Raw genomic sequence first — 95,286 nt, forward strand, 5'->3', positions numbered from 1 at the left:
CTCAAGCAAGCCGTCAAAATGGTGAGACAGTCCGTGCACATCTACAATCACGAACGACCTCATGCGGCCCTGAAATACAAAACGCCCGATGCGGTGCATCGGGCGTTTTGAATGACTTTTTCTGTCAACCTATTTCAGGACTTGACAGACAAGCAACAGCGGCTTACTTCGCAGCCATCAGCGCGACGGTCGTGTCGAGCATGCGGTTCGAGAAGCCCCACTCGTTGTCGTACCACGAGCTCACCTTCACCAGGCGCCCCGAGACCTTCGTCAGGGTGCCGTCGAAGTTCGACGATGCCGGGTTGTGGTTGAAGTCGACGGACACCAGCGGTGCCGTGTTGTACGTGGCGATCGCCTTCAGCGAGCCTTCGGCAGCTTCCTTCAGGATCGCGTTGACTTCGTCCACCGTCGTGTCGCGCTTGGCGATGAACGACAGGTCGACGATCGACACGTTGATCGTCGGGACGCGGATCGCGTAGCCATCCAGCTTGCCATTGAGTTCCGGCAGCACCAGACCGACGGCCGAAGCAGCACCCGTCTTCGTCGGGATCATGCTCATCGTGGCCGAACGGGCACGGCGGAGGTCTTCGTGATAGACGTCCGTCAGCACCTGGTCGTTCGTGTAAGCGTGAACGGTCGTCATCAGGCCCGTTTCCAGACCGATCTTGTCGTGCAGCGGCTTGACCAGCGGTGCCAGGCAGTTCGTGGTGCACGAAGCGTTCGAGATGACCGTGTCGGTCGACTTGAGCACGCCTTCGTTCACGCCGAACACGACCGTTGCGTCCACATCCTTGCCGCCCGGGGCCGAGATGATGACCTTCTTCGCGCCGCCCTTCAGGTGAGCGCTGGCCTTTTCCTTCGTGGTGAAGAAGCCCGTGCACTCGAGCACGACGTCCACGCCCAGTTCGCCCCACGGCAGTTCTGCCGGGTTGCGGTTGGCCAGCACGCGAATCTTGTCGCCGTTGACGACCATGTAGTCGCCGTCGACCGTCACGGTGCCCGGGAACTTGCCGTGCGCCGTGTCGTATTGCGTCAGGTGGGCGTTCGTCTGTGCGTTGCCGAGATCGTTGATGGCGACGATTTCGATGTCGTGCTTCTTACCGCCTTCGTAGTGGGCACGCAGTACGTTGCGGCCGATACGGCCGTAGCCGTTAATAGCGACGCGAATGGTCATGGGGGTATCTCCGTAAGGTCTAACGAAATCAGCCAAGCACGGACTTGACCGTCGCGACCACGTGGTCGACGGTGAAGCCGAAGTGTTTGAACAGCACGCCGGCCGGGGCCGACTCGCCAAAGGTGTCGATGCCGACCACGCCGCCTTCCAGGCCGACGTACTTGTGCCAGAACGCCGTCACACCGGCTTCGACGGCCACACGCGGCACGCCGCGCGGCAGCACGCTCTCGCGGTAGGCCTTGTCCTGACGATCGAACACGTTGGTCGACGGCATGGACACGACACGCGCGGCAATACCCTCGGCGGCCAGTGCTTCGGCGCCCTTGAGCGCCAGATCCATTTCCGAACCGGTCGCGATCAGCACGATCTTCGGATTGGCCACGTCGCGCAGCACATAACCGCCACGGCGGATGTCAGCGATCTGCGCATCGCTGCGCGAGACGAACGGCAGGTTCTGACGGCTGAGCACCAGACTCGACGGACCGTCGTGACGCTCGACCGCAGCCACCCAGGCGGCAGCCGTCTCGGTCGTATCGCATGGACGCCACAGGTCCATTTGCGGAATCAGGCGCAGGCTCGAGACGTGCTCGATCGACTGGTGCGTCGGGCCATCTTCGCCCAGACCGATCGAATCGTGCGTGAACACGAAGATCGAACGCAGCTTCATGAGCGCCGCCATGCGCAGCGCGTTGCGGCTGTAGTCGGAGAACGTCAGGAACGTGCCGCCGAACGGGATGTAACCACCGTGCAGCGCAATGCCGTTCATGATGGCGCTCATGCCGAACTCGCGCACACCGTAGTTGATGTGATTGCCGAACTGCACGCCCTCTGCGTTGGCGCGCACGGCCTTGCTGGCCTTCCAGTTCGTGAGGTTCGAGCCGGTCAGGTCGGCCGAGCCGCCCAGGAATTCCGGCAGCACGGCGGCGAGCCCTTCGATGGCCAGTTGCGACGCTTTACGCGTAGCGACCGTCTCGGCCTTCTCGTTGGTCTTGGCGATGAGGGCGGCGGCGGCCGACTTGAAGTCGCCCGGCAATTCACCCTTCATACGGCGCTCGAACTCGGCAGCTTCGGCCGGGAACTGGCTGCGATACGCGGCAAAACGCTCGTTCCAGCCAGCTTCAGCCTGTTGACCGGCAGCCTTGGCGTCCCATGCAGCGTAGACATCGGCCGGCACTTCGAACGGCGGCAGATTCCAGCCCAGCGCAGCGCGCGTCGCAGCGATTTCGTCAGCGCCCAGCGGAGCACCGTGCACGTCATGACCGCCTTGCTTGTTCGGTGCGCCCTTGCCGATCAGCGTCTTGCAGCAGATCAGCGTCGGACGATCCGACGTCTTGGCTTGCGCGATGGCGGCGTCGATGGCGTCGACGTCATGACCATCGATACCGCGGATCACGTTCCAGCCATAGGCTTCGAAACGCTTCGGGGTATCGTCGGCGAACCAGTACTCGACGTCACCGTCGATCGAGATACCGTTGTCGTCGTACAGCGCGATCAGCTTGTTCAGACGCAGCGTGCCCGCCAGCGAACAGGCTTCGTGCGAAATACCTTCCATCAGACAACCGTCGCCGAGGAATGCATACGTATAGTGGTCGACGATGTCGTTGCCCGGGCGGTTGAATTCCTTGGCGAGCAACGCTTCGGCGAGTGCGAAACCGACGGCGTTGGTAATGCCCTGACCCAGCGGGCCCGTGGTCGTCTCGACGCCCGGGGTGATACCCACTTCGGGGTGACCCGGCGTCTTGCTGTGCAGTTGACGGAAGTGCTTGAGCTCTTCGATCGGCAGGTCGTAACCCGTCAGATGCAGCAACGAGTAGATGAGCATCGAGCCGTGACCGTTCGACAGCACGAAGCGGTCGCGATCGGCCCAGTGCGGGTTCACGGGATTGTGCTTGAGATGGCGGCCCCAGAGAGCGACCGCGATATCGGCCATGCCCATCGGCGCGCCAGGGTGACCGGAGTTGGCCTGTTGGACCGCGTCCATGGAGAGGACGCGGATGGCGGAAGCCATCAGCGCAGCCGTAGCAGGAGAGGAGTTCGTCATGGTGACCAGCCGGAAGAGCGGGCGTGCCCCGTTGCCGCGAGCCGCCGCGCGAAATTCAAATGCAGGAAAAGACCGAGATTTTACCAGAATCGACCATCGCCCGGGTCGGTAACGGCGAACTTCCTCAGTCGACGGGAACGTGGAATCATGCGAAGAAGTGATGTGATCGGCACAAATTAGAGGAAGTTGCCTCGCCAATGACCGCAAAAACCCCCAACCCCGCGCATGAATCCGGACAGGAAACACCGCCCCTGACACCCGCTGACGACACGCCAGCCTGGGCGCCGCTCGGCGCGTGGGCTCGCTATGCGTTCGCCGCGCGTACCGTCTACGCCACGACCTCGGCACATCAGCACATCGAGATCGTCGATCTGCCCGCGTTCGGCGACCTTGGCCGGGCGTATCGGCTGGATGGTCGTTTCATGGCGTCACTGGCCGACGCGCACATTTGCCATGAATGCATGGTGCACCCGTTGTTGCTCGCGCACGGCCACGCGCAACGCGTGCTGATCCTTGGCGGCGGAGATGGCGGCTCGGCGCGCGAAGCCCTGCGGCATGCCACCGTGAGGGAGGTCGTCGTCGCCGAGCTGGACCCGCAGGTCCCCGCCGTCGTCCTGCAATACATGCCGTCGCTGCCCGGCGGCGCGTTCGACGATGCGCGCACGACGCTCGTCATCGGCGACGCGCGGGATCTCGTCGAAGCGGCCCTCGCGAAAGGTGACCGGTTCGACGCGATCATCTTCGATCTGACGGAGGCGGACGGCGACGCGGCGTCGCTGCACGATGCGCCTTTTTTCGGCAAAATCCGCGCGCTGCTCGCACCCCGCGGCGGCATCGCCTTGCAACTTGGCGCCCCGTGGTTCGAGGCAGCGCAAGTGCGCCGCATGCTCGATGCGCTGCACTCGGTGTTCCGCCATGTCTCGCCGATGACGACCTACGTGCCGCTCTACGGTACGCAATGGGCGCTTGCGCTCGCAAGCGACACGCTCGATACCCATGACTTCGATGCGTTGACGTCCCTCGCGTTGCCGCCTACGCTGGACGGGTTGCGGCACTACTCACCATCGCGCCATGCCGCGTTATTCGACATATCCCCGGAACTGCGCGGCATCTTCGGCGATATCACGCCGTTGGCGCCCCGGTCCCGCTAACGTCATGACGCATTCGCGCGCCCGCGCCGGAATCGCGACGGAGGTGAACCGTCCACGTGTTCCTTGTATATTGAGAACTTGTCACGACGACTCGCCGCCCCCCCTTCGATCCTCACCACCGGCGAACTCAACGGAGCACCGTCATGTCCGACCCCCGCCCATCCCATGTGCCGTGGCTGACCCCCTATCTGACCGTGCGCGACGCCAGAGCATCGGCCACGTTCTATGAGCAGGCGTTCGGCTTCGCGGTACACGACATGGTGGACGACGATGGCGCCGTCATGCACGTCGAAATGTTCTATCAGGGCCAACTGATCCTGATGTTCGCCCCCGAAGGAGCCTTTGCGACGACCGCTCGCACGCCACGCACCTCGGGCGTCGAAGCGCCGCAGAGCTTCTATGTGTACACGGAAGACGTCGATGCCCTGTACGCCCGCGCAACGGCCGCCGGCGCCAAAGGCTTGATGCCGCCCAGCGACCAGTTCTGGGGGGATCGCTTCTGCCAACTGGAAGATCCCGACGGCTACCGTTGGGGATTCGCCAGACCGGTCGCGCCACGAAGCTGACCACGCCAGGCGTGTGTCCCGCGTGCGTTGGGGTATGCTTCTGTCCCCAGCGTCATCCCTCCGGTCATCTTTCGTCCGCCCTCTCCGAATGCCTCGCTTTTTTATCGATGCGCCACTGCATGCCGGCGCCCTTCTCGATCTTCCCGAGTCCGTCGTTCGTCACGTTCAGGTGTTGCGCCTGAAGACTGGCGATTCCCTCACGCTATTCGACGGTACGGGCGGAGAATATCCGGCAGTGCTGAGCACACTGGAAAAACGTCACGCGACCGCACAGCTCGGCGAGCACGACACTCGCGAAGCCGAGCCGCCCTACCGCATTACGCTGGCCCAAGGCATCGCGGGCGGCGACAAGATGGACTGGCTGATCGAGAAGGCTATCGAGCTGGGGGTGACGGAAATTCAGCCGCTGGCGACGGAGCGCTCGGTGATTCGCCTGGACGGGGAACGTGCAGCAAAGCGCGTTGCGCACTGGCAAGCGCTCGTGCAAGCGGCATGCGAGCAATGCGGACGAAACCGCGTGCCGCGCGTGCTGCCGATTCGCCCCATCGGGGCATGGCTGGGCGATGAGGACGTCACCAGGAGTGACGTATGGCGTGTGCTATTGTCACCTCGAGCAGACAGCGGATTCAATTCGCTTTCGCTGGAAGCGCCGTCTCAGCCCGGCGTGTTGCTCTTCGGCCCGGAAGGCGGGCTGGCACCGCAGGAGGAAGCGCTCGCACGACAGCGCGGATTCACGGCAATCCGTCTGGGCGAACGCATCCTTCGCACCGAAACGGCGGGCATTGCCGTGCTCGCTGCGTTGGCCGCTCGCTGGGGCGGTTGGTAAGCATCGATGATCGAGAAAATGGCCTCACAAGCCTAAAGGAGCAATCGTCATGGGTATCCTGGACAGCATTCTCGGTGGTGGGTCCGGCAATCAGGCCGGTGGTGGCGGTTTCAACACGAAGACCTTGCTCCTGATGGGCTTGCTGGCGATGATCGCCAGCCGTTCGGGTAACGCCCAGGGACAAGAGGGCGAAGGCGGCGGTCTGCTCGGCTCGCTCGGCGGCGCCCTCGGTGGCATGCTGGGCGGTGGCGGTGCCGCAGCGGGGGCCGGCGGCCTTGGCGGCCTGCTCGGCGGGTTGCTCGGCGGCGCACAAGCCCCGGCCGCAGGGGCTGGCGCGCCCGCGACGTCGCCCGGCGACCTGATCGGTTCGCTTGGCGGTCTGGGCGGACTGACGCAAATTCTCAATCAGGGGGGTCTCGGCGAGGCCGTGAATTCGTGGATCGGCACCGGCAACAATCAGGCCGTCAGCCCGGATCAGGTCACACAGGCGCTCGGCCCGGGCGGTCAGTTGCAACAGCTCGCCAGCACGGCCGGTGTCTCCGAGAGCGAAGCCGCGCAGGAGCTGTCGGCCCTCTTGCCGCAGGTGGTCAACCACCTCACGCCGAACGGCTCGGTACCGCAAGGGCAATTCGATCTGGCCTCGCTGGCGCAGCAGTTCCTCGGCGGCGGGCACAACGGTTAATCGCAGTCGGTCCTCAGTCGGCTGGCGAAAAACAAAAAAGGTCCGCAATGCGGACCTTTTTTCATGAACAGCTATCGGGCAATACGCAAATACAAGAACTCGCCAACAATCGGCGCCGCGATCACGCCTGCATCGTCAACCTCACGCTCGATGCAATTCAGATACCTGATTCAGACACAGATCAGGCAAACGAATAAAAAACGCGGAAGGTCACGCGCCGCTCGCCCCAGAACTCAGCGGCATCGCGGAACACGTCGAGCAGCGTCTCGCGCCCGTCCTTGTCAAACTTTGTCACGACCGGCAGTCCCTCAAGCACCACGACGAATCCGGGTTGCGGACCACAGTGAGACACGAGATCAGTCAGACAATCGCGCAAGGCGTCGAAGTTCTTCCCGAAGTGTTTCGGGAACAGGAACGACGATGCGATGGTGTCCAGCACTTCGGCCTTGCTTTGTGCATTCGCACAGTTGGCGTACAGGAAGTGTTGCCCGAGTCGCTCTGCCTCCGCCGCCAGGTCCGCCACGCGGAATGCGCGGATCGACTGCACGATATTCGGCCTCACGGCCTGGAAAAGACTCATATCTCCCTCTTCCGATAGGCTACGGCGATGGCCGGCCCGCGCAACAGCATGCAGGCCCAGCACCTGCTTGAACAAGTTGCCATCGCCCGCACCGAATGGATCTGCCATAAGATCTTTCCCGTGTTCTTGTGCGAAAACCGGCTCACTCATACTGCTGTCATTCCCTTATGCGTCTAAAGCTGTTGTAGTGGTCTTGGGTGTAGTAACACGGCTCGACCATGCGTTGGTTACCCCCACAGATGATGCGCCTGGCACCTCTATTGCGGGCACCGGGAGTCGGCACCGTATATTCATGGTAATAGCCACGCGGCATTTTGGGCAGACGCTTTTCGTAGTTTCCGAACGTGATGCCATCCTTGGCATAGGGAAACGGCCCGCCCTGGGCAATCAGCGACAGCGTACGCTGCGCTTCGCGAGGCAACTCGGCAACGGAGACCGTCGCCGTTTGATCCGTGACGTATGGCGCGGTTTCACGCGCCACAGCATTGGCCCCCAGAAAGACACTACCCGCCGCAGTCAGTGCCACGATGCTCCGGTGAAGCCAACGTGCCATTGTCATAGCTAGCTGTCGCCCGGCGCGGTCTTGCGCTGCAGGCCCGTTCTGGTGGGTGAAGCCGTAAGGTTATCGCTATTGGTCGCGAGAATCAATGCCAGCTTACATTTTGCAACCAAAGGTCTGCGAGAATTCACGATAGCACACGCTTTTTCACGACAGTAAGTGCCCACATGGAAATATACGATGCACAAAAAGCGTCACTGAAATAACAAAACGCCGCCCGTTTCAGGGCGGCGTTTTGTTTACTTCGTCGGCTAACGTGCGCGAAACGGCACCAAATCCGTCACCGCACCAACCCGATCACAGACCTTGTTGTTGCGCTGCCGCATCAGCCACGACGAGTGCCGCCATGTTGATGATGCGACGCACCGTTGCAGACTCCGTCAGGATATGTACCGGCTTGGCGGCTCCCAGCAGAATCGGCCCGATCGCCACGTTATTACCGGCGGCCGTCTTGAGCAGGTTATAGGCGATGTTGGCAGCGTCGATGTTCGGCATGACCAACAGATTGGCCGCACCCGTCAGCGTCGAATCCGGCATGATGCGTGCACGCAATTCCGGGTCCAGCGCGCAGTCGCCGTGCATTTCACCGTCAACTTCCAGATCCGGCGCACGTTCTTGCAGGATTGCCAACGTTTCGCGCATCTTGCGGGCGCAATTGGCATCGCTCGTACCGAAGTTCGAGTGTGACAGCAGCGCGACCTTCGGCTGAATGCCGAAACGGCGAATCTCTTCGGCAGCCATCAGCGTGATTTCCGCCAGTTGCTCTGCCGTCGGATCCTGGTTGATGTGCGTGTCGACCAGGAAGATCTGACGATTCGGCAGCACCAGCGCGTTCATTGCGCCGTAGACATTCCCGCCGTCTCGCTTGCCGATCACGCGATCGATGAAGTGCAGGTGACGGCCCGGTGTCGACACCGTGCCGCAAATCATGCCGTCCGCTTCCCCTTTGCTCACCAGCATGGCGGCGATCAGCGTCGTACGGCGACGCATTTCGACGCGTGCATACGACGCCGTCACGCCCTTGCGATTCGTCAGACGGTGATAGGTCTCCCAGTAATCGCGATAGCGCTCATCGTGCTCCGGGTTGACGACGGTGAAGTCCACCCCCGGCGTCAGACGCAGGCCGTATTGCTGGATACGATGCTCGATCACGGCAGGGCGACCCACCAGCACCGGCGTCGCGACGCGTTCGTCCACGAGGACCTGAACGGCGCGCAGCACGCGCTCCTCTTCCCCTTCGGCGAAGGCAATGCGCTTCCTGTCGGCAGGAACGCTACGCGCCACCGAGAACAGCGGCTTCATCAGACCGCCGCTGTGATACACGAATTGCTGGAGCGACTGCGAATAGGTGTCGATGTCCGCGAGCGGGCGCGTGGCGACGCCTGCCGCCATCGCCGCTTCGGCCACTGCCGTGGCCACCTTGACCAGCAGACGCGGATCGAAGGGCTTCGGAATCAGATATTCCGGGCCGAACGACAGATTCTTGATGCCGTACGCCGAAGCCACGATATCGCTCTGCTCCTGACGCGCCAGCTCCGCCAGCGCGTTCACGGCGGCGATCTCCATCGAACGCGTGATCGTGGTCGCACCCACATCGATGGCGCCACGGAAGATGAACGGGAAGCAGAGAACGTTGTTGACCTGGTTCGGATAGTCCGTTCGACCGGTCGCCATCACGCAATCCGGGCGCACTTCTTTCGCGAGTTCCGGCGTGATTTCCGGATTCGGGTTGGCCAGTGCGAAGATCAGCGGCTTGTCGGCCATCGTCTTGACCATTTCCGGCTTGAGCACGCCGGCAGCCGACAGTCCGAGGAACACATCGGCGCCACCGATTACTTCGGCCAGACCGCGCGCATCCGTCTTTTGCGAAAAGCGAATCTTCTCCGGGTCCATCAATTCGGTACGGCCCTCATACACCACACCCGCCAGGTCCGTCACCCAGATGTTCTCGATGGGCAGCCCCATGTCCACGAGCAGGTCCAGACACGCCAGTGCAGCCGCGCCGGCACCGGACGTCACCACCTTCACCGAAGCGAGATCCTTGTCGACCACCTTCAGGCCGTTGATGAGCGCTGCCGCCACCACGATGGCCGTGCCGTGCTGATCATCGTGGAAGACCGGAATCTTCATGCGCTCGCGCAGCTTGCGCTCCACGATGAAGCACTCGGGCGCCTTGATGTCTTCCAGATTGATGGCACCGAACGTCGGCTCAAGCGCCGCGATGATGTCGACGAGCTTCTCCGGGTCCTTCTCGGCGATTTCGATATCGAAAACGTCGATATTGGCGAACTTCTTGAACAGCACGCCCTTGCCTTCCATCACCGGCTTGGAAGCCAGCGGACCGATGTCACCCAGCCCAAGCACGGCGGTGCCGTTCGTGATCACACCGACCAGATTGCCCCGCGCCGTGTAACGCGACGCATTGAGCGGATCAATGACGATTTCCTCACACGCGGCAGCAACGCCCGGCGAGTACGCCAGCGCCAGATCGCGCTGGTTCAGCAACTGCTTGGTCGGCGCGATCGCGATTTTGCCGGGGGTGGGATGTTCGTGATACTCGAGCGCAGCTTCGCGCAGTTTCGGGTCGATCGGCGTGGGCATGAGGGGAAGCTCTTGGCGAACAGGAGAGATCAAAATTTCAGTGCGAATTGTAGCCCTATTTATTCACGTGATTTATGCAAAAAACGGATAAGGGTCACACCCGCACTGAAGCAATTCCATGCCGATAGTGGCGAAAAATCAGCGTGAATTCAACGCTGCATTGCACCATCGCCGCCATTTTCAGACAACAGATGCGTTACGGCTCAGGTGTTGTCCGAATACGGCATGAGACGCTGCCTGAAAACCGCGAACAAACCGCTATGCCTGCTTGGGAAAGCCGCAGCGGCCTCTTAGAATAGGGGTTTGCGTGGCACCACCGGCTGCTTCGCCCACCGCCTCTCGTTGCTCATGACCACGACCTCCCCGACCGCTTCGTCATCACTGTCCGAGTTCTCGCTGATCGATCGCTTCTTCGCCCGGGCGACGCGACAGGGCGAGCACGTCACGCTCGGCATCGGCGACGATTGCGCGCTGTTGCGTCCTCCTGCCGGAGAGCAGTTGGCGATTTCGACGGACATGCTGGTGGAAGGCCGACACTTTCTCGCCGATGTCGACCCGCAAACACTCGGCCACAAGACCCTTGCCGTCAATCTCTCGGATCTGGCGGCCATGGGTGCGCGGCCGCTCGGATTCACGCTGGCGCTCGCATTACCCGACAGCGATCCGGCCTGGCTCGGCCCTTTCGCGCAAGGTCTCGCCGAACTCGCCGACCGCTATGCTTGCCCGCTGATCGGGGGAGATACCACCCGTGGGCCACGCAATCTCTGCGTGACGGTCTTTGGCAGCGTGCCCGGCGCGCAGGCGTTGCGCCGTGACGCGGCGCGCCCCGGCGACGACATCTGGATCTCGGGAACGTTGGGAGATGCGCGGCTCGCGCTCGGTGCGTTACGCGATGAGTGGCCCCTATCCGAAAGCGATCTCGCGCTGGCACGCCGCGCGATGGATGTGCCCGAACCGCAAATCGCTCTGGGTCTCGCGCTGCGTGGCGTGGCGCGGGCTGCACTCGATATCTCCGACGGTCTGATCGGCGATCTCGGTCATATTCTCGAGCGCTCGACGATGAGCGCACGCATCGATGTCGACGCGTTGCCCCGATCCGCATTGCTCGCTGCACAACCGAGCGGAATTCAACGACTGTGCACGCTCGCGGGCGGAGACGATTACCAGCTTTGCTTCTGTGCCGATCCCTCGCAGCGCGCGCGGATCGAGGCGATCGGCAACGAACTCGGCATACGGGTCACGCGTATCGGTACAATAGCGCTTCCCGACGCGCGCCACACGATGCTGCATCTCCATGACAATACTGGCGCGAGCGTCGCTGCCGACTTCAAAAGTTTCGACCATTTCCAATGAGCACTGATCAAACGGCCGCCGTCAATCCGGGCAGCGGCCCGCGCCGGCCGAACTCGCGTTTCCTGCTGTCGCACCCCGCACATCTGTTTTCGCTCGGCTTCGGCACGGGTCTGTCGGCGTTTGCGCCGGGTACGGTGGGAACGTTATTCGGCTGGGCGTCGTATCTGGTGCTCAACCTGTATCTGACTGTCACAGGCTGGGCCGTGCTGATTGCAGCGTCCATCCTCGGCGGCATCTGGATTTGCAGCTTTACGGCACGCAAGCTCGGCGTTCAGGATCCGAGCGCAGTCGTGTGGGATGAAATCGTCGCGTTCTGGATCGTGCTGCTGCTCATTACGCCGTCGAGCTTCGTCGGCCAACTCGTCGCGTTCGTGCTGTTCCGTTTCTTCGACGCCGTCAAGCCGCCGCCGATCAGCTACTTCGACCGCACGGTCAAGGGTGGACTCGGCATCATGCTCGACGACCTCGTCGCTGCGTTCTGTACGTTACTCGTGATTGCGCTCTGGCGTTCGATCTGATCGCCGGACAGCGCGACACTCCCGATCTGATGGTGTCGACCTGATTCGTCGTCGCGTTGCGGCAAGCGCCCTGCACGGTAGTGCGCCGATGCTCGGCGCCCCGAAGTTCGCTGGCGTGCGTCGTACCTGGCTCGTATTCGTTGCATAGACTTCTTGAAGGCGTCGTCCCGTGGTCTCCGAACAAAATCTTCTGGCCCAACTGTCGGTGAAAGTCGGCAATCGTTTGCGCGATGAACGTCTGCTGCTGACGACGGCCGAATCGTGCACCGGCGGCCTTGTCGCCGCGGCAATCACCGATATTTCCGGCAGCAGCAACTGGTTCGAACGCGGCTTCGTGACGTACTCGAATCAGGCCAAGACCGAGATGATCGGCGTGCCGTCCGAGCTGATCGAAAAGCACGGCGCGGTGAGCGAGCCCGTCGCGCGTGCCATGGCAGAAGGCGCCCTGCTCAACAGTCGCGCGCAAATCTCTCTGTCGATCACGGGCGTGGCCGGCCCGGGTGGCGGCACCGCCGACAAACCCGTGGGCATGGTCTGCTTCGGATGGAGCAACCGTGTGACGACCATCGTCGAGACGAAGCACTTCAAGGGCGATCGCACCCAGGTCCGCAGTCAGGCAGCGCAATACGCCCTGCGTGGCGTCATTGAATTGCTCGATAAAGCGGAAGCGTAATTACGCTCGCTCGCCGGGTATCGCGTGTGTTGCCGCTACGACGTGGCGAAACTGGCCCCGGACGTCACATCACGCTGTCGCTCATCCGGCAACGCTAACGGACAGCGCGTGAACGACGGCACACGGCATCTTGCCCGCCCATAAAAAAACAGCACCTGCGAAGCCGCGAGGCGCTGTCTTTTTGTCACACGGTGACGCCGACGTCCGGCGCCGGAATCAGCGATAAGCGTTGATGCTGTCACGCGTTTTCTGGGCAGCTTCGGCTGCGGCCTGTGCGAAGTTCTCGTCACGGCCCGCGTAGATGATGGCGCGCGACGAGTTGATCATCATGCCAGTGCCATTGGCGGTACGACCCGCCTTGACCGTTGCCTCGACATCGCCACCCTGGGCACCGACACCCGGAATCAGCAACGGCATATCGCCCACGATGCTGCGCACGGTCGCGATTTCCGCCGGGAAAGTCGCGCCGACCACGAGCCCGATCTGACCGCTCGTGTTCCACGGTCCCGCCGCCAGTCGCGCGACCGTCTGATACAACGGCTTGCCGTCAACGTCGAGAAACTGGAGGTCGCTGCCGCCGGGATTCGACGTACGGCACAGCACGATCACGCCCTTATCCGCATGGGCCAGATACGGCTCCAGCGAGTCGAAGCCCATGTATGGGTTCACCGTCACGGCGTCGGCACGATAGCGCTCGAATGCCTCACGCGCATATTGCTCGGCGGTGCTGCCGATGTCGCCACGCTTGGCGTCCAGAATCACCGGCAGTCCCGGATGATCGGCGTGGATGTGCGCAATCAGTTGTTCGAGCTGGTCTTCGGCGCGATGCGCCGCGAAATAGGCGATCTGCGGCTTGAAGGCACTGGCGTAGGGCGCGGTGGCGTCCACGATCTGGCGGCAGAACTCGAAAATCGCGTCCGGCTTGCCTTGAAGATGCGCGGGAATGCGCGACGGCTCGGGGTCGAGGCCCACGCACAGCAGCGAGTTGTTGCGCGTCCAGGCGGCGTTGAGAACTTGGGTGAATGTCATGACGAGGTTCCGGCGGGATTCCGACGGAGGTAATCCGACGGAGGATGTTTCGGGCAAGGCCGCCATTTTACCTGCTTGGCGCCCCGGCCCTGCGCTGTCGTTATTGCGATGCATCACACCAACGGTTTCACGTCCGAAGCGACGCCGAAGACGACATCTTTCCGACACGCGGCGTACCGAACGATGTCACGCGCCCGCGACGGTCAATCGAGCCAGCCGCGATGACGGAAGTACAGGAACGGCGCAATCGCCGAGAGGATCATCAGCCCGATCGCAAACGGATAACCGGCTTCCCACGACAGTTCCGGCATCATCCGGAAGTTCATGCCGTAAATACTGGCGATGAGCGTCGGCGGCAGGAACGCCACGGCGGCCACCGAAAAAATCTTGATGATCTTGTTCTGATTGATGTTGATGAAACCGATGGTCGCATCCATCAGGAAGTTGATCTTGTCGAACAGATAGGCGGTGTGATTATCGAGCGACTCGATATCTCGCATGATCTGCTTGCCTTCCTGATACTGCTCGTCCTTGAGCATTCGCGCCCGCATGAGGAACGACACCGCGCGGCGCGTATCCATGACGTTACGCCGGATGCGCCCGTTCAAGTCTTCCTGCGCGGCAATGCTCTCGAGCGCCTTGGCGGCATCGGCATCGGTGAGGTTCTTGCCGAGCACGCTTTTGCTGACCTCTTCGAGCGCGGCATAAACGCTTTCGAGCGAATCCGCCGAGTATTCGGCGTCGGTGGAATAGAGATCGAGCAGTACGTCCATCGCGTCGCGCACGGAACCCGGACGAATCCGGGCGCGCATACGCACCAGACGGAAGACCGGCAGGTCTTCGTCGTGCACGGAAATCAACAGGTCCTTGACCACCACGAACGCGACCGGCACGTTGCGCGATTGCTCTTCGTCGTCGAGCAGGAAGTCCGTGCGAATGTGAAGCACGCCGTCGTCGTCTTCGTAATAACGCGCCGACGCCTCGATATCCGTCACTTCGTCACGTGAGGGCAGTTTGACCTTGTAGGCCTCTTCGACCCAGCGGCGTTCCTCTTCGGATTCGCTGTGAAGATCGACCCAGACCGGCGTAACGCTGGCCAGATCACTGGGATGGTCACAAGTCACCTGTTGCAGGCGGCCGTGATGGATGACGAAGGCATTGATCAAACGAGGTTCTCCCTGCTACAAGGCGACGCCAAGTGTAGCAGCCGCGCCACAGTCACGCCAATGGCGGCACATCTGCCACCATCGCGCGCTACGACATTTCCGCAGCCCCCGGTGCCGCCCGTGTCGGTCGGTACCGGAATCGTTCGTAGGAATATTCCTAAAACCGTTGAATCTGTCGGTTTCGCGCGGAAACGATGGCAAGCTGGGCGAACCAATCTACGCACTTTGCGTCAATTTTGATATCGACGTCCGGGTGAGTGCGCTTCATCGCGCTCCCCGAATCTGCGTTTTTCTGCTGATGCATTCATCGACGTGCGCGCCGGCACTTTCTTGTACCGGGACGTCACGCGACAGGGAGAATTGAACAATGGCGGAAGTCACTGCCCCGCTTACATCCTTCGACGCCGTCACTGGCTTCCTCGCCGCCAACGCGGTTCACTACGGCCTTTCGTTCGTGCAAGCCGTGCTGATTCTGCTGGTCGGCTTCTGGATTGCCAAACGGTTGTCACGCTTCGTCCACAAGACCCTCAGTCGTTCGCAGCACTTCGATGCCACGCTCAAGCCGCTCATCGAGTCGGTGGTGCTGTGGTCGGTGCGCATCATCACGATCATTGCCGTGCTCGCGCAGTTCGGTGTGCAGACGGCGAGCATCATTGCGGTACTCGGCGCGGCCGGTCTTGCCATCGGGCTCGCCTTGCAAGGCACACTGCAAAACATCGCGGCCGGCACAATGCTGCTGGTGCTGCGTCCGTTTCGCAATGGCGACTACGTGACGGCGGGGTCGGCTGTCGCGGGTACCGTGGAAGAGATCGGCCTGTTCACGACGACGCTGACGAACGCCGACGGCATCTACGTCTGCGTACCGAACAATCAGATCTGGGGTCAACCGATCACGAACTACAGTCGCAACGCCACGCGTCGCATGGAAATCACCGTCGGCATTGCGCTCGACGATGATCTCGACGCCGCAATGAGCGCCCTGCGCGAGCACGTGACCGACGACGACCGCGTGCTCAGCACGCCAGCGCCGGAAATCATGGTCAAGCAGGTGAGCGATAGCGCCGTCATCGTCAACGTTCGCGTGTGGTCGCTGCTCGGCAATTACTGGGGGCTGTACTGGGACCTGCAACGTAACGTGAAGGAGACAGTCGAGGGCGTCGGTTGCTCGTTGCCCTATCCGACACGCACCGTCATGCAGGTGCCGACGCAGACGATCCCGGACTCGGCCCAACCGCGACACTGATCACTGCGGCAACTCCGCCGCCCCCATGCGGCGCGCGATCACCCCGGCGCGCTGCGCGAGGTACGGCGAATTGCGGTGGGTATCGAAGTAGCGCGGACGCGGCAGCATCACCGCCAGCCGCGCCGCCTGCCACGGCGAGAGCTTCGATGCAGGAATGCCGTAGTAGTAGCGCGCGGCGGCTTCAGCGCCGAAGACGCCCTCGCCCCACTCCACCGAGTTGAGATAGATCTCGAAGATCCGCTGCTTGTCCATCCAGAATTCGAGCATCCAGGTGATGGTGAATTCTTCAGCCTTGCGCAGATAACTCTTCTCGCTCGAGAGGAACAGGTTCTTGGCGAGTTGCTGCGAGAGCGTGGAGCCGCCCGCCACGATACGTCCCTTCTTCTGATTCTTCTCCCACGCGCCGAGCATTGCGTCGATTTCGTAACCGTCGTGATTGACGAAATTCGCGTCTTCGCTGGCGATGATCGCGCGTTTCAGATTGCGCGAGATCTGGTCGTACGGCACCCATTGATGCTTGAGCGTGGCATTGGGATCGGTCTCGCGCAAACGCGTTTGCGCCGCCCGCATGAACGCCGTCGACTGCGGATTGAAGCGCACCCACCAGCCGATTTGCAGGAAATAGTAGAGCTGCGTCGCGAGCACGCCGACAATCAGCAACGTAATGACGTAACCCGTCCATTGCCACGGTCCCCAGGCACGCTTGCGGCCCGAGCCTTTCGTGCGCGGCGTGTGCGACGTGCGTCGTTGCGCGGCCATCGGCGCGAATCAGCCTTTTGCCGCGAGCCGGGCGCGCAACGCGGCGCGCACGACGTCGGTCGACGGACGCACACCGCGCCACACGGCAAACGCTTCCGCCGCCTGCTCGACGAGCATGCCCAGGCCATCCGCCGCGCGATCGGCACCTGCTGACAGCGCGTGCGTCATGAATACCGTCGGCTGTGCGCCATACATCATGTCGTACGCCAGCGCCCCGGCGGCATAAGTGCCGGCGGGCAACGGCGGGACGTCTCCCTGGAGACTGCCTGCCGTCGCGTTGATGACGACGTCGAAACTGCCCGGAACCGCATCCCAGCCACCGCCGGCGAGCGACACCGCCTGGCGTTTGGCCGCATCGGTGAAACGGCCGACGAGTTCGTCGGCACGCGAGGCCGTGCGGTTCGCGATGAACAGCGCCGCCGGCTTCGCTTCGATCAGCGGCAGCATCGCACCGCGCGATGCGCCCCCCGCACCGAGCAACAGCACACGACGCCCCGCCAGCGACACGCCAAGCGGGCCTTCGATGTCGCGCACCAGCCCGACACCGTCGGTGTTGTCGCCGGTAATCCCATCCGCATCGAACACCAGCGTGTTGACCGCGCCGGCCGCCTGGGCACGCTCGGTGAGCCGATCTGCCAGCGCGTGCGCTTCGAGTTTGAAGGGGACGGTCACGTTGGCGCCGCGCGCACCGTGTTCGATGAACGTACGCACCGTTGCAGCGAACGCGTCGAGAGGCGCGAGCAAGCGCTCATAAGTGAGGCGCTGCGCCGTCTCGCGCGCGAATTCCGCGTGGATGAACGGCGATTGGCTATGTTCGACTGGATGGCCGATCACGGCGTAGCGATCGGCGGGCAAGTCCCCGGCAGGCATTTGGTTTGTCATCGTTTTCAAAGACGCGGCGCCTGGCTTTCGCTCAGGCGCCGTGATGTCATGCAGCAAAGTCAGGCGTTGGGCCGTGATTCAGCGGGCGCCGGTCACCATAGTATCCACAGCAGGATACCCCCGAACAAAGCCCATTTCACCGCATAGTACACGTGCCGGTTCCACGCCTTGAGGCGTTTGCCGACGATGCGGATCGAGTAAATATACTTGAAAGCCTTGTTCAGCCCGCCGGTTCGGTCGCCCGCATCGTTCGGCGAGGCGGCGGCGCCGACCAGATGACGTCCGAACCAATGGTTGATCGCCTGTGACCAGCGATACTTCATCGGACGCTCCACGTCGCAAAACAGAATGATACGGTTCTGACCGCTCTGGTTCTCGGCGTAATGGATATACGTCTCGTCGAACACCACGCCCTCGCCGTCGCGCCAGCTGTATCGCTGGCCGTCCACGTCGATGTAGCAACGATCGTCGTTCGGCGTGACCAGCCCAAGGTGATAGCGCAACGACCCGGCATACGGATCGCGGTGACGCACCAGACGGCTGCCATGCGGCAACTCGGCGAACATGGCGGCCTTGATCGTGGGGATCTGGCTCACGAGGCGGGTCGTCACCGGGCAGAGGTCGTTGGCGGACGGATGCGCATCGTCATACCACTTGAGATAGAAGCGCTTCCAGCCGCTTTTGAAAAACGAATTGAAGCCAACGTCGTTGTACTTGTCGGATGCCTTGATGCGGCTCGCCTCAAGCAGCGTCACCGCTTCGGCACGAATGACTTCCCAGTTCTGACGCAACGGTTCGAGCTCGGGAAAATTGTCGGTCTTCAGATAGGGTGTCGTCGGTACGCGAGAGAACGCGTACATGAACACGTTCAGCGGTGACAAAAACGTGGAGTGGTCAGAGAGCTGACGGAAGAATTTGTGGCGGACCTTACCGCGGAAATGCACGTACACAGCGCAAGCAGCAATGATCGCCAGGATGATCCATTTCATGGCGGACTTTCCAGTTCAGGAAAACCCAGCAATTATAGAAATGTTTGGAAAGTTTTACTGGGCAGGTCCCAAGGTAACGCGATATCCGGCGTCGTGAAAAGGTAACGCGAGGGTGGTGTCACTCGCCGTTGACGCGACACCGTCTATCGGTGTCGGCGAAGGCTCACTGCGCTGCGCCGCTCGCCGGTGCGGCAAGCGTTTGCGCCTGGACGCCCTGACGCGTGAACGTCATGCGCGTGACGATTTCGAGAATGTCGTATCGCTGCTTCATTTCTGGCGAGAAATCGCCGAACGGCGCGCTCGCCTGCACGATGGCAACCGCGCGACGATCCAGATCACGATTGCCGGAACTGCGCGTGACCTCCACGCCGACAACGTTCCAGCCATCCTTGTGATACCCGAGTCCGCCACGTTGATTGACGTTAAGCGTGACGATCAGCTCACCGTACAGGCGATCGTTGCCGATCTGCGGAAAATGCTCGGTACCGTATCGTTCGATGCGATGACGCAAGGTGTCGAAGTAACGCGCGTAAGCCACTTCTCGCGTATTCGCGGTGACCTGCCCGCGTTTGGGGCGCGTCTGATAAGCCCGCAACTGTTTGTCGATTTCCGCCTGCAAGCGCGCGATCTGCTGGTCGACGGTCTGGTCGTCAAGACCCTGCCCGCGCTGCGGCGAATCGGTCCGGTTGCGTTGCGCCTCCGGCGTGGCCGCGTATTGGCTGCGAAGCTGCGAGAGCAGCTTCTCCTGCGTAGCCTCCAGATCGCTCACGTTGCGCTGCATTTGCGCGATGGGCGCCCCATCGCGATCGACCGAACGCGAGGTTAGCGGCGACGTCGCGCGCTCACCGTCATGCTCGCCACCGCCCACGAGGTTGGCCTGCGCGAGCGCGGTCGCCTTGTCCGGCGCATTGGCTGACTTCGCGTTGACGAGCACGACTTCGAGCGGCGTATCCGCGCTATGCAAACGGAAACTGGCGGGAGCCACGAAATGCACGGCCAGCGCGAGCAGATGCACCACCGCCGAGAAGATCAGGCCGGTGGCCAGCGGATGCTCGCGCATGAGCGACCAGCCGCGGCGACGCGCCGCGACCAGATTGCCCGAAGGAAGTGCGGGTTTCAGCACGCGGGGCTGGCCGACGCGTCGTGCGCACCCGCCGCCATCAATGCAGCCGCCATCGGCGAAGTGCTATCGGTAGCATTGGCGGACGACGAAGCCTGCGGCGCATCGTCGGCCGCCGCCGACTCCACGTCAGCCTGAGCGCTCACGTCGCCTTGCGTGCCGTCGGCGCCTTCAGTGCCATCGGGAGTCCCTTCAGCACCATTGGCGCCGTCGTTACCTTCACCGCCCTCACCACCTTCACCACCGTCGCCCGCACCGCCGTCGCCTTCGTCATCGTCGTCGGCAAGCGCGGACGGCACAGCGCCGAGCACTTGCGCGATACGCACCGAAATGCTGAGCGTGACTACGTCGAATGAGAGCACGTCGAGCATGATCTGCGTACCCCGTGCGTGCAGCCCCAGTCCCGGCACGATCAGCGTGAGCGGAATGTCGTTCAGACGAACCGTATCGCCCTTGAGCACGCTCGCCTGCACTTGCGACTTGTTCTCCTGAATCAGCCAGCGCATGCACCAGTAGCGCTCCATGCGGCTCTGATGCTCGCCGTATGCTGCGTACGCCGCTTCGAAGCTCGACACGGTGGCATACAGATCGGCGTCTTTCGGTTTGAAAGGCGCCGCGAGCTTTGCCGTCACGCCGTGACGTACACAGGCGATCAATTGCCACTGATTGACCAAGTCGACGTATCGACGCAGCGGCGACGTGCTCCACGCATACTGCTCGACACCGAGGCCTTCATGCGGCGCAGGCGACGTCTGCATGCGCGTACGATTCACGCCATACGCACGCTGTGCACGATAGATGCCCGGCACGCCGCATTCGGCTAGCAGGCGACCCCAGCGGCTGTTCGCGAGAATCGCCATTTCGGCAACGATCAGATCGAGCGGTGCGCCGCGCAGACGCTGCTTGATCGTCACATGTTCGCCGTCGACGTAGAAATTGAAGTCGGTCTTGTTCTGCGTTTCCGGACGCAGGCCATAGCCCACGCGCGCGGCCTGACGCTTGTCGTACAGCGACTGCGCGAACGGCCACAGCAGTCGCAGCTCATCCTTGTGCGGATATTCGCCGCTGCCGTCGGCCAGCGCCTCGGCGGTAATGATCGCGTCGAGTTCGTTGTGACGCAGGTTCGCCGAGATCGGCACACGTTCGGCACGCGTCTCGGTCGTCACGATTTCATACGTGTCGGCCTTGACCACGACGTACAGCGACAGCGCCGGACGCGCGCCCCCTTCGGCGAGCGTATAGGCTTCGACCACCGAGTCGGGCAGCATCGTGATCTTCTCGCCGGGCGAGTACACCGTCGACAGTCGCACGCGCGCGATCTCGTCGATGGGGTCGCCACGCGTGATCCCCAGCGCCGGGGCTGCAATGTGGATGCCCACGCGCAGCAGCCCGTCGGGGAGCAGTTGCACCGAGAGGGCGTCGTCGATTTCCGTCGTCGTCGAATCGTCGATGGAGAACGCCTGAACGTCGGCGATCGGCAGATCGTCGGCCGGCAAAGGCGTCGGCCCGAGATCGGGGAAACCGGTACCGCGCGGGAAGTGTTCGTAGAGGAACGCGGCCTCGTGATAGGCGCGCGGTGACGCGATACCGCCGCACGCGAGCATCACCTCGGCATGGGTCTTGCCCAGCGCGATGGCGGCGGCGTCGAGCGCCTTCCATTCGATGGCGTTCTTGTCGGGACGGAACAGCAACTGCAATTCCTTGCCCTTGAGGGCGTCCGGCAATTCACCCGCAATCATCTGATCGGCATAGGACGCCTGCAACTCGGCCTGCTGCTGCTTGCGCGCCAGCCCGGCGAGCGCGGCTTCCAGTTGCTCCTGCGCAGCACGCTGGTACTGACCACGGCCCTTGCGGCGGAAATAGATGGGCGACGCCTGCAACGCCAGCGCCAGACCGGCCTGCTGGGCAACGCTCGCGCCTTCACCGAAATATTCGGTGGCAAGCACGGGAAACGGAAATTCGTCGGCCGGCGCGCATTCCCACAGGAAACTCATGTCGATGTCCTGTGCTGCGGCCTGCGCCTGCGCGATCAGCTCGGCAGGCGTGGGCGACTCGAAACGCAACAGGACATCGCGTCCCTTGATCTTGCTGCGACGCCCGCCAGGCAGTTCCACCTGATACGACTCGCCCTGCTGCGACAACACCGTGCCAGCCTTGAAGCCGCCGGATTCCTCAAAAAAAATGTTCATGAAACAGCCATCGATCGCAATAGGCGATATTGTAGCCCGCCAATGTACGGCGGTTTAGAGCAGAACGGGCAAACGCGTTATTCGCCCGCGGACGGGCTTGCTGCGCCTGGGGAAGACGGTACGTCGATGCCGGCAAAGCGCAGCACGTCGTCCATATAGTTGGCGAAATCGGAAATCCCGTGGTCGCTGCCCTCAATCAGCGTGAGCTTCGCCCCGGGGTACTTCGCCAGCATGTCGCGATAGTCGAGCGTCTGGTCGCCGGTCGCAGCCACCAGGTAATAGCGCTCGGGACGCGTGATCTGCGCCACGTCGATCATGCGCAGTTCATCCAGATGACGGGGCTCGACGACGATGGAGCCGCCGCCGTGCCACATCGGCTGCTCGCCGAGCCACTTGCCGAGGTCGTCGTACGGGCGCGTTGCCGGATTGAGCAATACGGCCCGGCATCCAAGCTTCTCCGCCAGATACGTCGCGTAGTAACCGCCCAGCGAGCTTCCCACAATGGTCAGCGCATCGGGCGCCACCCCCGCGAGCAGGCGTTGGGCATCGACGACGGCCGCAAGCGGTGACGGCGGCAGTTGCGGGCACGCCCAGGCGTGGCCGAGGCCGAGCCGGTGCATGCGGGCGGCCATCAACTGCGCCTTGAATGATCGCGGCGACGAACGGAAGCCGTGCAGATAGAGAATCATGTGAGTCCCGGGAAAATCCATTCGGTGAATGCGACGGCCCGCTCAGACTCGCGCGGCAAGCGCGTCGAGCAATTTCTGATGAATGCCGCCGAAGCCGCCGTTGCTCATCACCACGATCTGGTCGCCCGGTTGTGCCGCCGCCGTGACCGCACGCACCAGTCCGTCGATATCGCTGAACGCCTGTGCTCGCGCGCCCAGCGGGGCGAGGGCTTCCGCCAGATTCCAGCCGAGGGCATCTTTGCCGGACGGCGCGCCGTAGCCGAACACCAGATCGGCATCGGCCAGACTCGCCGGCAACTGTGCCTTCATCACGCCCAGCTTCATCGTGTTCGAACGCGGCTCCAGCACGGCCAGAATGCGTGCGTTGCCCGCCCGGCGGCGCAGGCCGGCGAGCGTGGTCAGGATGGCGGTCGGGTGATGGGCGAAATCGTCGTAGACCGTCACCCCATTGGCTTCGCCCCGCACTTCCATGCGGCGCTTCACGTTCTGGAACTTGCCCAGCGACGCCGCGCCCTGCTCCGTCGGCACCCCCACATGACGGGCGGCAGCCAGTGCCGCCAGCGCGTTCATCCGGTTGTGCTCGCCCTGAAGCGACCACTTCACCTCACCGGCCGCCTTCGGACCCTGATGAACCCAGAAGGCTTCCTGCCCCGGCGCCAGCGTCTCGTTGGCTTGCGACACGTGCCAGCCGTCCGCCACGCCGAAACGCTCGACCTCGCTCCAGCAGCCACGGGCCAGCACACGGTCGAGCGCCGGCTCCCGACCGTTGACGATCAGACGGCCTTGCCCCGGCACCGTACGCACCAGATGGTGGAATTGCGTCTCGATGGCCGCCAGATCCGGGAAGATGTCGGCGTGATCGAATTCCAGGTTGTTCAGGATGGCCGTGCGCGGGTGGTAATGGACAAACTTGGAGCGCTTGTCGAAGAACGCCGTGTCGTACTCGTCGGCTTCAATGACGAAGAAATCGCTGTCGGTCAGCCGCGCCGAGATGCCGAAGTTCATCGGCACGCCGCCCACGAGGAATCCGGGGTTGTAACCCGCGTCTTCGAGAATCCAGGTCAGCATCGACGTCGTGGTCGTCTTGCCATGCGTGCCGGCCACCGCCAACACCCACTTCTTCGACAGCACATGCTCGCCGAGCCATTGCGGGCCCGACGTGTAGGGCAGATTCCGATTCAGGATCTCTTCCATCAGCGGGTTGCCGCGCGACACGACGTTACCGATGACGAACAGGTCGGGCTCCAGGGACACCTGATCGGCGTCGAAACCTTCGATCAGACGAATGCCCTGCGCCTCGAGCTGCGTGCTCATCGGCGGATAGACATTGGCATCGCAACCCGTGACGGTGTGACCGGCCTGACGGGCGAGGACCGCCAGACCGCCCATGAACGTGCCGCAGATGCCAAGAATATGAATATGCATGGATGGGGAGCGTGGTGAGAACGGGCCGAACCCGTGCGGGAAATGGGAGTGCCAAGGGAGTGCCAGCGAAGTGCCGAACGCCAAGGCCTCCATTGTACCTGCGGCGCGAACGGCAATGCCTTTCGGGTATCATCGTCCGCATGACACGCAAATCCTGGACCGACGCCCAACGCCTGCGCGAAGAAATCGCCCTGGCGGCTGCCCGCCTCATCGCCGAGGAGGGGGCCGACTACGCGAGTGCCAAACGCAAAGCGGCCAAGCAGGTCACGGGTGAGACGCGCATTGCCGGGGAATTGCTGCCGGATAACGACCAGATCGAAGCGGAAGTCCGGGAATACGTGCAGACGTTCCTCTCCGACACGCAGCCGGCCGAGCTGGCGCACCTGCGTCAGGTCGCCCTCACGGTCATGACGGAGCTGGCCCGCTATCGGCCGTACATTACCGGCGCGGTCTACAACGGCACCGCCACGGCGCTATCCGACATCTATTTGCAGGCTTTTTGCGATAACCCGAAGGATGTCGCGATCGATCTACTCAATAGAGGAATCGATTACGACGTGTCCGAAAGCCGCCACTTCAATGGCCGGGGGATGGTCGAGACGCTGAGCTTCCTGTGGCGCGAGCGTCGTCAGGCGGGCGAACCGGCCGGCGTGCATCTGTCGCTGTACTCCATGGATGACATGCGCGGCGCGCTCAAGGCGTCCGACGGCAACGGGCGTCCGGTACGGATCGACGCAGACGGCCTGCGTGCGCTGATCGCAGAGTCCGAGGCCGCCCAAAGTCACTGACCTTCGGGCCGATAACAGCGTGATCACCGCACATTAACGACCGAATCGCGGCAAAATCGCCACTAATTCTTCGCAATTACCCTTCGTCTTTCGTTTACTGTCTAGTCCGGAACCTCCGGCCCCTCGCTCATCATGGCAAAACGCATTGTTATTCTGGTGATTCTGGCGCTCGCGGGATTGGCAGCCGGTTTCTGGCTCGGCCATCGAAACCAGCCGACGCCCGATGCCTCTGACGCCGCCGTCGCTCAACTGCTCGCCACACGCCTGCCCGACCTGAGAGGTAACGACCAGGCCGTCTCGCAATGGAAGGGCAAGACGCTGGTCGTCAACTTCTGGGCGCCGTGGTGTGGCCCCTGCGTCGAGGAAATGCCCGATTTGCAGGCGTTATCGACCGAATTCAGCGGGAAAAACGTTCAATTCATCGGCATCGGCATCGATACGGCACAGAACATGATCGCCTTCGAGCAAAAGGTGAAAGTCGACTATCCGTTGCTCGTGGCAGGTTATGCAGGCACGGATCTCGCCCGTGCATTAGGCAACAAGGCGGGCGCCCTGCCGTTCACCGTGGTGATCGACCCGCAAGGCCGTATGCACTATGAAAAGCTGGGCCGCATCACGTCGGACGAGGTGCGCAGCGCCCTCAAACCGCTGATCTGACCCTACTGCGGGAATCGAGGGTTCCCGGGAAGCCCCGCCGGACGTGACTGGCGGGGTCCCATTTTCGCCCCACTGGACAAAATCCACCAACTGGCGTTTAATTGCGCCCAATTTCGTGAAATTTGATTCGCCGATGCCTCACCGCATTCTCGTGCTCCACGGCCCTAACCTGAACCTGCTCGGTACTCGCGAGCCGGAGGTGTACGGTCGCACGACGCTGGCCGACATCGATGCCGCGCTGACAGCGCAGGCGCAGACGGCGGGTGCCGAGGTGGCGACATTTCAAAGCAATCACGAAGGTGCATTGGTTGACCGGATTCAGGCGGCACGCGGTGAGTCGATCGACTTCATCGTCATCAACCCGGCGGCTTACACCCATACCAGCGTGGCCATTCGCGACGCGTTGGCCGGGGTAGGCATCCCGTTCGTCGAGGTTCACCTCTCGAACGTCCATGCGCGCGAAGCCTTCCGGCATCACTCGTACTTTTCCGATATCGCGCAAGGTGTGATCTGCGGCCTGGGCTGGCGCGGGTATACCTATGCACTCGATTTTGCCCTGCGGCGACTCGCCGGCGGGTAGTCCTCTTCCACACCCCATTTCCTCTCGCGGGACGTTGCGCCCGCGTCGATACAGAATCAAGGAGCTTCCTTCATGGATTTGCGCAAACTCAAGACGTTGATCGACCTCGTGGCCGAATCGGGTATTTCCGAACTCGAAGTCACCGAAGGCGAAGGCAAGGTCCGCATCGTCAAGGCGCCGCCGCAAGTGATCGCCGCCCCGATGCAGATGGCCATGCCGGCCATGCCGCAAGTCGCTGCGCAAGCTCCCGCCGCCACGGCCGCCGCTGCTGCACCGGCAGCGCCGGCAGTACCGCAAGGCCATATCGTGACGTCGCCGATGGTCGGTACGTTCTACCGTGCCCCGTCGCCGGGCGCCGATCCGTTCGCGCAAGTCGGCGACTCCGTCAAGGAAGGCCAGACGCTGTGCATCATCGAAGCGATGAAGCTGCTCAACGAGATCGAGTCGGATAAGGCCGGCGTGATCAAGGAAATCCTCGTCGAGAACGGTCAGGCCGTGGAATACGGTCAACCGCTGTTCGTGATCGGCTAATGCCGGTTGTCGGACGCCTCGCTCGCGCGGCCCTGGGCCGCTGCGGCACCGGGTGTCCGGCCCCGCTCCTCTCCCCTTACGGGCAGGACTGCACATAATGTTTGAAAAAATCCTCATCGCCAACCGCGGCGAAATCGCTCTGCGCATCCAGCGCGCGTGCCGCGAGATGGGCATCAAGACCGTCGTGGTCTATTCCGAAGCCGACAAGGAAGCGAAGTACGTCAAGCTCGCCGACGAAGCGGTATGTATCGGACCGGCCCCGTCGCCGCTCTCCTATCTGAACATGCCCGCGCTGATCAGCGCGGCGGAAGTCACCGACGCCCAGGCCATCCACCCGGGTTACGGTTTCCTCTCCGAGAATGCCGACTTCGCCGAGCGCGTCGAGCAATCGGGCTTCACGTTCATCGGCCCGCGCCCCGAAACCATTCGTCTGATGGGCGACAAGGTGTCGGCCAAGCAGACCATGATCAAGACCGGCGTGCCGTGCGTGCCGGGTTCGGAAGGCGCGTTGCCCGAAGATCCGAAGGAAATCGTGCGAATTGCACGTCAGGTCGGCTATCCGGTGATCATCAAGGCCGCAGGTGGCGGCGGTGGTCGCGGTATGCGCGTGGTGCATACGGAAGCGGCGCTCGTGAACGCGGTCAACATGACCCGTGAAGAAGCCGGCCGCGCCTTCGGCAACCCGGAAGTCTATATGGAGAAGTTCCTCGAGAACCCGCGCCATATCGAAATCCAGGTGCTCGCCGACAAGCACAAGCAAGCCATCTGGCTGGGTGAGCGCGACTGCTCGATGCAGCGTCGTCACCAGAAGGTGATCGAAGAAGCGACCGCACCGCTGATTCCGCGTCGTCTGATCGAGCGCATCGGCGATCGCTGCGCCGACGCCTGCAAGAAGATGGGCTACCTCGGCGCCGGCACGTTCGAATTCCTGTTCGAGAACGGCGAGTTCTACTTCATCGAAATGAACACGCGCGTGCAGGTCGAGCATCCGGTCACGGAAATGATCACGGGCGTCGATATTGTGCAGGAGCAGATCCGCATCGCGGCCGGCGAGAAGCTCGCCTACCGTCAGCGCGACATCCAGTTCCAGGGTCACGCCATCGAGTGCCGTATCAACGCCGAAGATCCGTTCAAGTTCACGCCGTCGCCGGGTCGCATCACCGCCTGGCATATGCCGGGTGGCCCTGGCATTCGCGTCGACACGCACGCTTACAACGGCTACTTCGTGCCGCCCAACTACGACTCGATGATCGGCAAGCTGATCGCTTACGGCGCAACGCGTGAACAGGCGATCCGCCGCATGCGTGTGGCGCTGTCGGAAATCGTGGTCGAAGGTATCCAGACGAACATTCCGCTTCACCGCGAATTGATGCTCGACGCCAAGTTTGTCGAAGGCGGCACGAGCATTCACTATCTGGAACACAAGCTGGCGCAGAAGTCTGCCGTCGGTGGCAATTAAGTCAGTCAATCAGCAGGAATCACTCGCTATGTATCGCGAACTCGTCGTAGAAGTTGCCCGCGCCCAGGCCGAGGCCCTGTCAGACGCCCTGCTCGATCTGGGCGTGCTGTCGGTCTCCGTCGAAGATGCGGACGCCGACACGCCCGACGAGCAACCGATGTTCGGCGAGCCGGGTCTCACCCCGCCGGACACCGCGTGGCAACGCTCGCGCGTGGTGGCGCTGGTCGGGGAAGATCAGGACGCCGCCGTGCTGCTCGCGGCGGCGGTCAACGAACTGGGACTCGCCGAGTCGCCCGCCTTCACGTTGCGTGACGTGGAGGAGCAGGACTGGGTGCGTCTCACGCAATCGCAGTTCGAGCCGATGCAGATCGGCCAGCGCATCTGGGTCGTGCCGTCGTGGCACGACGCGCCCGACGCCGACGCCCTCATCCTCGAACTCGATCCGGGTCTGGCGTTCGGTACCGGCAGCCATCCGACCACGCGTCTTTGCATGGAGTGGCTGGAGCAGCACGTGCAACCGGGCGGCTCACTGCTCGACTACGGCTGCGGATCGGGCATTCTGGCGATTCTTGCGCGCAAGTGCGGCGCCGACCCGGTCATCGGTATCGATATCGACCCGCAGGCCGTCGAATCCGCCCGTTACAACAGCGAACGCAATCACGCGCCGGTCGAGTACGGGTTGCCCGACGATCTGCGCGACGGTCAGTTTGATATCGTGGTCGCCAACATCCTGTCGAATCCGCTCAAGCTGCTCGCGTCGATGTTGACGTCGCGCGTTGCGCCGGGCGGACGGCTCGCGCTGTCTGGCGTGCTGGAACGACAGGCTGACGAGGTGATCGCGGCTTACGCGCCCTATATGAAGATGTCGGTCTGGCGCGCTCACGACGGCTGGGTCTGCCTGCACGGGCAGGCGACCGGTTAATTTGCGCCGATTGTCACCACTGCGTGTCGCATGAGGCGCCGAGTCCACAGAGTCTTCCAGGCCACATGACCCAGTCCTCACGCGTTCTCGCCACTCGCTGCCCTCACTGCCATACGGTCTTTCGCGTCGTCGCGGACCAGCTCAAGCTGCGCGACGGCCTCGTGCGCTGCGGCCACTGCCGGGAAGTGTTCGACGGACGCGCCTATCTGTGCGATCCCCCCGCGGAAGACAACGAAACGCCGACCGGTTCCGCGTCGAGCGTCGGGCAAGCTGACAGCGCAGCCGATGCGAGCATCGCATCCGCTACCGCCTCGGCAACCGCTTCTGCCACCGCCACCATCCCGCCCGGTCTGACTACGACGCCCGGTGTCGGCGCGACCTCCGGCATCGCTCCCGCAACGACAGGATTCTCCGCATCGCCAGCCGCCGTCCATGCGTCGTCCAGCGATAGCGCTGCCGCCCCCAGTGGCGACAGACCGGTCCCCGAGATGCTCGCCCCCAAGGCCATCGCCGCCCTGCTCGGCTCGCCGGACGAAAGCCGCGCGCGGATGCAGCATGGCCCGGGGCGCTATATGGACGACGACGATCCCACCGTGCTGAGCGCACCCACGGCGTCGCCATCGCGTGCGCAGGCGACGTCTGCATCCCCCCTCGCCGCGACGCCGAAGCGCCCCGGTGCGGCACGCGTCATCTGGCGCGTATTGATGACGTTGGCCGTCATCGCCGTACTCGGACAATGGGCGTGGATCGAGCGTGCGGCGCTCGTCGACCGCATGCCGGCATTGCGTGACGTGTTCGCCGCGGTCGGACGTCCGATGCACGTGACGATCGGTCTGCCGCGTCAGCCCGACCAGATTCAGATATCCAGCGTGACGCTCGTCACCGACGACACCGCCGCCAACGCATCGACATCCGCTGCGGACACCGCTGCCGATGCCCCCGCCAGCGGCGTCACGGCAGCGCCTGCCGACACCGTGCCCATGACGCTCACCGTCTTCATGCGCAATCAGGCCGCCCATGCGCTGGCCTGGCCGTCGCTCGAACTCACGCTCTCGGATCTCGATGGCAAACCGGTCGTACGTCGCGTTTTTTCAGCGAACGAATACGTCGTCGAGCCGGCCGTGCGCGAAGCGGGGCTGACGCCACGCAACGAACGCACGATTCGGTTACGATTGTCGGCGCAGGCAGCGCTAGCCAGTAATTACCGGGTGCTCGCGTTCTATCCCTGATAGCGCTGTTGCACTCAACCTAGGAGATATAGATGTCCCAAGTCACGCTCGGGGGCAACCCCATCGAAGTCGGCGGTCAGTTCCCGCAGAAGGGTCAGACCGCACCGGCACTGAAGCTGGTCAACGCCAAGCTCGCAGACGTCACGCTCGACGACTTCGCTGGCAAGCGCAAAGTCCTCAACATCGTGCCGAGCCTCGACACGCCGACCTGCGCCACGTCCACGCGCAAGTTCAACGAAGCCGCCGGCAAGCTCGACAACACCGTCGTGCTCGTCATCTCGGCCGACCTGCCGTTCGCCATGAGCCGCTTCTGCGCCACCGAAGGCCTGAACAACGTGGTGACGCTCTCGACCATGCGCGGTCGTGAGTTCCTCAACAACTACGGCGTGGAAATCAAGACCGGCCCGCTGGCAGGCGTGACGGCTCGCGCCGTCGTGGTGCTCGACGCCGACAACCGCGTCGTGCATGCCGAACTGGTACCGGAGATCAAGAACGAACCGAATTACGACGCTGCGCTCGCCGCACTCTCGTGATCTCGCGATGACGTAATTCGTCGCCGCGATTCGGGACCGCGCATACGTGCCACCCCGGATCGCAGCGATGGCTGTACCCCGTACGATGCGCGCACTTCCTGAGCGATTTGTGCGCTTTGTGTAACGCGTAATTCCCGCGCCGATGCAGACGATGCACCGGCCTGTTTTTTGTCCGGCGGCCTGCGGCATGACGACGGCACGTCCTCGTCAGCCGTCTTCCGTTGGCTCTCCCCCGCTTACTTTTCGCAAGGACATTCCCGTGACTACCGTGATCTGCGGCTCGCTGGCCTACGACAACATCATGACGTTCGAAGGCCGCTTCGGCGAGCACATCCTGCCTGATCAGGTGCACATCCTGAACGTCAGCTTTCTCGTGCCGACCATGCGCCGTAACTTTGGCGGCTGCGCGGGCAACATCGGCTACAGCCTGCATCTGCTGGGTGGCTCGCCGGTCGTCATGGCCACGGTGGGTGAAGATGGCGCGGCTTACCTCGAGCGCTTCCAGTCGCTCGGTATGACGACGGAATTCGTGCGCACGGTCACGGACAGCATGACGGCCAACGCGATGATCACCACCGATCTGGACAACAACCAGATCACCGCCTTCCACCCGGGCGCGATGATGTTCTCGTCGCGCAACCGCGTGGGCGACGCCAAGGGCGCCACGCTCGGCATCGTCGCGCCGGACGCCCCCGACGCGATGCTCACGCACGCCGAAGGATTCGCCGCCGCTGGCGTGCCGTTCGTGTTCGATCCGGGTCAGGGTCTGCCGCTGCTGACGCCCGAGGCACTGCGTCGCATGGTGGAACTTGCAACGTATCTTGCGGTCAACGACTACGAAGCCAAGCTCCTCTGCACGAAGACCGGATTGTCGATGGAAGACCTCCAGTCGCGTGTCGAGGCACTTGTCGTCACGCGCGGAGAGCACGGGGCCCAGATCTTCGCCGGCGGCAAGCAACACGACATTCCTGCCGTGACCGCCAAGCGTGTCGTCGACCCCACCGGTTGCGGCGACGCATTCCGTGGGGGTTTGCTGTACGGTATCGAAAGGGGCCTCGACTGGCCGACCACCGGCCGCCTGGCCAGTCTGATGGGTTCGCTCAAGATTGCCGAGCAGGGTCCGCAGACTTATGCACCGACGCGCCCGGAGATCGAAGCGCAATATGAAGAAGCGTTCGGCCAGCGCTTCGAATGATTTAAGGAAAGGCACAACGATGGCACGACTTACCACACCGCTCATTATTCTCACCGCTGCGGCGTCGCTCTCTCTGTCCGCCTGTACGGCGTTCGGTCCGAGCGACTCGGCAAGCGTCTACAGCAGCCGCCAGGCACAACGCGAGCAAGTTGTGCGCATGGGCACGGTCGAATCGGTGCGTCCGGTCACGATCGATAGCAGCAATGGCGACCCGGGCATTCTGGGTATCGCCGGCGGCGGCGCACTGGGTGCGATCGGCGGCAGCGCCATCGGTGGCGGTCGCGGTTCGATCGCGACGGGTATCGTCGGCGGTCTGCTCGGCGCCGTTGCCGGACAGGCGATCGAAAGCCGGGTGAGCAAGAAGGCTGGCCTGGAGATCACCGTTCGCCTCGACAACGGCGAGCTGCGCGCCATCACGCAGGATGCCGACGAGGCATTCCAGCCGGGACAGCGCGTGCGCCTGCTCTCGAGCGGCGGCGTGACGCGTGTGACGCACTGAGTTCACCACGCGTTTCGCCTCGGACACCGGGAACACATCGAAAACACATCGAAACGTTACGGTGTCCTGAAGCACCCCCGGCAGACATGCCGGAGAAGGGGTAGTCGCGACAGACCGACGACACCGCTTCAAACGCAAGCATCACCCCGGCGGGCGACTTCACGGTCGCCCGTTTTCTTTTGCACCATGAAAAAACCCGCCGTGACGATCGCTCATCACAGCGGGTTTCGGATCGAGTAGGCCTACTCGATCAAAAGACACCTAAGTGCCTTGGTTCCTGCATCGGCACTCGGATTACGGACGGCTGCCGGTCGGGAACGGCCATGCCGCTGCCGGGTTCAACGCCGTCTTCGGTGCTGCGGGTGCTGCGGCCGGTGCGGCTGCGGGAGCAGCAGCAGGCTTGGCAGCAACCTTCTTCACTGCCGGCTTCTTGGCAGCAGGCTTCTTCGCAGCGGCAGGCTTCGCAGCAGCCTTCTTGGCAGCGGGCTTCTTCGCAGCAGCAGCCTTCTTCGCAGCAGGCTTCTTGGCAGCGGCCTTCTTCGCAGCAGGCTTCTTGGCAGCAGCCTTCTTCGCGGCCGGCTTCTTGGCAGCAACCTTCTTAACTGCTGCCTTCTTCGCGGCCGGCTTCTTGGCGGCAACCTTCTTCACTGCGGCTTTCTTGGCGACCGGCTTCTTGGCGGCAACCTTCTTCACCGCTGCCTTCTTGGCGACCGGCTTCTTGGCAGCAACCTTCTTCACTGCAACTTTCTTGGCTGCCGGCTTCTTGGCGGCGACCTTCTTCGCTGCCGGCTTCTTCGCGGCAACAGCCTTCTTCGCTACCGGCTTCTTGGCGGCAACAGCCTTCTTCGCTACCGGCTTCTTGGCAGCAGCGGCCTTCTTGGCAACCGGCTTCTTAGCAACGGCCTTCTTGGCCGCCGGCTTCTTGGCAACAGCTTTCTTGATCGTAGCCATGACAAACTCCTTAACGTGAGAGATCACTCAAACGAAACTACCTGAGAAGGAAACCCGACCACCGTGCGAGAACCGCCGGCGAGCGGGCTATTCATCGGCGTACGCATCGGACTTCGACGGCTTACGCTAATGAATTCGGCGCTGCGCGCATGACGCTGACCGTGTGTGGTCACGCGCGCAAAAAAATTGCCGGCGACATTGCCGCCAGCAATTCGATTGTCTTGAGAAAGGGAGTTCGCCAGATTCTTCGGGGGGTAGCTTGCCTGTCCCGTCATCGGGATGGAGGAGATTGCGATAGCGGATAAGCGATACTGCTTGCTATGCACCAAGGTTTTTACGCTCCGTAACTACCAGCTCTCTGTCGCGGGAGGAAAGCAGTGAGTGCTTTCGTGTGTTCATCGAGACTGCAATTTATTTGAGCGAATAATAATTCTTTTGTGATGCGATGTTAATACTTTGTGCGTAAAAAAGCGCACATCAATCGTAACGAAGAAGTCAATCTGTTGTATTTGATGCACATCACACTCGCATGTCGATGCGTGCGATGCGTTTGCGAAGCGAGAACTTCATCGTGCGAGTGAGGATGATGCGTGTGATCTGCGCCGCTTCTTCGACTTCTCTTCGCGTCAGTCACGCGTGCAACGCACGCTCACATCACCCTCTCGAAACCCGCATGGATGCTCGCTTTGCGCGGAGCATCCATTTTTCACTCAACGCTTAGTCCCAGCTCAGTGCACCACCGGTCTGGTACTCGATCACTCGCGTTTCGAAGAAGTTGCGTTCCTTCTTCAGGTCGATCATCTCGCTCATCCACGGGAACGGATTCTCTTCGTTCGGGTAGAGCGCTTCGAGACCGATTTGTGCGCAGCGACGATTCGCGATGAAGCGCAGATAGCTCTTGAACATGCCCGCGTTCAGACCGAGCACGCCGCGCGGCATCGTATCTTCAGCGTAGCGATACTCAAGCTCGACCGCCTTCTGGAACAGTTCGCGAATCTCTTCGCGGAACTCCGGCGTCCACAGGTTAGGGTTTTCCAGCTTCACCTGGTTGATCAGGTCGATGCCGAAGTTGCAGTGCATCGACTCGTCACGCAGGATGTATTGATACTGCTCCGCAGCACCGGTCATCTTGTTCTGACGACCCAGCGCCAGGATCTGCGTGAAGCCGACGTAGAAGAACAGACCTTCCATGATGCAGGCGAACACGATCAGCGAACGCAGCAGCTTCTGGTCAGCTTCCTGCGTTCCCGTCTTGAACGACGGATCGGCGACCACTTCGATGAACGGCAGCAGGAATTCGTCCTTGTCGCGGATCGACGCCACTTCGTGATACGCGTTGAAGATCTCGGCTTCGTCCAGCCCCAGGCTCTCGACGATGTACTGATAAGCGTGCGTGTGGATCGCTTCTTCAAACGCCTGACGCAACAGGAACTGACGGCACTCCGGCGCGGTGATGTGGCGGTAGGTGCCCAGCACGATGTTGTTCGCGGCGAGCGAGTCGGCCGTCACGAAGAAGCCGAGGTTGCGCTTGATGATACGGCGCTCGTCTTCGGTCAGACCGTTCGGGTCCTTCCACAGGGCGATGTCGCGCGACATGTTGATTTCCTGCGGCATCCAGTGGTTCGCGCAACCGGCCAGATATTTTTCCCACGCCCACTTGTACTTGAACGGCACCAGCTGGTTCACGTCCGTCGTGCCGTTGATCACGCGCTTGTCCGAGGCGCTCACGCGGCGCGTCGACTGCGAGGCGATGGTGTGCGGCGTGTCGTCCTGCGTGCCCAGAATGTTCGAAGCCGGTGCGGCCGGCGCAACAGGCGCGGCAGACTTGGCGGTAGAGGTGTCTTCTTCCCAGTTAAGCATAGGGTCTCGGTCCGTTCAGGTTGATGCGATTCACGCCCTGGGGCGCACATCGCCGAAGTGACAGATCAGCCGTTCGCGTACGAAGGCCGACGAAAAAATTGCCGATAGTGCAGCCGTCAATCTAACGATGACGACGAAAAATCCGCTGAGGGTAACGCTTGATTTTGGGGGTAACGCAGAGTCGCTTTCGCGCTGATTTGAACGACGACGCCGATTCGGAAGCTGCAATCTTTGTCTTGCAACATCATGACCTCCCGACGTCGATCGAATGACTCCAATTTAGCACAATACTGTCACTCGTTCCAGCCCATCGACACCATATATTGTGTCGAGATTTACAGCCACCACAATACCTAGTGTTTCCGAGCATACGAGGCGCAGCGTACGTCCAGCCTTGCGGGACCGGCATCTTGCCACGAAACGAGGCCGCACGACAGCGTTTGCAGTGCATCAAAATGACGCGCACCCACAATGGCGTATCCTGTGCGGCAAGCGTCACGGCGCCAGAGCGGAGCGACAGACTCCGGCGAACGCCATCCACCGACGCCAATGAAGGAGATATCGACGATGACACCCTCAGACGCCGATGGCGCACAGGCACCGGCCGGCCGACCGGGACCGACACCCTCAGCCCCATCAGCCTCATCAGGCCCCGCCACCCCATCCGTACTGACACCCGGCAAACCGATCCGCCTCGCGCGAGGCGCCCTCATCGCCGAGGTACAGCCCGGCTGCGGCGCACGCCTGTCCCGACTCGCACGTCGCGACACGCGCGGCGATCTGTTCGACTACCTCGTGCCACTCGGCAACGAGCCATTCTCCTCCGACGAATGGCCGAAGGCAGGCGCGTTCCCAATGCTGCCGTATACCAATATGTTGCGCGACGACACGCTGCACTGGCGCGAGCGCACCCTCACCGTTCGCGACGCGCCCGTCGCATCGAGTTCCCTGCACGGATGGGGGCTGCGTCGCGAATGGGAAGTGGTCGACGAAAGCTCGCATTGCTGCGTGCTCCAACTCGACTGCCCGTCCCAGCCGGAGTGGCCCTGGCACTATCAGGCCTACCTGTCGGTAACGCTCGACGAGCACGGCCTCGACATGCAGCTCTCGCTCACCAACCTCTCGACGCAGGAGATGCCGGCGGGACTGGGCCTGCATCCGTACTTCCGCTGGCCGGCGGGCGCGCGGCTGACGTTCGAATCCGAGGCGCTCTGGCGCTCGCCCTCGGAAGACATACGCTGGCCGAGCGAACAACGTGTTCACGTCGGGCCGATGGAAGTGGTGTCGGTCGGCGGCGGCCTCGACACCGGCGGACGTTCGACCTGGTTCGCCGAAGTCCCCTCCGAGTCGGGACGCTTCGACGCCCGCATCGATTACGCGGGCGGACTGCGCTCTGCCACAGTACGCAGCGACGATGCGACCTGGCTCGTGCTGCACTCCCCCGCCGGACGCCCCTACCTCTGTCTTGAGCCGTCGACACACCGAGTCGGCGAGTTCGACAGCGATCACGTTGTGCTCGCGCACGGTCAAACGCTCGACCTGTCGATGCGCATCGATCTGGGCTGAGCGCGCCGCCGTCCACATCGTCAACATCGTCCGCCGCTTCCGGCTCTTCTGATTCTCTCAAGCCAAAGAAAAACCCCGTCGTCCTCTCGGACCGACGGGGTTTTCCCTATGGAGCGGCGCCGCGTGACACCTGCGGCATCGCCTCACGACCTGCTTACTGGCAAGCCTCGCACTCTTCGAAGCCCGGGTCGCCCGGACGCATCGTGCAGACCGCGCCCTCGGCTTCCGGCATCGGCTGGGCCAGCGGCGAGGTCGGCTCGGCCGAGAAGCCACCCGACACACCGCCCGAGCTCGGCACCGCGTTCAGCGCGCCGTGGCTCACCGTCGACTTCTCGACGTGCGTTGCGGCCATCGTACGGAGGTAGTACGTGGTCTTCAGTGCGCGCGTCCAGGCCAGCTTGTACGTCTCGTCGAGCTTCTTGCCCGATGCGCCAGCCATATAGATGTTGAGCGACTGCGCCTGATCGATCCACTTCTGACGACGCGATGCTGCCTCGACCAGCCACTTCGGCTCGACTTCGAACGCCGTGGCGTAGATCTCGCGCAGATCGGCCGGTACGCGATCGATACGAGCGAGCGAGCCGTCGAAGTACTTCAGGTCGGCGACCATCACTTCGTCCCACAGACCGCGCGCCTTCAGGTCACGCACCAGATACTCGTTGACCACCGTGAACTCGCCCGACAGATTCGACTTCACGTACAGGTTCTGGAACGTCGGCTCGATACAGGCCGAGACACCGATGATGTTCGAGATGGTCGCGGTCGGGGCGATCGCCACGCAGTTCGAGTTGCGCATGCCGTGCGAAGCGATGTGCTTGCGCAGGCTGTCCCAGTCGAGCGTGCTCGACAGGTCGACGTCGACGTAACCACCGCGCTCTTCGGCCAGCAGCTTGAGCGAGTCCTGCGGCAGGATGCCGCGATCCCACAGCGAGCCCTTGTACGACGAGTACTGACCGCGTTCCTTGGCCAGCTCGGTCGATGCCCAGTAAGCGTAGTAGCAAACCGCTTCCATCGAACGGTCGGCGAACTCGACGGCGGCGTTCGACGCATACGGCGTACGCAGCAGGTGCAGGCAGTCCTGGAAGCCCATGATGCCCATGCCCACCGGACGGTGATGCAGGTTGGAGTTACGTGCCTTCGCCACCGCGTAGTAGTTGATGTCGATGACGTTGTCGAGCATGCGCATCGCCACACGAACGGTGCGTTGCAGCTTCTCGTGATCCAGCTCGTAGCCGTTCGCCGTCTGCTTCAGGTGAGCCACGAGGTTCACCGAGCCGAGGTTACACACGGCGATTTCCGTCTCGCTCGTGTTGAGCGTGATTTCCGTGCACAGGTTCGACGAGTGCACCACGCCCACGTGTTGCTGCGGCGAGCGGATGTTGCACGGGTCCTTGAACGTAATCCACGGATGGCCGGTTTCGAACAGCATGCCCAGCATCTTGCGCCACAGCGCTTGGGCCGGCACCTTCTTGAACAGCTTGATCTCGCCGCGCGCGGCCTTCTCTTCGTAAGCCGTGTAAGCCTGTTCGAAAGCCTTGCCGAACTTGTCGTGCAGATCCGGGCAGGTCGACGGTGAGAACAGCGTCCACTCGCCGCCTTCCATCACGCGCTTCATGAACAGATCGGGAATCCAGTTCGCCGTGTTCATGTCGTGCGTACGGCGACGATCGTCACCCGTGTTCTTGCGCAGTTCCAGGAATTCTTCGATATCCAGGTGCCACGTTTCCAGGTAGGCGCAGACCGCGCCCTTGCGCTTGCCGCCCTGGTTCACGGCCACGGCCGTGTCGTTGACCACCTTGAGGAACGGCACCACGCCCTGGCTCTTGCCGTTCGTACCCTTGATATGGGAGCCGAGTGCGCGAACCTGCGTCCAGTCGTTGCCCAGACCGCCGGCGAACTTCGAGAGCAGTGCGTTTTCCTTGAGCGCTTCGTAAATGCCTTCCAGATCGTCCGAGACGGTCGTCAGATAGCACGACGAGAGCTGCGAGCGACGCGTGCCCGAGTTGAACAGCGTCGGCGTGGAGCTCATGAAGTCGAAGCTCGACAGGATCTGGTAGAACTCGATCGCACGCGCTTCGCGCTCGACTTCGTTCAGCGCCAGGCCCATGGCCACGCGCATGTAGAACGCCTGCGGCATTTCGATGCGATGGCTATCGATATGCAGGAAGTAGCGGTCGTACAGCGTTTGCAGGCCGAGGTAGTTGAATTGCAGGTCGCGGTTGGCGTCGAGCGCCGCCGCCAGCTTGCCCAGGTCGTACGAGAGCAGTTGTTCGTCGAGCAGTTCGGCGTCCACACCCTGCTTGATGAAGCGCGGGAAGTACTCGATGTAACGCGCGGCCATGTCGCCCTGCGGCACTTCTTCGCCGAGGATTTCACGACGGATCGTGTGCATCAGGATACGGGCGGTGACCTGGCTGTAAGCCGGTTCCTTCTCGATGAGCGTACGCGAGGCGAGAATCGCCGAATCGTAGACCTGCGACAGCGGCACGCCGTCGTACAGGTTCTTGATGGTCTCGGCGAGAATCGGCTCGGCGGAGACTTCGCTACCGAGGTTTTCGCACGCCGCCTTCACCACGCCGCGCAGGGCAGCCATGTCGATCGGACGGGTCACACCGTTGTCGGTGACATGCAGCACCGGGGTGTCAGGCGTTGCAGCTTCTTGCGTGGTCTCGACGGCGCTGGCGCGCTCTTGCGAACGCTTTTCGCGATACAGCACATAAGCGCGGGCGACGTTGTGCTCGCCTTCACGCATGAGCGCGAGTTCGACCTGATCCTGAATGTCTTCGATGTGGAACGTACCGCCGTTCGGGCGGCTGCGCACCAGTGCGCGCACGACGTTCTCCGTCAACTGTTCCACGAGCTCGCGTACGCGTGCCGAAGCCGCACCTTGTCCGCCGTTCACGGCAAGGAACGCCTTGGTGACGGCGATCGCGATCTTCGACGGCTCGAAACCCACCACCGTGCCGTTGCGTCGAATCACTTTGAAGTCGGCGTTGGTCGCCGGTTCGAATGCGCCCGTCGTCTGGGGCGCCGACGCACCCGTGCCATTGCCGGCATTCGCGGCGGGCGTCGGGTTCGGGCGGGTGAGGTTTTCGTTAGTCTGCATGTAAAAACTCCCGTTCCAATGAAATGGTGCTGTTAGCGCACTTCCACCAGCCAATCACTAAGAATTCAGTCGGTAAAAAGTACGCCCTGGGGGCGCCGATGGAGCGAAGTGCTGAACACCGCACGACCGACGGACGGCCAAGGGTTCGAGGTGTCCGCTGCACGGCTTTGCTGCTGTACCGCCTCCCGAAAATACCGAAAGGAGGTACGGTTAGATGGTTGCTCACAACCACTACATGTAGTGGTTGGTGGCCGAATTGGCACTAAGTATAGTGGAGATGACGCACTCCGCAAACTCAAAAATTTCATTCCCCGGGAGGCCCGCGCCATGCCCGTGTCAAGCAAAACCTGTCACGGGGTGAGGGTTAATCGTCCCCCTCAGCGTCCCCCTTCCGTGCCCCGCTCAACCCTGCGAGTCACCGCCCGCGTCACCGGCAGCGGACATCTGAAACGGCAACGCTTCGGATGCCAGTCCGGCCATCCGGCGCAGTCGCTGCCACTCGAAATGGGGCCCCGGGTCCGTCTTCCGGCCAGGTGCTATATCGGCATGTCCGGCCACCGCTTGAATCGGATAATGCTCACGCAAGACACGCGTGAGCGCCGCCAGCGTCACATACTGCGCCGCGGTGAACGGCAGGTCGTCAGTGCCTTCCAGTTCAACGCCGATTGAGAAATCGTTGCAGCGCGTACGGCCTTCGAACGACGATGCGCCCGCGTGCCATGCTCTCGCATCGCACGATACGAACTGTTGCAATGCACCATCGCGTCGCACCAGAAAATGCGAGGAGACGTGCACACCGCGAATCTCGTCGAAGAACGGATGCGCATCGTGATCGAGCCGATTCTGAAAGAACGCAGGGATCTCGTCGCCGCCAAACTGACCCGGTGGCAACGAGATGTTGTGCACCACGAGCAATCCGATCGGCATGTCGTGCGGACGCACGTCGAAGTTCGGCGACGGCAGACGCTCCGCTTCCCGAATCCAGCCTTCGGCGTCGAGCGTGAGGGCCGGCAGTTTGTCCGGCGCGTTCATGCGTCACCCCGCACCGGCGCGACGCACACGTCGAACGCATCGATGCACACGACCTGTCCCGACAAGACCGACAGAACGGGCAGCGCAGGCGACCGGAGCGCAACGTTAGGGGACGCAGATGACTGGAGCATGACGGGCACAGCGAACTCCCGTAGAGCGAGGGGTGGCATTGTAGCCCACTTGGCGTGACGTCGCCGGTCGTCGGCCCGGCTTGCGATGCACACGCCAACGTGGCGAGCAATCAGTGTCACGTGGGGCATCGTCCGAAACAAGTCGAAAAATAAAAGGTAAATTCCCAAAGAAGAAGCCTCTCGCACGACTGGGCCGAGAGGCTTCCGTGGGCGTGTCCACGCCCGGGGATGGCGCCGCTCTCGCGTCCTGCGTTGCCCGCAGAACACGCACACCATCCCGCGCCGCTCACAGGTGCGGCGCCAATGGCCGTTGCCGGCCGGTAAAACCCTGCACACGCGTCTCCCGCGCTAACCCCATTGTCCCCACGGCCTCCATTGTCGCTACCGGTCACGTCCCTCCGATCGCATGGCACCCGATCAGGGGAATGCCGGAATCGCAGCTTCGACCCCTTCCATATGCGCCTCGGGATGATGCTCCTTGAGCATCTCGCGAATCTCGTCGACGCGGCTCTCGCGCACATCCACCATCAGCAGAATCATGCCCCGCTCCAGCGGTTCACGAAACGCTTTGAGACGCGAGTTCGGCACCGACACGCCGATCATGCTCGACACCCAGGCGCCGAACAGCGCACCGAGCGGCGCCGTCACGATCATCAGTTCCCACTGGGGACGCGTGCCCACGATGGGGAAAAACGCGGCGACTGCACCGACTGCCAGACCACAGAAGCCACCGATCACGAGCCCGGCTTCGGCGCCGTGCACGATATCGGAAGTCTGTAGCAGGTTAGCCTCGTGCAGTCCCTCCAGGTCCATTTCGTCACGCGCCATGAAGTGGATGTGACGCTCCTCGATCCGCGCGAGCAACAAGTCGCTCATCGTGCGCTGCGCACTCGCCAGATCGGGAAGAAGGAAATACATCCGTCTGCGCATTAGCATATTGCGCCCTCCTGTCGTCGTCCCCGATTTGCCGCCTGTTTGTTGTTGATCTTCTAGATGGGGTAGGTAACTGTGTTTTAGTGCATGCGACAGTCATGCGCAAGCCGACGCGGCCGATTGGGCATCGGCCGGCACACGACAAGAAGGAACGGAAGACGACCGCGATGCGCGCGGTGGCGCACCTGAGCGGTATCGCTGCGCGGTGCGCCCGCGCAGCCGGGATCAGGCGCGGTGTTCGCGCGCGAGATGGGCGTCGCGATGCGCGGCACTGCAAAAGTGCTTGTCGCCGGGGCCGGCGAGCGATTCGCTCTCGGGAAGATAGGTATCGCACTCGCTGCAACGCACCATGCGCTCGGCTGGCGGCAACGACTGACGGGCCGTGGTTCGGCCCGCGCCACCGGGCGACGTGCGCATGCGCTCGTCACGTTCGTTGCGCTCATTCCGTTCGGGGCGCTCCATGCGCTTGCGCTCGTTGTGGCGCATCCACCACGTCCCGGCAATCAAGAGCAACAGTAACAGCAGGATATTGCGCATCGCGCTTCAAGTCTCCGTCATGCGATGCAGCACCACCTCAAGCACGAAGCGAGAACCGACATACGCCAGCAACAGCGCCACGAACGACGCCAGAACCCAACGCAGCGCGACCTTACCGCGCCACCCATAAAAATGCCGTCCGAGCAGCACCGCGCCGAACATCAGCCACGACACCACCGCGAACACGGTCTTGTGATCGATGCGCACCGCGCGCCCGAAGAGCGCCTCGGAGAACATCACGCCCGAGATGAGCGTCAGTGTGAGCAGCACGAACCCTGCGCCGATCAACCGGAATAGCAGCTTCTCCATCGTGAGCAGCGGCGGCAGCGTTTCGAGCCAGCGCGACAGCCAGCCGTTCGCATCATGGCTGCGCGACGGATGCAGCTGACGCTCGGCATAGAGCATCAGCAACGCGTGCAGCGCCGCCAGCGCGAACAGCCCGTAGGCCATGTTCGCAATGATGAAGTGCGCCTTGAAAGTCGGATCCGCCGCAAAGCCGAGAATGCGCACGTCCGGGAAAATCGCCGGTAACAGGCAGGCAACCGCGGCCACGGGTGTGACCATCAGTCGCAGGCTGTCGAGCGGGAAGAAGAAGCTTTCGATCCAGTAGATGCCGACCGAGAGCCACAGCATGGCCGAGAGCATGTACGCAAAACCGAAGTGCATGCTGTCCGCGCGGAAGATGGTCTGATGCAGCAACACCCCGTGCAGCAGCAGCGCGGCGAACAGCGAAAGCTGCATCGGCCAGCGCGAGGGCGTGCCCGTGACCGGTGCAGGCGCGACCGCGCCGCCCGCGAGAGCGAGCGCGGCGTCGCGCCGGTAACCTTGCCACGAACAAACCGCCAACCCGGCGTAGAGGATGGCGGTCAGCGCATACAGTAAAATAGTCATGTTTGAAGTTTACACCAGCCCATGAGGGGCGCGCTGCCGTGCTTGCCATCCGCTGTCCCCGGCCGATGGGCGGGCAACCAAGGCCGCTTCAGGTCTTACAGGATACGTTTCATGCTCGACAATCTCACTACGCGCCTGGCCAAAGTCGTCAAGACGCTGCGCGGCGAAGCCCGGCTGACCGAGGCCAACACGCAGGAAATGCTGCGCGAAGTCCGTCTCGCCCTGCTTGAGGCCGACGTCGCCCTGCCCGTGGTACGCGATTTCATCGCCAAGGTGAAGGAAAAGGCCCTCGGTGAGGAAGTCATTTCCAGCCTTTCGCCCGGTCAGGCCCTCGTCGGCGTGGTGCAGCGCGAACTGACGGCCCTCATGGGCGGCGACTACGAAGGTCGCGCCGCCGAACTCAACCTGGCCACCACCCCGCCCGCCATCATCCTGATGGCCGGTCTGCAAGGCGCCGGCAAGACGACCACCGTTGGTAAGCTTGCCAAGCTGCTGCGCGCCCAGAAGAAGAAAGTCCTCACGGTCTCCACCGACGTCTACCGCCCGGCCGCTATCGCCCAGCTGGAGACGGTGACCAAGCAGGTCGACGCCGACTTCTTCCCGTCGCAACCCGATCAGAAGCCGGTCGACATCGCCCGCGCCGCCGTGGACTGGGCGCGTCGCCATCACCACGAAGTGCTGCTCGTCGACACGGCCGGCCGTCTGGGTATCGACGAAGCGATGATGCAGGAAATCAGCGCCCTGCACGCCGAGCTGAAACCGATCGAAACGTTGTTCGTCGTCGACGCCATGCTGGGTCAGGACGCCGTCAACACCGCCCGCGCCTTCAACGACGCCCTGCCGCTCACCGGCGTGGTACTCACCAAGCTCGACGGCGATTCGCGTGGCGGTGCCGCGCTGTCGGTGCGTCACATCACCGGCAAGCCGATCAAGTTCGTGGGTGTCGGCGAAAAGCTCGACGGCCTCGAAGTCTTCCACCCGGATCGCATGGCGAACCGGATTCTCGGCATGGGTGACATTCTCGCGCTCGTCGAGGAAGCACAGCGCGGTGTCGACGTTCAGGCCGCACAGAAGCTCGCCGACAAGGTCAAGAAAGGCGGCGACTTCGATCTGAACGACTTCAAGGCGCAGATCGGCCAGATGAAGAAGATGGGCGGCCTGTCCTCGCTCATGGACAAGCTGCCGGCACAGTTCCAGGCTGCCGCCAGCCAGACGAACATGGATCAGGCCGAGAAGCAGGTGCGCCGCATGGAAGGCATCATCAACTCGATGACGCCCGCCGAGCGCGCCAAGCCCGAGCTGATCAAGGCGAGCCGCAAACGCCGCATTGCCGCCGGTGCGGGCGTTCAGGTGCAGGAAGTCAACCGCATGCTCAATCAGTACGACCAGATGCGCACCATGATGAAGAAACTCAAAGGCGGTGGCATGATGAAGATGATGCGCAGCATGAAGGGCATGATGCCCGGCATGCGCTGATATACTCCGGGCCGCATTTAGCGAATCCCCCGCACCACCGTTCCACAGGGTCGCCCCATATGAACCGCGAAGAAGCCCTCGAAGTATTCCGTAATTCCGAAGAAATCGTCTCCGCCGACGAGGTCAACCGCTCCGTCGACACGATGGCCAAGGCCATCAAGGAAGCCATTGGCGACGAGTTTCCGATGGTGCTGTCGGTCATGGGCGGCGCAGCCGTCTTTACCGGCATGCTCCTGCCGCGACTCGATTTCCCGCTCGAATTCGACTACATCCACCTCTCCCGCTACAACAACACCACCACCGGTGGTGCCATGCAGTGGCGCGTCGCGCCGCGCGATTCGGTGCGTGACCGCGTGGTGCTCGTGCTCGACGACATTCTGGACGAAGGCGCCACCATGGCTGCGATTCGCGACCGGATTCTGGAGATGGGCGCGTCGAAGTTCTACAGCGCCGTGCTGTGCGAGAAGATCCTGACGAAGGAAAAGCCGTCGCATCCGGATTTCTGTGGCTTCACCGTGCCGGATCGCTACGTCTTCGGCTGCGGCATGGACGCCAAGGGTTACTGGCGCAATCTGCCTGCGATCCGCGCGCTGACGACGGCTCGCTGATCGGGGCGCGGCATCCCGGCAAGCGTTTCGGGATGTCTGCATTGGCGCCGGGGGCCATCTCCCGCGCCCAATGAAAAAGGGACCTCATCGAGGTCCTTTTTCTTTGATTACCCGGCGGCCGTCACACGCACGGTGTCTCCGTTCCGTGCACCGCCGGCCGGATCGACCGGCAGCGCACGTCCCACTCAGATCGCCTTGGCGGCGCGCACCTTACCGGTGACAACTTCTGCCACGGTCGCGGCGTCGAGCAACTGCGCTTCCGTGTCGCGACGACCCTGATACTCGATCTTGCCTTCCTTCAGGCCACGGTCGCCGATCACCACGCGGTGCGGCACGCCGATCAGTTCCCAGTCGGCGAACATCACGCCCGGACGCTCGCCACGATCGTCCAGAATCACGTCGATACCGGCGGCCACCAGATCTTCGTACAGCTTGTCGGCGGCGGCACGCACCGCGTCGCTGCGGTCGTAGCCCATCGGGCACAGCACCACTTCGAACGGGGCAATCGCTTCCGGCCAGATGATGCCGCGATCGTCGAAGTTCTGCTCGATGGCCGCGCCGAGAATGCGCGTGATGCCAATGCCGTAGCAGCCCATTTCCATCGGCGCCGGTTTGCCCGTTTCGTCGAGGAACGTGGCGTTCATGGCGTCGGAGTACTTCGTGCCCAGCTGGAACACGTGGCCGACTTCGATACCGCGGCACAGCGCGATCTCGCCCTTGCCGTCCGGCGACGCGTCGCCCGGCACGATGTCGCGCAGGTCGAAGACGATTTCCGGTTCCGGCAGATCGCGGCCCCAGTTCACGCCGGTGATGTGGAAGTCCGTCTCGTTCGCGCCCACGACGAAGTCGCTCATCTTCGCAACGGTGCGGTCGACCACGAGCTTCACCGGCTTCTTCGTGCCGATCGGGCCGAGGTAGCCCGGCGGCGTGCCGAACCATTCGACGATCTCGGCTTCGCTGGCAAAACGCATCTCGGCCAGACCCGGCACCTTGCTCGCCTTGATCTCGTTCAGATCGTGATCGCCGCGCAGCAACAGCAGCCAGACGGTCGTGCCGGCCTTCTCGTCGTCCGTCGCGAGGACGATCGACTTGACGGTGCGCGTGAGCGGAATCGAGAGCAGTTCCGCGACGGCTTCGCACTTGGCCTTGCCCGGCGTGGCGGTCTTGGTCATGGCCTCGGCAGGCGCGGCACGCTCGCCTTGCGGGGCGAGCGCTTCGGCCATTTCGACGTTGGCGGCATAGTCCGACGTCGGGCAGTAAGCGATGGCGTCTTCACCGGTCTCGGCGATCACGTGGAACTCGTGCGAGCCCGAGCCGCCGATGGAACCGTTATCGGCTACGACTGCGCGGAACTCCAGACCCAGGCGCGTGAAGATGCGCACATAGGCGTCGAACATCTTCTGATAGGACACTTCCAGACCCGCGCGATCCTTGTCGAACGAGTAGGCGTCCTTCATGATGAATTCGCGGCCACGCATCACGCCGAAACGCGGGCGGATCTCGTCGCGGAACTTCGTCTGCACCTGATAGAAGTTCACCGGCAGTTGACGATAGCTCTTGATCTCGCGGCGTGCGATGTCCGTCACCACTTCCTCGTGGGTCGGCCCGACGACGAATTCGCGGTCGTGACGATCCTTCAGACGCAGCAGCTCCGGGCCGTACTTCACCCAGCGACCCGACTCCTGCCACAGTTCCGCCGGCTGCACGGCTGGCATGAGCAACTCCAGCGCACCCGCGCGGTTCATTTCTTCACGGACGATGGCTTCGACCTTGCGGATCGAGCGCAGGCCGATCGGCAGGTAATCGTAGATACCGCCGGCGACGCGGCGAATCATGCCGGCACGCATCATCAGCTTGTGGCTGACGATTTCGGCGTCGGCGGGGGCTTCCTTGAGGGTGCCGATGAAGAAACGAGAGGCTTTCATGCAGATTTCCGGGAAAAATTAGGGTCAACGGCGCACGCGGCGGTTCGGTCGGCTGCGCCAAAGCAGGGCCGGGGCGCGTAACGAGATGGTACCGAGACGGTAGCGTGACGTCTTCGCAGCCCCTGAGACTCCCGCCGGCCGTACGCGCCGCCCCGGTTACCCGAGCCGCCGCCGGCCGCCGCGCCGGTGATTATCTGTTTATAATCGAAGCAATTTTAAAGGATTCAAGGGTGGTTGTATGCTGGACCGTGAAGGCTTTCGCCCGAACGTCGGCATCATCCTCTTAAACGCACGCAATGAAGTGTTCTGGGGCAAGCGGCTGGGCGAGCACTCCTGGCAGTTCCCGCAAGGCGGCATCAAGTACGGCGAAACGCCCGAACAGGCCATGTTCCGAGAATTGCACGAGGAAACCGGGCTAAAGCCAGAACACGTCAAAATCATCGGTCGCACACGCGACTGGCTGCGTTATGAGGTGCCGGACAAGTTCATCAAACGCGAAGTGCGCGGACATTACCGGGGCCAGAAGCAGATCTGGTTCCTGCTGCGCATGGTCGGGCGCGACTGCGATATCTGCTTGCGTGCAACCGATCATCCGGAGTTCGACGCCTGGCGCTGGAACGAATACTGGGTGCCGCTCGACGCGGTGATCGAGTTCAAGCGCGAGGTGTATCAGCTCGCGCTGAACGAACTCTCGCGTTATCTGCGACGCACCGCCGCACGCGCTCAGCAGGACCGGCGCCGGTTTCCGCGAGCCGGGGCACGTGTGGGCGAAATGCCGCCGGGCGCCACGGATGCGTTGCATGAGCAGGAAGGCGGCTTCGGCAGCGGTGACTGCGGCGACGCGTCTGCGATATCCGATGGTGCGGACGGCGCAGGCACGACGGATACCGCAGATACGGCGGATACGGCGAACCATCCCGACCGTCACCACCGCCGGGAGCACTGAACCGGACGGCCGCCGGCCTGTCACAACACCGGACGCGGGCATGATGCCCGCGCCCGCTTTTTTTTGATTCCTCGACCCCATTCCCATGCGTCCTTCCTTTGCCCGCCGCGCCCCGCGCCTGGTCACGCTCGTTTCCCTGGCCGCCCTCGCGCTGATCGCCGCTTGCAGCAGCACGTCGCAGCCCGTTCAGGACTTTGACGAATACATGGCGCAACAAGAGGCCGCCAAGGGCAAGTGGAAGGAAGCGGAATACAAGCTCCCGACCGAAGCGCCGAAGGATGCCGACCTGATCAGCTTCCCCACGCTGCCCAACGCCACCCTCGATTACGCCATCGACGCGAAGTCCGTCGAGGTCACCCGCGACGACGGCGTGGTCCGCTACGTCGCCGTCATCCGCAGCAAGGAAGGGGCACGCAACGTGTCGTACGAAGGCATCCACTGCTCGTCGTTCGAATCACGTCTGTACGCCACCGGCCGTCCTGACGGCACCTGGGCCCCGGCGCGCAACAGCGAATGGCGCCCGATCCGCCCGTATGGCGCGACCGCCTATCAGGGCATCCTGTTCCGCGACTTCCTCTGCCAGGACAAGACACCGTACGGCACAGCCAAGGACATCGTGCAGAACCTGCGCTATCCGACGACGCCTGCCGCCTATCGTTGATGCCTTGCAGAGCAGGCCGCGCCAGCGTGAAAACGCTGATGCCGCTGCGACCTTCGCGATGAAAAAAACGCCGGTCACGAATCACGTGCCGGCGTTTTTTGTCTCTGGCTGTCCCGCCTCTGCCAGGAGGCTGTATCGGTCTCAGCGCAGAATCAGGTTGTCGCGATGGATCAGCTCCGGCTCGTTCGCAAACCCCAGCACCTGCTCGATATCGCTGCTTGGGTGGCGGCGAATGAGTCGCGTCTCGGACGCGCTGTAATTCGACAGGCCGCGCGCGACCTCATGACCCGCCTCGTCGACACAGGCGATGACCTCGCCACGCGCGAAGGTGCCCTCCACGTCGATGACGCCGATCGGCAGCAGGCTCTTGCCCTCTTCCATCAACTTCTTGCACGCGCCCGCGTCGATCACGACACGACCGCGCACTTGCAGATGGTCGGCCATCCACTGCTTGCGCGCCGTCAGCACGGCCGTGCGCGCCACCAGTTGCGTGCCGATGGCTTCGCCGCCGGCCAGACGCACGAGCACGTCGGCTTCCCGCCCCGACGCGATTACGGTATGCGCACCACTCGTCGCTGCGCGCTTGGCCGCGAGAATCTTGGTGAGCATGCCGCCCCGGCCGATGTTGGTGCCGGCGCCGCCAGCCATGGCTTCGAGACGCTCGTCTCCCGCCTCGGCCTCGTGAACGAACTCGGCGTCGGGATGCTTGCGCGGATCGGCGGTGTAGAGCCCCGACTGATCGGTGAGGATGACCAGCGCATCGCCGTCGATCAGGTTCGTGACGAGCGCGCCGAGCGTGTCGTTGTCGCCGAACTTGATTTCGTCGGTCACGACCGTGTCGTTCTCGTTGATGATCGGCACCACGCCCAGACGCAGCAGCGTAAGCAACGTCGTGCGGGCATTCAGATAGCGTTCGCGATCGGCCAGATCGGCATGTGTGAGCAGAATCTGCGCCGTACGTACGCCGTGCTCGGCGAAACGGGTTTCGTACACCTGTGCGAGTCCCATCTGCCCCACGGCGGCAGCGGCCTGCAGTTCGTCGATGGCCTTCGGACGGCGCGCCCAACCCAGACGCTGCATTCCCTCGGCAATCGCGCCCGAACTCACGAGCACTACCTGCTTTGGTGGTCGTCCGTCGCCCCCGTGCCGCAGCGCAGCGATCTGCTGCGCCCAACGCGCAATGGCGACATCATCCAGCCCGCGACCGTCGTTGGTCACGAGACTGGAGCCCACTTTCACCACGAGCCGCTTGGCATCGGCGATGACCGAACGCATGGACCTGAACTCTCCGGAGGTATTGGGAAGACGGGGCTGCTGCGGGCGAGGAAGACATGGATGGCGCGGGGCGCCGGTCGTCGCTCAGTTGGCCGCTGCGGCCGGATCGCTGGCGCCTGCGCGATGGACGTTGTCCATGGCGCGACGGTGCCAGCGTTTGAGTGATACGGAGTTTACGCCTTTGGCGCGTCGTCCGTTGGGGTTTGTGGTGCTTCGGCAGCAGCAGGGGCAGCACTACCCGCGCGGAAACGCGGGTCGGCAGCCGCGTCTTCAATCGCTTCTTCGACGGCGCCACGTTGCTGATACAAATACTCCTGCACTTCCAGGCACAGCTTCTCGCAGCCTTCGCCGGTCAATGCGGAGATTTCGAACGTCGGACCCTCCCAGCCATAGCGCTTCTTGAAGTCCGCCACACGCTCGGCACGTTCTTCTTCCGGCAGCATGTCGACTTTGTTGAGCACCAGCCAGCGCGGCTTCTGGAACAACGTTTCGTCGTATTTCTGTAGCTCGAGAACGATGGCCTTGGCATCCGCCACCGGATCAACGCCCTCGTCGAACGGTGCGATATCCACGATGTGCAGCAACAGGCCGGTACGCTGCAAGTGACGCAGGAACTGGTGACCGAGGCCCGCCCCTTCGGCAGCGCCTTCGATCAGGCCGGGAATGTCAGCGATCACGAAGCTACGGCCCGGCGCAGTACGCACGACCCCCAGATTGGGGTGTAGCGTCGTGAACGGATAATCCGCAATCTTCGGACGCGCGTTCGACACCGAAGAGATGAACGTCGATTTGCCCGCATTGGGCATGCCGAGCAGGCCGACGTCCGCGAGCACTTTCAGCTCGAGCTGGAGCATACGGCGCTCACCGGGCTTGCCCGGCGTCGTCTGACGGGGTGCGCGGTTCGTGCTCGACTTGAAATGGATGTTACCCAGACCGCCCGCCCCCCCTTGCGCGAGGACAACTTCCTGGCCGTGTTCGGTCAGATCGGCGATGGTCTCGCCAGTGTCCATATCGGAGATGATGGTGCCGACCGGCATACGCAGGGTGATATCGTCACCGCCCTTGCCGTAGCAATCCGAACCGCGACCGCGCTCACCGTCCTTCGCCAGATGCTTTTTCGAATATCGGTAGTCGATCAGGGTGTTGATGTTGCGATCCGCCACGGCGAGCACGCTGCCGCCGCGACCGCCGTCGCCGCCGTCCGGTCCGCCGAACGGCACGAATTTCTCACGGCGCATCGATGCCGAGCCGTTGCCGCCGTCCCCGGCGATCACCTCGATTCGTGCTGCGTCAATGAATTTCATGTGGGTCCGCCCCGCTTAACGACCGTCCGCAGACGATCCAGAATACTGTTCACTGCCCCACGCCGGGCGCGACGGATGCGCTGCACACTGGCGGGACAAACAAAAAAGGCTCCGCATGAGAGCGGAGCCTTTTGGTGGCAAAAGGCTTAGCTTACGCTGCCGGCACCACGCTAACCACTTGCTTCTTCGCTGCGCCCTTGATGGCGAATTGCACGTGGCCGTCGGCCAGTGCAAACAGCGTGTGGTCCTTACCGATGCCGACGTTTTCGCCAGCATGCATACGAGTACCGCGTTGGCGAACGATGATGCCGCCAGCCAGGATTGCCTGACCGCCGTACACCTTCACGCCGAGGCGCTTCGACTCGGAATCGCGGCCGTTACGGGACGATCCGCCTGCTTTTTTGTGTGCCATGACTTAACTCCTTACCTAGCTCGATCGATTAGCCGTTGATGCTGTCGATGCGCAGCTCGGTGTAGTTTTGGCGATGGCCTTGACGCTTTTGGTAGTGCTTGCGACGGCGCATCTTGAAAATCTTCACCTTGGGGTGACGACCCTGGGCGATAACGGTAGCCTTGACGGAAGCCCCACTGACCAACGGCGCACCGAACTTAATCGATTCGCCCTCGCCAACGGCGAGAACCTGGTCGATGGTGATTTCAGCGCCAATGTCAGCCGGTATCTGTTCTACTTTGAGCTTTTCGCCAGCAGCAACCTTATATTGCTTACCGCCGGTTTTTATGACCGCGTACATTGTTGAACCTCACTCATAAACAAGAGAATTTCCGTGCAGACCGAGGGTCCCGAAAGGACACGACTTACCGGCCGATCGCACCGCTGCGGGCCGTCATACCGAAGTATTTTCGGACCCAGCGCAACGAATGCGCGCACGAAAACGGGGAATTATACAGACTTTCTCCTTTTGCGTCAAAGACTTCCGTGACGCCAGTCATTCCGCGGCTCTGGTGCCCGAAAGTGGCCGCACCCACTATATAATTTGGGGCGAATTTTTCCTCACCCGAGCCTTGTCTTGACTGCTTCGACTTCTTCCCAGAATGTACTGGCCGCCATCGCCGACGACATGCGTGCCGTCGACCAGCTTATCCGCCACCGGCTGGCCTCCGAGGTGGTCCTGATCAATCAGATCTCGGAGTACATCATCAATTCGGGCGGCAAACGGCTACGCCCGGCATTGCTGTTGCTGGTGTCCGGCGCGCTGGGCGTGAGCTCGCCAGCGCGCTTCGAGCTGGCCGCAGTCATCGAATTCATCCACACCTCAACGCTGCTGCACGACGATGTGGTCGACGAATCCGATCTGCGTCGCGGCAAGCAGACGGCCAATGCGCTGTTCGGTAACGCGGCGTCGGTCCTGGTCGGCGACTTTCTGTATTCGCGCTCCTTCGAAATGATGGTGAGCGTGGACAACATGCGCGTGATGCAGATTCTGGCGCGCGCCACCAACGTGATCGCCGAAGGCGAGGTGCTGCAACTGCTGAACATGCACGATCCCGATGTGGACGAGGCACGTTACCTGCAAGTGATCAAATACAAGACGGCCACGCTGTTCGAAGCGGCGACGCAACTCGCCGCCGTGCTCGCGAATGCGGATGCACAGACCGAAGCTGCCGTTCGTGAATATGGTGGGCGTCTGGGCACAGCCTTCCAGTTGATGGACGACTGGCTGGACTATGCCGGCGACACCGATGCCATGGGCAAGAACGCCGGTGATGATCTGCGCGAAGGCAAGCCGACGCTGCCGCTGATTCACGTGCTTCAGCACGGCACCGAAGCCGAACGTGCCCTCGTGCGCGAAGCGATCGAGAATGGCGGCACCGACAAGTTCGAACCGATCCTCGCAGCAATCACGCGCACAGGCGCACTCGACTACACGCTGGCACGCGCGAAAGAAGAAGCAGATGCAGCCGCTCAAATAATTTCTGCACTCCCCTCTTCCCATTACAAAAATAGCCTGCTAGAATTATGTTCTTACTCGATAGCGCGACGCACTTAGCGAAGTGGCAGTATCGAAGCGGGGTGTAGCTTAGCCTGGTAGAGCGCTACGTTCGGGACGTAGAGGCCGGAGGTTCGAATCCTCTCACCCCGACCAGGATTTACTTTGCTCATATGCAAAGCAAAAAAACCGACGGACATGTCCGTCGGTTTTTTTATTTCTGCCGCTATTTCTGCCGCCAAATTCCCTCGCCTCGCACTCAACGCTTGGGACTCCGGCCCATTACGGTCATCCTGCACCATCCGCCACGATGCCCTTACGTCGATCACGCATCGAGTCAGGCATCGAAACGGGCCCCCACATCCCCTCTGCTATAGTGGCGACTCATTGCCACCGCCGCGCTTCGCGCACCGAAAAGCTTGGACGCCTTGCCCTTATGGGCGCAGATTTGCGCCGTCGCCTTCCTGATCATCTGCTCGGGATTCTTTTCCATCTCGGAGACGAGCATGATGGCGCTCAACCGCCATCGCCTGAAGCATCTGGTGCGCATGAACGTCTCCGGCGCCCGATCGACGCAAGGCCTGCTCTCTCGCACAGAAGATCTGCTCTCGACGATTCTCGTCGGCAATAACGTCATCAATACCGTCGTGCCGGTACTCACCACGTCGATCGCGGTGCGCTACTTCGGCAACGACGCCGTCACGCTCTCCGTCGCCACCGCGATGATTGCGCTGCTCATCATCATCTTCGCGGAGATCGGCCCGAAGATTGTCGGCGCAACGTATCCGGAACGCATCGCCCTGTCGGTCAGCACGCCGCTCAAACCCATCGTCGTCGCGGCGACGCCGCTCGTGTGGGTACTCAATACATTCGTGCGCGGGATGCTGCGCGTGCTGCGCATCGATACGCGTCGCGCGGCGAGCGAGGCCCGGCTGACGACCGAAGAGTTGCGCACCATCGTGCTCGAAGCCGGCAACTACATGCCGACCAAGCCGCGTAGCGTGCTGCTCAACCTGCTCGATCTCGAGAACATCGCCGTCGACGACGTGATGGTGCCGCGCGCGCGCATCGAAGCGCTCGACATCTCGGCCCCGCTCGACACCATCCTCACGCAACTTGAGACCTGCTATCACAACAAGTTGCCGGTGTATGACGGCGACATCGATCGCATCATCGGCATCTTGCCGGTGCGTCGTACGTTGTCCGCGCTGCGTCATCCGGACGATCTTTCCGTCGATACGTTGCGTGCGCTGCTCGTCGATCCGTACTTCATTCCGAGCGACACGCCTGCGCTGCGTCAGTTGCAGTACTTCCAGGAGAATCAGCGCCGCGTGGGGCTGGTCGTCAACGAGTACGGCGAAGTCGAAGGGCTGGTAACGACCGAGGACATCATCGAGGAACTCATTGGCGAGTTCACGACGAGCGTGCCAGGCACCGGTGGCAGCCGCTCGGGCTGGACGTCCGACGGCGAGTGTCTGGTTGGCGGCGGCGTCGGTCTGCGAGACCTGAACCGCCGGCTCGGATTGCATCTGCCGACCGATGGGCCGAAGACACTTAATGGCCTCATTCTCGAAGTGCTGCGCGAGATTCCGGAAGCGGCCGTCAGCCTTGAAATCGAAGGCCTGCGTATGGAGATCGTTCAGATCGACAACCAGGCGATCAAAACGGTTCGGTTGTTCAAACCGGGGCCGCGCGCCGCCCATCACGACTGACGATTTGCGATCGCAGTGAATCGACGACGTCGTTCTCGATCACTGCCGGTCACACCCCTCCATTTTTCGGGTTATTCCGATTGAGCGATACCGGGGTTATGACGAGACTGAAGCTTCACGCAGCTCTCGCAGAACCCCGTCATGTCGCAATCCACCGCCCCACTCCCTGCCCCATCCGTTGATGGCACGTCGTCGGCAACGACGTCTCCCTTCGTCTCGACAACGTCATCTTCCGGCGCGCCTCGTGCGTCTCCCAGGGGCGAGACGCCACTGCAATGCCTTGAGCAAATCCTGAACGACGCGATTCGCGCAGGTGCTTCCGACGTTCATTTCGAACCGATGGCGCAACGCTTTCGCGTTCGGCTACGCATCCACGGTTACCTGCAAGAACACTGCGAGGTGCCGCTCGCGTGGCGCGACATGCTGGTGTCGCGACTGAAAGTCCTGGCGAATCTGGACATCGCACAAAAGCGATTGCCGCAAGATGGGCGCATGGTGTGGTGCGAAGCGGGAGAGCCGGTGGAGTGTCGCGTGAGTGCGCTGCCCACGCTCCACGGAGAAAAGCTCGTGGTGCGACTGCTTGACGGCGCCAAGGTGCCGCTGGCGCTGGAAGGCCTCGGCTACACGCCGAAGCAGTATCTCGCACTGACGCAGGCAATCTCGCGGCCGCACGGCATGATTCTGCTGACGGGGCCGACCGGCAGCGGCAAGACCGTCTCGCTGTACAGTTGCCTGCGACGGCTCAACGACGCATCACGCAATATCGTGACCATCGAAGACCCGGTGGAAATCCGTCTGCCGGGCATCACACAGGTCAATCTGAACGAACGCGCCGGACTCGACTTCGCGACCGCGCTGCGCGCCTTTCTCCGTCAGGATCCGGACGTCCTCGTCGTCGGTGAGATTCGCGACGCGCTAACGGCCCAGATTGCCGTACAGGCCGCACAGACCGGGCATCTGGTTTTCGCAACCGTGCATGCGAACGACGCACCGAGCACACTCGCGCGGCTCTTCGACCTTGGCGTTGCGCCGTTCAACCTCTCGTCGACGCTCCTGCTCATCAGCGCACAGCGCCTGCTCCGGCGAAGATGCCCTGCCGGCTGTGAACCTCGCGCAGCGGCAAGCGACATCGAGCGCAACAACCGATCGTGCATGCGCTGTCACGGCAGCGGCTTCGCCGGGCGCATCGGTGCCTTCCAGGTGATGCCGGTCAGTGCCACACAAGCCATCAACATCGCTCAGGCAAGTAGTCCTCACGAACTGGCGGCACAGGCGCAAAGCGAGGGGATCATGACGCTGCGCGAAGCCGGGCTGTGGCATGCGCAAACAGGAACCGTCAGCGAGGAGGATGTCGATGCGACGACTCCCGCCTGATGCTGCGGCACCGAATGTTTCTGCCGATGCGTTCCGGTTCGTGCATGAACAACTCACGCGAATGCACCCCGATGACGATCTCCGGCGACAGGTCTCGCTCCCTGCGTCACCGGATTGCGCTCATCCAAAGCGGTCTATGCATCGCCTTTCCCGGCGTCGAACGATCTCCCGAAACCATCGAATCGAGCGTGCCGAATGTCTCAATTGATGCCGCCACGTCGCTGGCACTGGCAGGGACGAGACGCCGACGGGCGCGCACAACGCGGCGATGTCGTCGCACACGGCGAAGCGGCTGCCCGACTCGCGATTAGGCAGCAGTACCCGCAGGTGACGATCACGCACCTGGGACCGGGACGCCGTCACGCGCCGGCGGCACGCACCCGGTCGTCCGATGCTACGGACTTCGTGCGTCGGCTGGCGACGCTGCTGGGTGCGGGCGTCCCGCTGACGGCTGCGCTCGACGTGTTGGCACGCGGCGCACACACGCGAGGCCTCAAGCGGCTGGCGTCCGGCATCGCACAGGACGTCGCGCTGGGTCATCCGTTGGCGCAAGCGATGGCGCGCGCCAGCCGACGCTTCGGCGGTGTCGATTCTCAGTTGATCGCCGCCGGCGAACTGAGCGGGCAGCTTGGCCAAACGTTGATGCGTCTGAGTGCCCATTACGATCACGCGCAAAGCGTGCGAAACAAACTACAACGCGCCCTTGCCTATCCGCTCACGGTACTGGTCGTGGCGGTGGCCGTCGTGATCGCGTTGCTGCAATGGGTGATTCCGGAATTCGAGCGCCTGTTCGCCAGTGCCGCCGGCGGGGGCTTGCCGTTGCCACCGCTGACTCGCGCGCTGATCGATCTTTCACGCGCGTCGCTGACGAGCGGCCCGTGGATACTGGCCTGCACTGGCGCAGCGGGTCTAGCCATCGCCGCCACGCTTCGGAGAAGCCTGCGTATGCGACGCCAGCGAGACCGTCTGATACTGCGGTTGCCGGGGGTGGGCAACATCGTGCGGATGATGAGCGCCGCCCGATGGGCGAGAACACTGGGCACGCTGCTTGACGCCGGTGTCGCGTTGCCGGATGCCATGGACGCCGCGGCAAGCGCCTGCGGCAACCTCGTCATGCAGGAAGCCGCACATGCGGTGCACCGGCAGGTCACTCGGGGAGCGCGTCTGGCAACGTCGCTCGAAGCCGATGGGCACTGGCCGCTGGCCGTGGCACAACTGGCCGTCATCGGGGAGGAATCGGGTACACTCGGGCGCATGCTCAACCAGGCCGCCGGCCTGCTCGACGAGGAAGCTTCGCAGGCGCTGGTCAGTACCTGCGCGACGCTCGAACCCATGATGATTACGTTTCTCGGCCTGCTGATCGGCGGTATGGTCCTCGCGATGTATCTGCCGATGTTCCAACTCGGATACGGTGTCGCATGAACGCGCTCGATGGCTACGCTGAATTCCTTCTCGTCGACTGGCTCGCGCAACTGGCCCCTCACTGGCGTCTCGCGCTATTCGCCATCACCGGCATGCTTGCCGGGTTAATGCTCGACGTCGTCGTGCGACGCGTGCCGGCGGCGATCGAACGCGCCTGGCTCGAAGAGCTTCAGGCCGCCGAGGCGTCGGAGTCCCTATCACCGGCAGCACCGGCGACACAAGCACCTCACGCCACGCTCCAGACGACGCCGATAGCGCTCTCGCCTGCCGCCACCCTGTCGGGCATCAGTGCGACCGACCTGCCCATATTGGCGACGGACGCGCCGCCGCCACGTCGCTGGCAACTCGCGTTGCTCACCGGCACACTCAGCATCGCCATCTCATGGCGGTTCGGTCCGACATGGCAAAGCGTGGGCGCGCTCGGTCTTGTCTGGACGCTCATCGCGCTCGCGTACATCGATCACGACACGCAACTGTTGCCCGACATCTTGACGCTGCCGCTGCTGTGGGCCGGCCTGCTCTGCAACCTCGGCCACTGGTTCGCTGCGCTGCCTGCCGCCGTCATCGGTGCGGCAGCCGGGTACATGAGCCTGTGGGCGATGTATTGGGTCTATTGGTGGATACGTCGTCGCGAGGGCATGGGTTTCGGCGACTTCAAGCTTTATGCGGCGTTGGGTGCCTGGTTCGGCTGGACGGCGCTGCCTCAGATTCTGCTCGTCGCATGCGTCCTTGCCATCGTGGTTGCCGGCAGTGCGTGGCTGACGGGGCGCCTGCGCAGCGATCAAATGTTTCCTTTCGGCGCGTTTCTCGCCGCCGCAGGTATCGTCACGCTCTTCGGCGGCGACGGCCTGATGCTCTGGATCGGAGGAACTCCATGACTTACGCCATCGGCCTGACCGGCGGCATCGGTAGCGGCAAGACGACCGTCGCCAATCTGTTTGCCACGCACGGCATCGCCATCATCGACACCGATGCCATTGCGCACAGCATTACTGCACCGGGGGGCGCGGCCATGCCCGCTATACGGCGCGAGTTCGGCGACGCCTTCGTGGCGCCGGACGGCTCGCTCGACCGGGCACGGATGCGCGAAGCCGTCTTCACGGACGACGCCGCGAAAGCGCGTTTGGAGGCAATTACCCATCCGTTGATCCGCACGGAATGCGAGCGCGCTGCGGCCGAAGCCCAGGGGCCCTATCTGATTTTCGTCGTACCGCTGCTGGTTGAATCCGGCACCTGGCGCGAGCGTGTGCAGCGGATATTGGTCGTCGACTGCACGCAGGAGACGCAGATCGCGCGTGTCATGGCCCGAAACCGGTTCACGCGTGAGCAGGTGCAGGCGATCATGGCGCGTCAGGCCTCGCGCGCCCAGCGGCTTGCCGTGGCGGACGACGTGATCGACAACGATGTGCAGCACGCCCCGCTCGCGCCACAAGTCGACCGTTTGCACGCCACCTATCTCCAGTTGGCGACGCGCACGGGAGGCGAATGAGCGCCCGCTCGCGTTGCCACCCGACAGATTCCCGCATTAGAATGTCGCCATTACGCTGAAAAGCGCCAACTTTTGGGCCAACGCGCTTGATCCTGTACGAATATCCGCTCAACGAACGCATTCGCACGCTGCTTCGGCTAGAAGAGCTGTTCGGGCGCTTTGCCTTTTTCGTGGGACAGGATCAGCCGCTCGATCATCATGCGGCCCTGATCACGATGTTCGAGATTGCCGACATCGCGGGTCGCACCGATCTGAAGAACGAGCTGGTCAAGGAACTCGACCGCCAACGTCAGACGCTCCAGACCTATCGCGGCAATCCCGATATCGCCTCCGACGCGCTCGAACAATTCATCGGCGAAGTCGAGCTGGCCATCGCGAACCTCAATCAGATTCCCGGCAAACCCGGTCAGCACCTGAACGACAATGAATGGCTCGCAAGCATTCGCAGCCGCTCGGTGATTCCCGGGGGTACCTGCCGTTTCGATCTGCCGTCGTATTACGCCTGGCGTCATAACGACGCCGAGCAGCGTCGTCACGATATCGATAAGTGGATCGGTCCGCTGTTCCCGATTCGCGACGCCATCGCGATCGTGCTCGGGCTGGCACGCGAGTCCGGCCATGCCAGCAAGGCGATGGCACAACAGGGCAGCTACCAGCAGATGCTCACCGGGCGCGTGTATCAACTGATGCAGGTGCGTGTCGCGGCGGACCTCCGCGTGATTCCGGAAGCGAGCGCCAACAAGTACATGCTGTGGGTACGCTTCACGACGCAGGACGGGGATCTGAAGCCGCGTCCGGTCGACAGCGATGTCCCGTTCCTGCTCACCCTCTGCAATCTGTAAGACCATGACGAGCGTCGTCAACTGTCCGACCTGCGGCAAGAAAGTTGCCTGGGAGCCGAAGTCCAAATTCCGTCCGTTCTGCTCGGAGCGCTGCAAGCAAATCGACATGGGCGCTTGGGCCGCAGAGAAGTACACGATCCCGGCCGAATCGCCGGAAGATCCGTCTCAGGAATCGCCGCTCGATCCCACGCAACGCTGATCGACGCATCGAAGTCCCAAAGTCCCGAAGTACCGATCGAACGCTTTACGCGATGCCGGGCCGACAGACGGCGACGGCGCCGAACAATCCATCGTCAGTGACATCAGGCTCGGATCCCGTCGAGCCGGAAAAACAAAAATGCCGCTTCGGTATGCATCGAAGCGGCATTTTTCATGCGCTCGCCAAATATCAGCGCTCGCAGCGTGCTCTCGTCAGGGGCGCGCGGCCAACTCCTCGGCAAGCCACGTCAACGGGGGCAGCGCCGCCGGCAGCAACGGCTCGACGCTCACCGGCGGGTGCTCCCACGCCAGCGCCTGACCTTCCTTGCCATGCGGCTCGCCCTGCCATGCCGTCACCTTGCAGAAATGCAGACGGACGTAGGCGTGCGGATAATCGTGCTCCAGCACACGCCACGGTGCGCAGCGCTCGACCGTCACGCCCAGTTCCTCGTGCAGCTCGCGCGCCAGCGCCGCCGCCACCGACTCACCGGCCTCCAGCTTCCCGCCCGGAAACTCCCAGTAGCCGGCGTACGGCTTACCCGCAGGACGCTGGCCGAGCAGCACCGCGCCGTCCGGGCGCACCATCACACCCACGGCCACTTCCGTGACGGGACGCCCATCCGGCGCCATTCGATTCGAGTCTGTCATATCACTACACACCTACGGAATTTCCCACTCGGACGGATGGCACCCGGGCCGCGCCATCGCGCCCCGAACGCCACACCATCCCTATCGTTACGACGTCTGCGACGACGCCCCACGCTGCTTGCCGGCCCAGTCGCGAGCAAACTGGAACGCGACCCGGCCCGAGCGCGACCCCCGCTCCAACGCCCAGATCAGCGCTTCCTGACGCGCGCTCTCCGTCTGGTCCGCCGGCACGCCGAAGTGCTGCAACCAGTGGCTGACGATCGTCAGGTAATCGTCCTGCTTGAACGGATAGAAGCTCACCCACAGCCCGAAGCGCTCGGACAGGGAGATCTTCTCTTCGATCACTTCGCCCGGATGAATCTCACCGTCTTCGGTGTGGCGATAGCTCTCGTTGTCCTTCATGTACTCGGGCAACAGGTGACGACGGTTGGACGTCGCATAGATCAGCACGTTGTCCGACTGCGCGGCCACCGAACCGTCGAGCGCAACCTTGAGCGCCTTGTAACCCGACTCGCCGTCCTCGAACGACAGGTCGTCGCAGAACACGACGAAGCGCTCCGGGCGCTGCGAGATCAGATCGACGATGTCGCCCAGATCGGTCAGATCGTCCTTGTCGACTTCAATGAGACGCAGTCCTTCCGACGCGTACTGATTCAGGCATGCCTTGATCAGCGACGACTTGCCGGTACCGCGCGCGCCGGTGAGCAGCACATTGTTGGCCGGCTCGCCACGCACGAACTGACGCGTGTTCTGCTCGATCAGCGCCTTCTGGCGCTCGATGTTCTGAAGGTCGCCCAGCGTAATGTTGGAGACGTGCGCGACCGGTTGCAGGAAACCGCGTCCCTGCTTCTTGCGCCAGCGGAACGCCGTCGCGACGCTCCAGTCGATTTCGGGGGCAGCCGGGGGCAGCATCGCCTCCAGCCGGGCCAGCACGCCTTCAGCGCGCGTCAGGAACTGTTCCAGTTTGTCCATTGCTTCGAAATCCCCGCGCCGCTATCGGGCGCTCGTGTCGATGCTTCGAGGTGTTGTCGTTTCCCTTCGCTGTGCGCCCCGGTGCTTTTGCCACCGGCTGGCGATGCGCCCGATATCGATATGCCTGTGCCATCGGGCACCCACGTCTACCGGCGCAGGGTGGATGCCGGTCAGACATCCGTCGCTGCGCCGACGGCCCTTCGCATCCGGTGGGATGCTCACTCGATCCGGGCCGCCGCGTCGGGTCTCAGGAACGGTAATCCGCGTTGATGCTCACGTAGTCGTGCGAGAGATCGCACGTCCACAGCGTTGCTGCCGCGTCGCCGCGACCGAGCACCACGCGTACCGTAATTTCGCTTTGCTTCATTACGCGCTGACCGTCTTCCTCACGATAGTCGGCATTGCGGCCGCCAGCGCGGGCGACCAGCACGTCGTCCAGATAGAGGTCGATCTTGCTGACGTCGAGATCGTTCACGCCCGCATAGCCGATGGCGGCCAGAATGCGGCCCAGATTCGGATCGGACGCGAAAAACGCCGTCTTCACCAGCGGCGAATGGCCGATGGCGTACGCGATCTGGCGGCACTCGGCCACGTCACGGCCACCTTCGACCGTCACGGTGATGAACTTGGTCGCGCCCTCGCCATCGCGCACGATAAGCTGCGCCAACTCCTGCGAGATCGACAGCAACGCATCGCGGAAAGCGGCAAACGCCGGGGTGTCGGTGCTCGCAATTTCCGGCAGTTCGGTCTGGCCCGTGGCTGCCACGATGAACGAGTCGTTGGTCGACGTATCGCCATCGATGGTGATGGCATTGAACGAGCGGTCCGCAACGTACTTCACCAGTGCGTCGAGCACCGGTTGCGCCACGCGGGCATTGGTGCCGACGAAGCCGAGCATGGTCGCCATATTCGGCTTGATCATGCCCGCACCCTTGCTAATGCCGGTGAGCACGATCGTCTGACCATCGATCACGAGCTGACGCGAGGCCGCCTTCGGCAGCGTGTCGGTCGTCATGATCGACTGCGCGGCTTCGAACCAATGGGCGGGCGCCAGATTGCCAATGGCCTGCGGCAGACCGGCGACCAGGCGATCGACCGGCAGCGGTTCGAGAATCACGCCCGTCGAGAACGGCAGGATCTGGTTGGACGAGACGGACAGCAGCTTGGCCAGCGCATCGCACGTCGCGCGCGTGGCGAGCATGCCCGGTTCACCGGTGCCGGCGTTGGCGTTACCCGTGTTGACGACGAGTGCGCGAATGCCGGCCTTGGCCGCCAGATGCTCCTTGCACACCGTGACCGGCGCGGCGCAGAAGCGGTTCGTCGTGAACACGCCCGATACCGTGCTACCGGCGGCCAGTCGCATGACCAGCACGTCCTTGCGGTTCGGTTTGCGGATATTGGCTTCCGCCCAGCCCAGTTCCACGCCCGGGACGGCATGCAGTTGGGAGGCTTCGATCGAGGGGAAATTGACGGCCATGAGGGTTCGCCCGCGAGAGGTAAGGGTTGCAGCTCCCGCCCTGGCGATGTCGGCACGACAGCCCGCCGGGGCGGCGGTTGATCGGTGCGGCCGGTTCGACTGGATTGCAAAATGTCGTGAAACGCTGCAAAACGCTTCGAAAACCGGCGCTATAAACGACGCGGCGCCGATCATAAGTCGGCGCCGCATCGATCACTTCACATCTTAAGACAGTTTGCCGTGGCAGTGCTTGAATTTCTTGCCACTGCCGCACGGGCACGGGTCGTTACGTCCGACCTTCGGCAGGAAGTCGCCGCCTGCGGCACCGGCAGCTGCCGCAGCCTGCCCGAGCGCCGCGACCACCGGGCGACCGGCGTCCTCGTCGACCTCGCCTTCGCCGCCCACAGTTTCCAGCTCATCGTGCTTGAACTCGATGTTGACCAGACCGCCGGCGTTGTCGTCGAGCGATTCCGTCGCCTGCTCAAGCTCCTCCTGCGACTGGATGCGCACGTTCATGATGACGCGCGTGACTTCCAGCTTGATGGTCTCAAGCAACTGCGCGAACAGTTCGAACGCTTCGCGCTTGTATTCCTGCTTCGGATTCTTCTGTGCGTAGCCGCGCAGATGGATACCCTGACGCAGGTGATCCAGCGCCGCCAGATGCTCGCGCCAGTTCGAATCCACGCTTTGCAGCATGACCGAGCGCTCGAAACCGGAGAACGACTCGCGTCCGACCAGCTCGACCTTCGCGTTGTACGACGCTTCGGCCGCGTCCATCACTTCCTTGAGGATGTCCTCGTCGTCGATCTCTTCCGTGCCTTCGATGCGCGATTGCAGCGGCAGGTCGAGCTGCCATTCTTCGCGCAGCGTCGTCTCCAGCCCCTTCAGATCCCACTGCTCTTCCACCGTACCGGCCGGCACGTAGTTGCGCACGATATCTTCGAACACGCTTTGACGCATGCCCGCGATCGTTTCCGAGACGTCCTGCGCTTCGAGCAGTTCGTTACGTTGCTGATAGATCACCTTGCGCTGATCGTTGGCAACGTCGTCGTACTCCAGCAGTTGCTTACGCACGTCGAAGTTACGGGCTTCGACCTTGCGCTGCGCCGACTCGATCGAGCGCGTGACGATACCGGCTTCGATGGCTTCGCCTTCCGGCATCTTCAGGCGATCCATGATCGCGCGAACGCGGTCGCCCGCGAAAATGCGCAGCAGCGGATCTTCCAGCGACAGATAGAAGCGCGACGAACCCGGATCGCCCTGACGGCCCGAACGGCCGCGCAACTGGTTGTCGATACGACGCGACTCGTGACGCTCGGTGCCGATGATGTGCAGACCGCCAGCGGTCTTCACCTGCTCGTGCAGCCCTTGCCACTCGTCCTGCAATTGCTTGATGCGCGCTTCCTTGTCGGCCTCGGCCAGCGACTCGTCGGCTTCGATGAAGCTCGATTGCTTCTCGACGTTGCCGCCCAGCACGATGTCGGTACCGCGACCGGCCATGTTGGTCGCGATGGTGATCACGCCCGGACGACCGGCCTGCGCCACGATCTCGGCTTCGCGCTGGTGCTGCTTGGCGTTGAGCACCTGGTGCGGCAGCTTTTCGCGCGTGAGCAGTTGCGAAAGATATTCGGACGTTTCGATCGAGGTCGTGCCCACCAGCACCGGCTGGCCACGCTCCACGCATTCGCGGATGTCCTTGATGACGGCGTCGTACTTTTCCTTGGCCGTCTTGTAGATCTGATCCTGACGGTCGATGCGCTTGGGCACACGGTTCGTCGGGATCACCACCGTCTCGAGACGGTAGATTTCGTTGAATTCGAACGCTTCGGTATCTGCCGTACCCGTCATGCCCGAGAGCTTGGCGTACATACGGAAGTAGTTCTGGAACGTGATCGAGGCGAGCGTCTGGTTCTCGTGCTGGATCTTGACGTGTTCCTTCGCTTCCACGGCCTGATGCAGGCCTTCGGACCAGCGACGGCCGGCCATCAGACGACCGGTGAATTCGTCGACGATCACGATCTCGTCGTTCTGCACCACGTAGTGCTGGTCCTTGTGGAACAGCGTGTGCGCGCGCAGTGCGGCGTACACGTGGTGCATCAGCGTGATGTTCTGCGGAGCGTAGAGGCTGTCGCCCTCGGCGATCATGCCCCACTCGGCGAGCAGTTGCTCGGCCTTCTCGTGGCCGCGCTCGGTCAGGAAGACCTGACGGCCCTTCTCGTCGAGCGTGTAGTCGCCCGGCACTTCGACACCCGTCCCGTCGGCCTTCTCTTCACCGATCTGACGCTCCAGCATCGCCGGCAGGCGATCCATCTTCACGTACAGCTCTGTGTGATCTTCGGCCTGACCCGAGATGATCAGCGGCGTACGCGCTTCGTCGATCAGGATCGAGTCCACTTCGTCGACGATGGCGTAGTTGAGCGTGCGTTGTACCCGCTGATCGGTCTCGTAGACCATGTTGTCACGCAGGTAGTCGAAGCCGAACTCGTTGTTCGTACCGTACGTGATGTCCGCGGCGTAGGCAGACTGCTTCTGGTCATGCGGCATCTGCGACAGGTTGATACCCACCGACAGGCCGAGGAAGTTGTACAGCCGCGCCATCCACTCGGCGTCGCGTTGCGCCAGGTAATCGTTGACGGTCACGACGTGCACGCCCTTGCCCGAGAGCGCGTTCAGATAGGCGGGCAGCGTGGCGACGAGCGTCTTGCCCTCGCCCGTGCGCATTTCGGCGATCTTGCCGTAGTGCAGCACCATACCGCCGATGAGCTGAACGTCGAAGTGGCGCATCTTGAGCACGCGCTTGCCCGCCTCACGGCAGACGGCAAAGGCTTCGACGAGCAACGAATCCACGCTCGCCCCCTGGGCGATACGTTGCTTGAATTCCTCGGTCTTGCCGCGCAGTTGCTCATCGCTCAGCTGGGCGATCTGCGGCTCGAGGGCGTTGATCGCCGCGACGGTTTTCTGGTACTGCTTGATGAGCCGCTGGTTGCGGCTGCCAAATACTTTTTTAAGAAGACCGGGAATCATCGGATCACTGGTTAGGGCGGCAAATGTCGTTCGCAATCGCGCGGTCGGTCGACGGACGAATCCCTCACCCCGGAGCCGTGCCCCATGAGTGACGATCCGCCCGCGGCGTCTGCGCGCTGCGGGTCACCGTGTTTGGCACTCTGGCCGCACGCCGGTTCGATACCTGTACTGAAAAAAGGATTCTAGCATGCTGTCGTGGCACGCCCCGGCGGTGCCCGACCTCGACAAACCGGTGTTTTCGGAAGCCAGTGGGAGGCGACGCCCGATCGCGGGGTAAAATATGCGGCGACCTCTGTCTCATCATATGAAACGACCCAAAGCGCCCCGCGTTGCCCGCCCTCTGACCGACCTGCTGTCCGCATCCGACGGCGCCGGTTCGCTGCTGGTCGCCGCCGAACAACTCGGACGGCTGGAGCGCGACGTCCATGCACTGTTGCCCGCCGCACTTTCCAGCAGTGTCAGGCTTGCGCCGCCGCGCGAAGGGGCACTGGTCTTTCTCGTGTCAAACAATGCGCTCGCCGCCCGCCTGCGTCAGCAGACCCCATCGCTGATCGAGGGGCTCGCCACGCGCGGATGGCTCATCCGGACTATCAGGATTCGCGTGAGCATTGCCGCGCCTGAGCCACAGAAGCCGCCCAAGGAGGCGCATCTGTCCCGACAGGGGCTCGTGAGCCTGCGTGATCTGCGCGATTCGCTGGAGCCATCCCCACTTCGCGACGCCCTCGCCCGCCTCGTCGCGCGCCACTCTTACGGCGGTACGCGCAAGCCCTGATCCCCGGATCGCGCCATCCATTGCTGACGCCGGTCTCATCCGGCGGATCATCGAAGACGATGACCGGCACTGTCCGCGAACGCCGATTTAACGTCGATATCGCCGAACCGCTTTTCCGGACGCCGATATCTCTCGTGCGTCAAATAAAAAAGCGCCGGATGACCGGCGCTTTCTTTTTGTTACATCCGCGTCGCCTTCGATCAGGCGTTCCGCAGCATTTGCGTAACTTACGCGAACTGCGTCTGCGGTTCGAACTGGAAGCCGCGCGGTGCGTCTTCCGCACGCTCGAACGTCACGATTTCGTAGGCTTCCTGTGCGAGCAGCTCGCGCAGCAACTGGTTGTTCAGACCGTGCCCCGACTTGTAAGCCGTGTAGGATGCCAGCAACGAGTGCCCGATGACGTACAGATCGCCGATGGCGTCGAGCATCTTGTGTTTCACGAACTCGTCGTCGTAGCGCAGGCCGTCGTTATTCAGAATGCGGTACTCGTCGAGCACGATCGCATTGTCCATGCTGCCGCCGCGCGCCAGCCCCAGCTCACGCAGCATTTCGACTTCGTGAGCGAAACCGAACGTACGCGCCCGCGCAATTTCCTTCGCGTAGGACGTATCGGCGAAATCGATCTCGAGCGCCTGGCCCGTGCGATCGACCGCCGGATGACGGAAGTCGATGGTGAACTTGAGCTTGAAGCCGTCGTACGGCTCGAGACGCGCCAGCTTGTCGCCGTCGCGAATCTCGACAGGCTTCGTCACACGGATGAATTTCTTGGCCGCAGGCTGCTCTTCGATGCCTGCCGACTGGATCAGGAAGACGAACGTCGCTGCGCTGCCGTCCATGATCGGAATCTCTTCGGCCGTCACGTCGACATACAGATTGTCGATACCCAGCCCTGCGCATGCCGACATCAGGTGTTCCACCGTGGACACCCGCGCACCATCCTTTTGCAACACCGACGCGAGACGCGTGTCGCCGATCGCCATCGCCGACGCCGGAATCTCCACAGGAGGATTCAGATCGGTACGGCAGAAGACGATGCCCGTGTCGGGCGGCGCCGGACGCAGCGACAACTCGACCTTGCGACCGGAGTGCAAGCCGATGCCGACTGTCTTGGCGATGGATTTGAGTGTGCGCTGCTTAAGCATGCTATTTATTAAAACTATCAGACGCTAGGGATCATAGATCGAATTATATCAGATCGGCGCCTTCATCGCTGTGCCACAAACACAACGCTTCGTTACTAAACATTCCGGATGTTGCCCCATCGGTCTGTCTCCGCCTATACCGCGATACGAAATAACCTATTCGCGAAAAAAGCATTTTCCATCTTAGACGTCAGGCCAGAGACCTGCGCGTCGAATCTTGTTCGGGGCACCCCGGCCGCCGCGACGGAGGCAAGCCGCAGCAGTCGGGGGGACAGATCCGCGAGACCGGGTCCGGGATCACGAACGCTTACCCGTAGCGCCCGTCATCTGTGATGCATCAATACCTCTTGCGACTCTGGTTGTCGCAGCCACAAGGCATCTACGCACATCACAACCTTGCCGTATCGTCGTTCCGGACTCGTACCGAGGCGCGCCTTCCCCACGCCACAAGGCATGGTAGGGGGAGCGACGGCGAATCCTCACGACGACCTGCGTAGGTCTCGCGATTCCCAAGGTGCAGCGGCGCCGAGCACTGGCACTCGGCCCGCGCAACCCTGTCAGTCGGCTTGCTTGCGCAGGAAGGCCGGAATGTCGTACGTGTCGACACCCTTTTCCTGCAACGCGGCAACGTGCGAAGCTGCGGTCTCGCGCGTGCTGCGCCACACGGCCGGCGTATCGAGCGCGCCGTAGTCCGTACCGGCGGCCTGACCGACGTTCGGCACGTGACCGGTCGCGATCGGCATGTTGTCGGTACCGGTCTTGAGCAGCGTCATCGGTGCAGCAGCCTTCTTGGCCACAGCACGGCCGAGGCCCGTTGCCACGACGGTCACGCGCAGTGCATCGCCCATATTGTCGTCGTAGACGGCACCGAAAATCACGGTCGCGTCTTCGGCGGCGTAGCTCTTGATGGTGTTCATCACTTCACGCGTTTCCGACAGACGCAGCGAACGCGATGACGTGATGTTGACCAGCACGCCACGTGCGCCCGACAGGTCCACGCCTTCGAGCAGCGGGCTTGCCACGGCTTGCTCTGCGGCCAGGCGCGCACGATCGACACCCGCCACCGTGGCCGTACCCATCATCGCCTTGCCCTGCTCGCCCATCACCGTCTTCACGTCTTCAAAGTCGACGTTCACGAGACCGTCGACGTTGATGATTTCGGCGATGCCGGCCACAGCGTTATGCAGCACGTCGTCGGCGCACTGGAAGCACTTGTCCATTTCCGCATCGTCGCCCATGACTTCGAACAGCTTGTCATTGAGCACGACGATCAGCGAATCGACGTTGTCTTCCAGTTCCTGCGCGCCCGTTTCGGCCACACGCATACGCTTGCCGCCTTCGAACTCGAACGGCTTCGACACCACGCCGACGGTCAGAATGCCCATTTCCTTGGCGATCTGCGCCACGATCGGTGCTGCGCCCGTGCCCGTACCGCCCCCCATGCCGGCGGTAATGAACACCATGTGCGCGCCACGCAGGGCGTCGGTCACGCGCTCACGCGCTTCATCAGCGGCAGCACGGCCCATTTCCGGCTTCGCACCAGCACCCAGACCGGTCTTGCCGAGCTGGATGTTCACGCTGGCCTGCGAGCGGGCCAGGGCCTGAGCGTCGGTGTTCATGGCGATGAATTCCACGCCTTGCACACCACGGTTGATCATGTGCTGGACAGCATTGCCGCCAGCGCCACCAACACCCACCACCTTGATGATGGTGCCGTTGGTTTCCGTTTCCAACATTTCAAAGTTCATAGCGCCTCCAGTGAATTAAAAGCAGATCCGGTACTGCGGGTCACATGCGGCTCGGGTAAGCCGCGCATGTTTTCAACACCAGATCCACACCCCTCAAAAACTCATCAAAACGACTTTTCAAAACCACGTCAGAAATTGCTGAAGAACCAGTCGCGCATACGCGTCCAGACCTGATTCGCCTGTCCCGACTGCACGGCGACCTTACGGCCGCGCATGCGCTGGGAACGTCCTTCGAGCAGCAGCCCCATCGCCGTGGCGTAGCGCGGGCTGCGCACCACGTCGGCAAGACCGCCTGCGTACTCCGGCACACCGATGCGCACCGGCTTGAGGAAGATGTCCTCCCCCAGCTCGACCATGCCCGGCATCATTGCCGCGCCGCCGGTGAGCACGATGCCCGAGGACAGCAACTCTTCGTATCCCGACTCGCGCACCACCTGCTGCACGAGCGAGAACAATTCTTCGACGCGCGGCTCGATCACCGCCGCCAGCGCCTGACGCGACAACGTGCGCGGACCGCGCTCGCCGAGTCCCGGCACTTCGATCATTTCGTCCGGATCGGCCAGTGACTGCTTGGCGATACCGTGCTGAATCTTGATGTCCTCGGCGTCCGGCGTCGGCGTGCGAACCGCCATGGCGATGTCGCTCGTGATCTGGTCGCCCGCGATCGGAATCACGGCCGTATGACGGATCGCCCCTTCGCTGAAGATCGCGATATCGGTCGTGCCGCCGCCGATGTCGATCAGCACCACGCCCAGTTCCTTCTCGTCTTCCGTGAGTACCGCGATGCTCGACGCGAGCGGTTGCAGGATCAGATCGTTCACTTCGAGGCCACAACGGCGCACGCACTTCACGATGTTCTGCGCAGCCGACACGGCGCCGGTCACGATATGCACCTTCACTTCGAGACGGATGCCGCTCATGCCGATCGGCTCGCGCACATCTTCCTGACCGTCGATGATGAATTCCTGCGTGAGGATATGCAGCACCTGCTGGTCGGTCGGGATGTTGATCGCCTTGGCCGTCTCGATGACGCGCGCCACATCGGCCTGCGTCACTTCCTTGTCCTTGATCGCCACCATGCCGCTCGAATTGAAGCTGCGGATATGGCTGCCGGCGATCCCGGTGAAGACGTTGGTGATCTTGCAGTCGGCCATCAGCTCGGCTTCTTCGAGTGCACGCTGAATGGACTGCACCGTGGCCTCGATGTTCACCACGACGCCCTTTTTCAGGCCGCGCGATTCACTCTGGCCGAGGCCGATCACTTCATAGCGGCCTTCAGGGCGCAGCTCGGCCACCACCGCCACGACTTTCGACGTGCCGATATCGAGGGCGACCAACAGATCCTTGTAATCTTTGCTCATAGCGTGTGTAAGTCCTGAAGTCTCACTGGCTTCGCTTTACCGGCGCGGCAGGTTTCGCTGCCGGCTTCTGCGAATCCCGCTTTTGCACGGGTGTCGCGGCAAGCTTCTTGGCCTGTTCTTCGCTCAAGAAACGCATGCCCGCGGCACGCACTGCAAAACCGTTCGGGTACCGCAGATCGGCATACTCGATCTGATTCCCCCAGCGTGCCGCTACCTGCGGATACGCCTGTACGAAGCGCCGGCTGCGCGTGGCGAGGGTCTCGGGGTTTCGTTCCCGTCCCAGCGCCAGTTGCACGCCCCCTGCGAGTCGCACGCCCCAGGCGTAACGATTCGACAGCGTGACCGCCTCGGGTTTCATATTCAGCGGCGCGAACCACTTCACGAAGTCGTAGTACCGCGCCGTTACATCCTTCTCGCTGCCCGGCGGCCCCGCGAACTCCGGCAGCTTGCCCTCGTCCTCGGCTTCCGCCAGGTTGGCGGCGAACAGCTCGCCGTCCACACTCACCAGACGGCCGTCGTTCCACGTGGCCAGCGGCTTGTATTCCTCGATCGTCACGGCGAGCTGGTTCGGCCAGACCCGGCGCACGCTCGCATGACGCACCCAGGGCACCGCCTCGAACGCCGCTCGCGTGGCATCCAGATCGATCGTGAAGAAGTTGCCCTTCAGTCGCGAGACCGCATTCGCGCGCAAGGTCGGACCGTTGATGTGCGACACATCCCCATCGATCTGAATGGCCTTGAGCGTGAAGATCGGACGCTGAATCAGCCAATGACCGCCCGCCGCGAGCGCCGCCAGCACGACGAGTGCGACGAGCGCACTCGCGATGGCGTTGAGCAGGCGTACGTTGTGCCACATGGCGATTTGCTTTCCGTATCAGGGCGTTCTTCAACGCGTTCAATGTTGTGCTCGGTTTATTTACTCGGGCTTCCACTGCGCGTTCGGATGCAGATCGAGCGTCGCAGTTGCCAGAATTTCAACCACCAGGTCTTCGTACGACAGGCCCGCCGCACGCGCCGAAATCGGCACCAGCGAGTGACCGGTCATGCCCGGCGAGGTATTGATCTCCAACAGGTACGGCTTGTTGTCGCGCTTGCGCAGCATCACGTCGGCGCGGGCCCAGCCGCGGCAGCCCAGCACGAGATAGGCGCGCAGCACGAGGCGCTGCACTTCCTCCTGAAGGGACACCGACAACGGCGGCGGGCATTCGTAGCGCGTGTCGTCCTTGAAATACTTGTTCTGGTAGTCGTAGTTCGCGTCCGGCGCGACGATACGGATCACCGGCAACGAACGGGCGGCATTCGCGCCCTTGGTGCCCATACCGAGCACCGGCACGGTCAGTTCGTCGCCATCGATGAACTCTTCGGCGAGCACGTCCGGATCGAGCGCTACCGCCTTCTCGAACGCCGCCTTCAGTTGCGACGCTTCCGTGACCTTCGTCAGACCGATGGTCGAGCCTTCGCGCGACGGCTTGACGATGAGCGGCAGACCGAGATCGCGCGCGACGGCGTCGAAATCAGTGTCGGCGTGCAGCATCGTGAAGCGCGGCGTCGGCAGCCCTTCGTTGATCCAGATGCGCTTGGTCATCTCCTTGTCCATCGCCAGCGCGGAAGCCAACACGCCACTGCCGGTGTAAGGAATGCCCAGATGCTCCAGCGCGCCTTGCATCGTGCCGTCTTCGCCATAACGGCCATGCAGCGCGATGAACACGCGATCGAACTTCTGTGCGGCAAGCGCCGCGAGGTCGTGCATGCCGGTATCGAACGCGTGTGCGTCCACGCCGCGCGAGCGCAGCGCGTCGAGCACGCCGTTGCCCGAAATCAGCGAGATCTGACGCTCGGCCGAGCGCCCGCCCATCAGGACGCCAACCTTGCCGAAACGTTTCGGATCGAAAGCACTCACGTCAAACTCCTTGCTGAACTTGCAACTTGCCGGGCACCGCGCCGATGGAACCGGCACCCATGGTGATCACAACGTCACCCGCACGGGCGACTTGCAGAATGGCGTCGGGCAATTGCGCGACGTCTTCCACGAAAACCGGTTCGACCTTGCCGGCCACGCGCAGTGCGCGCGACAGTGCACGACCGTCGGCCGCCACGATGGGCGCCTCGCCCGCCGAATAGACTTCGCCGAGCACCACGGCGTCCGCATCCGAGAGCACTTTCACGAAGTCCTCGAAGCAGTCGCGCGTGCGCGTGTAGCGATGCGGCTGGAAGGCCAGCACGATGCGACGTCCCGGGAACGCACCACGCGCCGCTGCAAGCGTTGCCGCCATCTCGACCGGGTGATGACCGTAGTCGTCGATCAGCGTGAACGTGCCCGCACCGCTTGCCTTCGGCAGGGCGATCTCGCCATACCGCTGAAAACGTCGGCCTACGCCGTTAAATTCCGCCAGCGCCTGCGCGATCGCGGCGTCCGGCACTTCGAGTTCCGTCGCAATCGCAATCGCGGCCAGCGCGTTGCGCACGTTGTGCTCGCCCGGCAGATTGAGCGTGATGTCGAGCGGCGCGGCGCCCGCGCCAAACTGGCGCAGCACCGTGAAGCGCATCTGACCGGCATCGGCGCGCACGTCGATGGCTCGCACCTGTGCGTCTTCCGACAGGCCGTAACGCACGATCGGCTTCGAGACGAACGGCAGAATCTCGCGCACGTTCGGATCGTCCACGCACAACACGGCGATCCCGTAGAACGGCAGACGCTGCGTGAACGCCACGAACGACTGCTTCAGGCGGGCGAAGTCATGCCCGTACGTATCCATGTGATCCGCATCGATGTTCGTAATGACTTCGATGACCGGATTCAGGTTCAGGAACGAGGCATCCGATTCGTCCGCCTCGACCACGATGAAGTCACCCGTGCCCAGTTTGGCGTTCGCACCGGCACTGTTCAGACGGCCACCGATCACGAACGTCGGATCCAGCCCGCCCTGTGCCAGCACGCTGGCGACGAGGCTCGTCGTGGTCGTCTTGCCGTGCGTTCCCGCAATGGCCACGCCCTGCTTCAGACGCATGAGCTCCGCAAGCATCAGCGCACGGGGCACGATCGGAATCTGACGGGCACGGCCCGCGAGCACTTCCGGGTTATCTGCCGTGATGGCGGTAGACACGACGATGGCGTCCGCGCCTTCGATGTTTTCTGCGGCATGGCCGCGTGCGATGCGCGCGCCCAGGCTGGCGAGGCGCTGCGTCACCGCGTTGTCGCCGAGATCGGAGCCGCTCACCTGATATCCCAGGTTGAGCAACACCTCGGCAATGCCGCTCATGCCCGAGCCGCCAATGCCGACGAAGTGAATATGTTTGACGATGTGTTTCATTTCAATCCTTGGCCAGAGCCGCGCACACGCGCGCCACTTGTTCGGTGGCGTCCGGCTTGGCGAGCGCCCTGGCTTTCTCTCCCATCGCGAGCAGCGATTCGCGCGTCTGACGGCGCAGCCACTCGGCCAGGGTCTCGACCGACAGCTCGCGCTGATCGATCAGCGTTGCCGCGCCCTTGTCGGCGAGGAAACGCGCATTCGTGGTCTGATGGTCGTCGACCGCATGCGGGAACGGCACGAACAGCGCCGCCACACCCGCCGCAGCCACTTCGGCCACCGTCATCGCACCCGCCCGGCAGATCACCAGATCCGCCCCGGCATAAGCCGCGACCATGTTGTCGATGAACGGCACCGCCTCGACCGTCACCCCCGCTGCGGCGTAATTCGCCTGCAACGTCTGAATATGTTTGACGCCCGCCTGATGCGTGACCTGCGGACGCTCCTCGCGCGGCAGCTTCGCCAGCGCCTTCGGCACGATCTCGTTGAGTACCGTGGCGCCCAGGCTCCCGCCGACGACCAGAATGCGCAGTGGACCGGTGCGCGCGTTGTAGCGCTCGGCAGGCGACGCCATCTCGTCGAAGTCCGCGCGGATCGGATTGCCGACCCACTCGCCCCCCGCAATGGTGTCGGGGAACGCCAGCAGTACCTTGTCCGCCACGCGGGCGAGCACCTTGTTCGCCATGCCCGCGACCGAATTCTGCTCATGCAGCACCAGCGGACGCCCCAGCAGCGACGCCATCATCCCCGCCGGGAACGTGATGTAGCCGCCCATGCCGAGCACCACGTTCGGCTTGGCACGACGCACGGCGCCGAGGCTCTGCCAGAACGCGCGCAGCAGATTGAGCGGCAGCAGCAGCTTCGTGAGCAGCCCCTTGCCACGCAGCCCGCCGAACTTCACGAACTCCATCGGAATGTCGTACTTCGGCACGAGCGTCGCTTCCATGCCGGTCGGATTGCCGAGCCAGACCACCCGCCAACCCTGCACACGCAGGAAGTTGGCGACCGCGAGCCCCGGGAAGACGTGACCGCCCGTGCCGCCGGCCATGACCAGCAGCGTGCGTGTCTTCGTTTCCGGTGCCGGCATCGCGGTAGCGCGCTCGGTCATACTTTTCCTCCCCGCATCAGCACGCGGTTTTCGTAATCCACCCGCAGCAGGATCGCCACGGCCACACAGTTGAGCAAGATGCCCGAGCCGCCGTAGCTCACCAGCGGCAACGTCAGCCCCTTGGTCGGCAGCAGGCCCAGATTCACGCCCATGTTGATGAAGGTCTGCGCGCCGAGCCACACGCCAACGCCTTTGGCCAGCAGCCCGGCAAACGTGCGTTCGAGCGCCAGTGCCTGACGTCCGATTTCGAACGCGCGACGCACCAGCCAGTAGAACAGCAGGATGACGACCAGCACGCCGACGAAGCCGAACTCTTCACCGATCACCGCGAGGATGAAGTCGGTATGCGCTTCAGGCAGGTAATGCAGTTTTTCGATGCTGCCGCCGAGTCCGACACCGGTCCACTCGCCGCGTCCGAACGCAATGAGCGAGTGCGTCAACTGATAGGCCTTGCCCAGCGCGTAGTCTTCGCGCCATGGATCGAGGTACGCGAAAATCCGCTCGCGTCGCCATGGTGACAGCCAGATCAGCATCGCGAACGTGCCGACCGCCGTGAGCGCCAGCCCGCCGAAGAGTCGACCGTTCACGCCCCCGAGGAACAGAATGCCCATCGCGATGGCCGCCACGACCATGAACGCGCCCATGTCCGGTTCGAGCAGCAGCAACATGCCGACGAACACCACGGCGATCCCCATCGGCAGGAAGCCCTTGCCGAAGCTCTGCATGAATTCCTGCTTGCGCACCGTGTAGTTCGCGGCGTACAGCGTGACCGCGAGCTTCATGATTTCCGACGGCTGAAGGTTGAGCACGCCGAACGGAATCCAGCGCTTCGAGCCGTTCACGCCCTTGCCCACGTGCGGAATCAGCACGATCACCAGCAGCAGCAACGCCAGCAGGAAGAGCTTGGGCGCGAGCCGGTCCATCGTCTTGACCGGAATCCGGAACGTGATGATGGCCGCGACCAGACCGATCGTCAGCGACACGATGTGACGGCCGAGGAAGTGGTACGTCGAATAGCCGCTGTACTTAGGCGAGTCCGGCAGCGCGACCGACGCCGAATACACCATGATCAGTCCGAGCGACAGCAACGAGATCACCACCCACACGAGGGCGTGATCGTATTCGAGCATGCGCGAGCGCGTCGGCTTGATGCTGCCGAGCGTGCGGCTCGCGGCCGTCGTCGCGGCGCCCGGCGTGGTGGCCGTGCCGGCGCCGGCGAAACCGGCCTGACGCTTCTTGCTGAAGAACGACTTGATACGGTTCATAGCATCACCCCCGCGTCGGCGGCCAGATCAACCACGGTGTCGCGAAACACTTGTGCGCGATGTTCGTAGTTGCGGAACATGTCGAAGCTCGCGCAGGCCGGCGAGAGCAGCACGGCGTCGCCGGGCTGCGCCAGACGTGCGGCTTCGCGCGTGGCGTCTTCGAGCGTCGGGGCATCGATCAGATCGACGCCCGAATCCGTCAGCGCTTCACGCAGCAACGGCGCGTCGCGGCCGATCAGCAGCACGGCGCGCGCATGATGGGCGACGGGATTGGCCAACGGCGAGAAATCCTGCCCCTTGCCGTCGCCACCGACGATCAGGACGAGCTTCTTCTCCAGCCCGGTGATCGCCGCGACCGTGGCCCCGACGTTCGTGCCCTTGCTGTCGTCGTAGAACTCGACTTCGTTGATCGTGGCGATGAGTTGCACGCGGTGCGGCTCGCCCGGGTATTCGCGCAGACCGTGCAGCAGCTTGGCGAGCGGCAGATCGATCGCACGGGCGAGTGCGAGCGCCGCCAGAGCGTTCACTGCATTGTGCTGGCCGCGAATGCGCAGCGCGTCGGCCGGCATCAGGCGCTTGCCCAGCACCTCGACCGTCGCCTCCGGCGTACCTGCCTTGCGACGCTTCGGGGCGGGCGGCGCGTCGTCGCGCGTGTAGCCCTCGACCAGCCACGACATGCCCCCTTCCATCTCGAGGCCGAAGTCGCCGACGGCGTCGGGCTTGCCCGTGCCGAAGGTCACGACATTGGCCTCGGGCGATGCGAAGGCGATCACGCGCGCATCGTCGCGATTGAGCACACGCACCGTGTTCTCACCGAAAATGCGCGCCTTGGCGTTGGCATAGGCGTCCATGTCGCCATGCCAGTCCAGATGGTCTTGCGTGATATTGAGAATCGCTGCGGCGTCGGGCGCGAGAGAATGCGTCGTCTCCAACTGGAAGCTGGAGAGTTCGAGCACCCAGACGTCGGGCAGTGTGGCATCGGTAATGCACTCGCTCAGACGGTCGAGCGCCGACGGGCTGATATTGCCCGCCACGGCCGTGCGTTTGCCGGCACGCCGGCACAGCAGGCCCGTCAGGCTGGTGGTCGTGGTCTTGCCGTTGGTGCCGGTAATCGCGAGCACCTTCGGCGCGTAGCCGCTCGTCGTCTGCATGTGACACAGCGCCTGCGCGAAGAACTCGATCTCGCCCCACACCGGAATGCCGCGCTCGGCGGCAACGGCGAGCAGCGCCGCCACATCGGGCGCGAGCGGCGACAACCCAGGGCTGATGCCGATGAGCTCGATATCGGCGAGCAACGTGTCGATCTGGTCGGCGAGCGGGCCACCCACGAACTCGGCCTGCGGCGCGTCGATGCGCAACGCAACAAGGTTCGGCGGTGTATCTGACGACGCAAAACGCGTGTCGGCCGCCCGGACTCGGCAGCCGTAACGCGCGCACCAACGCGCCATCGCCAGGCCGGACTCTCCCAGACCCAGGATCAGGACACGCGGTTGCCAGGATTCACCAAACTTCTCGCCGAACACGTCGCTCTTTCCTTTTTATCGATTCAAACAACCTACGAATGCATCGCTTCAATGACACCGATCTACTGCTATCGGCGCGAGCGGCCCTACCTTTAGTCCAACTTTGCGCGAAAGCGACTTCGCGGTTGCGCGATGTCGCTCTCTGTCCATCTCTATCGACTTGCCGTTTGCCAGAACCTCGGCACCCGGCACATCGGCACATCGGCATATCAACGCAGTTTCAGCGTCGACAGTCCGATCAGCACCAGCATCAGCGTGATGATCCAGAAACGGACCACCACCTGCGTTTCCTTCCATCCCGACAATTCGAAGTGGTGATGCAGCGGCGCCATCTTGAAAATGCGCCGGCCTTCACCAAACCGCTTCTTCGTGTACTTGAACCACGTGACTTGCAGCATCACCGAAATGGTCTCTGCGACGAACACGCCGCCCATCACGAACAGCACGACTTCCTGACGCACGATGACGGCCACGGTGCCGAGCGCGCCGCCAAGCGCCAGCGCGCCCACGTCGCCCATGAAGACCTGTGCCGGATGCGTGTTGAACCACAGGAACGCCAATCCCGCGCCGGACATCGCCGAACAGAACACGAGCAACTCGCCCGCGCCCGGTATATGGGGAAACAGCAGGTACTTCGAGTACACGACGTTGCCCATCACGTAGGCGAACACGCCGAGCGCTGCGCCCACGAGCACGACCGGCATGATCACCAGGCCGTCGAGGCCGTCGGTGAGGTTAACGGCGTTGGACGAGCCTACGATGACAAAGTAGGTCAGCGCGATGAAGCCGAACACGCCCAGCGGGTAGCTCATCGTCTTGAAGAACGGCACGATGAAGTCCGCTTTCGGCGGCAGATCTAGCGGAAAGCCGTTGCGCACCCAACTGATGAACAGCTCGAAAACCTTCAGGTTGCTCGTCTCGGACACCGAGAACGCCAGATAAATCGCGGCGAACAATCCGATGATCGACTGCCAGAAATACTTTTCGCGCGACGACATGCCGCGCGGGTCCTTGTAGACGACCTTCCGGTAATCGTCGATCCAGCCGATGATGCCGAAGCCCAGCGTCACAAGCAGCACGATCCAGATGAAACGGTTGCTCAGATCCGCCCAGAGCAGCGTCGCGACGGTAATGCCGATGAGAATCAGCACGCCGCCCATCGTGGGCGTACCCGACTTCACGAGGTGAGTCTGCGGGCCGTCGGTACGCACGGCCTGGCCCACCTTCATTTCGGCGAGCTTGCGAATGACCATCGGCCCGAACGAAAGCCCGATCACCAGCGCCGTGAGGCTTGCCATCACGGCCCGAAACGTCAGGTAGTTGAACACGCGCAAATAGCTCGCATCCGCTTGCAGCCATTGCGCCAACGTCAGCAACATTCCATCAATCCTTTATCACTTGGCCGGGGCGTCGCCGCCCCCGCTTTCCGTCGTCGCGCGCAACTGTTCCAGCACGCGCTCCATCCGCATGAAGCGGCTTCCCTTCACCAACACCGTGGCCGGTGCACTCAACGTGGCGTTCAACCTGCCCACGAGCGGCGCGACATCGGTCACATCCGAAAAATGTTCGCCGCCGTCGCCGAACGCAGCGACGCTGGCCGGCGTCTGTTCACCCAACGCCAGCAGACGATCGATACCGCGCTGTGCGGCGTATTCGCCTACCTCGCGATGGAATGCCGGGCCGTTGTCGCCGACTTCGCCCATATCGCCAAGCACCAGAACGCGCGGCGCAGGGGTTTGAGCGAGTACGTCGATCGCGGCCCGTACAGAATCGGGGTTCGCATTATAGGTGTCGTCGATCAGCGTGACACCTGCGAGCGGTCCCTTCGAGAGCGTCGACACCTGGAGACGGCCTTTGACGGCCGAAAACGCCTCAAGTGCCCGCACGATCGAACCGATGTCGACATGCGCGCCCAATGCGCACGCAATCGCGGCCAGCGCGTTACGTGCGTTGTGTTCGCCGAGCAGCGGCAACGTGAGCGAAAACTCGCCCGCCGGCGACGTCACGCGCAGCACGCGCGTTGCCACGTCGTAGCGTCCCGAGACCGCAGCGCGCGCGTCGAGCGCAAAGTCCAGCACGCGACGCTTGCCCGCCACCTCACGCCACATCGGCGCGAATTCGCTCTCTGCGGGAAAGACCGCCACGCCGTCGGCACTCAGCGCCGCCAGCACGGCCGAATGCTCCTCGGCCACCGCCGCCACGCTCACCATGAATTCCTGATGTTCGCGCTGTGCATTATTGATGACGGCCACCGTCGGCTGGGCGATCTTCGCGAGATACGCGGTTTCGCCCGGGTGGTTCATGCCGAGTTCGAGCACGGCCAGCTTGTCGCCATCCTTCAGACGGAACAGCGTGAGCGGCAGGCCGATATCGTTGTTGAAGTTGCCAGCGGTTGCCAGACGCGCATCCGCGCCCACCGCCTCGGCGAAAATCGCCGAGATCATTTCCTTGACGGTCGTCTTGCCGTTGCTGCCGGTCACGGCCACCACGGGAATCGCGAAGCGACGGCGCCATGCGCCCGCCAGTTGACCCAGCGCGATGCGGGTATCCGGCACGATCAGCGCCGGCGTCTCGAAGCCTTCCGGCACACGGGTGGCCACCACGGCGGCAGCGCCCGCGCGCGCCACGTCGGCCAGGAAGTCGTGCGCGTCGAAGCGCTCGCCCTTGAGCGCCACGAACAGATCGCCCGGCTGCACCGAGCGGCTATCGGTCACGATGCGCGTGAACGCCGTCGACGGCGCCCCGACCACTTGTGAGTCGGCCACCGCGGCATTGGCGTCGCCGAGGTGCCACATCGGCGTCATCATCGGCGTCGGCGTCTGCGTCATTCGCCACCTCCGCGTACCGTAGTCGCGCGCGCTGCGAGTGCCAGACGTGCGTGTTCCTGATCGGAGAACGGCCGCTTCTTACCCATGATTTCCTGTGTACTTTCGTGACCCTTGCCCGCGATGAGCACGACGTCGGCCGGTTGCGCGCCGCGCACCGCCTGAAGAATCGCACTGGCGCGGTCTTCGATGCGACGCGCCGCATCGGGCTGCGTCAGCCCGGCGGCGATCTGCGCCATGATCTCGGCCGGCACCTCGGTGCGCGGGTTGTCGCTCGTGAGCACGATCGCGTCTGCCAGACGCTCGGCCACCGCGCCCATCTGCGGACGCTTGCCCGCATCCCGATCGCCACCGCAACCGAACACGCAGACGAGCTTGCCGCCACGCGCCTCGGTCACCGGCCGCAGCGCGGCAAGCGTCTTGTCGAGTGCATCGGGCGTATGCGCGTAGTCGATCACGACCAGCGGCTGCCCCGGCTGTCCGATCTGTTCCATCCGACCGGAGACGGGCGCGAGCGTTGCGAGTCCGGCGATGGCGGCGTCCTGCGCCACACCGGCGGCCAGCGCCGCACCCAGCACCGCCAGCGCGTTGCTGATGTTGAACTCGCCGATCAACGGCACCGTGACTTGCTGACTCTGGTCGTCGATGTGCAACGTGAAGCGCGTACCGGCTGTGGTCGCCCGAATCTCTTCGGCGCGCAACACGCGGTTGCCATGCTTCGACGTGGCGGCGCCGTGAATGCCGTACTCGAAGACCGGCGTCTTCCCGGCCAGACGTGCGAGCAGGCGTTGTCCCATCGCGTCGTCACGATTAATGACCGCTGCCTTCAGCCCCGGCCAATCGAACAGACGCGTTTTCGCGGCCTCGTACTCGGCCATCGTGCCGTGGTAGTCGAGGTGGTCCTGCGTCAGATTGGTGAACACGGCGACGTCGAACGCCACTCCGTTGACGCGGCCCTGATACAAACCGTGCGACGACACTTCCATCGCGACCGCCGCAGCGCCTTGCGCGCGCAGATCGTCGAGGCTGCGTTGCAACTGAACGGCATCCGGCGTCGTGAAGCCCGTCACCGTGAGATGGCCCGGGAAGCCGCTGCCCAGCGTGCCGATCACGGCGCTGCGGACATTCGTCTTCGTTAGCAATTGCGCCAGCCACTGGCTGCACGACGTCTTGCCGTTGGTGCCCGTCACGCCCAGCATCGTCATGCCGACGCTCGGCTCGCCGTACCACAGCGCCGCCAGCGGACCGGCAAGCCAGTCGAGACGCGGCACGCCGAATTGCGGCACGTTGGCGAGGCTGGTCAGTTGCGCCGGCCACGTAAAGTCGTCGCTCTGCCAGAGCACGGCCGCTGCGCCACGTTCGACGGCATCGGCAATGAAACCGCGGCTGTCGGCACCTTTGACGGCGTACGCCACGAACACGTCGCCCGGCGTCACGCGACGGCTATCCGCGTGCAGCGTGGCTCCCGCCGGCACCGTGCGGCGCAGCCAGTCCCACGCCTGCGCGAGCGTGGCGCGGTCGGTGGCATCGGCGATCATGGAGATCGTCACGGGATTGCCCGGCGTCGGGGTCACGGTGCCCATGGCTCGCTCTCCTCCACCTTGTCGCTCACGACGAGCTTGGTCACCGGCGAATCCGGCACCACGTTCAATGCACGCAGCGTGCCGCCCACGATCGAAGCGAACGCCGGACCGGCGGCTACGCCACCGTAGTGCGAGCCACGGCCCGGTTCGTCGAGTGTCACGGCGACGATGATGCGCGGCTCGGACATCGGCGCCATGCCGACAAACGATGCGCGGTACTTGCTCTTGTCGTATCCCTTGCCCGACTGCTTGTACGCCGTGCCGGTCTTGCCACCGACGCGATAGCCGATGACCTGTGCGCGCGTGGCAGTGCCGCCCGGCGACGTCACCATTTCCAGCATCTTGCGCACTTCACGCGCAGTGGCCGGCGAGATCACCGGCGTGCCCTTCACGACGCTGCCATCCGTCTTGTAGATGGAAATGGGCAGCAACTCGCCGTCATGAGCAAAGACCGTGTAAGCGCGCGCCAGCTGGATCAGCGACGCCGACAGACCGTAGCCGTACCCCATCGTCGCCTGCTCGATCGGGCGCCAGCTCTTGGCCGGGCGCAGACGTCCCGCCACCGCGCCCGGGAACCCGAGCTTCGGGGCCTGACCGAGGCCGACGCTGGTGAACATGTCCCACATTTCCTGCGACTTCATCTGCAACGCGATCTTCGCGGTACCGATGTTGCTCGACTTCTGAATGACGCCGGCTACGGTCAGCAGACCGTAGTCGTGGGTGTCCGTGATGTTCGCGCCGAAGAAGTTGGCGCGGCCCGTGGTCATCACCGTCGACGTCGGCTTCACGTAGCCGTTTTCGATCGCCGCAGCGATGGTGATCGGCTTCATGATCGAGCCGGGCTCGAAGGTATCGGTGATGACACGGTTGCGCAGTTGCGCGCCCGTCAGATTGGTACGGTTGTTGGGGTTGTACGTCGGCAGATTGACGAGCGCGAGCACTTCACCCGTGCGCACGTCGAGCACCACGGCGCTACCGGCTTTGGCACCGGTACGCTCGATGGCGTCCTTGAGTTCGCTGTAGGCGAGGAACTGGATCTTGCTGTCGATCGAGAGCGTGATGTCGTGGCCGTCGCGCGGCTGGGCCAGAATGTCGAGATCCTCGACCACGCGGCCGAGGCGATCCTTGATCACCCGGCGGCTGCCCGGCGTTGCGGCCAGATCCTTCTGCATCGACAACTCGACGCCTTCCTGACCGATGTCCTCGACGTTCGTGAAACCGACCACGTGCGCCGCGATCTCGCCTTCCGGATAGAAGCGCTTGTACTCCTTGCGCTGATACACGCCCGGAATGTCGAGGTCGGCCACCTGCTTCGCCACGTCCGGCAGGACCTGACGCTTCACGTAGACGAAGCTCTTTTCCTGATTGAACTTGCGACGCAGATCCGGCTCGCTCATCTCGAGCAGACGCGAGAGCTTGCGCACCTGCTCGGCCGACACGTCGTCGGGCACGTCTTCCGGAATCGCCCAGATCGCCTTGACGGGCAGACTGGTGGCAAGCACCTGTCCGTTACGGTCGAACACTTTGCCGCGCGTGGCGGACATCTCCAGTGTGCGTTCGTAACGGCTCTCGCCCTGACGTTGATAGAAGGCGTTGCCCGGCCCCTGAATCCAGAAGGCACGCGCGACCAGCGACGCGAACGCGCCGAAGATCACGAAGACGAGCATCTTCGAGCGCCACATCGGCAGACGCACGGACAGGACCGGGCTGGCAGAGAACTGCACATCCTTGGTCTTGGCCTTGGCGTCCTTGCGGCGACTCATCGGCGGCCTCCACTCGCGGGGGCGGATGCGGCGCTCGCGGTCGGCACCGGCACATCCACCATCGCACCCGAGCTACCGGCCGGCGCGGACAGATACTGCGTGCGGCCCGGCGAGACGGCCTGCATCTTCAGGTCGCTGCGGGCCACACTCTCGATCCGGGCGCTCTTGCTCTGTGCGCTTTGCTCGTACTGGAGACGATCCCAGTCCTGAAGCAACTGATGCTCGAGCGCCTGCTCGCGGTTCAGTTCGACGAACGTGCCGCGGGCGCGGTACTGCGCATTGATCAGGGAGAGCGCGCAGCCGATGAGCAGCGCGAGCAGAAGAATGTTGAGCCGGCTCATGACGACACCCGCTCCATGACCCGCATGATCGCCGAGCGCGAACGCGGGTTTGCCTCCACCTCGGCGGCGGAGGGCTTGATCTTGCGACCGGCCTTGAACGGCGGCACCGGAATCTCGTGGGCGCGCAAAGGCACGCGACGATCCACCGCCGGCGCGCTCGAGCGCGCTTGCATGAAGCGCTTCACGATACGGTCTTCCAGCGAATGAAAGCTGATCGCCACGAGTCTGCCTCCCGTTTCGAGGACATCGGCCGCCACATCCAGTGCTATCTGCAGGTCCGCAAGCTCTTGATTGACGTGAATCCGTAGAGCCTGAAAGGTACGTGTTGCCGGGTCCTTGCCCTTCTCACGGGTCTTGACGGCGCCAGCCACGATCGCGGCAAGCTCGCGTGTACTGACGAGAGGCCCGAGGCGGTCGGCGTCTGCCCGGCGAGCAACAAGCGCCTTTGCAATCTGAAAAGCAAACCGTTCTTCCCCATAGTCCTTGATGACCTCCGTCATTTCATCCAGCGTTGCCCGGGCCAGCCAGTCGGCAGCCGACTCGCCGCGCGTGGGATCCATGCGCATGTCGAGCGGGCCGTCGAAACGAAAACTGAATCCGCGTGCGGGGTCGTCGAACTGCGGCGACGAGACACCCAGGTCCAGCAAAACCCCCGACACCTTCTCGATACCGCGCCGGACCATCGCCTCGCGCAACGTCGCGAAGCTGTCGTGCTCAATCGAAAATCGCGGATCGGCAATTTTTGCCGCCTCCGCGATCGCTTGAGGGTCCTTGTCGAACGCGATCAGCCTGCCCTTGTCGCCCAGCCGCTCGAGCAGCCTGCGACTGTGCCCGCCGCGGCCGAATGTGCCGTCGACGTATACGCCATCGTCGCGCCACAGCAAGGCATCCACGGCCTCCTCTAGCAGGACCGTGCGGTGCTGCATTACCGTTTCCACCGCGTGCGCCATGCTCGTCGGACCACCTGATCTGTCAAAAAGTGAAGTTCTTCAGTGCCTCGGGCATGCCTTGCGCCATCGCCGCCTGTTCCTTGGCGGCATAGGTTGCGGCATCCCAGAGTTCAAAATGACTGCCCATGCCCAGCAGCATGACTTCCTTGTCCATGCCCGCAGCCGCGCGCAATTCGGGCGCCACCAGGACACGGCCCGCCGAATCCATCTCGACGTCGGCTGCGTTGCCCAGAAAGATGCGTCGCCACCAGTGCGCGTCCATCGGCAGTGCGGCGATCTTGCCGCGAAAGATCTCCCATTCGGGACGCGGAAACAGCAGCAGACATCCGTCGGGGTGCTTGGTGATCGTCACCTTGCCCTCAGCGTCGCCCTGAAGCACGTCACGATGCCGGGCCGGAATCGACATCCGTCCCTTTGCATCCAGTGAAAGTGCCGAGGCTCCCTGAAACACGTGCGCTCCCGTGAGGTTTCGTCCGCCTGCCCGTCATGCCGAAAGAGAAAGATTTTGTGCCGTACGCCACACAAAAATACACTTTCTCACACTATTTCCCACTTTAGAGGAGAGTGTATGGCCGGTCAAGCGTTTCACCCGTTTTTAGGGGGCAATTTGGTAGACAGAACAATGACTTAGCTCACTTTCCTAAAGCAGGAAAACGGAATTTTGTCAGGAAAATTAATGACATAAGTGCGATAGTGAAAGTGGAACCTCATATTTTGGGCATCGCCTCGCAGGAGGCCCGCCATCACTATCGATACCGGGTAGTGCGCGCTCACGCCGTGCCAAACCCGTACACACAGGGCTGGCGCGAGCTACGCGAAGGGAAGTCGATTCGGAGGTAGGGGTCGTTCGGGGGGCCTGACTAACGCTCTATATATAGTAGGCGGTCGTGGTCATGAGCTTGGCCGCAGCGCGCATGACGCGCTGCACCGGCGCGGGAAGTTCGATGCCTCCGGCGTCGCGGGCGGCCTGACCATGTTCGATCTCGTCGAGACGCATCTGATCGACGATGGCGCGCGAGCGCAGATCGTGTGGGGGCAGTTCGTCGAGATGGCTATCTAGGTGATGCTCCACCTGGCGCTCAGTCTCCGACATGAAGCCGAGACTGACCTTATCGCCGCATTTGCCTGCCACGAAACCGATGGCGAACGCGCCGGCATACCAGAGCGGGTTGAGCAGGCTCGGGCGCGAACCCAGCTCCGACAGACGGTGCGACGTCCACGCGAGGTGGTCCTCCTCCTCCTTGCCCGCATGTTCGAACGCCGTGCGTAGCTCCTGGCGCTTCGTCGCCAGCTTCTGCGCCTGATACAACGCCTGCGCACACACCTCACCGACGTGGTTGACCCGCATCAGCCCGGCAACGTGACGACGCTCTTCCGGCGTCAACGCATCGTCGCCAACGGAAGCTTCACTATTTATAGAGGGCGCCGCTACGGGCGTCGGACGGGAGGCTTGGGTGACACCTGCGATGGCACGCAGGCCACGGTCAAGTTCGGAAATCAGACTGTCGGAGAACATCGTACTTTCAACTCGCTTGAATCTTTCACTATGTGGAACGCTGGACGATTCTTTCGCGTCCGCCGCCGATGATACGCCCCTTTATCCGGCGTGCCTTGCGCGGGCGCAAACGCGCGAAATCCCCGCCAGACGCCGGTTTCCGGGATGTTGCGTAAACGAAACAAAACCCGTCGCAAACCCGCGTAAAACCGGCCTTTTCCTTTGCCGCCTAAAGTGAATTTGTTACATTACGTCCAACTTCTCGCGAAGTTGATTAGCAAGGACGTTATCACTAGTGACCTTGTTAAACAAATCTCACAATCCTTTGGAGATCACTCAATGAAAAAGTCGCTTCTCGCTCTGGGTGTGCTCGGCGCATTCGCTGGCGCTGCTCACGCTCAAAGCAGCGTGACCCTGTACGGTATCATCGACGCTGGCCTGACCTACAACAGCAAGGAAGGCACGCTCGGCGGCAACACCGCTTCGAAGAACTTCAAGTTCAGCAATGGCAACCTGCAAGGTTCGCGTTGGGGCCTGAAGGGTGCTGAAGACCTCGGTGGCGGCCTGAAGGCAATCTTCGTCTTGGAAAACGGCTTCAACCTGGGTTCGGGCACGCTGGGCCAAAACGGCCGCATGTTTGGTCGTCAAGCCTACGTTGGCCTCAGCAGCGCAACGGCTGGTACGGTCACGATCGGTCGTCAGTATGACTCCGTGGTTGACTTCGTTGGTCCGTTCGCTTCGGGTAGCCAGTGGGGCGCCAACATGGGCGCTCACCCGTTCGATAACGACAACCTGAACAACTCGTTCCGTATCAACAATTCGGTGAAGTACACGAGCGTGAACTACAACGGCCTCAGCGCCGGCGCTCTGTATGGTTTCTCGAACCAATCCAACACGGGTAACGGCACGGGTTTCGCTAACAACCGCGCATGGTCGGTCGGCCTGGGTTACGCCAACGGCCCTCTGAGCCTCGGCGCTGGTTACTTGTACCTGTCGTCGCCGGGTAGCAGCAACGGCTCGGGTGTTCTGACGACGGCTGACGCGAACGCAGTGATGGCGTTCAACGGCAACGCTACCGATAAGGCTTGGATTGCTTCGGCTGGCGGTTCGTACGCCTTCGGCCCGGCAACGATTGGCCTCGTGTACAGCCACAGCGCGTACAACTACATCTCGGGTGGTAGCTGGAAGTTCGACAACGTCGAAGCCAACGCCAAGTACATGCTGACGCCGGCACTGCAACTGGGCTTGTCGTACACGTACACTTGGTCGACGCTGAACCAAGCAGCTGGCAGCCTGTCGCCGAAGTACCACCAAGTCAACGCTGGCGTCGACTACTTCCTGTCGAAGCGCACGGACACGTACTTCGTGGTCAACTGGCAACATGCTAACAACGACGCTCCGGGCGGTGCAGCACTGGCCAACCAACCGTTCTCGACCGGCACGAATCAAGTGGCAGTCACGGCCGGTATCCGTCACAAGTTCTAAGCTGACAGTTTCCGTCACTTAGGCTTTGGCAAAAGGGCACCTTCGGGTGCCCTTTTTTATTGTTCGGGCTCCCTCTATGCGGTCTTATGACTGGTTCCCGACAAGTCGAAACCGTCAACGTCGGTGCAACAGCACCCCGATTGGGAAGCGTGGCTCACGGACTACCGATGTCGCCATCGGCGTAGAAATTGGTCGGAGGTGTCGACCTGAAGATGCGACTCCCATCGGCATGGCGAACGGATGAACATGAATGTTCGCGTGCACTTCTGCACCTATGCTTTTCTCCGCCACCATTACCAGTAACTCTTCCAGCTTGACCGCGCGTTTATTTCAAACCTAAAATTTCCACACTGTAAATTTCCCCCCTGCCGACCATGAGCCTCGCAGACTCCGATTCTCTCGATCTCGAAACGCGAGCCCACGACCGTGAGCACGATGCGCTGCGTCTCTGGCTGCGGCTACTCACCTGCGCCAACATGATCGAGACAGATATCCGCTCTCGCCTGCGTCAGGAGTTTGATTGCACGTTGCCGCGCTTCGATCTGCTCGCACAATTGGATCGCCACCCGGAAGGGCTGAAGATGGGGGAATTGAGCAAGCGGATGATGGTGACCGGCGGCAATGTGACAGGTATTACGGATCAGCTGGAAAAGGAAGGCTGGGTGACCCGCGAGACGGTCGTCAATGATCGACGCGCCTTTCTGATCAAATTGACGCCACGAGGCAAGAAAGCCTTCTCCAACATGGCACGTGCGCATGAAGGATGGATCGAGGAGCGCCTGGGACAACTGCCTGAGGCGCAACGCCAACAGCTCTACGCACTGCTCGGGGATCTGAAGTCGGTGATTGCCTGACGAGATCCGGGATCTGTGCATCGGCGCCGCCCCGTCCGCTAGCGCCCCGCTCGCATCGGCGCATCCAGTATCTGCCGCGCCATCTCGGCCGCCGGGGTTGCATCGAGTGCAACGAGAGCGGCGCGTCGTTCCGCTTCAGGACGCTTCGACATCGCCTTTACCGCCGCATAAAACTTCGGCAGGTCATCCTGCTCCTGCACGAGCAGCGCCATGAACGCCGGCACCCACTGGTTATACGTTGCGAATGATCCGATCTTGGCATTGTTCAGATCTGTGGCGAACCAACGGTCGAAGCCCCGATATCCGCCCCAAGACACTTTCAGCGCGTCGTAATCAGTGCGCATGCGGGCAAATAACGCCTCTTTGCGCTCCGCTTTCCCGGCATCCGGCAGTGTGCTGGCGTACACCTCCTCAAGGCGTTTTCGATAGCTATCCACCAGCTTGCGGAACTCCCGGCGATGCGCATCGTATCGCTCATACTCCATCGCAGCATCGGGATGCGTTGCGAGCCAACGACGCACACCAACCGACTCCACCGTCACCGCAAACGACTCGTTGAATGCGGTATCGCCACGAACGAACAGGATCTGGTGCGCCAGCTCGTGGAAAATCATGCGCGCAACTTCGGCCCGGGGAAGATAGATAAATGTGTTCAGCAGCGGATCGTCGAAATAGCCGAGCGTCGAGTAGGCGGGAATGCCCGCGACGAACGTCTCCCAACCATCGCGATGCAGCTCCGCTGCATACGCCTCGGCGGATTCGCGCGAATAGTAGCCGCGATACTCGACACATCCGACGACCAGCAAGCATGACTCGTGAAGCTTCAACGACAATGCGGGCGCCGCGAACACGTTGTACACCACGAATGGCCGCTTGAGGTCGGCGTAGCTCCGGTAGCTCCCGTTGTCGGGCTCTCCCAACGCCGATACCGCGTAGCTGCGAATCTGCTCCGCCTCGATCAGTCGCGAACGCAGACGCGAATCGATGGCCGGATCGGCAAGCAATTCGGATACCGGCTGCGCGTCATGCAGCACAGTGAAGTGTCCATTGATCGACTGCGCGTAATAGCCAACCTGCCCGCACCCCGAAAGCGCGATCACTACGCTGGTGACAACGCTGCGACCAGCGACTCGCTGCGCGAACGTGAGGAGCATCGCAAGCGAGAACGGCATAGTAGGCTCCTCAGCGATGGGGGATTCCAGCCAAACCTCAGGCCGGCACAACCTCGACCAGACAGTCGTAAAACGTAGGCGCGCGCCCAAGGTCGGTCAGTTGCTGACTCGTGACCTCGTTGGCATTTTTTCCATCCGGAGCCAGCTTCTTCCACCAGATCGACAGACCGACCACGACACCTTCGCGCGCCTTCTCCGTCACGCGCGCTTTTGCGTTCAATGTGCCCCGATCGTTGAAAATACGCACACCGACACCGTCTTCGATGCCTCGTATCGCGGCATCCGCAGGGTGGATGTCCAGCGTCGGCTCCCCAACCGATGAACGCAGGCTATCGACATTCACGAAGCTTGAATTCAGGAAATTGCGCGCAGGCGGCGAGATCATGGCGAGCGGATAGCGTGATGCCAGCTCGGGATTACTGGCAACCGACTCGTACGGCGGCACCCAATCCGGCAGAGGATCCAGGCCCTCCTGCAACATGCGCTCGGAGTAAAACTCGCACTTACCGGACGGCGTATAGAACTCACCGTTGGCAAACGGTGCTTCCGGCAAGTCGTAGCGTACCCAGCCATCACGCTTGAGTGTCTCCCAGTCACTACCGGCCATGCGGGCATCGCTCCAACGAATCGATTGCGCGGCGAGTTGATCGTCGGTGTCGGAGAAGCACGCCTCCGTCCATCCCATCTGCTTGGCCAGCAAACGGAATATCTCCGAATTGGGTTTCGCTTCGCCGAGCGGAGCGATCGCCGGATTGTTGGCCAACAGATAGGTATGACCGTAGGCTTTGTGAATATCCAGATGTTCGAGCTGCGTCGTGGCGGGCAGCACGAAGTCGGCGTAATCTGCGGTGTCCGTCTGGAAATGCTCCAACACGACGGTGAAGAGATCCTCGCGGCCAAACCCTGCGGCGACCTTGCCCGATTCGGGGGCGACGGCCACCGGGTTGCTGTTGTAGACCACCAGTGCCTCGATCTTCGGCCCGAAGGTTTCATCGCCTGCGTGGCAAAGCGCGTCGCCAATCGCACTCATGTTGACGACGCGAGCCGCCTTATCCTGTCGCGGCCGCAGATCAGGACGCGCCTGCGCCACGGCATCGACGGGCGCATACCCGGACGACGACATCAACAGCCCGCCCGCCGGGTCTCTCCAGGCACCAACCAGTGCCGGCAGACAGGCTACCGCACGCGTCGCCTGGCCGCCGCCCTTGGCGCGCTGCATGCCATAGTTCAGACGGATCGCAGCGGGTTTCGCACTCGCATACTCGCGGGCGAGTGTCGTAATCGTCTCTGCGCTGATGCCACAAATCTCAGCAACGCGATCGGGCGTATAGCGACGCACACGATCTTTCAACTCGGCGTAACCGATCGTGTGCCGCGCAATGTATTCGTGATCGACTAGGTCTTCGGCAATGAGGACGTGCATCATGCCCAAGGCAAGTGCGGCATCCGTACCAGGCAACAAGGCAATGTGCTGGTGACACTTCTCTGCCGTCAGCGATCGATAGGGATCGATGGCGATCAGCTTGGCACCACGGCGCTTGGCTTCCTGAGCAGTGGCCCAGAAATGCACACTCGACGTAATCGGATTGCTGCCCCAGATCAGAATCAGTTTGCTATCGGCGAAATGTTCGACGTGCATCCCTACGCCAGCGCCATAGGTGTATCGCAACCCCGCCGCACCGGCACTCGCGCAAATCGTACGATCGAGGTCTGACGCCCCCACCTTGTTGAAAAACCGTGCCGCCATCGATTCGCCCTGAACGAATCCCATCGTGCCGGCGTAGCTGTACGGCAAGATCGCCTCGGGTTCGCGCGCAGCAATGGCGCTCAACCGCTTGGCGATCTCGTCCAGCGCCTCATCCCAGCTCACACGGACGAATTGCCCGCTACCTTTCGGTCCGACACGCTTGAGCGGATGCAGCAAACGATCCGGGTGATAAGTACGTTCGGTATAACGAGAGACTTTCGTGCACAGGACACCCTTGGTCGTCGGATGGTCAGGATCACCCTGTACCTTGATCGCAACGCCATTTTCCACCGTCACATGCAGTGCGCACGTGTCCGGGCAGTCATGCGGGCACGCGGCCCGAACGACGTGGGTATTGGTCGTCATCAAACTACTCCTCTCTCTACCGAATTTCAGCGTCTGGCAATAGTGCGACGCTGGCGATATTGTATTACGTTCGTTCGCGGGCTGCCCCGCCACACGGGGACTTCGGACATTTTTCAGCCCCATCCGACAGGGCGTTCAGACAATTCCGAGCAAGATGCCAGACCTGCCATTAGGGGGTAAGATGAGCCATTGCGCTCAGCAGGAAACCCCGTCATGAAGCTCATTCCAGAAATCGACGCCGCACGCGGCGAAATCCAGACCATCCGACGCGATATTCACGCACACCCGGAACTTTGCTTCGAAGAGAAGCGCACGTCAGACGTAGTCGCTGAAACGCTCACGCAATGGGGCATTCCCATCCATCGTGGCCTCGGAAAGACCGGCGTTGTCGGCATCATCAAGAACGGCAACAGCGACCGCGCAATTGGCCTGCGCGCTGATATGGATGCCTTGCCGATCCACGAAGCCAACACGTTCGAGCACGCGTCGAAACACGAAGGCAAGATGCACGCTTGCGGCCACGATGGGCACACCGCGATGTTGCTTGCTGCGGCGCAATATCTTCAAAAGCATCGAAATTTCGACGGCACCGTTTATCTGATTTTCCAGCCCGCAGAAGAAGGTGGTGGCGGCGCGCGCGAAATGATCAGAGACGGTTTGTTCGAGCGTTTCCCGATGGAGGCCGTGTTCGGCATGCACAACTGGCCGGGCGTTCCGACCGGAACGTTCGCCGTGACTCCTGGGCCGATGATGGCGTCGAGTAACGAATTCAAGATTACGATTCGTGGCAAGGGTACGCATGCGGGCATCCCGAATGCAGGGATCGACCCGGTTATTGCCGCCGTTCAGGTCGCTCAGGCGCTTCAGAGCATCATTACGCGCAATAAGCGTCCCATCGACGCCGCCGTGCTTTCCATTACGCAGATCCATGCAGGCGACACCACGAACGTGGTCCCCGACATCGCATGGCTGGGTGGCACGATTCGCACGTTTTCCATCGAGGTCCTGGACCTGATCGAACGCCGGCTTCACGAGGTCTCCGAGTTCGTCGCGAAAGGGTTGGGTTGTTCGGCAGAGATCGAGTTCCACCGTAACTATCCTCCGACCATCAACGAACCCGCGATGGCCGCACTTTGCGCCGATGTGATGCGTCAGGTGGTGGGCAATGAGAATGTGAACGACAAGGTCGAGCCGACGATGGGCGCCGAAGACTTCTCGTTCATGCTGCTGGAGAAGCCCGGCGCCTATGTCTTCATTGGTAACGGCGACGGAACACACAGGGACACCGGTCATGGCCTCGGCCCCTGCAATCTTCACAACGCCAGCTACGATTTCAACGATGATTTGCTACCGCTTGGAGGGACTTACTGGGCGAAACTGGTCGAAACCTACTTCGCACGCCATAAGTAAGCGCTGTTGATCCGAAGCATTGGCATGTCAAGTCCTGAAATAGGTTGACAGAAAAAGTCATTCAAAACGCCCGATGCACCGCATCGGGCGTTTTGTATTTCAGGGCCGCATGAGGTCGTTCGTGATTGTAGATGTGCACGGACTGTCTCACCATTTTGACGGCTTGCTTGAG

General features: G+C 62.7%; 87 protein-coding genes and 1 tRNA gene. 37 read left to right on the plus strand and 51 right to left on the minus strand.

Going from position 1 to position 95,286, the window contains the following annotated elements; genetic code table 11:
* Nucleotides 1-111: integrase core domain-containing protein (locus C5N93_RS22190; protein ID WP_242558265.1), on the plus strand; the 111-nt coding region annotated here is incomplete at its 5' end.
* Between the two features lie 52 nt (nt 112-163).
* Here the strand turns inward: C5N93_RS22190 and gap are convergent.
* The gene (gene gap / locus C5N93_RS22195) at nt 164-1,174 is read right to left on the minus strand and encodes a type I glyceraldehyde-3-phosphate dehydrogenase (protein ID WP_044457102.1); all 1,011 of its coding nucleotides are present in this window, start codon (nt 1,172-1,174) and stop codon (nt 164-166) included.
* 28 nt (nt 1,175-1,202) lie between these two features.
* Nucleotides 1,203-3,215, minus strand: coding sequence for a transketolase (tkt, locus tag C5N93_RS22200; protein ID WP_242560949.1), 2,013 nt, complete (start codon nt 3,213-3,215; stop codon nt 1,203-1,205).
* 197 nt (nt 3,216-3,412) lie between these two features.
* On the opposite strand from tkt, the gene C5N93_RS22205 reads away from it, so the two are divergent.
* The 4 genes from C5N93_RS22205 (at nt 3,413) to C5N93_RS22220 (ending at nt 6,440) form a co-directional block, all read left to right on the plus strand.
* Nucleotides 3,413-4,366, plus strand: a complete 954-nt coding sequence (locus tag C5N93_RS22205; RefSeq protein ID WP_242560950.1) for a polyamine aminopropyltransferase — start codon at nt 3,413-3,415, stop codon at nt 4,364-4,366.
* A 143-nt stretch (nt 4,367-4,509) separates the two neighbouring features.
* Nucleotides 4,510-4,932, plus strand: coding sequence for a glyoxalase/bleomycin resistance/extradiol dioxygenase family protein (locus C5N93_RS22210; protein WP_069340996.1), 423 nt, complete (start codon nt 4,510-4,512; stop codon nt 4,930-4,932).
* A gap of 88 nt (nt 4,933-5,020) precedes the next feature.
* Nucleotides 5,021-5,758, plus strand: coding sequence for a 16S rRNA (uracil(1498)-N(3))-methyltransferase (locus tag C5N93_RS22215; RefSeq protein ID WP_242560951.1), 738 nt, complete (start codon nt 5,021-5,023; stop codon nt 5,756-5,758).
* Nucleotides 5,759-5,807: 49 nt separating this feature from the next.
* The gene (locus tag C5N93_RS22220) at nt 5,808-6,440 is read left to right on the plus strand and encodes a YidB family protein (RefSeq protein WP_150719909.1); all 633 of its coding nucleotides are present in this window, start codon (nt 5,808-5,810) and stop codon (nt 6,438-6,440) included.
* A gap of 181 nt (nt 6,441-6,621) precedes the next feature.
* Here the strand turns inward: C5N93_RS22220 and C5N93_RS22225 are convergent, their stop codons facing one another.
* The 3 genes from C5N93_RS22225 to C5N93_RS22235 all read right to left on the minus strand — a co-directional run bounded on the left by C5N93_RS22225 (nt 6,622) and on the right by C5N93_RS22235 (nt 10,180).
* Nucleotides 6,622-7,170 carry a barstar family protein gene (locus C5N93_RS22225; protein WP_069340993.1) on the minus strand — a complete coding sequence of 183 codons (549 nt, stop codon included), beginning with the start codon at nt 7,168-7,170 and terminating at the stop codon, nt 6,622-6,624.
* 7 nt (nt 7,171-7,177) lie between these two features.
* The gene (locus C5N93_RS22230; protein ID WP_083253663.1) at nt 7,178-7,573 is read right to left on the minus strand and encodes a ribonuclease; all 396 of its coding nucleotides are present in this window, start codon (nt 7,571-7,573) and stop codon (nt 7,178-7,180) included.
* A gap of 303 nt (nt 7,574-7,876) precedes the next feature.
* On the minus strand, nt 7,877-10,180 hold the full coding sequence (locus C5N93_RS22235) for an NADP-dependent malic enzyme (protein ID WP_242560952.1): 2,304 nt from the start codon (nt 10,178-10,180) through the stop codon (nt 7,877-7,879).
* A gap of 348 nt (nt 10,181-10,528) precedes the next feature.
* Between C5N93_RS22235 and thiL the strand changes: the two genes are divergently transcribed.
* From thiL to C5N93_RS22250, 3 genes are all read left to right on the plus strand, one after another.
* Nucleotides 10,529-11,533 (plus strand): thiamine-phosphate kinase, encoded by a 1,005-nt coding sequence (gene thiL / locus C5N93_RS22240; protein ID WP_242560991.1) that lies wholly within the window; start codon nt 10,529-10,531, stop codon nt 11,531-11,533.
* Nucleotides 11,530-12,051, plus strand: a complete 522-nt coding sequence (locus C5N93_RS22245; RefSeq protein ID WP_150719912.1) for a phosphatidylglycerophosphatase A — start codon at nt 11,530-11,532, stop codon at nt 12,049-12,051. The genes thiL and C5N93_RS22245 overlap by 4 nt, the downstream gene beginning before the upstream one ends.
* A 169-nt stretch (nt 12,052-12,220) precedes the next feature.
* Nucleotides 12,221-12,724, plus strand: coding sequence for a CinA family protein (locus tag C5N93_RS22250; RefSeq protein WP_069340990.1), 504 nt, complete (start codon nt 12,221-12,223; stop codon nt 12,722-12,724).
* 216 nt (nt 12,725-12,940) lie between these two features.
* Here the strand turns inward: C5N93_RS22250 and pyrF are convergent, their stop codons facing one another.
* Nucleotides 12,941-13,753 (minus strand): orotidine-5'-phosphate decarboxylase, encoded by an 813-nt coding sequence (pyrF, locus tag C5N93_RS22255; protein WP_242560953.1) that lies wholly within the window; start codon nt 13,751-13,753, stop codon nt 12,941-12,943.
* Between the two features lie 203 nt (nt 13,754-13,956).
* A complete protein-coding gene (gene corA, locus C5N93_RS22260) occupies nt 13,957-14,919 on the minus strand; it encodes a magnesium/cobalt transporter CorA (RefSeq protein WP_150719914.1) in 963 nt (320 codons plus the stop codon).
* A gap of 367 nt (nt 14,920-15,286) precedes the next feature.
* On the opposite strand from corA, the gene C5N93_RS22265 reads away from it, so the two are divergent.
* Nucleotides 15,287-16,162, plus strand: a complete 876-nt coding sequence (locus C5N93_RS22265; RefSeq protein WP_242560954.1) for a mechanosensitive ion channel domain-containing protein — start codon at nt 15,287-15,289, stop codon at nt 16,160-16,162.
* On the opposite strand, the gene mtgA is transcribed toward C5N93_RS22265, so the two are convergent.
* From mtgA to mpl, 7 genes are all read right to left on the minus strand, one after another.
* A complete protein-coding gene (gene mtgA / locus C5N93_RS22270) occupies nt 16,163-16,921 on the minus strand; it encodes a monofunctional biosynthetic peptidoglycan transglycosylase (RefSeq protein ID WP_150719916.1) in 759 nt (252 codons plus the stop codon).
* A gap of 9 nt (nt 16,922-16,930) precedes the next feature.
* Complete coding sequence (aroE, locus tag C5N93_RS22275) at nt 16,931-17,791, minus strand: shikimate dehydrogenase (protein ID WP_242560955.1); 861 nt, start codon at nt 17,789-17,791, stop codon at nt 16,931-16,933.
* Between the two features lie 104 nt (nt 17,792-17,895).
* The gene (gene lpxO / locus C5N93_RS22280) at nt 17,896-18,792 is read right to left on the minus strand and encodes a lipid A hydroxylase LpxO (protein ID WP_242560956.1); all 897 of its coding nucleotides are present in this window, start codon (nt 18,790-18,792) and stop codon (nt 17,896-17,898) included.
* 163 nt (nt 18,793-18,955) lie between these two features.
* Nucleotides 18,956-19,915, minus strand: a complete 960-nt coding sequence (locus tag C5N93_RS22285; protein WP_242560957.1) for an energy transducer TonB — start codon at nt 19,913-19,915, stop codon at nt 18,956-18,958.
* Nucleotides 19,909-22,101 carry an RNB domain-containing ribonuclease gene (locus tag C5N93_RS22290; RefSeq protein ID WP_242560958.1) on the minus strand — a complete coding sequence of 731 codons (2,193 nt, stop codon included), beginning with the start codon at nt 22,099-22,101 and terminating at the stop codon, nt 19,909-19,911. The genes C5N93_RS22285 and C5N93_RS22290 overlap by 7 nt, the downstream gene beginning before the upstream one ends.
* A 77-nt stretch (nt 22,102-22,178) precedes the next feature.
* On the minus strand, nt 22,179-22,790 hold the full coding sequence (locus C5N93_RS22295) for a YqiA/YcfP family alpha/beta fold hydrolase (RefSeq protein ID WP_242560959.1): 612 nt from the start codon (nt 22,788-22,790) through the stop codon (nt 22,179-22,181).
* Nucleotides 22,791-22,832: 42 nt separating this feature from the next.
* Nucleotides 22,833-24,215, minus strand: coding sequence for a UDP-N-acetylmuramate:L-alanyl-gamma-D-glutamyl-meso-diaminopimelate ligase (gene mpl, locus C5N93_RS22300; protein ID WP_242560960.1), 1,383 nt, complete (start codon nt 24,213-24,215; stop codon nt 22,833-22,835).
* A 140-nt stretch (nt 24,216-24,355) separates the two neighbouring features.
* Between mpl and C5N93_RS22305 the strand changes: the two genes are divergently transcribed.
* From C5N93_RS22305 to C5N93_RS22350, 10 genes are all read left to right on the plus strand, one after another.
* A complete protein-coding gene (locus C5N93_RS22305) occupies nt 24,356-25,003 on the plus strand; it encodes a UDP-N-acetylmuramate--alanine ligase (RefSeq protein ID WP_242560961.1) in 648 nt (215 codons plus the stop codon).
* 132 nt (nt 25,004-25,135) lie between these two features.
* Nucleotides 25,136-25,660, plus strand: coding sequence for a redoxin family protein (locus tag C5N93_RS22310; protein WP_242560962.1), 525 nt, complete (start codon nt 25,136-25,138; stop codon nt 25,658-25,660).
* Nucleotides 25,661-25,793: 133 nt separating this feature from the next.
* Nucleotides 25,794-26,240: a type II 3-dehydroquinate dehydratase gene (gene aroQ, locus C5N93_RS22315; RefSeq protein WP_069340978.1), complete on the plus strand. Its 447-nt coding sequence runs from the start codon at nt 25,794-25,796 to the stop codon at nt 26,238-26,240.
* A 72-nt stretch (nt 26,241-26,312) separates the two neighbouring features.
* Nucleotides 26,313-26,771: an acetyl-CoA carboxylase biotin carboxyl carrier protein gene (gene accB / locus C5N93_RS22320; protein WP_069340977.1), complete on the plus strand. Its 459-nt coding sequence runs from the start codon at nt 26,313-26,315 to the stop codon at nt 26,769-26,771.
* A gap of 97 nt (nt 26,772-26,868) precedes the next feature.
* Nucleotides 26,869-28,230, plus strand: a complete 1,362-nt coding sequence (accC, locus tag C5N93_RS22325) for an acetyl-CoA carboxylase biotin carboxylase subunit (RefSeq protein ID WP_069340976.1) — start codon at nt 26,869-26,871, stop codon at nt 28,228-28,230.
* A gap of 28 nt (nt 28,231-28,258) precedes the next feature.
* On the plus strand, nt 28,259-29,152 hold the full coding sequence (gene prmA / locus C5N93_RS22330) for a 50S ribosomal protein L11 methyltransferase (RefSeq protein ID WP_150719924.1): 894 nt from the start codon (nt 28,259-28,261) through the stop codon (nt 29,150-29,152).
* Nucleotides 29,153-29,217: 65 nt separating this feature from the next.
* Nucleotides 29,218-30,381, plus strand: a complete 1,164-nt coding sequence (locus C5N93_RS22335; protein ID WP_242560963.1) for a DUF3426 domain-containing protein — start codon at nt 29,218-29,220, stop codon at nt 30,379-30,381.
* Nucleotides 30,382-30,413: 32 nt separating this feature from the next.
* On the plus strand, nt 30,414-30,914 hold the full coding sequence (gene tpx, locus C5N93_RS22340; protein WP_069340973.1) for a thiol peroxidase: 501 nt from the start codon (nt 30,414-30,416) through the stop codon (nt 30,912-30,914).
* A gap of 259 nt (nt 30,915-31,173) precedes the next feature.
* The gene (locus C5N93_RS22345; RefSeq protein WP_242560964.1) at nt 31,174-32,109 is read left to right on the plus strand and encodes a carbohydrate kinase family protein; all 936 of its coding nucleotides are present in this window, start codon (nt 31,174-31,176) and stop codon (nt 32,107-32,109) included.
* 19 nt (nt 32,110-32,128) lie between these two features.
* The gene (locus C5N93_RS22350) at nt 32,129-32,608 is read left to right on the plus strand and encodes a hypothetical protein (RefSeq protein ID WP_242560965.1); all 480 of its coding nucleotides are present in this window, start codon (nt 32,129-32,131) and stop codon (nt 32,606-32,608) included.
* Nucleotides 32,609-32,902: 294 nt separating this feature from the next.
* Here C5N93_RS22350 and C5N93_RS22355 read toward each other — a convergent pair whose 3' ends face one another.
* The gene (locus C5N93_RS22355) at nt 32,903-33,559 is read right to left on the minus strand and encodes a histone H1-like DNA-binding protein (protein ID WP_069340970.1); all 657 of its coding nucleotides are present in this window, start codon (nt 33,557-33,559) and stop codon (nt 32,903-32,905) included.
* Between the two features lie 717 nt (nt 33,560-34,276).
* The gene (locus C5N93_RS22360) at nt 34,277-35,419 is read right to left on the minus strand and encodes a ribonucleotide-diphosphate reductase subunit beta (protein WP_069340969.1); all 1,143 of its coding nucleotides are present in this window, start codon (nt 35,417-35,419) and stop codon (nt 34,277-34,279) included.
* A gap of 567 nt (nt 35,420-35,986) precedes the next feature.
* On the opposite strand from C5N93_RS22360, the gene C5N93_RS22365 reads away from it, so the two are divergent.
* Nucleotides 35,987-36,985, plus strand: coding sequence for a hypothetical protein (locus tag C5N93_RS22365; RefSeq protein WP_242560966.1), 999 nt, complete (start codon nt 35,987-35,989; stop codon nt 36,983-36,985).
* 154 nt (nt 36,986-37,139) lie between these two features.
* Here C5N93_RS22365 and C5N93_RS22370 read toward each other — a convergent pair whose 3' ends face one another.
* From C5N93_RS22370 to ccsA, 5 genes are all read right to left on the minus strand, one after another.
* Nucleotides 37,140-40,091, minus strand: coding sequence for a ribonucleoside-diphosphate reductase subunit alpha (locus C5N93_RS22370; RefSeq protein WP_242560967.1), 2,952 nt, complete (start codon nt 40,089-40,091; stop codon nt 37,140-37,142).
* 402 nt (nt 40,092-40,493) lie between these two features.
* Entirely contained in the window at nt 40,494-41,123 is a 630-nt protein-coding gene (ampD, locus tag C5N93_RS22375) for a 1,6-anhydro-N-acetylmuramyl-L-alanine amidase AmpD (protein WP_242560968.1), read from the minus strand.
* 548 nt (nt 41,124-41,671) lie between these two features.
* Nucleotides 41,672-42,184: a DUF1269 domain-containing protein gene (locus tag C5N93_RS22380; protein ID WP_242560992.1), complete on the minus strand. Its 513-nt coding sequence runs from the start codon at nt 42,182-42,184 to the stop codon at nt 41,672-41,674.
* Nucleotides 42,185-42,412: 228 nt separating this feature from the next.
* Entirely contained in the window at nt 42,413-42,724 is a 312-nt protein-coding gene (locus C5N93_RS22385; RefSeq protein ID WP_242560969.1) for a PP0621 family protein, read from the minus strand.
* Between the two features lie 6 nt (nt 42,725-42,730).
* Complete coding sequence (gene ccsA, locus C5N93_RS22390; RefSeq protein WP_242560970.1) at nt 42,731-43,615, minus strand: cytochrome c biogenesis protein CcsA; 885 nt, start codon at nt 43,613-43,615, stop codon at nt 42,731-42,733.
* A gap of 111 nt (nt 43,616-43,726) precedes the next feature.
* Between ccsA and ffh the strand changes: the two genes are divergently transcribed.
* Nucleotides 43,727-45,091: a signal recognition particle protein gene (ffh, locus tag C5N93_RS22395; RefSeq protein WP_069340961.1), complete on the plus strand. Its 1,365-nt coding sequence runs from the start codon at nt 43,727-43,729 to the stop codon at nt 45,089-45,091.
* A gap of 59 nt (nt 45,092-45,150) precedes the next feature.
* On the plus strand, nt 45,151-45,699 hold the full coding sequence (locus C5N93_RS22400; RefSeq protein WP_069340960.1) for a hypoxanthine-guanine phosphoribosyltransferase: 549 nt from the start codon (nt 45,151-45,153) through the stop codon (nt 45,697-45,699).
* A 185-nt stretch (nt 45,700-45,884) separates the two neighbouring features.
* On the opposite strand, the gene C5N93_RS22405 is transcribed toward C5N93_RS22400, so the two are convergent.
* Nucleotides 45,885-47,624 carry a proline--tRNA ligase gene (locus tag C5N93_RS22405; protein ID WP_242560971.1) on the minus strand — a complete coding sequence of 580 codons (1,740 nt, stop codon included), beginning with the start codon at nt 47,622-47,624 and terminating at the stop codon, nt 45,885-45,887.
* Nucleotides 47,625-47,862: 238 nt separating this feature from the next.
* Between C5N93_RS22405 and C5N93_RS22410 the strand changes: the two genes are divergently transcribed.
* Nucleotides 47,863-48,570: an RNA pyrophosphohydrolase gene (locus C5N93_RS22410; protein ID WP_242560972.1), complete on the plus strand. Its 708-nt coding sequence runs from the start codon at nt 47,863-47,865 to the stop codon at nt 48,568-48,570.
* Between the two features lie 85 nt (nt 48,571-48,655).
* Nucleotides 48,656-49,231, plus strand: coding sequence for a CNP1-like family protein (locus tag C5N93_RS22415; RefSeq protein WP_242560973.1), 576 nt, complete (start codon nt 48,656-48,658; stop codon nt 49,229-49,231).
* Nucleotides 49,232-49,372: 141 nt separating this feature from the next.
* Here the strand turns inward: C5N93_RS22415 and proB are convergent, their stop codons facing one another.
* From proB to rplU, 4 genes are all read right to left on the minus strand, one after another.
* Complete coding sequence (gene proB, locus C5N93_RS22420) at nt 49,373-50,506, minus strand: glutamate 5-kinase (protein WP_069340958.1); 1,134 nt, start codon at nt 50,504-50,506, stop codon at nt 49,373-49,375.
* A gap of 173 nt (nt 50,507-50,679) precedes the next feature.
* Nucleotides 50,680-51,810, minus strand: a complete 1,131-nt coding sequence (cgtA, locus tag C5N93_RS22425; RefSeq protein ID WP_242560974.1) for an Obg family GTPase CgtA — start codon at nt 51,808-51,810, stop codon at nt 50,680-50,682.
* Between the two features lie 151 nt (nt 51,811-51,961).
* Nucleotides 51,962-52,222 carry a 50S ribosomal protein L27 gene (gene rpmA, locus C5N93_RS22430; protein WP_017234735.1) on the minus strand — a complete coding sequence of 87 codons (261 nt, stop codon included), beginning with the start codon at nt 52,220-52,222 and terminating at the stop codon, nt 51,962-51,964.
* A gap of 28 nt (nt 52,223-52,250) precedes the next feature.
* Nucleotides 52,251-52,562, minus strand: coding sequence for a 50S ribosomal protein L21 (gene rplU, locus C5N93_RS22435; RefSeq protein WP_010803930.1), 312 nt, complete (start codon nt 52,560-52,562; stop codon nt 52,251-52,253).
* Nucleotides 52,563-52,889: 327 nt separating this feature from the next.
* Between rplU and C5N93_RS22440 the strand changes: the two genes are divergently transcribed.
* Nucleotides 52,890-53,819 (plus strand): polyprenyl synthetase family protein, encoded by a 930-nt coding sequence (locus C5N93_RS22440; RefSeq protein WP_240493455.1) that lies wholly within the window; start codon nt 52,890-52,892, stop codon nt 53,817-53,819.
* 19 nt (nt 53,820-53,838) lie between these two features.
* A tRNA-Pro gene (locus C5N93_RS22445) sits at nt 53,839-53,915 on the plus strand.
* 181 nt (nt 53,916-54,096) lie between these two features.
* Here the strand turns inward: C5N93_RS22445 and C5N93_RS22450 are convergent.
* Nucleotides 54,097-54,267 (minus strand): hypothetical protein, encoded by a 171-nt coding sequence (locus tag C5N93_RS22450; protein WP_242560975.1) that lies wholly within the window; start codon nt 54,265-54,267, stop codon nt 54,097-54,099.
* Here C5N93_RS22450 and C5N93_RS22455 point away from each other — a divergent pair.
* The 7 genes from C5N93_RS22455 to yacG all read left to right on the plus strand — a co-directional run bounded on the left by C5N93_RS22455 (nt 54,266) and on the right by yacG (nt 60,797).
* Nucleotides 54,266-55,471, plus strand: coding sequence for an HlyC/CorC family transporter (locus tag C5N93_RS22455; RefSeq protein WP_242560976.1), 1,206 nt, complete (start codon nt 54,266-54,268; stop codon nt 55,469-55,471). The genes C5N93_RS22450 and C5N93_RS22455 overlap by 2 nt on opposite strands.
* Nucleotides 55,472-55,612: 141 nt before the next feature.
* Complete coding sequence (locus C5N93_RS22460) at nt 55,613-56,845, plus strand: GspE/PulE family protein (protein ID WP_242560977.1); 1,233 nt, start codon at nt 55,613-55,615, stop codon at nt 56,843-56,845.
* Between the two features lie 195 nt (nt 56,846-57,040).
* Nucleotides 57,041-58,267, plus strand: coding sequence for a type II secretion system F family protein (locus tag C5N93_RS22465; protein WP_242560978.1), 1,227 nt, complete (start codon nt 57,041-57,043; stop codon nt 58,265-58,267).
* Nucleotides 58,264-59,145, plus strand: coding sequence for an A24 family peptidase (locus C5N93_RS22470; RefSeq protein ID WP_242560979.1), 882 nt, complete (start codon nt 58,264-58,266; stop codon nt 59,143-59,145). The genes C5N93_RS22465 and C5N93_RS22470 overlap by 4 nt, the downstream gene beginning before the upstream one ends.
* A complete protein-coding gene (coaE, locus tag C5N93_RS22475) occupies nt 59,142-59,756 on the plus strand; it encodes a dephospho-CoA kinase (protein WP_242560980.1) in 615 nt (204 codons plus the stop codon). The genes C5N93_RS22470 and coaE overlap by 4 nt, the downstream gene beginning before the upstream one ends.
* Nucleotides 59,757-59,842: 86 nt before the next feature.
* On the plus strand, nt 59,843-60,598 hold the full coding sequence (zapD, locus tag C5N93_RS22480) for a cell division protein ZapD (protein ID WP_069340951.1): 756 nt from the start codon (nt 59,843-59,845) through the stop codon (nt 60,596-60,598).
* A gap of 4 nt (nt 60,599-60,602) precedes the next feature.
* The gene (gene yacG, locus C5N93_RS22485) at nt 60,603-60,797 is read left to right on the plus strand and encodes a DNA gyrase inhibitor YacG (RefSeq protein ID WP_069340950.1); all 195 of its coding nucleotides are present in this window, start codon (nt 60,603-60,605) and stop codon (nt 60,795-60,797) included.
* Between the two features lie 212 nt (nt 60,798-61,009).
* On the opposite strand, the gene C5N93_RS22490 is transcribed toward yacG, so the two are convergent.
* The 4 genes from C5N93_RS22490 to secA all read right to left on the minus strand — a co-directional run bounded on the left by C5N93_RS22490 (nt 61,010) and on the right by secA (nt 66,896).
* Entirely contained in the window at nt 61,010-61,444 is a 435-nt protein-coding gene (locus C5N93_RS22490) for an NUDIX domain-containing protein (protein ID WP_069340949.1), read from the minus strand.
* 87 nt (nt 61,445-61,531) lie between these two features.
* Complete coding sequence (locus tag C5N93_RS22495) at nt 61,532-62,416, minus strand: ATP-binding protein (RefSeq protein ID WP_242560981.1); 885 nt, start codon at nt 62,414-62,416, stop codon at nt 61,532-61,534.
* A gap of 247 nt (nt 62,417-62,663) precedes the next feature.
* Complete coding sequence (gene argJ, locus C5N93_RS22500; RefSeq protein ID WP_150719942.1) at nt 62,664-63,893, minus strand: bifunctional glutamate N-acetyltransferase/amino-acid acetyltransferase ArgJ; 1,230 nt, start codon at nt 63,891-63,893, stop codon at nt 62,664-62,666.
* A gap of 204 nt (nt 63,894-64,097) precedes the next feature.
* On the minus strand, nt 64,098-66,896 hold the full coding sequence (gene secA / locus C5N93_RS22505) for a preprotein translocase subunit SecA (RefSeq protein ID WP_242560982.1): 2,799 nt from the start codon (nt 66,894-66,896) through the stop codon (nt 64,098-64,100).
* A gap of 304 nt (nt 66,897-67,200) precedes the next feature.
* Here secA and C5N93_RS22510 point away from each other — a divergent pair, with 304 nt between their 5' ends.
* The gene (locus C5N93_RS22510) at nt 67,201-67,668 is read left to right on the plus strand and encodes a DciA family protein (RefSeq protein WP_170836184.1); all 468 of its coding nucleotides are present in this window, start codon (nt 67,201-67,203) and stop codon (nt 67,666-67,668) included.
* Nucleotides 67,669-67,895: 227 nt separating this feature from the next.
* Here the strand turns inward: C5N93_RS22510 and lpxC are convergent, their stop codons facing one another.
* From lpxC to coq7, 17 genes are all read right to left on the minus strand, one after another.
* Nucleotides 67,896-68,810, minus strand: a complete 915-nt coding sequence (gene lpxC / locus C5N93_RS22515) for a UDP-3-O-acyl-N-acetylglucosamine deacetylase (RefSeq protein WP_242560983.1) — start codon at nt 68,808-68,810, stop codon at nt 67,896-67,898.
* A gap of 557 nt (nt 68,811-69,367) precedes the next feature.
* Entirely contained in the window at nt 69,368-70,558 is a 1,191-nt protein-coding gene (gene ftsZ, locus C5N93_RS22520; RefSeq protein WP_150719946.1) for a cell division protein FtsZ, read from the minus strand.
* A 128-nt stretch (nt 70,559-70,686) separates the two neighbouring features.
* Complete coding sequence (gene ftsA / locus C5N93_RS22525) at nt 70,687-71,919, minus strand: cell division protein FtsA (protein ID WP_150719947.1); 1,233 nt, start codon at nt 71,917-71,919, stop codon at nt 70,687-70,689.
* A 22-nt stretch (nt 71,920-71,941) separates the two neighbouring features.
* Nucleotides 71,942-72,775, minus strand: a complete 834-nt coding sequence (locus C5N93_RS22530) for a cell division protein FtsQ/DivIB (protein WP_150719948.1) — start codon at nt 72,773-72,775, stop codon at nt 71,942-71,944.
* Between the two features lie 60 nt (nt 72,776-72,835).
* Complete coding sequence (locus C5N93_RS22535; protein ID WP_301232535.1) at nt 72,836-73,819, minus strand: D-alanine--D-alanine ligase; 984 nt, start codon at nt 73,817-73,819, stop codon at nt 72,836-72,838.
* A 1-nt stretch (nt 73,820) separates the two neighbouring features.
* Entirely contained in the window at nt 73,821-75,230 is a 1,410-nt protein-coding gene (gene murC / locus C5N93_RS22540; protein ID WP_242560984.1) for a UDP-N-acetylmuramate--L-alanine ligase, read from the minus strand.
* A gap of 1 nt (nt 75,231) precedes the next feature.
* Complete coding sequence (gene murG, locus C5N93_RS22545; protein ID WP_083253640.1) at nt 75,232-76,335, minus strand: undecaprenyldiphospho-muramoylpentapeptide beta-N-acetylglucosaminyltransferase; 1,104 nt, start codon at nt 76,333-76,335, stop codon at nt 75,232-75,234.
* Complete coding sequence (gene ftsW, locus C5N93_RS22550) at nt 76,332-77,600, minus strand: putative lipid II flippase FtsW (RefSeq protein WP_069340940.1); 1,269 nt, start codon at nt 77,598-77,600, stop codon at nt 76,332-76,334. The genes murG and ftsW overlap by 4 nt, the downstream gene beginning before the upstream one ends.
* On the minus strand, nt 77,597-79,123 hold the full coding sequence (murD, locus tag C5N93_RS22555; RefSeq protein WP_242560985.1) for a UDP-N-acetylmuramoyl-L-alanine--D-glutamate ligase: 1,527 nt from the start codon (nt 79,121-79,123) through the stop codon (nt 77,597-77,599). The genes ftsW and murD overlap by 4 nt, the downstream gene beginning before the upstream one ends.
* Nucleotides 79,124-79,332: 209 nt before the next feature.
* Entirely contained in the window at nt 79,333-80,502 is a 1,170-nt protein-coding gene (gene mraY / locus C5N93_RS22560) for a phospho-N-acetylmuramoyl-pentapeptide-transferase (protein WP_044457166.1), read from the minus strand.
* Between the two features lie 15 nt (nt 80,503-80,517).
* Nucleotides 80,518-81,951, minus strand: a complete 1,434-nt coding sequence (murF, locus tag C5N93_RS22565; RefSeq protein WP_242560986.1) for a UDP-N-acetylmuramoyl-tripeptide--D-alanyl-D-alanine ligase — start codon at nt 81,949-81,951, stop codon at nt 80,518-80,520.
* On the minus strand, nt 81,948-83,486 hold the full coding sequence (locus C5N93_RS22570; RefSeq protein WP_242560994.1) for a UDP-N-acetylmuramoyl-L-alanyl-D-glutamate--2,6-diaminopimelate ligase: 1,539 nt from the start codon (nt 83,484-83,486) through the stop codon (nt 81,948-81,950). Before C5N93_RS22570 ends, murF begins: the two co-directional genes overlap by 4 nt.
* 32 nt (nt 83,487-83,518) lie before the next feature.
* Nucleotides 83,519-85,294 carry a penicillin-binding protein 2 gene (locus C5N93_RS22575; protein ID WP_242560987.1) on the minus strand — a complete coding sequence of 592 codons (1,776 nt, stop codon included), beginning with the start codon at nt 85,292-85,294 and terminating at the stop codon, nt 83,519-83,521.
* A complete protein-coding gene (gene ftsL, locus C5N93_RS22580; RefSeq protein ID WP_150719954.1) occupies nt 85,291-85,635 on the minus strand; it encodes a cell division protein FtsL in 345 nt (114 codons plus the stop codon). The genes C5N93_RS22575 and ftsL overlap by 4 nt, the downstream gene beginning before the upstream one ends.
* Nucleotides 85,632-86,573, minus strand: a complete 942-nt coding sequence (rsmH, locus tag C5N93_RS22585) for a 16S rRNA (cytosine(1402)-N(4))-methyltransferase RsmH (protein WP_242560995.1) — start codon at nt 86,571-86,573, stop codon at nt 85,632-85,634. The genes ftsL and rsmH overlap by 4 nt, the downstream gene beginning before the upstream one ends.
* Before the next feature lie 34 nt (nt 86,574-86,607).
* On the minus strand, nt 86,608-87,036 hold the full coding sequence (gene mraZ, locus C5N93_RS22590; RefSeq protein WP_010806918.1) for a division/cell wall cluster transcriptional repressor MraZ: 429 nt from the start codon (nt 87,034-87,036) through the stop codon (nt 86,608-86,610).
* A gap of 417 nt (nt 87,037-87,453) precedes the next feature.
* Nucleotides 87,454-88,101, minus strand: a complete 648-nt coding sequence (gene coq7 / locus C5N93_RS22595) for a 2-polyprenyl-3-methyl-6-methoxy-1,4-benzoquinone monooxygenase (RefSeq protein ID WP_242560988.1) — start codon at nt 88,099-88,101, stop codon at nt 87,454-87,456.
* Between the two features lie 318 nt (nt 88,102-88,419).
* Here coq7 and C5N93_RS22600 point away from each other — a divergent pair, with 318 nt between their 5' ends.
* Nucleotides 88,420-89,565 (plus strand): porin, encoded by a 1,146-nt coding sequence (locus tag C5N93_RS22600; protein ID WP_150719956.1) that lies wholly within the window; start codon nt 88,420-88,422, stop codon nt 89,563-89,565.
* A gap of 374 nt (nt 89,566-89,939) precedes the next feature.
* Nucleotides 89,940-90,419: a MarR family transcriptional regulator gene (locus C5N93_RS22605; protein ID WP_242560989.1), complete on the plus strand. Its 480-nt coding sequence runs from the start codon at nt 89,940-89,942 to the stop codon at nt 90,417-90,419.
* 38 nt (nt 90,420-90,457) lie between these two features.
* On the opposite strand, the gene C5N93_RS22610 is transcribed toward C5N93_RS22605, so the two are convergent.
* Together C5N93_RS22610 and C5N93_RS22615 are read right to left on the minus strand one after the other, a co-directional pair.
* Nucleotides 90,458-91,681: an aminopeptidase gene (locus C5N93_RS22610; protein ID WP_242560990.1), complete on the minus strand. Its 1,224-nt coding sequence runs from the start codon at nt 91,679-91,681 to the stop codon at nt 90,458-90,460.
* The gene (locus C5N93_RS22615; protein ID WP_150719958.1) at nt 91,629-93,704 is read right to left on the minus strand and encodes a molybdopterin oxidoreductase family protein; all 2,076 of its coding nucleotides are present in this window, start codon (nt 93,702-93,704) and stop codon (nt 91,629-91,631) included. The genes C5N93_RS22610 and C5N93_RS22615 overlap by 53 nt, the downstream gene beginning before the upstream one ends.
* Before the next feature lie 213 nt (nt 93,705-93,917).
* Here C5N93_RS22615 and C5N93_RS22620 point away from each other — a divergent pair, with 213 nt between their 5' ends.
* Entirely contained in the window at nt 93,918-95,114 is a 1,197-nt protein-coding gene (locus tag C5N93_RS22620; RefSeq protein WP_242560996.1) for a M20 aminoacylase family protein, read from the plus strand.
* Between the two features lie 61 nt (nt 95,115-95,175).
* On the opposite strand, the gene C5N93_RS22625 is transcribed toward C5N93_RS22620, so the two are convergent.
* On the minus strand, nt 95,176-95,286 hold a 111-nt coding region (locus C5N93_RS22625; protein ID WP_242558265.1), incomplete at its 5' end, for an integrase core domain-containing protein.

Source organism: Pandoraea sp. LA3 (assembly GCF_022696215.1).
GTDB classification, from domain to species: domain Bacteria; phylum Pseudomonadota; class Gammaproteobacteria; order Burkholderiales; family Burkholderiaceae; genus Pandoraea; species Pandoraea capi.

Bases quoted from the DNA above. Each gene is read 5' to 3' on its own strand.
- C5N93_RS22440 (WP_240493455.1), top strand. From the start codon at position 52,890: ATGCGTGCCGTCGACCAGCTTATCCGCCACCGGCTGGCCTCCGAGGTG.
- C5N93_RS22510 (WP_170836184.1), top strand. From the start codon at position 67,201: ATGAAACGACCCAAAGCGCCCCGCGTTGCCCGCCCTCTGACCGACCTG.
- tkt (WP_242560949.1), bottom strand. From the start codon at position 3,215: ATGACGAACTCCTCTCCTGCTACGGCTGCGCTGATGGCTTCCGCCATC.
- ftsL (WP_150719954.1), bottom strand. From the start codon at position 85,635: ATGAGCCGGCTCAACATTCTTCTGCTCGCGCTGCTCATCGGCTGCGCG.
- C5N93_RS22220 (WP_150719909.1), top strand. From the start codon at position 5,808: ATGGGTATCCTGGACAGCATTCTCGGTGGTGGGTCCGGCAATCAGGCC.
- C5N93_RS22570 (WP_242560994.1), bottom strand. From the start codon at position 83,486: ATGATCGCCGATGCCACCGACCGCGCCACGCTCGCGCAGGCGTGGGAC.
- C5N93_RS22460 (WP_242560977.1), top strand. From the start codon at position 55,613: ATGTCGCAATCCACCGCCCCACTCCCTGCCCCATCCGTTGATGGCACG.
- C5N93_RS22335 (WP_242560963.1), top strand. From the start codon at position 29,218: ATGACCCAGTCCTCACGCGTTCTCGCCACTCGCTGCCCTCACTGCCAT.
- C5N93_RS22295 (WP_242560959.1), bottom strand. From the start codon at position 22,790: ATGATTCTCTATCTGCACGGCTTCCGTTCGTCGCCGCGATCATTCAAG.
- C5N93_RS22490 (WP_069340949.1), bottom strand. From the start codon at position 61,444: ATGACAGACTCGAATCGAATGGCGCCGGATGGGCGTCCCGTCACGGAA.
- C5N93_RS22350 (WP_242560965.1), top strand. From the start codon at position 32,129: ATGGCACGACTTACCACACCGCTCATTATTCTCACCGCTGCGGCGTCG.
- coq7 (WP_242560988.1), bottom strand. From the start codon at position 88,101: ATGTTCTCCGACAGTCTGATTTCCGAACTTGACCGTGGCCTGCGTGCC.
- C5N93_RS22370 (WP_242560967.1), bottom strand. From the start codon at position 40,091: ATGCAGACTAACGAAAACCTCACCCGCCCGAACCCGACGCCCGCCGCG.
- C5N93_RS22230 (WP_083253663.1), bottom strand. From the start codon at position 7,573: ATGGCACGTTGGCTTCACCGGAGCATCGTGGCACTGACTGCGGCGGGT.
- argJ (WP_150719942.1), bottom strand. From the start codon at position 63,893: ATGGCCGTCAATTTCCCCTCGATCGAAGCCTCCCAACTGCATGCCGTC.
- C5N93_RS22355 (WP_069340970.1), bottom strand. From the start codon at position 33,559: ATGGCTACGATCAAGAAAGCTGTTGCCAAGAAGCCGGCGGCCAAGAAG.
- C5N93_RS22575 (WP_242560987.1), bottom strand. From the start codon at position 85,294: ATGAGTCGCCGCAAGGACGCCAAGGCCAAGACCAAGGATGTGCAGTTC.
- C5N93_RS22410 (WP_242560972.1), top strand. From the start codon at position 47,863: ATGCTGGACCGTGAAGGCTTTCGCCCGAACGTCGGCATCATCCTCTTA.
- ftsA (WP_150719947.1), bottom strand. From the start codon at position 71,919: ATGAGCAAAGATTACAAGGATCTGTTGGTCGCCCTCGATATCGGCACG.
- C5N93_RS22620 (WP_242560996.1), top strand. From the start codon at position 93,918: ATGAAGCTCATTCCAGAAATCGACGCCGCACGCGGCGAAATCCAGACC.
- C5N93_RS22465 (WP_242560978.1), top strand. From the start codon at position 57,041: ATGTCTCAATTGATGCCGCCACGTCGCTGGCACTGGCAGGGACGAGAC.
- tpx (WP_069340973.1), top strand. From the start codon at position 30,414: ATGTCCCAAGTCACGCTCGGGGGCAACCCCATCGAAGTCGGCGGTCAG.
- mpl (WP_242560960.1), bottom strand. From the start codon at position 24,215: ATGCATATTCATATTCTTGGCATCTGCGGCACGTTCATGGGCGGTCTG.
- C5N93_RS22405 (WP_242560971.1), bottom strand. From the start codon at position 47,624: ATGAAAGCCTCTCGTTTCTTCATCGGCACCCTCAAGGAAGCCCCCGCC.
- aroQ (WP_069340978.1), top strand. From the start codon at position 25,794: ATGCCTCACCGCATTCTCGTGCTCCACGGCCCTAACCTGAACCTGCTC.
- C5N93_RS22495 (WP_242560981.1), bottom strand. From the start codon at position 62,416: ATGGACAAACTGGAACAGTTCCTGACGCGCGCTGAAGGCGTGCTGGCC.
- C5N93_RS22530 (WP_150719948.1), bottom strand. From the start codon at position 72,775: ATGTGGCACAACGTACGCCTGCTCAACGCCATCGCGAGTGCGCTCGTC.
- cgtA (WP_242560974.1), bottom strand. From the start codon at position 51,810: ATGAAATTCATTGACGCAGCACGAATCGAGGTGATCGCCGGGGACGGC.
- gap (WP_044457102.1), bottom strand. From the start codon at position 1,174: ATGACCATTCGCGTCGCTATTAACGGCTACGGCCGTATCGGCCGCAAC.
- ccsA (WP_242560970.1), bottom strand. From the start codon at position 43,615: ATGACTATTTTACTGTATGCGCTGACCGCCATCCTCTACGCCGGGTTG.
- ftsW (WP_069340940.1), bottom strand. From the start codon at position 77,600: ATGAACCGTATCAAGTCGTTCTTCAGCAAGAAGCGTCAGGCCGGTTTC.
- murG (WP_083253640.1), bottom strand. From the start codon at position 76,335: ATGACCGAGCGCGCTACCGCGATGCCGGCACCGGAAACGAAGACACGC.
- C5N93_RS22380 (WP_242560992.1), bottom strand. From the start codon at position 42,184: ATGCGCAGACGGATGTATTTCCTTCTTCCCGATCTGGCGAGTGCGCAG.
- ffh (WP_069340961.1), top strand. From the start codon at position 43,727: ATGCTCGACAATCTCACTACGCGCCTGGCCAAAGTCGTCAAGACGCTG.
- C5N93_RS22365 (WP_242560966.1), top strand. From the start codon at position 35,987: ATGACACCCTCAGACGCCGATGGCGCACAGGCACCGGCCGGCCGACCG.
- secA (WP_242560982.1), bottom strand. From the start codon at position 66,896: ATGATTCCCGGTCTTCTTAAAAAAGTATTTGGCAGCCGCAACCAGCGG.
- rpmA (WP_017234735.1), bottom strand. From the start codon at position 52,222: ATGGCACACAAAAAAGCAGGCGGATCGTCCCGTAACGGCCGCGATTCC.
- ftsZ (WP_150719946.1), bottom strand. From the start codon at position 70,558: ATGAACTTTGAAATGTTGGAAACGGAAACCAACGGCACCATCATCAAG.
- murF (WP_242560986.1), bottom strand. From the start codon at position 81,951: ATGACGCAGACGCCGACGCCGATGATGACGCCGATGTGGCACCTCGGC.
- mraY (WP_044457166.1), bottom strand. From the start codon at position 80,502: ATGTTGCTGACGTTGGCGCAATGGCTGCAAGCGGATGCGAGCTATTTG.
- coaE (WP_242560980.1), top strand. From the start codon at position 59,142: ATGACTTACGCCATCGGCCTGACCGGCGGCATCGGTAGCGGCAAGACG.
- C5N93_RS22600 (WP_150719956.1), top strand. From the start codon at position 88,420: ATGAAAAAGTCGCTTCTCGCTCTGGGTGTGCTCGGCGCATTCGCTGGC.
- C5N93_RS22265 (WP_242560954.1), top strand. From the start codon at position 15,287: ATGGCGGAAGTCACTGCCCCGCTTACATCCTTCGACGCCGTCACTGGC.
- accB (WP_069340977.1), top strand. From the start codon at position 26,313: ATGGATTTGCGCAAACTCAAGACGTTGATCGACCTCGTGGCCGAATCG.
- C5N93_RS22400 (WP_069340960.1), top strand. From the start codon at position 45,151: ATGAACCGCGAAGAAGCCCTCGAAGTATTCCGTAATTCCGAAGAAATC.
- murC (WP_242560984.1), bottom strand. From the start codon at position 75,230: ATGAAACACATCGTCAAACATATTCACTTCGTCGGCATTGGCGGCTCG.
- prmA (WP_150719924.1), top strand. From the start codon at position 28,259: ATGTATCGCGAACTCGTCGTAGAAGTTGCCCGCGCCCAGGCCGAGGCC.
- C5N93_RS22235 (WP_242560952.1), bottom strand. From the start codon at position 10,180: ATGCCCACGCCGATCGACCCGAAACTGCGCGAAGCTGCGCTCGAGTAT.
- mtgA (WP_150719916.1), bottom strand. From the start codon at position 16,921: ATGGCCGCGCAACGACGCACGTCGCACACGCCGCGCACGAAAGGCTCG.
- lpxC (WP_242560983.1), bottom strand. From the start codon at position 68,810: ATGCTTAAGCAGCGCACACTCAAATCCATCGCCAAGACAGTCGGCATC.
- C5N93_RS22385 (WP_242560969.1), bottom strand. From the start codon at position 42,724: ATGCGCAATATCCTGCTGTTACTGTTGCTCTTGATTGCCGGGACGTGG.
- C5N93_RS22225 (WP_069340993.1), bottom strand. From the start codon at position 7,170: ATGAGTGAGCCGGTTTTCGCACAAGAACACGGGAAAGATCTTATGGCA.
- C5N93_RS22615 (WP_150719958.1), bottom strand. From the start codon at position 93,704: ATGACGACCAATACCCACGTCGTTCGGGCCGCGTGCCCGCATGACTGC.
- rplU (WP_010803930.1), bottom strand. From the start codon at position 52,562: ATGTACGCGGTCATAAAAACCGGCGGTAAGCAATATAAGGTTGCTGCT.
- C5N93_RS22205 (WP_242560950.1), top strand. From the start codon at position 3,413: ATGACCGCAAAAACCCCCAACCCCGCGCATGAATCCGGACAGGAAACA.
- C5N93_RS22305 (WP_242560961.1), top strand. From the start codon at position 24,356: ATGACACGCAAATCCTGGACCGACGCCCAACGCCTGCGCGAAGAAATC.
- lpxO (WP_242560956.1), bottom strand. From the start codon at position 18,792: ATGAAATGGATCATCCTGGCGATCATTGCTGCTTGCGCTGTGTACGTG.
- C5N93_RS22450 (WP_242560975.1), bottom strand. From the start codon at position 54,267: ATGCTCGTCTCCGAGATGGAAAAGAATCCCGAGCAGATGATCAGGAAG.
- C5N93_RS22245 (WP_150719912.1), top strand. From the start codon at position 11,530: ATGAGCACTGATCAAACGGCCGCCGTCAATCCGGGCAGCGGCCCGCGC.
- aroE (WP_242560955.1), bottom strand. From the start codon at position 17,791: ATGCCTGCCGGGGACTTGCCCGCCGATCGCTACGCCGTGATCGGCCAT.
- C5N93_RS22605 (WP_242560989.1), top strand. From the start codon at position 89,940: ATGAGCCTCGCAGACTCCGATTCTCTCGATCTCGAAACGCGAGCCCAC.
- thiL (WP_242560991.1), top strand. From the start codon at position 10,529: ATGACCACGACCTCCCCGACCGCTTCGTCATCACTGTCCGAGTTCTCG.
- accC (WP_069340976.1), top strand. From the start codon at position 26,869: ATGTTTGAAAAAATCCTCATCGCCAACCGCGGCGAAATCGCTCTGCGC.
- proB (WP_069340958.1), bottom strand. From the start codon at position 50,506: ATGCGTTCGGTCATCGCCGATGCCAAGCGGCTCGTGGTGAAAGTGGGC.
- C5N93_RS22310 (WP_242560962.1), top strand. From the start codon at position 25,136: ATGGCAAAACGCATTGTTATTCTGGTGATTCTGGCGCTCGCGGGATTG.
- C5N93_RS22210 (WP_069340996.1), top strand. From the start codon at position 4,510: ATGTCCGACCCCCGCCCATCCCATGTGCCGTGGCTGACCCCCTATCTG.
- C5N93_RS22470 (WP_242560979.1), top strand. From the start codon at position 58,264: ATGAACGCGCTCGATGGCTACGCTGAATTCCTTCTCGTCGACTGGCTC.
- C5N93_RS22290 (WP_242560958.1), bottom strand. From the start codon at position 22,101: ATGAACATTTTTTTTGAGGAATCCGGCGGCTTCAAGGCTGGCACGGTG.
- ampD (WP_242560968.1), bottom strand. From the start codon at position 41,123: ATGAACGCGCCGGACAAACTGCCGGCCCTCACGCTCGACGCCGAAGGC.
- yacG (WP_069340950.1), top strand. From the start codon at position 60,603: ATGACGAGCGTCGTCAACTGTCCGACCTGCGGCAAGAAAGTTGCCTGG.
- C5N93_RS22215 (WP_242560951.1), top strand. From the start codon at position 5,021: ATGCCTCGCTTTTTTATCGATGCGCCACTGCATGCCGGCGCCCTTCTC.
- pyrF (WP_242560953.1), bottom strand. From the start codon at position 13,753: ATGACATTCACCCAAGTTCTCAACGCCGCCTGGACGCGCAACAACTCG.
- C5N93_RS22360 (WP_069340969.1), bottom strand. From the start codon at position 35,419: ATGCTTAACTGGGAAGAAGACACCTCTACCGCCAAGTCTGCCGCGCCT.
- C5N93_RS22455 (WP_242560976.1), top strand. From the start codon at position 54,266: ATGATGGCGCTCAACCGCCATCGCCTGAAGCATCTGGTGCGCATGAAC.
- C5N93_RS22415 (WP_242560973.1), top strand. From the start codon at position 48,656: ATGCGTCCTTCCTTTGCCCGCCGCGCCCCGCGCCTGGTCACGCTCGTT.